We start from the raw sequence: 114938 nt of genomic DNA on the forward strand, positions 1-114938 counted from the left end.
GGTTCGACATTACGGTAGGCAACCATACCCAACTGGATGGTGCAGTCATAGCCAGTACCGCAACGGCAGATAAGAACCTGCTTGATACCGGTTCACTGGGCTGGAGCAATATCAATAATGAAGCGCAGTACAGCGCCAGTAGTCAAGGTCTTGCCGGTGGTTTCTCGTCGGAAAAAAATGATAAAGGCGAGCGGGCTAACGGCGGGGGTGTTGTCCCTGTCATTGGTGTTAAGAGCAGCGGTGACGCTTCAGGTACAACGCAATCGGCCATTGCCGCAGGCAGTATCGTCATCCGTGATGGTGCGAAGCAGACGCAGGATATTGCAGGACTAAGCCGCGATACAGACAACGCTAATGGTCATATCGATAAAATTTTTGATGAGAAGAAAATTGCCGAGCAACAGGAACTCGCGGCGGTATTCGGGCAGATGGCGAACTCGGCCGCCGGTGATCTTGGTGAGGCGATGGGTTGGGGACCGGATAGCCCCGAAAAAGCCGCTATTCACGGTGTGATAGGTGCAGTTCAGGCGAGTTTTGGTGGCGGTAATGCGCTGGCAGGCGGACTGGCCGGGATGAGCAGCGAAGCGTTTAGCCAGATGGTCGATACTTATCTGAGCAACAACACGCAACTGGACCGCAATGAAAGAGGAGCCATTACCCAGTGGGCTGCGGCGCTGAGTGGTAGTGCAATCGGTGGGATGATCGGTGGAACGAGCGGTGCACAATCGGGGGCAACCGCTTCACTGGATGCTGAACGTTATAACCGGCAATTGCACCCGGATGAAGTGGCCCGAATCCAGCAATTGTCCGGAGGGGATAAAGACAAAGAAGCGCGTCTGAAAGCAGCGGCCTGTGCGCTGGTCAAGTGTTCCGCTGAGTTTGCGGAAGGTTCTCCGGATTATGTGAAAGCGCTGGCGCTGGAGCAATTAGGAAACAGCGATGCGTATGCCACTGAGCGCACACAACTTGCATCTCAGAGCGGCAGCCAACTGATTTATGCCATGGGCAGTAATGCCAGTGCCAGTCTGCCAATGTTTGGGTATTCGGTCAGCGATCAAACCGGGGATGCGCTATCTCACTATGGTGTTGGGGCTCGTTTAGGTGGTTTGACGCAATTTACCGGAGGAGAACTTCAGGCGGTGAGTGGCGCGGCAATATGCACTACCAGCGCGGGTGTAGCTTGTCTGGCAGGCGGTTATCTGGCAGCCTCAGGGCTGGATACGGCGAATGCAGGTTTTAATACCTTCCTGTCTGGTGTCAACCAAAAAACCAGCGGTGCTTATTTGCTGGAAGGGTTGGGAGTCTCTCCAGAGTACTCAGAATCAATCTACGGGTTTTCCCAAATGGGGGCAGTAGGTCTTGGTGTGTGGAATGGATTTCGGGTGGAATCTACTGCCGCGACAGGGACTGTGCCCGGTACTAGCGAAATATTGTCCACCCCACCAGGGCAAAGACCTGATCCGGCTGCGTATATGACCCCGGAATATATTTCTCAGCATTTGGCATTGTTCGATGAGGGAGCGACGAAGTTCATGAAGGAAACTAACTTTAATAAGTATGGCATTGGTCAAATTGATGGCACGTCCTTCGTTTTGTCTAAAACAGAAGCTGATATGTTAATGAAGTATGCAAATGGAGATGCAGCGAAACTGGAGCAATCATTAGGTTTACCTTCCGGCTTCTTTTCTACAGGTAATGTTGTACGTGTTGACATCCCTAAACCTGGTGATTTTAATCTACGGATTCCTTCTGGAAATGAGGCCGGTGTGAATGAATTTTGGGTACCGGGAGGGATACTACCAAACAATAACGCCGAAGCAGTGATTGACGCGGGGAGTATATTACCCAATGATTACACGGTTTCTCCTGTTAAATTTAGATGAGATAATTTAATGAAATTTGAAGACGTTTTTTTTAGCAGAGAGGAAAGATATTCTATTGGAATTGAAACAGAGACTGCTCGATATTATCTTTCCATTCCTGTAACCAATCATATGATTGATTATGAAGAATATTATGAGATAAGTGAAAGCGAGTATAATATCTTTCTGAGTAATCCTGCCATGGCAGTAGATTTTGCTAAACAATGCAAAAGACGAGAAAAGGATGATCTTCTAATCGTAAAACCAGGTGCTCTCAGAGGCGTTGCTTCTTAGCATAAACTCAGTCATATCTATCTTGACGGATTTTAGTATTCTGTATTTGTCAGAGAATCTTACGTTCCATCTGCTTGCAGAAGATGTATTTTTGAAAGCGGCCAATCCTTATGTAATTCGAAAGATTTATGCAGGCTGCTTTTGAATTGAAAAAGCCGTCAGCCGCTTTCAGAAAGCTTGCTGAATGAGTGTTTCGAGACCGAAAGGCTCGAAGACCGAAATGAAGGTACCGCGCAGCGGCAAGTTTTCGCGGCAATAGCAAGAGGTGCTGAAACATAACCAGCGAGCGGCAGCGCGTGTTGAAAAAGCGTGGGGAAATCCAAAAGGGGAAACGCTTTTCCCCTTTTGGTCGGTTTCGGCGAGAGCCGCTGAGCGATCACCGCAATTAAAAAACCGAAATTTACGCCAGGCTGCCGTTCCAAAGTTGTTTGGTTGCAACCCAAGGTCTTGACTTGACTTGAGTTAAGAGCTCACCGTCCCGGTTATACCCGATTCAGCGAGTCTCTATGAGCCAAAATCAGAAGCTATAACTCGCTGTCACCGACACATTCCTCGGTTCGCCGTACACCACGTACTGGCTGACACTCGTGTCATATTCTTTGTCGAACAGGTTGTTCACGTTGGCCTGAACGGCGAGTTGTTTCGTGACCTGATAACGGCTGAAGAGATTAACCACGGTATAGCTGCCTTGCTCGGCGTAACGCGTGCCGTTGCCGCTTGGGCCTGGCTCATCCTGCCAGACGTGCGTCTGCCAGTTCGCGCCGCCGCCGACGGTCAGATCCTGCAACATCGGCAGGCGATAGCTGGTGAACAGTTTCAGCTGCGTGCGCGGCAGTTGCGGGTTAACCGCATCGCTGTTTTCGTCTTCGGCAATGTAACGGGTGCCGCCGAACGTCATCTGCCAGTTGTCGGTCAGCGCGCCATTCAGTTCAAATTCAATCCCGCGGCTCACCGTGCCGTTTTTGCCTTCGTACGCCGTATCGGTCGAGCCTTCGATGGTGCGGCCGGTACTTTGCGCGACGTTATCCAGTTCCGCGCGGAACACCGCAACGGAAGCAGTCAGTCGGCTGTTGAACCAGTCGGATTTCACGCCCGCTTCGTAGTTTTTACCGATAACCGGCGACAGATACGCGCCGTTGATATCGCGGTAAGTCTGCGGCTGGAATACCGACGTGTAGCTGGCGTAGGTTGACCAGGTATCGTTGATGTCGAACACCAGACCGGCGTACGGCGTGATGTTGTTCTTCTCAATCTGAGCCGTCAGGGTGTCAGAATTCCAGTTGGTGTAACGCGCGCCGACAATCAGATGCAGCGGATCGGCCAGCGAAATACGCGTGGCGACGTACGCGGATTTCTGGCGGATAACGTCCCGCTCAGCCAGAGAACGCGGGCCCCAGTCAGTTTCCGGGAACTGGCTGTTGTAATCGTTAAAGTTGCCCAGCTCTTCGGTCGAAATATTGGCGAATGAACTGTAATAGGTATTTTGCTGTTTGGAATAACTCACGCCGGTCATCAGTTCATGCTGACGGCCAAACAGTTCGTACGGGCCGCTGGCAAAGGCGTCCACGCCATCGACTTTACGTTTACCGGTGTTGTAGCCGGTTCCCGCGACGACCGGATAACCGGCATAAGCAGATTCGCCCACGCCGGTGGTTTTATCGAATGTCCCGTCGATGTACATCATTTTGCTGTCGATAAGGGATTCGGTATGTGTGCCGTTCAGCGTCGCCTGCCAGCCGTTATCGAAGGACTGTTTCAGGGTGGTGAAAAGTTTGGTGGTCTCTTTATTGCTGTAAGCCCAGTCCGGCGCGGAGTTGAAGCCACGGCGGTAATCGGTTTTGCTGCCGTCGAGATACCAGCGCGGCATGCCGCCCCAGGTCGGGCTGTCGGTGTTGGTTTGCTGGAATTCGTAGCCCGCGGAAAGCAGGGTGGAATCGGTCAGGTCGGCATCCACCGTGGCGTAGACGAATTTTTTGGTCGCGTTGTAACGCTCAACGTAGCTGTTCTGATCCTGATATCCGGTGATCAGGCGGCCACGTACGCTGCCGGATTCGTTCAGCGGGGTGGATAAATCTGCCACGTAACGCTGTTTGTTCCAGCTGCCGTAAGTTGCGGAAACATTGCCGGTGAATTCTTTGCTGTCGGCGTGTTTACGTACCTGATTGACGGAGGCGGACGGGTTGCCCGGGCCGGTCATCAGGCCGGTTGCGCCGCGCACCACTTCGATGCGTTCGAACAGTGCGGTGTCGGACTGGGAATCGCCCAGATCCCAGCGTGGGTCGAAGGTGGTCGGAATGCCATCGACCATGTAGTTATCGATTAAAAAGCCACGTGCGTAATAGGTGCGGCGGTCAAGATCCGAGACGCTTTCCTGAATGCCGGTGGTGTTTTTCAGGACATCACCCAGCGTTTGCAGCTGCTGATCCTGCATACGTTGTTTGCTGATGATGCTGACAGACTGCGGAATGTCGCGGGTGGTCAGCGCCATTTTGGTACCCGCGGTGGTGACCGGTACGCTGTAATCGGTGGCGGCAGTGTCGGTAGCCGCGGCGTTATTCTGGCCGGTCACGACGACCGTATCGTCGGTTTTATTCGCCGCAGTTTCGGCGGCATAGGCAGAATGTAAAGAAGACGAAATAAAAACAGCAATAACAGAAAGTGAAAGTTTCTGTCCTAAATTATTATTCCTGCCACGGATTGATTTAACTGACTTTTTCCCTGAAACGGATACCATTTATTATTCTCCGAAATATTATTTTATATTTTATTAGCCACAACTTTTAGATATTTATAACGCTTTAAAAGGGTGAACAAGACCCGCCGGGATCCCCCGAAAAAAGAGGGCCGGAATGGTGGAGTGCAAACTCAGTTAATAAAGCGAATGAGAATAATACGCATTGGGTTTAACGGTGTAAATAAATATTACCATTCTGTAATAGTGAGTTTTCTTTTCTCTTTTTTAGCCATTAAGAAATCTAGACATCTAAACGTTCGTTTTGTAGAGTGTCATTCACCTGCTGAATTACTGCTTGATTCAGTTAAGAAAATTTCGAGGCGACGACACAATGATCAGTAACATTAAAATTCTCGATGGCGGAATGGGCCGTGAACTGGCCCGGATGGGTGCGCCGTTCCGTCAGCCGGAATGGTCGGCGCTGGCGCTGATCCAGGCACCGGAGTTTGTGCGTAAAGCGCATGACGCTTTTATTGCAGCCGGTTCCGACGTGATCACCACCAACAGCTACGCCGTCGTCCCTTTCCATGTGGGCGAAACCGTCTTTGCGGAGCAGGGGGCGGCGCTGATTGCGCTGTCCGGAAAACTGGCGCGCGAAGCCGCTGATGCGGCAAAAACGCCGGTGAAAGTGGCGGGTTCCCTGCCGCCGGTTCTGGGCTCATATCGCCCGGATCTCTTCGAACCAGTTGCGGCGAAAAAACTGCTGACAGTGTTGGTGGAAAATCTCAAAGACACCGTGGATTACTGGCTGGCCGAAACGCAAAGTTCAGTCGCCGAGGTCGAAGCGGTGCGCGAAGTGCTGACAGACGTGCTGGGCGATGACCCGCGTCCGCTGTGGTTCTCGTTCACCTTGCAGGATCAGCTCAACAATGACGGCCACGCGCTGCTGCGCTCCGGCGAATCCATTGAACAGGCGGTTGACGCCGCGCAGCGTTTATCCGCCAGCGCGATTTTGTTCAACTGTAGCCGTCCGGAAGTGATGGCCGCCGCCGTTTGTGCGGCACGTGCCGCAAGCACCTCTCTTGATATCGGCGTTTATGCCAACGCTTTTGAGCCGGCGGATAACAAACGCGGCGCGAACGAAGGGTTAAGCAAAATGCGTCAGGACACCGATCCTGCCGGATATTTGCAATTTGCCGAAGACTGGGTGGCGCAGGGCGCAACGATGGTTGGCGGCTGCTGCGGTATCGGGCCGGAACATATCGCGGCATTGAAAAACGCATTCAGCCAATAAAATCAAAAACATTTCAGCCGCCAGACGGACTGAATTTTGGGGCGTTATCGCCTCAGTGACAGGGGAAAAACATGATTGATCGTCGTTCGTTTATTAAAAGTGCGGGGGCACTTTCCATCGCAGCCGCCACGCATTCATTGTGGCTGGGCAACGCCTTTGCCGCCGACGCGGAAAAGCCGAAAAAAGGCGGGCATCTGGTGGTGGGCGTGGATAACGCGTCCAGCACCGACCGTCTGGATCCGGCATTCTGGTTCGAAACCTACATGTATTTTGTCGGTTCTCAGGTCTTCAATAACCTGGTGGAAATCAACGAAAGCGCCGGGCTTGCGCCCTCGCTGGCGGAATCCTGGTCATCTGCCGATGGCAGCAAAACCTGGGTGCTGAAAATCCGTCAGGGCGTGCAGTTCCACGATGGCCGTTCGCTGGGCGCGAAAGACGTGGTGTATTCCCTCAATCACCACCGCGGCGAGAAATCCACGTCGCCGGTAAAAGGTTATCTGGACACTGTCAGTTCCATTGAAGCGACCGGTGAACACGAAGTGACGATCAAACTGACCGCCGCCGATGTGGAATTTGTCTGGCTGCTGAGCGCGGTGCATTTTGCGATCACCGCCGAAAATGAAAACTACGACAAAGGCATCGGCACCGGCGCGTTCATTCTGGAGAAATTCCAGCCGGGCGTGACCACGCTGACCAAACGCAATCCGAACTACTGGAACAGCGAACGCGGGCATGTAGATTCCGTCGAAACGCTGGCGATGAACGATTCCACGGCGCGCGTGGCGGCGCTGGTCAGCGGCTCTGCGCACCTGATTAACCGCGTGAATCCGCGCATTGTCAGCCGTATCGAGCGCATGCCGAACCTGAAACTGGTGCGCGCGAAAGACAGCATGATTTACACCTTCCCGGGGCTGTCGAATCTGGCGCCGTTTGATAACGTCGATGGCCGTCTGGCGCTGAAATACGCCATCGACCGTCAGCAGATTATCGACACCGTTTTAGGCGGATACGGCACCGTTGCCAACGATAATCCCATTTTCCCGTCGAACCGTTACTTTGCGAAAGACATTCCGCAGCGTCCGTATGACCCGGAAAAAGCGCAGTTCCACTGGAAGAAATCCGGGTTCAGCGGCCCGCTGACGCTTAACGTGGCCGACGCCGGTTTCCCGGGCGCGGTCGATGCCGGTCAGCTTTATCAGCAATCTGCGGCGAAAGCCGGGATTAACCTCAACGTGGTTCGCGTGCCGGATGACGCGTTCTGGAATGATATCTGGCAGAAAAAAGCGTTTGTGTCGTCGAACTGGGCGAACCGTCCGACCGCCGATGCGCTGCTTTCTCTGGTGTTTACCAGCCAGTCCTCGTGGAACGAATCGGCCTGGCACGTTCCGGCCTTCGATGCGATGGTGAAAGCCGCACGCGGTGAGCCGGATGAAGCGCGCCGTAAGCAGATTTACCACGATATTCAGGTGATGCTGGTCGATCAGGGTAGCGAAGTCATTCCGCTGTACGCCGACGCGCTTGACGGCTGCTCATCCAAAATCAAAGGTTTCACCTCCGTGCCGGGCATGCCGCTGAGCGGTAACCGCGCGGCAGAGAAAATCTGGATCGAAAGCTGAGCCGGGTAAAAGAATAATGTCAGAGCTTCCTTCTGTAAAAACAACACAACGGCCTGCGGGCCGTTTTTCGCTGTACCGTGTTTCTCAAAATGGCTCGCTTTTGCGCATGGTACTGGTGCGTTTGTTTTATGGCGTGCTGGTGGTGCTGGCGGTTTCCGTGCTGATTTTTGCCGGTGTGCAGTTGCTGCCGGGCAACGCGGCCACCGCCATTCTCGGCCAGAGCGCGACACCGGACGCCATCCGCGAGCTGAACTTACAACTCGGGCTGGATAAACCGGCGGCGACCCGCTATCTGAGCTGGCTGTTTGGTGTGCTGCACGGCGATTTCGGTACCAGTTTTTCCACCCGCGAAGCCATCAGCGGCCCGCTGTTTACGCGGCTTGGTAATACGCTGTTTCTGGCGGGATGCACCGCCGCCATCGCGGTTCCGCTGGCGCTAATCATCGGGTTTATTTCCGTGCGTTATCACGGCAGCGTTATCGATACTTTCCTCAATGCCATCACCCGCGCCACCGTTGCGCTGCCGGAATTTTTCTCCGGTTATCTGCTGATCCTGATTTTCGCCATCACGCTGGCATGGGCACCGAGTAACAGCAGTATTTCGCCGGACATGCCGCTGGCTGCCAAACTTTCTGCAATCTCACTGCCGTGCGCCACGCTGGTGCTGGCGATCCTCGGGCACATGAGCAACATGACCCGCGCCGCGCTGATTGCCGCGCAAAGCTCCGCCTATGTGGATACCGCGCTGCTGAAAGGGCTGTCGCCGTCGCGCATTTTGTGGCGTCACGTTCTGCCCAACGCCATCGGCCCGATTATCAACGTCGTGGCGATCAATCTGGCGTATCTGATGGTTGGCGTGGTGATTGTCGAGAACGTCTTTGTGTATCCGGGGCTGGGGCAATATATGGTCGACAGCATCAGCAAACGCGACATTCCGGTGATGCAGGATTGCGCGCTGTTGCTGGCCGGGATTTATATCCTGCTGAATTTGCTGGCAGACGTGATGGCGCTGGTCGCCAATCCGCGTTTACGCCATAACCGCTAAATTTTAGGAATTGCTGCAATGCCTGCCTTAAAACCTGCCTCGATTCTTGGCCTGCTGGTGCTGAGTCTCTTTGTTCTTATCGCGATTTTTGCGCCGTGGCTGGCACCGCACGCACCGGATCAGACACTGGGCATGTCGTGGGATCTGCCGGGGCCCAATGCGCTGCTCGGCACCGACAATCTCGGGCGTGATCTGCTTTCGCGCCTCATCTGGGGCACCCGTGTTTCGCTGGGCGTTACCGCGCTGGCGGCGCTGGTGGCCTTTTCGGTCGGCTGCACGCTGGGCTTTATCGCCGGATTACGCGGCGGCTGGCTGGATCAGGTGATTTCCCGCTGCAACGACATCGTGATGGCGATCCCGACGCTGATTCTGGCGCTGATCGTGCTGGCCGTCTTGCCGAAAACTTTGCTGACCCTGACGCTGGTTCTCGGCCTGCTGGAATCCACCCGCGTGCTGCGCGTGGCGCGTTCTCTGGCGACGGATATCGGCGTGATGGAGTTTGTTGATGTGGCGCGCCTGCGCGGAGAAAGCCTCGGCTGGATCCTCCGGCGGGTGATTTTGCCTAACGCCCTACAGACGCTGATTGCCGAATTTGGCCTGCGCTTTATTTTCATTTTGCTGTTCCTCTCGGCGCTGTCGTTCCTTGGCCTTGGCGTTCAGCCACCGACCGCCGACTGGGGCGGGCTGGCGCGGGATAATAAAGACGGCATTCTGTTTGGCGTCTGGGCGGCGCTGATCCCCGGCGGGGCGATTGCGGTGCTGGCGCTGGCGGTCAATGCCGTCGCCGACTGGCTGATGAGCGGTTCGACCCGCGTCTGGGGGAAAAAAGCATGAACGACGTTTTACTCAAAACAGAAAATTTGCGCGTGGTGTCCGCCGGTAAAAATCCGCGCACACTGGTGGATGACGTGTCTTTTACCGTCAAACGCGGCGAAGTGCTGGGGCTGATTGGCGAATCCGGCGCGGGGAAATCCACCATCGGCCTGGCAATTCTCGGCCATTGTCGTCAGGGAATGCGTATTCATTCCGGCAGCATTGTCTTTAACGGGCAGGATCTCACTGCGTTGTCTGACCGGCGTTTACGCCAGATCCGTGGCCGCCATATTGCGTATGTGGCGCAGTCCGCCGGTGCGGCGTTTAACCCGGCGATGACCCTGGGTGAACAGGTGATTGAAGCGGCACTGAAACACAAAATCTATGACCGCCAGCAGGCACAGGCGCGCGCCATTGAACTGTTTGAACAGCTCGGTTTGCCGCAGCCACAGGCGTTTTATCAGCGTTATCCGCATCAGGTTTCCGGCGGTCAGCTGCAGCGGGCGATGATTGCGATGGCGCTGTGTGCCAGTCCCGAACTGCTGATTTTCGATGAGCCGACGACGGCTCTGGATGTCACTACGCAGCTTGGTGTGCTGAAAGCCATTGCCGATGTGATCCGCATTTCCGGCGTGGCGGCGATTTACATCAGCCACGATCTGGCCGTTGTCGCGCAAATCAGCGACAAGATTATGGTGTTGCAACACGGCAAAACGGTGGAACAGGCACCGACCGCGCAACTGCTGGCGCAGCCGCAACAGGAATACACCCGGCGTCTGCTGAATGCGCAGGGCGAAACTAAAACGCCGCAAACCGGCGAGGCACCGGTCGCGCTGAGTCTGCGCAATATCAGCGCGCGTTATCAGGCGCAGCCGGTCTTGCAGGATATTTCCCTGAATTTGCCGCGTGGGCGGACGCTGGCGGTGATCGGCGAATCCGGTTCGGGGAAATCAACGCTCGGCAAAGTGATTTGCGGGTTGCTCATCCCGGAAACGGGGGAAGTGACGCTGGAACAGCAAACGCTGCCTGCGGGCTTGCGTCAGCGCAGCCGCCCGCAGTTGCGCGATGTGCAGCTGATTCATCAGATCCCCGATACCGCGCTGAACCCGAAAGAGCGCATTGGCGGGCAGATTTCCCGCGTGCTGGAATGTTTTACTTCGCTTAACCGTCGCGAACGGCAGGCCAAAGTCAGCGAACTGCTGGCGCAGGTCGGGCTACATGCGGAGCTGGCGGAGCGTTTCCCTTCGGCACTTTCCGGCGGCCAGAAACAGCGCGTCTGCATTGCACGGGCGCTGGCGGCGGAGCCGAAACTGATTGTGTGCGACGAACCGACGTCCGCGTTAGATCCGCTGGTGGCGCGCGACGTGCTGGCGCTGCTGCGTAAAATTCAGCACGACACCGGCATCGCGTACCTGTTTATCACGCATGATTTGCAGGTGGTGCGCGAGATTGCTGATGAAGTGGCGGTGCTCAGACAAGGCGTGATTGTACGGCAGGGGCCGGTGGAATCCGCACTGAGCGAACCGCTGGACGATTACACCCGCGAGTTGCTGCATTCCGTACCGGAAATGCGCACCGGCTGGCTGGCGGAAATGTTCGTCAGCGCGTAAAGCGGCCTCCCCTGAAAAGGGGAGGCGTAAATCGCATCTCATTTTTGTACAGTATCAAACCTTTCTGATTCATTTCTCTTTACACTTCCCTAATAATTCATTCACTAAAGATCTCTTTATTTGTACCGATAACCTTCCTGAACGTTAAATATTTCTAAGGGTTTTATTCCCGCGTCAAAAAATTAATTTGAGATAAGGGTTTTCGGATTATTTAAAAGAAAATAAACAGTGATTTCGCTATGCAATCATCAGCAATTTGAATTGTTTCGCGTTGTATACATTTTATTGGCCAGGAAATAAGGGAGTGAGAATGTTTAAGATGATCAACAATATGCGGGTGGGTGCCCGTTTGGGGGCCGCATTCAGCCTGGTAATTCTGCTATTAATCATCGTCAGCGTGACGGCAGTAACCAAAATAAGCGGTATCAACGCCAGTATTGAGCAAATAGTCAACGATCGTTATGTGAAAGTTCGTCTGGCATTTGATGTCCGCGACGGTGTGAATAACCAGATTAAATTCTTGCGCGGAATTGTTATCGATACCAAAAATCCTGAGCAAAACCAAAAACGTTATTTACAGCTGGATGACACCATTAAACAAACCAATCTGGCGATGAGCAAAATTGCGGCCATCCAGACAACGGTGACCGGCAAGCAAAAAATCAAAGCCTTGCAGGATGCCAGCGATGCGTTTGAAAGCGGCAAAGAAGCGCTGATTGCACTGGCCCGCGCCGGTGATATGGACGGCGCAACCGAATATGTTCTGCGTAAACTGACCACGTCGCAGAACGCGTATCTGGATCTGGCGACCGCTTTTGCCAATTCTCAGGATCAGCAATTGCAGGCCGAAGGCAAAAAAGCCGTGGCAGACGGGCATACCGCCATTGAACTGACGCTGATTTTTTCCGCGCTGGCGATCCTTGTTGCAGCGGCAATGGGCTATTTCCTGACCCGTTCTATCACCCGTCCGCTGCTTAACGCGGTGAAAGTGGCAGAAAACGTGGCGGCAGGTGACCTGACCACGCAAATTCAGGTGAATTCCCACGACGAAACGGGCCAGCTGATGCAGGGCCTGAAAAACATGAACGAAAATCTGCTCAAGATCGTGACTGAAGTCCGCGCCGGAACCAATGCGATTAACAGTGCGTCCAGCGAAATTGCCGCCGGGAACCTGGATTTGTCTTCCCGCACCGAACAGCAGGCCAGCTCTCTGGAAGAAACCGCCTCGGCGATGGAACAGATGACCGCGACGGTGAAACAGAATGCTGATAATGCGCGTCAGGCTAATCAGCTGGCGGCGCAGGCTTCCCGCGTGGCGGTGCAGGGCGGTGAAGTGGTGGGCGAAGTCGTTAATACGATGGAAGGCATCAACGCGTCTTCCCGTAAAATTGTCGATATCATCGCGGTCATCGACGGCATTGCGTTCCAGACCAACATTCTGGCGCTGAACGCCGCCGTGGAAGCCGCGCGTGCCGGTGAACAGGGTCGCGGTTTTGCTGTGGTGGCCTCGGAAGTGCGCAATCTGGCGCAGCGTTCTGCTTCGGCGGCGAAAGAGATTAAATCGCTGATCGACGATTCTGTTCTGAAAGTCGATAACGGAACGCAACTGGTCGCCAAAGCGGGCGCAACCATGGCCGAAGTGGTGTCCAGCGTGAAGAACGTGACCGATATCGTGGGCGAAATTGCGATTGCCAGCAACGAGCAAAGCACCGGCATCGAAGAGATCAACAAAGCCATCAACCAGATGGACGAAGTCACGCAGCAGAACGCCGCGCTGGTTCAGGAAGCCTCTTCGGCGGCGTATTCCCTGAATGAGCAGGCGGAGCGCCTGTCGCAGGCCATCAGCATCTTTAAAGTCAGCGCGGCGACGGCAACCTCCGCCGTGCGCAAAGCGACGCTGGTTAAATCCCCGGCGTTATTGCCAAACCGTCGCGCGGTGCCTGCCGCCGATGAAGGCTCGTGGGAAACCTTCTGATTTTCTGATTATGTTCTGCGTTAATTCTCCAAACCCGGTACTGAGTATCGGGTTTTTTACTTTTCTGCCGTTTACAGACTTTTAAGACACTTCCCCTAACTGCCGTACTTCCCCTCTTTGTTATTGTTTTCCTGTAAAACACACTCATTTTTTGAAAGGGAGTTTTCATATGGCCGGTTTTCTGACAGCTAAAAATAATGCACTTCCGGGGATTGTCGCGGGTACAGCGGCTTTGCTTTTCAGTTTTGTGGCTAACGCGGATGTGCAATCGCGTCAGCAGTTTCTGGATCAGGCCGCTGAGAAGAACCGTCAGCAGTATGAACAGGTTCTGCAACAGCAACGAAAACAACAGGAAGAGTTTGAGAAGAGTTCCCGCGACTATGCCAGACAGGTTGAGGAACGTGTTAAACAGCAGAATGCCGAGACTGACCGCATTCATAAGGAAGCGGTCGAGCGCAATAAACAATATGAAATGGACAGACTGGCGCGGGCGCAAAAAATGCGTGATGAAGCCGGGGATCCGGAGCGGAACTGAGCCCGCTCCGGTTTCGTCGCTTTTGAGTTTCAGCGCCCGACGCGTGCCTGCAACGCGGCCGGATAGCGGTCGCCGTGAACTTCGACGGCGGCCAGCGCGCTGGCAAGATTGCGTAATTCGCTGTCGCTCAGCGTGACGTCCGTTGCGCCTAAGTTTTCTTCCAGACGGTGCAGTTTGGTGGTGCCCGGAATCGGTACAATCCACGGTTTTTGTGCCAGCAGCCAGGCCAGCGCAATCTGTGCCGGTGTAACGCGTTTTTCCTGCGCGATGTTATGAATCACCCCCAGCAGGCTCTGGTTTGCTGCCAGCGCTTCCGGCGAGAAACGCGGCACTTTGCTGCGGAAATCGTCGCTTCCAAAGGTGGCATTCGCATCAAATGCGCCGGTCAGGAAGCCTTTTCCCAGCGGGCTGAAGGGCACAAAACCAATACCCAGCTCTTCCAGCGTCGGAATGATTTCCTGCTCCGGCTCGCGCCACCACATGGAATATTCGCTTTGCAGCGCGGTAACCGGCTGTACGGCGTGTGCACGGCGGATAGTTTGTGCGCCCGCTTCGGACAACCCGAAGTGCTTCACTTTACCCTCGGCAATCAGATCTTTTACTGCGCCGGCGACGTCTTCAATCGGTACTTCCGGATCTACGCGGTGCTGGTAAAGCAGATCGATGACGTCGGTTTTCAGGCGTTTCAGCGAGCCTTCCACCGCGACGCGAATGTGTTCCGGGCGGCTGTTGAGGATCTGCTGTTTGTTATCGTCGCCAAAGGTGAAACCAAATTTCGTGGCGATCACTACTTTATCGCGCACCGGTGCCAGCGCTTCGCCGACCACTTCTTCGTTAAGGTACGGGCCGTAGACTTCGGCGGTGTCAAAGAAGGTCACGCCGCGTTCTACCGCTGCGCGGATAAGTTCAATGGCCTGACGGGTTTCCGTTGCGGCGCCGTAACCAAAGCTCAGCCCCATGCAGCCTAAACCGAGAGACGAAACTTCGAGGCCAGATTTGCCCAGTAAGCGTTTTTGCATGTGATTTTTCCTCAGTATTGACGTGATACGTTCAGTGTCCGTGGGATCTGCGATCCGTTGCGTGGAGCTTTATCCTGTAATCCTAAAATCCTGTGATTTCAGGATGAATAACAACGCAAGCTTAACGTGGACTGAATCATAGTCGCTGAAGGTTCATCGGATTAGAGGGGGCAATCCGCATACCTTTATGAGCTGAGTTCATTAATCGGAGAGAGCCTGCGGGAACATGACAAAGTTGTCATTTTTCTGGCGGCTTTCTGTAGGGGCGCGCAGCGTAGACTCGGCGCAATATCTTATTGCCGGGAAGACCCGCTGTATGAACATTTCCAGGCCGAAGCGCCTTGCTGTAATCACGTTAGTGCTGGTTTGCGGAGTCTCTTTCTGGGGCTATTCGTTGCGCAGTTCGCCAGCGGCTGAAAAACCGGCGGCCACTGCGCCGCTGGTCACTCTGGTGGCGGCGCAAACCAAAGATTTGCCCCTGACGCTGAACACGCAGGGGCATCTGGTTTCGCTTAATCAGGTGGATGTCCGCGCGCAAATCACCAGTTCCGTGGCGCAGGTGGCGTTCCACGAAGGCGATTTCGTCAAAAAAGGGCAGCTGTTATTTGTGCTTGATGACGCCGAACAGCAGGCCGCGCTGCATCATGCGGTAGCGCAGCTGGCGGTGATGAAAGCCCAGCGCGACAAAGCCGTCAGCGATCTGAATCGCGGTAAATCGCTGGTGAAACAGAACTACATTTCTTCATCCGACTGGGACACGCTGGTCAGCGCCTCGCAGCAATATGCCGCACAGTACCTTTCCGCGCAGGACGATATCCGCACCGCGCAGGCGCAGCTGGCGTATACCCGAATTATTGCGCCGGTCAGCGGTAAAACCGGTGCGCTGAACGTGCATCCCGGCAGTCTGGCGCAGCCGACCAGCACGCTGCCTCTGGTCAGCATCAACCAGTTCGACCCGATTGGCGCGGAATTTACACTGCCCGAACAGAACCTGAATGCGGTGATTGTCGCGCAGCAGCATCAGCCGGTGAAAGTCTGGGTGAATGATGCCAACGGCAAACGTATCGCCGGTACGCTGAATTTTATCGATAACAGCGTGAGCACCACCAGCGGGACGGTCAGCTTCAAAGCGACGTTCACCAACGCCAGCAACCTGCTGTGGCCGGGGCTTTATCAGAATATCACCGTGGATGCAGGCACCACGCCCGGCGCGGTGGTGTTGCCTCCGCAGGCGGTGCAGGATGGGCCGGACGGGCATTTTGTCTACGTTATCGATAAGCAAAATCATGCGGCGACGGTGCCGGTGACGTTGCTGCGAATTCAGCAACAAATGGCGGTGGTGGAAGGTGTGTCGGCAGGCATGCAGGTGGTGTCGGAAGGTGCGCGAATGCTGCGTCCGGGTATGCCGGTCACGGTGGCGACCCAGCATGCGGGGCAGGCCTTATGAGTTTGTCCGAACTGTGTCTGAAACGCCCGATTGCCGTGATGTTGCTGTGGCTGGCCGTGATGGCCGCCGGTTTGCTGTGCTGGTTCAAACTGCCGATTGCCGCCTTGCCCAATTACGATACGCCCACGATTCAGGTCAATGCGTCGCTGTCCGGCGCCAGCCCGGAAACCATGGCGTCTTCCGTGGCGACGCCGCTGGAGAAAAAGCTTTCTACCATTCCGGGCGTGGTCACGCTGACGTCCAACAGTTTGCAGGGCGCGACCACCATCGTGATGGAGTTTGATCCGTCGCGAAATATCGATTCGGCATCGGTAGACGTGCAGTCGGCGCTGTATCAGGCGATGAAACAGCTGCCGTCTGAAATGACCACGCCGCCGTCGTTTCGCAAAATTAACCCGGCGGATGCGCCGATTGTGCAGATCGGGCTGGATTCGCCGTCGATGCCGCTTTCCGATCTCAACCGGTATTCGGACGACCTGATTTCTCCTGCGCTCTCTACGCTGACCGGCGTGGCGCAGGTCTCGGTAATCGGCCAGAAACGGTATGCGGTGCGGGTGGAAATAAACCCGGACAAACTGGCGGCCACCGATCTCACGCTGGAAGAGGTGAACAGCGCGCTGAGCGCCGCCAACGCCAGTTCGCCGATCGGCGAGCTGGACGGCAAACGCCAGATGGTGATGTTGCAGACCCGTGGTGACCTGATGAATGCGGCAGACTTTGCGAATGTGGTGATTGCCACCCGCAACGGCCAGCCGGTGCGGCTTTCTGATGTGGCGTCCGTCGAAGACAGTATCGAAAACACGCTGAGCTACAGTGCGGTCAACGGCCATCATGCGATTGTGCTCAGCGTACAGCGTCAGCCGGGTGCGAATATTGTGGCAACGCTCGACTCCATCCGCCAGCTGCTGCCAAAAATTCAGGCGCAGATGCCCGCGTCCGTGAACGTCAAAATCCTCAATGACCGCTCGGTTTCCATCCGCAACGCGATTCATGACGTCACGATGACGCTGGTGTTGACCATCGGTCTGGTCATCATGGTGATCCTGCTGTTCCTGCGTCACGCCCGCGCGACGCTGATCCCGGCGCTGAGTTTGCCGATTTCGCTGCTGGGGGCGTTTGCGCTGATGTATGCGTTTGGCCTGAGCCTCGATAATATTTCCCTGATGGGGCTGACGATTGCCGTCGGGCTGGTGGTGGATGACGCCATTGTGGTGCTCGAAAACATCATGCGTTATATCGAGCAGGGGGAAAAACCGTTCCAGGCCGCGCTGAAAGGTGTGCGCGAAGTGGCGTTTACCGTGGTGTCGATCTCGCTGTCGCTGATTGCAGTCTTCATCCCGATCTTCTTTATGCCGGGCACGCTGGGGCTGCTGTTCCATGAATTTGCTTATGTGGTGTCGCTGGCGATTCTGGTGTCGGCGGCGGCGTCCCTGACGATTATTCCGCTGCTGGTGCCGATGCTGATTAAGCCACATACCGGCGAAGAGAAACCGGAACCGCGCTGGAGCCGGGCGTTTGAGGCGGCGTTCGAAGGGCTGCGCCAGCATTATGCGCACGGGCTGGAATGGGCAATCCGTCACCGGCTGATTACGCTGAGCGTGGCGCTGAGCACGGTGATTCTGACTGCCGGTTTATACTGGATCTCGCCAAAAGGGTTCTTCCCGCAGGAAGATATCGGGCAGGTGACGGCCAATATCGACGCGCCGCAGGACATGTCTTATGAAGGCCGTCTCAGCGTGGCCGATCAGCTGGGCAAAACCCTGTTGCAGGATCCGAGCGTGGCGGACGTTGTGACCAAAGTTGACCACGATACGACTCAGCTCTCGCTCACGCTTAAAGACGCCAGCCTGCGCCCGGCAATGGCCGACGTGCTGAAACAGATGCGTTCAGAAACAAGCTATCTGCCGGGCATTAATGTGTTTTACAGCGCGGTGCAGAACCTGAGAGTCGGCGGACGCAGCTCGAAAAGCAGCTATCAGTACACGCTGCAATCGGTGAGCAGCGGCGGCGGCACCAGCCTGAATGACTGGGCGAACAAACTCATGGGCGAGATGCAAAAGAGCGGGGTGTTTGTCGGGCTGAACAGCGATGCGCAGCTGAACGGTTTGCAGGCGCAGCTGGTGATCGACCGCAATAAAGCGTCGCTGATGGGCGTGGACGTTCAGCAGATCCGCAAAAATCTTTACGACGCGTTCGGGACGTATCAGGTTTCGACCATTTACGCGCCGGAAGACAGCTACGAGGTCATCATGGAAGTGCAGGCACCGTTCCGGCAAAACGAAAGTGACCTGTCGAAAATCTATGTCCGCGCTTCCGATAATTCCCTGCTGCCGGTCACGACGTTTACCCATATTTCCCGTGCGGCGGGCGTGACGGCGGTGAACCATCAGGGGCAGTTACCGGCGATCACGCTGTCATTCGACCTCGCGCCGGGCAAATCCTTATCGGACGCCACACAGGCCATTTCGCAGGCGCAGCAAACGCTCAAAATGCCACCTTCGGTTTTCGGCACCTATGCCGGGCAGGCGGCGCTCTATCAGCAATCGCAGAGCAGCCAGATCTGGCTGATCCTGCTGGCGCTGGCGGTGATTTACGTCATTCTCGGCGTGTTGTACGAAAGCTGGATCCACCCGCTGACCATTTTGCTCGGGCTGCCGTCGGCGGCGGTGGGCGCTTTGCTGGCGCTGCGGTTGTTTAATCTCGATCTGACGTTTATCGCCATGATCGGCATTTTGCTGCTGATCGGCATTGTGAAAAAGAACGCTATCATGATGATAGACTTCGCGTTAGCCGCACAACGCGAGCACGGCATGAGCCCGCACGACGCCATTGTTCAAGCCTATTTACAGCGATTCAGGCCGATCATGATGACCACGCTCTGCGCGATCATGGGTGCATTGCCCATCGCGCTGGGGCTGGGAGCCGGGGCGGAGCTACGTCAGCCAATGGGCGTTGCGATTGTCGGCGGGCTGCTGTTCTCGCAATTTATTACTCTGTTTATTACCCCGGTGCTGTTCTTACTGTTTGATGGCAAAGGCAGCAAGGCCGAAAACCCTGAGGTGAAGGAGCTGGCATGAGGTTACTGTTGGTGGAAGACCAGAAAATGGCGTCTGAATATATTGCCAAGGGGTTAACGGAGAATAATTTCGTCGTGGATGTCGCACAAAACGGCGTCGACGGGCTGCATTTTCTGCTGACCAATGAATATGACCTGGCCATTCTGGACGTTATGTTGCCGGGCATTGATGGCTGGAAAGTGATTGAAATGGCGCGTCAGGCCGGTAAACAAACACCGATTATGTTTCTGACCGCGCGTGACGACGTCGAAGACCGCGTGCGCGGGCTGGAACTGGGCGCGGAAGATTATCTGATTAAGCCGTTTTCGTTCAGCGAACTGCTCGCCCGCGCGCGGGTGATCCTGCGGCGGCAGACGGCGCAGCTTTCACCCGCAGCAGAAGAAAATCAGTTACAGGTGGCGGATCTGACCCTCGATTTTCTTAAGCACAGAGTGACACGTGGCGGCGTGCGCATCGAACTCACCCAAAAAGAGTTTCTCTTGCTGAGTTTGCTGATGCGCCGCTCCGGTGAAGTGCTTTCCCGCACGGTGCTGGCCGAGCAGGTGTGGGACATGAATTTCGATCCGGAAACTAACGTCATCGACGTGGCGATCCGTCGTCTGCGCAACAAAATTGATGACAATTTCGAGGACAAACTGCTGCATACGCTGCGCGGCGCAGGGTATGTGCTGGAACTGCGCGCCTCATGAAATCCCTTATTCGCGCACTGCGAAATATGCCGATTACTTTCCGGTTAACGCTCTATTTTTCGCTGACGATGGCGATTGTTTTGTATAGCGTGTCCGGTCTGTTGTATTCCACCATGCGTTCGCAGCTCAATCAGAAAGATGAACAGGAACTGCGCAGCTCAATGCAGTTTCAGCAGGAAATGGCGATCGCCATCAGCGAGCGGCAGGGCACGGAAGCGCAGTGGCAAAAGGAACTGTTTGAATTCGTGGCGAAGCAGGAACGTCTTTCGTTGCGCATCATCAGCCCGGACGGAAAAATCTATTCCCAGTCGGCGAATATGCGCGTGCCGCAGTCTGACTTCTCACCGCCGACGCAAAACTTCAGTTACCGCTCGTGGCGCTACGGCGATGAAGAACACCGCGAAAAATACCTGATCACCTCGACGCATTTCACCCTCCGCGACAACCAGCAATGGCTGGTGCAGGCGGCGCTGAACGTGTCCAAAAATAATGAAATCATCGAAAATTATTATCAGATGATGCAGGTGATTGCCGCGCTGGCGATCATCCTGTTTGCCGCTCTGGGTTTCTGGCTGGCGCGCCGGGGATTATCGCCGCTGCGGCTGATCATCGCGGATATCGAGAAAATCCACGCCGAAGACCTGCATACCCGTATTTCCACGCAACGCTGGCCGACGGAGCTGAACGCGCTGGCCGCGTCTTTTGACCGGATGATGATGCGGCTTGAAGCCTCGTTTAAGCAGCTCAACCGTTTTTCCTCCGACATCGCCCACGAATTACGTGCGCCGATCAATAACCTGATTTCCGCTGCCAGCGTGACGCAATCGAAAGACCGCAGCAGCCGGGAATATCAGGAAACCCTTGCCGCCATTGTTGAAGAAGGTGAACGTTTGTCCCGTATGATTTCCTCCATGCTGTTTCTCGCCCGGGCAGACAACAGCCGCGAATCTCTGGCGAAAGAGTGGATGAGCAGCCGTCACGAATTTGAAAAGCTGATCAATTTTTACGACGTGCTGGCGGAAGAAAAAAACATCCGGCTGGTCAGCGAAGGCGATATCGCGTTGCAGGGCGATCCGCTGCTAATCCAGCGTGCGCTGTCGAATATTCTGTCTAACGCCATCCGCCATACCGGCGAAAACGGGCTGATTACCCTGAGCGCCCGGGATGACGCGCAGTTTGTCTGGCTGAGTATCGAAGATTCCGGCGAAGGAATTGCGGCTGAACATCTGCCGCTGATTTTTGACCGTTTCTACCGGATCGACGCCTCGCGCAGCCGGACTGAAAACACCGGCCTCGGGCTGGCGATAGTGAAAACTATCGCGGAATTGCACGGCGGGCGCATTGTCGTCGAAAGCGAACCGGGCAAAGGCAGCCGTTTTACGCTGGTTCTGCCGAAATAATCATTCTGCGCTGAACTCCCGATAAAAAAAATTCAGCGTTCCCGATGAGACAGGCTATCTTTCTTAAGGTTTTTAGATGATTAGCCAGAAAGATAAAGGGAGCACATGACCAAAATTTTATCGCCCTCGGCGCAGGCGCTGATGATGTCGTTGCTGACGGGGCAGGCGGTTCACTGGCAAAGTGCGTGGACGCCGCTTCCTTATACCGTGCAGGCCTGGCGGGGGATCAGTTCGGTGATGTTCTCTAAAATACTCGAACCGGTCTGGTGGTGTTGCCGTTGTCCGGATCCGGTGGTGACAGTCAGGCGTAACACCGTCTACTGGCTGGCGCATCTGGTGCAGGAACCCGGCCCGGCGGCGGAGAAATTGTGGATTGATGCGGTAAAAGCGCGCTATCAGATGCAGACCAGCAGTACGCTCGGCCACGAAGCGGATGCCTTTCTGGTACAGGTTTTTCAGGATTACGCCGCGCTGTATGGCCTTTATCGCAAAGGGAAAGATAAGGCGAAAAATAGCTAGCAATATTGCGGATGCGTTTAGGAAATCGTGTTTCCGTTATTCGCCGTTATAATAAAAGTCCGAATTACTTCATTAATAACCCGCCGTTATATCGGTGTAATATATTTCAAAATTTATATTCGGCTAATATTCAGCCATTTACTGCCCGCAAAGTTATTATCTTCGGCTGCCTTACATCCGGCAGGCTATAATAACAATGTTCTTTTTGGGATCTGCTATCCGGCCTCTGCGCCGGTGCGTAGTCACGGCCAGCGCGGGGCGAGGCGATGTCACTTAAGGGCAATTTTGTTCCCGTGGTATCACGCGTTTACCCGTTGTTTACCTGACAGGAAGTGCTTTTTAGTGCTTTATTAATGACCGTGTAACGGAGTTAAGTCAGCACGATCGTTCACTAAATCAGCAACATATTGATTCCGCTAAAAAAGAATAAACAATTCTATACAAAATAAATTATTGAGGTACAGAGTAAAAAGCCATATATTGGCCGCGTTTTTCTCATGGTACTTACCTTTTAAATACATTTATTCAATTGCAGCGTTTCCATAACCTGCGGTTGTAGGAGAGATATGATGACGGATAAAGTCCGTATTGACAGTTTAGGTGCGAATTCATTAAACGGAAACAATGAAACCTATTTGGCGAGACAAGCTGAATTTGAATCGAATGTCAGGAGCTACCCGCGCAAGTTGCCGTTAGCAATTGCGAAGGCCAATGGCGTGTGGATCACCGATGTTGAGAATAATCAATATCTTGATTGCCTTGCCGGTGCCGGTACGCTGGCTCTTGGACATAATCATCCGGACGTGCTGCAAAGCATCCAAAATGTCATTACCAGCGGCTTGCCGTTACATACACTGGATCTGACAACCCCGTTGAAAGATCAGTTCTCAGAATATCTGCTTTCTTTACTGCCGCAACAGGGCAAAGAGTATTGCCTGCAATTCACCGGCCCGTCCGGTGCGGATGCGGTAGAAGCGGCCATGAAACTGGCTAAAAAAGTCACCGGTCGCTCTGGCATCATCAGCTTCTCCGGCGGTTATCACGGTATGACACACGCCACGCTGGCGGTGACCGGTAACCTGTCTCCGAAAGAAGCGGTAAACGGCATGATGCCGGAAGTGCAGTTCATGCCTTACCCGCACCAGTACCGCTGCCCGCTGGGCATTGGCGGTGAAGCCGGCGTTAAAGCATTAACCTATTACTTCGAAAACCTGATCAACGACGTGGAAAGCGGCGTTCGCAAACCTGCGGCCGTGATTCTGGAAGCCGTTCAGGGCGAAGGCGGCGTGAACCCGGCTCCGGCTGAGTGGTTGCAGCGCATCCGTAAAGTGACTCAGGAACACGGCATTCTGTTGATCCTCGACGAAGTTCAGGCTGGCTTCTGCCGTACCGGCAAACAGTTCGCCTTCGAACACGCGGGTATCGAGCCGGACATCATCGTGATGTCTAAAGCGGTCGGCGGCGGCTTGCCACTGGCAGTTCTGGGTATCAAAAAACAGTTCGACGCCTGGGCACCGGGTCACCACACCGGTACATTCCGTGGTAACCAACTGGCAATGGCCACCGGCCTGACGACGCTGAAAATCTTGAAAGAAGAAAAGATTGCAGAAAAAGTCGCCGCGCAGGGTGAATGGCTGAAAGGCAAACTGGCTGACCTGCAAAAACGTTATCCGGTGATCGGTAATGTGCGTGGTCTGGGCCTGATGATCGGTATCGAGATCGTTAAACCCAACGAAGCGCAGGATCACATGGGTTGCTACCCGGCTGATGGCGATTTGTCTGCGCTGTTGCAGAAAAAATGCTTCGGTGCTGGCCTGATCCTGGAACGCGGTGGCCGTAATGGTTGCGTGCTGCGCCTGTTGCCATCCCTGCTGATCACAAACGATGAGCTGGGTATTTTCCTCGATAAGTTTGAGCAGGCGCTTCTGGCGGCTGGCATCAAACCTGTCTGAGCGGAGTAAGAGATTCTGATGTCCGAGTTAAACCCGATTCTGGCAGGCTCAGCGCAAAGCACTGAAGCCTACCAGCAGGCCATTGCACAGAGCAGTGAAGCTGTTGTGCAGTGGCTGCAACAACCTGAGATGTATCAGGGGAAAACCGTTGCAGAACTGCGTGAGCGTATTCGGCTTGATTTCAATCCTCAGGGCCTGGGCAACCAGGCTGCGATTGAACGTGCGATTGAATACTTCCTGAAAGACAGCCTGTCGGTGCATCACCCGCAGTGCGTGGCGCATCTGCATTGCCCGAGTCTGGTGATTAGCCAGGCCGCGGAAGTGCTGATTAACGCCACTAACCAGAGCATGGACTCCTGGGACCAAAGCCCGTCAGCGACCATCATCGAGATGAAGCTGATTGAATGGCTGCGTACTCAGGTCGGTTACCAGGCTGGCGATGCGGGCGTGTTCACCAGCGGCGGCACCCAGAGCAATCTGATGGGGCTGATGCTGGCGCGTGACGCGTTCTTCGCCCGTCAGGGACACTCCATCCAGCAGGATGGCCTGACCGGTAATCTGCGTAAAATTAAAGTGTTATGTTCTGAAAACGCGCACTTCTCCGTGCAGAAGAACATGGCATTGCTGGGCCTCGGTTATCAGTCCGTGACGCTTGTGAAAACCGATGAATTTGCCCGTATGGACTTCAACGATTTACGCGAGAAAGTGGCACAGGCGCAGGCCAACGGCGAGCAGATCCTGGCGATCGTCGCAACAGCCGGTACCACCGACGCCGGTGCTATCGATCCGCTGCGTAAAATTGCTGAACTGGCCGCGGAGCACCAGATTTGGGTGCACGTTGATGCGGCGTGGGGCGGTGCCTTGCTGCTGTCTGAAAAATATCGTCATTACCTGGACGGTATTGAGCTGGTGGATTCCATCACGCTGGACTTCCACAAACAGTTCTTCCAGACCATCAGTTGCGGCGCGTTCCTGCTTAAAGAAGAGCGTCACTACGAGCTGATGCGCTATCAGGCGGCTTACCTGAACTCTGAGTTCGACGAAGCGGCTGGCGTGCCAAATCTGGTGTCTAAATCGCTGCAAACCACCCGCCGTTTCGATGCACTGAAACTGTGGATGGGTCTGGAAGCGTTGGGTCAGAAACAGTACGCCGAAATCATCGATCACGGTGTGACGCTGGCACAAGACGTGGCGCAGTTCGTGACGTCCGAAGCCGCGCTGGAACTGGTGATGAAGCCTCAGCTGGCGAGCGTTCTGTTCCGTTATCGTCCACAGCAGCTGGCGACTGCCAGCGACGCGGCTATCGCGCTGCTGAACCAGAAAATCGGTGATGCGCTGCTGGAATCCGGCCGTGCCAACGTGGGCGTGACCGAGCATAACGGCGTGACTTGCCTGAAACTGACGTTGCTGAACCCGACCGTAACGCTGGAGGATGTCAAAGTCCTGCTGGCGCTGGTTGAGAAAACCGCACAGCAACTGCTGAACCAGTAAGTCTGGTTCTGTAAAGAACGCAGTAAAAAGCCGGTAACACTTTCAGGTGTTACCGGCTTTTTTATGCCTGAAACACAATTTTCCACGACACGAAAAACCACCTGAAAGCCCGGCGTTCCCCTCTATAATCCATTCATTGTACGAATTTTAAAATGATGAGGCATTCGATGGATATCTTGATTTATGGCGCGACAGGCATGGTCGGTCAGGGCGTTTTGCTTGAATGCCTCAGGGCGGATGACGTGAAATCGGTCACGGTGGTTGTGCGTTCCCCGCTGGCGGAAAGTCACCCGAAGCTCAGGCAGATTGTTACCGCCGATCTCCTCAGCCCTTTCACGACGAATGAGATGAGCCAGTATGCGGCGTGCTTTTTTTGTCTAGGCGTCAGTTCGGCGGGCATGACCGAAGCGCAGTACAGCAAACTTACGTATGATCTGACGCTGGACGTGGCTTCCCGGTTGTACCAGGTGAATCCGGCGATGGCGTTTATCTATGTTTCCGGTGCCGGAACGGACAGCTCGGAGCAGGGCAAAAGCATGTGGGCGCGGGTGAAAGGGAAAACCGAAAATGCCCTTCTGGCAAAAGGCTTTGCTTCGGCGTGGATGTTCCGTCCTGGCATGATCCAGCCGCTGAACGGCGCGCGTTCCAAAACAACCAGTTACCGGGTGCTTTATCAGATCTTATCGCCGGTTTTACCGTTGCTAAAACGTCTGTTTCCCCGCGCCATTCTGACGACGGAAGACATAGGCAAAGCGATGTTAAATCTGGTCCGATATGGCAATCAAAAAGCCATTCTGGAAACGGAAGATATCGGCAGAATGGCGCATTCTTCACCTCGCCGTATGTAACGGGCTGACCACGTCGATTCCGCGTGACAGTTTTTCTTTATTGCCCTGATAATCTTCAAGAAGAATGGCGATAAAGAGGCTGTCTAGCAGGTTCAGTTGTACGATCCTCGCCACCGCATTTTGCCCCAGCAACGGGCCGCTCATTGCCGGGCTGAAAATAGATAAATCAGAACATTGAGAAAGCGGGGAACCGTTGTCATTGGTGATACAGATGAGTTTTGCTTTGTTCGCGATGGCGGTATTCGCGGCATTGAGCATTTCACGCGTTTCGCCGGACTGTGAGATGGCGATGACCACATCTTTTTCGTCAAGCTGGCTGGCGGCCATCAGCATCAGGTGGAAATCACTGTAGGCGTGGCTGATGATCCCGATGCGCAGCAATTTATGCTCGAAGTCCATGCCGACGGAAGCCGAACCACCGACACCAAAAATGATCACCCGTCGCGCCTGAAAAATAAGCCGCGCGGCTTTGCCGATGGTGGCCGCATCAGCCACCGAACGCGCTTCTTTCAGCACCTGAATGCTGTTCGAAAACACCTTATCCAGCACGTTATCCAGGCTGTCATGCTCAGTGATTTCCTCTTCCCGCTCATACGGCAGCGACTCAAAATAGCTAATTAGCGCCGTGCGCATTTCCCGAAAACCGGAAAACCCGACTTTCTTCGCCACCTTCACCAGCAACGGTTCAGAGACTTCCAGCGCCGCAGCCACTTCACGCAAACTGGTTTCCTGGCTGATATTGCCTTTGATAATGAGCCATTCGACGATCCTGCGTTCGGTAGGGTTGAGCTGTGAAAGGGACATTTTGATCCGTGCCCCTATCGCAAGAGCACTGTCCGATTCCTGCACTACACCCTCATTTTTGGCCATTTCTCATACCGTCTCTGCACTGATTAGGAAGCGTAAAGGTTAACACAAGGGATCAACCTGTTGAATACGGACGTCGAACTAAACGGCGTAACGTTCACATTACGATAAATTAATGTGAATAAAATGCGTCTTCCTTTCAGCAAGCTCTTTAGTGCACTCACTGATTCAGCTACTTCACTGATACCCGCTATTCTGACCTTCTCAGTAAATTCACATTAACTTTTAAAATTGTGAAGTCGATCTTTTAAATCGGTTGCAATCGCGATAACTTCACATTGATAATGTTTGTTGTGAAGTTATCGCGAAGGCATCAAAAACGGGCTCTCCGATCCAATGCCCTTTCTGATGAAAAAAACTGTTCCCCTACATGAACAAGAGAATCCTATGAAATCGACATTGTTCGGCATCATTCAGCGTATCGGGCGCTCTTTTATGCTCCCGATCGCCTTGCTGCCTGTGGCCGGGTTATTACTGGGCATCGGTGCATCATTCACTAACCAGACAACTATTCACTCTTACGGCCTGGAATCTGTGCTGGGAAATGGCACAGTACTTCACGCTTTGCTTACGGTAATGAAAAGTTCGGGCAGCGTGGTCTTTTCCAATCTGCCGGTGATGTTCGCCATCGGCGTCGCAATGGGCATGGCGAAAAAAGAAAAAGAAGTGGCCGCTATTTCCGGTGCGATTGGCTTTTTCATCATGCACGCCACCATTAATGCCATGCTGGACATCAACGGATTACTGACGCCCGGCGCGTTGCCGGACGGCGCTCTTGGCATGACGCTGGGGATTAATTCGCTGCAAATGGGCGTATTCGGCGGTGTGATCACTGGCCTTGGGGTTGCCGCGCTGCATAACCGTTTTTACCGGATAGAACTGCCCGCAACGTTTTCATTTTTCGGCGGTACGCGGTTCATTCCTATCATTTCGGCCATCACTTATCTGTTTGTCGGGATCCTGATGTTTTACATCTGGCCGACCATCCAGAACGGGATTTTGCACCTCGGCGGGCTGGTTAACAGCGCGGGCTATGCGGGAACGTTTATCTACGGCGTGATTGAACGGGCGCTGATCCCTTTCGGTTTGCACCATGTTTTCTATATGCCGTTCTGGCAAACCGGCCTCGGTGGCACGGAAGTGATCGACGGCGTGACAGTTTCCGGTGCGCAGAATATCTTCTTTGCTGAACTGGCCAGCCCGAATACCCAAGAGTTCTCGGTCGAAGCTACGCGGTTTATGGCGGGTAAATTCCCGTTCTATCTGTTCGGTATTCCCGGCGCGGCGCTGGCGATTTATCACACCGCGCGTCCGGAAAAACGCCGGTTGGTATTAGGTTTGCTGTTATCCGCGACCCTGACCGCTGTTCTGACGGGTATCACGGAGCCGATTGAATTCTCGTTCCTGTTCGCCGCGCCATTGTTATATGTGCTGCACTGCCTTCTGGCCGGATTGTCATTCATGCTCTGCCACATCTTTAATGTCGGCGTCGGCCAGACGTTTTCCGGCAGCTTAATTGATTTTATTCTCTTTGGTGTTTTGCAGGGAAATACGAAGAGTCACTGGATAAACGCTATTCTCATCGGGATCCCCCTGTTCCCCATTTATTATTTCAGTTTCCGCTTCATGATTACGCGCTTTAATTTCAAAACGCCGGGACGCGAAGACGATAACGAAGAAACCAAACTTTATACCCGGCAGGACCTCGCCGCGCGTGACCAGAAAAATAATACCGTTGGTGTCACCGGCGGCGGCCTGAACATTTCGCAAACCATTATTGCCGGGCTGGGCGGGGCGGCCAATATCTCGGATGTCGATTGCTGCGCCACGCGTCTGCGTATCACGGTTCTGGATGAAAATCAGGTAGATGACGCGCTGCTGAAAAGCTCCGGCGCAAAAGGCGTGATCCGAAAAGGCAAAGGCGTTCAGGTGATTTACGGACCACACGTCACGCTTATCAAATCGAATTTGCAGGATTGTCTCGAAAGCGTATAGCGAAGGTGAGGGGGAGTTATTTCCCCCTGTTACCGCTTCATTTTACTTATTGTTAATGGTTAAAGGGAAAAATATGAATATTGCAATTGGCTGTGATCACGTCGGGTTTATTCTCAAAGCGGACATTATCGGGCATTTAATTAGCCGGGGCATGACGGTGACAGATAAAGGCGCTTATGAGAATACGCGCACGGATTATCCGATATACGGCAAAGCGGTGGCAGACGCGGTGGTTTCAGGCGAAGCCGACTTAGGGATTGTATTTTGTGGTTCCGGGATCGGCATTTCCATTGCGGCGAATAAAGTTCACGGTATTCGCGCGGTGGTGTGCAGCGAGCCGTATTCGGCGAAATTATCCCGCGAACATAACAACACCAATATTCTTTCCTTTGGGTCACGCGTTGTCGGCTCTGAGCTTGCAAAGATGATTATCGACGCGTGGCTGGATGCTGAATTTGAAGGCGGACGCCACCAGAAACGTGTGGAGATGATCACCGCCATCGAGGAGGCGCAACAATGACCACGCAATTTTGCCCGTCGCTGATGTGCGTGGATTTTTCCCGTCTGGGCGAGGAACTGGCCAGCCTTGAAGCGGCCGGTGCGGCGATGTTCCATATCGACGTGATGGACGGCCATTTTGTCCCGAACTTTGCGCTCGGCCCGGAAGATATCAAAGCCGTTTCGAAGCTGGCGACGATACCTTATGACGTCCATCTGATGGTCACGAACCCGGACCCTTACATCGCACGTTTCGCCGATCTGGGTTGCAGCATTATTTATGTCCACGCCGAAGCGCCGATCCATTTGCACCGCACGCTGAGCAATATCCGCAGCCGCGGCATCAAAGCAGGCGTGGCGATAAATCCCGGCACGTCGCTGAATATTCTCGAAGAAATCCTCGACGTGGTGGACGTGGTCATGGTGATGTCGGTGAATCCGGGTTTTGCCGGGCAACCTTTTATCGAAAGTGCGTTCAGCAAAGTCCGCCGGCTCAGGGCCATGCTGAATGAAAATAAGAGCGATGCGCTCATCGCCATCGACGGCGCCATTTCCCCCGATGTGGTGAAAACGCTCGGCGCGGAAATTGACCTCTTTATTCTCGGCACCGCAGGGTTGTTCCGCAAAGACATGTCTTACAAAGAGGCGATGACTGTTTTGCATGAACAGGTCGTTTTGGCGAAGGGCGAAGTGGCATAAGCCGTGCGCGGGAGGAAGGCAACACATAAGCCATTCTGCAAAATAACGTTATTCGCAGAATGGCTTATGTTTTTTACGGCGGACGCGATTAACGTCCTGCTGGCCCTGATGAAGAAAACCGCACTTAGTTGCGGGCACCAATAATCAGCGCTGCGACCAATGCAATTGAAACGAACGACATATAACCCACCACTAAAGCTCTTTTCATCGTTAAGCACCTCAGTTGAACGTTTTTCAGTACATCGGACTCACGACCGGACGCAGAGTAAACCGGGCAAATCGCAGCTTACCTATTGATGATAGATCACGCTGCCGCGGCAATGTTTCTTCTTTTTCAGTTTTTACTTCTGTTTACCGAACTTTCCGATTCTGTCCGCCCGCGAGTCTGCGTTCCCTATACTGGTAGTTTGCGGTTAATTCCGGGAGGGAAGATGAATTTTCTATCACATTTCGATTTCATCACGCTGGTGATGACGCCGGAGTTCTGGACAGGCGTCGCGACGATGGTGATTGTCACGTTTGCTACTTACTGGCTGCTGAGCTGGGTGCTCTCATTTTTACGCAAGGGCGTAAAAAACTGGGGGGAGGTGAATCAGGCCAGCCACAGAATACGGTTTGTGCTCGGTGAAATTCTCAACCGGACAAGCAACTTACTGATTTTTATCGCGGCCTTTTTGTTCAGCCTGCGGTTCGTCAATCTTCCCGATCATCTTTACGGCACGATAGCCCACGCGTGGTTCCTGGTTCTGGCTTTTCAGATGGCGCTGTGGCTGGATCAGGCGGTTGTTTCGTGGTTACGCGATTTTATGCGTCAGCCCCGCATGCACAAAAACCCGGTTACGCTGGTGATCACCGGTCTGATATTCCGCGCGGTGGTGTGGACGGTGATGCTGCTGTCGATTCTGGCGAATGTGGGCGTCAATATTACCGCGCTGGTCGCCAGCCTGGGCGTCGGCGGTATCGCCATCGCGCTCGCCATTCAGACGATCCTCAGCGACGTCTTCGCGTCACTCTCCATCGGTTTTGATAAACCTTTCGAAATTGGTGATTTTGTTGTGTTTAATGATGTCGCCGGAACAGTCGAACATATTGGCCTGAAAACCACGCGAATACGCAGCCTGAGCGGTGAACAGATCGTCTGCGGTAATGCCATATTGCTCCAGCAAACGCTGCATAATTACAAGCGAATGCAGACGCGCCGCATCGTATTCAATTTTGGTGTCGCGATTAATACGCCGCCGGATAAGCTGCGTAATATCGGCGATTTGGTCAAAGACATTATTATTGATGTGGGTGAAACTAAATTCGACCGTGCGCACCTTCTTGGGTTTGGCACCGACCGCCTGAATATCGAAGTGGTTCACATCGTCAATACAGCCGACTACAACAAATACATGGATATTCAGCAGGAAATCAATATCCGTATTATCGAGAAGCTTATTGAACAGGATATTGAAATGGCGTTGCCTAATATGATTGTTCAAACGCCGGATAAAAGCGAACCGGGGGAATGGGAGGCCAGCCGCGGAAGGCAGCAGGCGTAAAAATATACATCTGATCTTATTGAGGTTTATTGACTAACAATAAAAGTCCCGGCCGGAGGATGAGCTATCATTGACTGAAATAGTGCTCTCAACAAACTCTGGTGGACGGATGATAATAAAGAAAAAACTCAATTCAATCATGATGGTGTTAAGCATTGCCTGCGCGGTGCCCGCAGTGGCGGCTAACCCCACGAACGACAACAGAAGCGGAGTGTCGGGCTTATGGGAGGATTTTAAAGACGATGTTTCCCTGACCTGGAATGAACCTCAATATACCGATGTCTATCTTCCTTTTCTGAGCTGGCATAACCGGCTGACGTACGATAAGCATAAAACAGATCACTATAATGAAATGCCGTGGGGCGGCGGGATTGGCGTTTCCCGTTATACAGAAGAGGGCAACTGGAGTGGCCTCTTTGCGATGGTATTTCAGGATTCCCACCGCGAGTGGCAACCAGCCGCCGGTTACGGGTGGGAAAAGGGATGGTATTTCACGCAAAGCAAGGATGTCCGTCTTGGGCTGGGATTAGCGGGCGGAATTACCGCCCGTCAGGATTTCGCTAATTACGTACCGCTGCCATTCTTATTCCCACTTTTCTCTGCGGGATATAAAAACGTCAATTTGCAGTTCACCTACATCCCCGGAACTTACAATAACGGCAACGTGCTTTTTGCGTGGCTGAGGTATGGTTTTTAGATATTACCCGCGGTCAGACGCTATTTCAGCCACTGTTGAAAGGCTTGCCTTACGGCTGGCCTTATATTCCGTTTAGCTTATCCATTACGTCTTCGGACAATTGCAGCTTCGCGCTCGCCAGGTTTTCCTGTAAATGTTCCGGCGACGACGTGCCGGGGATCAGCAAAATATTCGGTGAGCGTTTAAGCAACCACGCCAGCGCGACCTGCATCGGTGTGGCCTGCAATGCGGCGGCCAACTCATCAAGCGACGTGGACTGCAACGGTGAAAAACCGCCCAGCGGGAAGAAAGGCACATACGCAATGCCCTGTTCTGCAAGGGTATCGACCAGCGCATCATCGTGCCGGTTCGCCAGGTTATACATGTTCTGAACGCAGGCAATAGTCGTCAGTTTCTGCGCGTCAGCGACCTGACTGGCGGTGACATTGCTCAGGCCGATATGGCGAATCAAACCGCGTTCTTTCAGTTTGATCAGCGCTTCCAGTTGCGGTTCGAGTGAACCCTCTTTCGGCTGATGAATGTCGAGCATGCTGCGCAGATTCACCACGTCTATCGTTTCCAGCCCCAGATTGCGCAGGTTATCTTCCACCGCCTGCGTCAGTTCCTGCGGGCTGAAAGCCGGTAACCAGCCGCCTTTTTCATCACGACGCGCGCCGACTTTGGTCACAATACACAGATTGTCAGGGTACGGATGCAGCGCTTTTTTGATCAGCCGGTTGGTTTCATGCGGGCCGTAAAAATCGCTGGTATCGATATGATTCACACCGCTGGCGATGGCGTCACGCAATACCTGAATACCCCGCGCTTCATCTTTCACCGGGCCAAAAACGCCCGGCCCCGCCAGTTGCATGGCGCCGTAACCTAAGCGTCCTGCTTCGCGATCGCCCAGGCGATAAGTCATTGAAGGCTGTGACATGGAATTCTCCTCTGTGAATGTTCACTGATTGTAGCGGGGCGCTGGCTGTGCAACTATCCGGTAAAATCAGGACAAACTGTACGAGGTTACGCACAATGTCGATGGATATTGCCCTGCTGCACGCAGTGGTTGAAGTGGCGAAAGCCGGTGGATTTCGTGAGGCGGCGCGCGTCACCGGCAGCAATGCGTCCCGGCTCAGTGATGCGGTGCGCCGCGCCGAACAGCAGCTCGGCATCCGGCTTTTTCACCGGACGACCCGCACCGTGGTGCTGACCGAAGCCGGCAGGGCGCTGATTGAACGTTTGCAGCCCGCCATGAATGAGGTGAATGCCGCGCTGGACGCGCTTAACCGTTATCGCAATACGCCCGGCGGCACGCTGCGGCTGAATGTTCCGGTCAGCGCCACGCGGCTGGTTTTACCTGCGCTGGTGCCTGAATTCCTCCGGCGTTACCCAGATATTCAGCTGGAAATCATTGCGGAAAGTAATGTGCAGGATGTATTTCGCGACGGCTGCGACGCCGGCATTCGTTACGACGAACGTCTTGAGCAGGATATGGTGGCGCTTCCCATCGGACCGCGCCGTCAGCGTTATGCCGCTGCGGCGTCTCCTGCTTATCTCTACGCGCAGGGCAGACCGGAGCATCCGCGGGATCTGATTGAGCATCGCTGTCTGCGTGGCCGTTATGCCAGCGGTAACATGCCGGACTGGGAATTTGAGCGCGATGGCGAAAACCTCAGCGTTCAGGTGAGCGGCCCGCTGGTGGTAAGCGTCGGCGGCGCGGTGGATCTGGCCGTAGAAACCGCTATCGCGGGCGCGGGTATCATCTACCTGTTTGAAGAGTGGCTGGCGCCCGCCATGGTCAGCGGTAAGCTGGAAGCCATCTTACAGCCGTGGTGGCTGTCGTTTTCAGGCCCTTATCTTTATTACAACGATCGCCGCCTGATCCCTGCGCCTTTGCAGGCGTTTATCGATTTTGTCCGCGAAGACAATCTGAACCGGGCGGCGGCTGGTTAAAACCCGAATTCGCTCAGGCCGGGATGATCGTCCGGTCTGCGGCCCAGCGGCCAGTGGAATTTGCGGTCGGCTTCAGCGATGGGTAAATCGTTGATGCACGCGTGACGTTCAAACATCAGCCCCTGCGCGTTAAACGCCCAGTTTTCATTGCCAAAACTGCGGAACCAGTTGCCGGAATCGTCGCGCCATTCGTAAGCAAACCGCACGGCAATCCGCTCACCGTCGAACGCCCACAGCTCTTTAATCAGGCGGTAATCCAGCTCTTTGGCCCATTTACGTTGCAGGAATTCCACCACACCGGCCTGACCCGTGACGAATTCGCTGCGGTTGCGCCAGCGCGTGTCGGCGGAATACACCTGGCTGACGCGCTGCGGATCGCGGCTGTTCCACGCATCTTCGGCAAGCCGGACTTTTTCGATGGCGCTTTCACGCGTAAAGGGCGGAAGGGGTTTTTTCACAACTAAGCTGCTGTCAGTCATCATGGCCTCACGTTAACAAAAAATGTAATCGGTGCTTTATGTAGACAACTCTGTCTACATCTGTCACGCTAACCGAAACAGACAGACTTGTCTACCTGCATAAATTTTGACTGAGACGCTGGCTTACAGGATGTGTTATGGATACTCAATTGCCCTGCGCGACCGCTCCGCTGGCCGCCCGTGAACGGATACTGCATACCGCGCATGACCTTTTTTATCGCGACGGTATCCGCGCGACCGGCATCGATTTGATTATCAGAGAAGCGGGCGTGACCAAGGTGACGTTTTACCGGCATTATCCCAGCAAAGATGCGCTGATTCTGGCGTTTCTGGACTACCGGCATCAGCGCTGGATTGCCTGGTTCAGCCTGACATTACGCCGCTTTTCTGCCTCCAAACCCACCTTTGCGCAGGCGTTAGCGGCCACGTTGCTGAAGTGGTTCGCCGGAGAAGATTTTCGCGGTTGTGCGTTCATCAACAGCAGCCTGGAATACGCTGGTGCGCTGCCGGAAGTGCTCCGGCTTTCGGTTGCCCACAAAAAAGAAATGGCCGGGGTGATCGCAGAACATTTTGAGGAGTCGCCTGATAAAGCGCACATCGCCGAAAGCATTGCGCTTCTGGTTGACGGTGCCATCGTAAAGGCACAAATGGAAAATGACGCCGCGCAGGCCTCCCAACTTTTAGAGCAGATGTTAAGTCTGCTTCTGCGGCAGTGGGCTGGGGAAAAGTGAGTCAGACCCGGCTGTGAAGCTTAAAAAGTATAAAGCACGCCAAGATTCAGCGTGGTCCCGCCGCGCTGGTCAACGATCGGGCTTTTACCGGCGTGATCGCCCAGCCAGGCGTAATCCACACTGACGACGCTGCCCCAGTGTGGCGTGAACTGGTGGCTCCACGTCAGGCTGCTGTCCACGCCATAAAAACCCCCGGCGGCCTGATAAGGCGCGAAATCCGTGCGTTCGCTTTGTTTATGGCTCACGCCATAGAAGGTATTCATGTAACGCCGGTCGCCAAAAAGCGCCGCCGACTGGAGTGCAACCGTGTCCGCATTATTTTGCACGGGCAGGAGCGTGACGGATGTCTGATAGTGCACGCCTTGCCCGTCGCTCAGCGGCAGGGTGGCTTTGCCTTCAAATGAAAGCCACTGCGTGGCAGACCAGCCCGCCGCGATGGCGGTATTGACGGCCGCATCGATATTTCCCATCCCTTTGAGTTTATTTGAACCATCCCGCCAGGTGGAATTTCTGTCCGTCCGTCCCAGGCTGAACCCCAGCGTATGTTCAAGATACAGGCCGTTATCCGCCTGTAAGTCATACCCTACGCCTTTCAGGGAATCGAAGAAAAACGCGTTGTCCCGCGCCTGAATGACCGGCCCCGCCAGCCAGTTACGCTGATCCGATCCGCTGTAACGCGGGGCGCTTTGTGCGCCCATCCCGACCGTAAACGTTTCCGCTGGCGCATCGTCACCGGCCTGTGCCTGCCACGCTGTTGCGGACAGCGTGAAACAGGTAATGTGCAGCATAAGTTTTCTGGATATCATTGTGACTCCTCATCACCCAACCGTATGGTTCGTAGCGGATTGCAGCCGCGCCGAAAACCGGAGTATGCAGAGGCAGTGTCAATAAACTGTCTGGGATTTATGAAGAAACAGTCAAGGCGGCAGACATGCAAACAAAACGGATCCTGATCATTGAAGACGACGCCGATGCGGCGGATGTTCTTGATGCGTATTTGAAACGTGAAGGTTATGAGGTGCAGATTGCGGGAGACGGGCTATCCGGGCTGGAGACTGCGCAGCGGTGGAAGCCTGATCTTATTCTGCTGGATGTGATGTTGCCGGGGATGAGAGGGACGGACGTGCTGGCGTCAATCCGCCGCGAAAGCCGCGTCCCGGTGATCATGGTGACGGCAATGGGCGATATGCCTGACAAAATTGGCGCGCTGCGGTTCGGGGCTGATGATTATGTCGTCAAACCCTACAACCCCGGCGAAGTGGTGGCGCGGGTGCAGGCCGTACTCCGGCGGGTGATTTCCGGCTCAGAGGCCGTGTCTTCCGTGTTGTGCTGGCAGGGGCTTGATGTTGATACCGATGCCCTTACCGCCGCTGTCCGGTCAGCCTCGGGTGAACCGCGCTATCTGGATTTAACACCCACAGAGTTCGGTGTGCTGAGCACATTAATGCGCGCTCCGACGCGTCCGTTCTCGCGGCAATATCTGCTTGAACATTGCCTGCCGGAAAGCGAAGCGCTTGAAAGGGTCGTTGATACGCACGTTTATAACCTGCGTAAAAAGCTGGAATCTGCGGGGATCGTCAACGTGCTGGTCAACGTGCGTGGCGTCGGTTACCGGTTCAGACAACCATGAGCGGCCCACATTATCAGTCCCTCTGGCGCTGGATTTGTGTCCGTATCCTGACGCTGGCAATCGGCAGTGTGATCCTGATTGCGCTGTGCATGTGGCTGCGCTTTGCCATCGAAAATCTTTGGGTGTTGCACCACATGTCCCCGGCAATGCGGGCTGAATTCGAGGTGCTGCGCAGTAACCCTGAGCTTAATCTGGCGCGGTTTCATGAGATTGTGGATCAAGGCTGGGGCGCGCGCTATTCGGATCCTTCGATTGCTTCTGCCGACTGGATGATGGTCGGCATTCTGGTGGTCGTGGTGATCCCTTTTATCGCGCTTTTGGGTTTAAAAGCCGCCCGCCCGCTTTCGTCGCAGTTCAGCCGTCTGGCGCAGGTGGCCCGTTCGGTCACGAAAGGGGATTTCAATACACGGGCTGAAGCGGTGAAAAATGCCCCGTCTGAACTTATCCAGTTTACCGATGATTTCAACGCCATGATGTTGCAACTTTCGCGCTATGAGCGGGAACTGCGGGCGTCGCATGTCGCGATGGCGCATGAGCTGCGTTCGCCGCTGACGGCGGCGGTAGGGCGGTTGCAGGGGATGCTTGATGGCGTATTTCAGCCGGAGCCGCGTCAGTTACAGATGGTCATGAAACAGCTTTTGCATCTGAACCGGCTGATCGACGAACTGCATTTGCTTTCGCTGGCGGACGCCGGTCAGCTGAATCTTCATAAAACATCTCTGGATCTGACTGAACTGCTGCGCGAGCGGGTGGCCTGGCTCAGGCCGCAGTCAGCGGAAGCCGGTTTTGATATCACCGTGACGCCTGATCTCCCTTGTCCTTATTTCGGTGATCCGTTCCGCCTCGGGCAGGTCTTCACCATTCTGATGGAAAATGCGCTGCGTTATGCGCAGGAAGGCCACCGGCTGGATATTGCCATTTCGCACAGCGAAGGCGGTGTGGAGATTGCTTTTCGGGATTACGGGCCGGGTGTGGATGCGGGGTTTCTGCCGGTGATGTTTGAACGCTTCAGCCGGGCAGAATCTTCCCGCGCAAGGCACTCGGGGGGCAGCGGGCTGGGATTATCCATCGCCCGTGCGATATGTGAAGCCCACAGTGGCGGCATCCGGGCTTTGCTGAAAGAACAGGGCGGGCTGGTTATCACGGTCAGTTTGCCGCAGCCGGAAGCAGGGGAATAAAAAAGCGGTTCTTGACGGTTCCTTGATGAAATATCGCGGGAATCTGGACAGTGAGCGGATTGAATAGCGGTATCTCAATTCAGGAAGTCTGTCATGACCGCTACTTTTACGGATTATGCCCGCCACGGCGTGCGTCATTTATGTGCTGCCGGGCGTTTGCTGCCCTTTCTTCCCGCCGCCTGCCTGCTGATAGTTGTCGTTGTGCTGGCGGGGTGTGGCGATAAATCCCGTAAGCCCGTGGTACCCGCAAGGCCGGTGCGCGTGGTGATTGCGCCGCTTCCTTCAGCCTCCGGCACGGTTATCCAGACCGGTGAAATCCGCGCCCGCGAAGAGGTGGCGCTGGGTTTCCGGCTGGACGGCAGGATCCTCACCCGTCAGGTCGATGTCGGCGATCGTGTGGCGGCCGGGCAGATTGTCGCGACGCAGGAAAGTGCCACCAGCCGCAACCAGCTCAACAGCGCGCAGGCCGATCTGGACAGCGCCCGCGCGGCGGAACAGCTGGCTGCGCTGAATCTCCGGCGCATGAAGCTGCTGATGCCGGGCGGTGCTATCGCCCGCACACAGCTGGATAGCGCGCAATCCGACTGGCAGGCGGCCCGCGCGCGGCGTCAGAGCAGTGAAGATGCGCTGAAAAACGCGCGTGAAAATCTCTCCTGGGCACAACTGACCGCGCCGGCGGACGGCGTGGTGACGCAGGTCAGCGCCTCGGCCGGGCAGGTGGTCAGCGCCGGACAACAGGTTGTGACACTCGCCTCGGGCGGCGGGCGTGATGCGGTGTTTGATGTCGCCGATCCGCAGGCGATTCCGGCACAGGCGGGCGCTGTTTTTAGCGTTTCGTTACTGTCCGACTCTTCAGTGATCGCGCCGGGGCATTTACGGGATATCAGCCCGCAGGCCGACCCGCAAACCCGGACATGGCGCGTTCGTATCACGCTCGATAACCCGCCGCCCGCCATGGCGCTGGGGGCCAGCGTTCAGCTCATTCTCCCTGCTTCAGGCCAAACGGCGATCGCGTTGCCGGCTTCGGCGCTGACCCGCGCCGGTGGTCAGCCCGCCATTTTTATCGTAAATACCAAAACGCTGACGTTGCACCTGCAACCGGTGGTTTTAGCGCGTTACAGTACCAAAGAAATCTTTATTGCGGCTGGCCTGAGTCCCGGCGAAACGGTCGCGATTGCCGGTGTGAGTAAACTGCGCAATGGCGAAAAAGTGACCCTGGGGGAAGGCAGCGAATGAAGCCGTCCACTCCCGTACGCCGGTTCAATCTCTCCGCCTGGGCGCTGGCACATCAGCCGCTGATCGCCTTTTTTATGCTTCTGCTCATGGCCGCCGGTGTCTTCAGTTATGAGCAACTGCCGCGCAACGAAGATCCGGCGTTTACCATTAAAACGGCGGTAGTCTCTGCAAGCTGGCCGGGTGCCAGCGTGGCGGATACGGTCAATCTGGTCACGGATACGCTGGAGAAAAAACTTCAGGAAATCCCGTATCTTGATTTCGTTGAGAGCGAGACCCGTGCCGGGCAATCGGTGATTTTCGTTAACTTGCGTGATGATACGCCGCCCGCACAGGTTGCAGGCATCTGGTATCAGGTGCGTAAAAAAATGCAGGATATCGCCCCGTCGCTGCCCGCAGGCGTGCAGGGGCCGTCGGTCAACGACGAGTTCGATGATACGTTTGGCACGATTTATGGGTTTACCGCCGAGGGTTACTCGCCGCGTGAACTGCGCGACCGCGTGGAAGACATCAGCCGCAGCCTGATGTCGCTGCCGGACATCGGCAAAACCCACCTGCTGGGCGTTCAGGAAGAAAACATTGTGATTGCGTTTTCGCCTGCGCAGCTCGCCGGGATGGGCATTGATTTGCAGCAGGTCACCGACGCCCTGAAAGCGCAAAATGCGGTAGAACCTGCGGGTGTTTTGCGCAGCGATCGTGAAAATATCGCCCTGCGCGTGAGCGGCTCCCTGACGTCTGAGCAAAGTTTGCAGGCGGTGACGCTGCACATCGCCGGGCGCTACATTCCGCTGACGGATATCGCGACGATAAGCCGTCAGGATGCCGAGCCGCCTGCACCCGAATTTCGTGTTAACGGGCAACCCGCGATCGGGCTGGCTATTTCTATGGCCTCCGCCGGGAATATGTTGTCCTTTGGCAAAGCGCTCAATGACCGGATGGCGGACATCCGCACGCGCCTCCCGCACGGCATTGAAATGGTCAAAGTGGCCGATCAGTCAGCGGTGGTTTCACAGGCCGTCAACAGCTTTATCCGGGTGCTGATTGAATCCGTCGTCATTGTATTAGCCGTCTCTTTTGTTTCACTCGGCACCCGCGCCGGGCTGGTTGTGGCGGCGGCCATTCCGGTGGTTCTTGCCATGACGTTCATCGGCATGATGCTGGCGGGAATCGGGTTACAGCGCATTTCGCTGGGCGCGCTGATCATTGCGCTCGGGTTACTGGTGGATGACGCGATGATCACCGTTGAAGCGATGGTGTCGCGTATCGAGGCGGGAGATTCGGCCTGGCGCGCCGCCACTTACGCTTTTGAAACGACGGCATTCCCGATGCTTACCGGCACGCTGGTGATGATTGCCGGTTTTATCCCGGTGGGTTTCGCGGCCTCAAGCGCCGGTGAATATTGTTACTCCCTGTTCGCCGTCGTGCTTATTGCGTTGCTGTGTTCCTGGGTGGTCGCCATTCTTTTTTCGCCGCTGATCGGGACGTGGATTTTGCCCGCAAAGCTTGCATCGCACGGTGAAAAGCGTGGCCGGTTAATGCGTTTCTACCTGCGTCTGCTGAATTATGTGCTGCTTCACCGGTGGGGCACGCTGAGCATTGCCTGTCTGTTGCTGGTGATGGCGATGTATGCGACGACGTTCATGCAAGGGGAATTTTTCCCCGCCTCCGACCGGCCGGAATTACTGGTGAGTCTCACGCTTCCCGCTAATGCTTCCCGGACAGAAACCGCGCGGCAAACTGAACGGTTGGAACGTGCGTTGCAGGGTAACCGGAATGTCGATCACTATTCGGATTATGTCGGATCGGGGGCTGTGCGCTTTTATCTGCCGATGGATGTGTTACTGGATAACGAGAATACGGCGCAGCTGGTCATTGTCGCCAAAAATCTGGAAGACCGTGACAAGCTTCGCGCACAGCTTGAGGCCATTTTAACCCGTGATTTCAGCGACATCACCACGCGCGTTTCCCCGCTGGAACTCGGCCCGCCGGTCGGGTGGCCGGTAAAATATCGCGTCAGCGGCCCGGACTATGCGCAGGTCAGACAGATTGCCCAACATCTCGCTGCCACGCTGGGTGAAGTTCCGGTTACGCGCGAAGTGAATCTGGCCGCCGGAGAGCCCGAGCGGGTGATTACGCTGCGGGTGAATCAGACGGCAGCGCGGGCGGCAGGCGTTTCTTCGGAAAGTCTTGCGGCTTTGCTTAACACCGTCTGGTCAGGCAGCGTTGTCACCACCGTCCGGGATAAAAACCGGCTGACTGATGTTGTTCTGCGGGCGAACAACCGCGAGCGTCAGGATGTCACCACGCTGTCCGGCCTGATGATCACCACCGCGACGGGGCAAAAAATCCCGATAAGTCAGGTCGCGACGCCGGTCTGGGGGATTGACGATCCGGTTGTGTGGCGTCGCCAGCGGCTGCCGTTCATTACCGTTCAGACGGATTTAGCACCGGGGCTGCATGCAGAAACCGTTTCACAGCAGCTCGCGCCGCGGGTTTCGCGTATCCGTGCGACGATGCCTTCCGGATATAAAATCGAGGAGGGCGGCGTGGTGGCGGAGTCAGACAAAGGCAACGGTTCGGTGTATGCCGTGCTGCCGGTCACGCTTTGCGTGATGCTGACCCTGCTGATGATCCAGTTGCAGCGTTTTTCGCGCATGCTGCTGGCCTTATTCATGGCACCGTTCGGCCTTATCGGCATTGTGCTGGCGATGTTGCCGACCGGCACGCCGATGGGTTTTGTCGCCCTGCTGGGGATTATTGCGCTGGCGGGAATGATTATCCGCAACGCGGTGATCCTGATTAGCGAAGTGGATAATAACGTTATCGCCGGGATGGGCCGTGATGACGCCATCAGGGCCGCCGCCGTGCACCGTTCAAGACCCATATTGCTGACGGCCTGCGCGGCAATACTCGGGATGCTGCCGATCGCCGAACAGGTATTTTGGGGGCCGATGGCTTACGCGATTATCGGCGGGTTAATTGTCGCCACTTTCGTCACGCTTACCCTGCTTCCGGCGGCGCTGAGCCTGATTATGCAGCGGGAGAAGGTGAGGGCGGCCGCTTGCGGAAATTCAATCTGACGCATTTAAAATCGTCAAAAATTCTTCTCAGCGAGATCAACGCGATAGTCGCGCAGGCGGCGCGGGGCCTGCCGATCTGCGCTGGCAGCCATTGATCTGAGCACCTGATTAACTATACTGTATATAAATACAGTATGTTTGCAGGAACCCCACTCATGATGCTTTACAAAATCGCCGCACGGCAGCAAAAAACGGATATCCCGTTGTATTTAAACCCTATTGCGGCGGGTTTCCCCAGCCCGGCGGCGGACTATGTGGAGAAGGGTATCGATCTGGTGGCGCACCTGATTGCGCATCCTTCTTCTACCTATGTGCTTAAAGTCTCCGGCGATTCCATGCGGGACGCGGCGATCATCGATGGCTCAATGTTGCTGGTCGATTTCAGCCTGAAACCGGCTCACAACGATATCGTTGTCGCCAGTCTGGACGGGGAATTCACGGTGAAACGGCTGATGCTCCATCCGTATCCTCATCTGCGGGCTGAAAACCCGGCCTACGCGCCTATTCCGCTGAATGAAGACCGGCAGGTCGAGATTGTCGGCGTTGTTACCACCGTTATCAGCACGATGCATCGCAATGTACGCACTCGCTGATGTGAACTCATTTTACGCCAGTTGCGAAGTCGCCTGGCGGCCTGACCTGCAAGGCAAACCGGTCGTGGTGTTGTCCAATAACGACGGCTGCGTGATTGCGCTTTCGGCGGAAGCGAAGAAGCTCAAAATCAAAATGGGCGCGCCGTACTTCAAACAAAGGGCGCTTTTTCAGCAGCACAACGTGGTGGTTTTCAGCAGCAATTACGAACTTTACGGCGATATGAGCCACAGGGTGATGGAGACGCTGGGCGCGTTGTGTCCGAAAATCGAAATCTACAGCATCGATGAAGCCTTTCTCGATCTCAGCCGGTTGCCGGAAGATCTCGATTTAGAAAGCTTCGGCAAGGAAATCAGGGACACGGTGAAGCAACACACGCGGCTGACCATTGGCGTTGGCATTGCGCCGACGAAAACGCTGGCCAAGCTGGCCAATTTCGCGGCAAAAAAATGGACAAAAAGTCAGGGCGTTATCGATCTCTCTGATCCGGTTCGTCAGAAAAAGCTGATGTCGTATGTACCGGTCGAAGAGGTCTGGGGCGTGGGGCGGCGGATATCGAAAAAACTGAATGACGCCGGGATTAAAACGGCGCTCCAGCTTGCCGAATGCGACCTGTGGTTTATCCGGAAAAATTTTAATGTGGTGATGGAACGCACCGTGCGCGAGCTGCGCGGCGAACCTTGTTTAGGGTTTGACGAATTTGCGCCCGCCAAACAGGAAATTGTTTGCTCGCGGTCTTTCGGCACGCGGGTGACGGCGTATCAGGAAATGCGTGAAGCCATCTGTTTTTACGCCACGCGGGCTTCTGAAAAGCTGCGCGGAGAGCATCAGTTTTGCCGGCAGATTTCCGTCTTTGTCAAAACCAGCCCGTTCGCGGAAGGGGAGATTTACTACGGAAATCTGGCGAGTACCCGGCTGATTACGCCCACTCAGGACACCCGCGACATTATCTTCGCCGCAACAAAATGTCTGGATGATATCTGGAAAGAAGGGCACCGGTATCAGAAAGCGGGCGTGATGCTGGGGGATTTTTTCAGTCAGGGCGTGTCCCAGTTGCACTTATTTGATGAGCGCGCGCCGCGTGCCAACAGCGATGCGCTGATGACGCTTTTTGATGAAATCAATGACAAAGGAAAAGGGACGCTGTGGTTCGCCGGGCAGGGGATCTCGCGGGACTGGCAGATGAAGCGCGAGATGTTATCCCCCGCCTGGACCACCCGCCTGAGCGATGTGCCGGTGGCGCGTGCCTGACGGCTGCACGCGTCACGCAGTGCAAATTACTGAGCGTAAATTCTTGTAATTCTTGATTCATACATCTTGTGAATGTTTGAGTGGCCGTTAGAATGGCGGCCTGCTTGCGAGGGAAATGTGAATAAACAACGGCGTTCAGCACTGCTCTATTTTTGTCTGGCCTGTCTGGTCATACTGACGTGTATGACACAGCGCATCGCCGGGCTGAATGCGTTGTCCGCAATCGTGCATCAGGACACGGCGACGGCGCAGGCGTCATCCGCGACCTCTGAAATCGCTAAAATTCCCGCTCCCTGCGAGCTCAGCAGCAAATCGCTGCTTTCCGTTCCTCCTCTCCTCTTAGAATTTGCGTTTCTGGCGCTGAGCCTGCTGCTGGCCTTTTTGTCACGCGGCAATATGGCGGCGATCCGCCTGCTTGTGCCGGAGGCGGTCCCTGTGCCGCGCCTGCGGGTGCATTTACGGCTCTGCGTCTTCCGGGAATAAAAACACGCCTGTTTTTCATCAGGATGTGACTTTTTATTTTTGGAGAAAATCGATGCGAAATTTATTCAGGGTGGCCGCAGGCTGCTTACTGATGCTCTGGCTGCATACCGGATATGCTGCCGACACCGGCTGGCTGCAAAGCCCGCAAAATAACCACGCGAAAGTGCGCTTACAGGCGCAGCCAGCCCATCTTTCTGAAAAAGAAACCCGGCTGTTGCTTTCTGTCAGCCTCGAAAAGGGCTGGAAAACCTACTGGCGATCGCCGGGCGAGGGCGGTATTTCACCGTCAGTCGAATGGCAAAAACCGGTCACGGCGCAACAGGCCACATGGTTCTGGCCGACGCCCGCACGTTTTGATGTCGCGGGGATCACCACCCAGGGCTATCACGATGAAGTCACGCTGCCCGTCATCCTCGGCGGTGAAGTGCCGGGCACGATTGCCGGAACGCTGACACTGCCGGTGTGCAGCAACGTGTGCATTCTCACCGACTATCCTTTTAGTCTGGACCTCCGTTCGTCCGGGGATAACGCGGATTTTGCCCGTCAGTTCGCCGCTGCGATGGGTAAGGTGCCGATTGCTGAAGGTCTGGCGGACAGCGTCACGGCGGGATATCGCCCCGGCGTATTGCAGATCACCGCTCACCGCGAGCAGGGCTGGCAAAATCCGGAGGTCTTTACCGATACGCTGGAAGGCAGTTCTCTGGGTAAACCGGCGGTGAAAGTGGACGGCCAACTGGCGCGGTTCACGCTGCCCGTGACCGACGAATGGGGCGATAAGGCGGCGGATATCACGGGCAAAACGCTGAGTATCGTGTTGTCGGACAACGGTCTGGCGCAGCAAATTCACCTGAAAGTGAACCCGCTTCCAGCCGAAGCGCCGGGCGCTGTCGCACTCTGGCAGGTGGCGCTGATGGCACTGGCCGGGGGTTTCATCCTCAATCTTATGCCCTGCGTTCTGCCGGTGCTGGGCATGAAACTCGGCAGTATTTTGCAGGTGGAACAGCGCAACCGGAAAAACATTCGCGTGCAGTTTCTGGCGTCATCGGGTGGGATCATCACCTCGTTTCTGGCACTGGCGTTGCTGATGACGCTGCTCCGTTACACCAATAAGACGCTGGGCTGGGGCATTCAGTTTCAGAGCCCGTGGTTTATCGGGCTGATGGTGCTGGTCACGGCCGTATTTACCGCCAATCTGCTGGGGCTGTTTGAAATCAATCTGCCCTCAAAGATGACGACACGCCTGGCGACGCATCACCGTTCCGGTCTCAGCGGACACTTCGCTGAAGGCGCTTTTGCCACGCTGCTGGCGACGCCCTGTTCCGCGCCGTTTCTCGGCACGGCGGTGGCGTTCGCGCTGGCCGCACCGCTGCCGGTTCTGTGGGGACTGTTCCTGATGCTGGGCATCGGCATGAGTCTGCCGTGGCTGATGATTGCCCTGTGGCCGGGGCTGGCGATGTGTCTGCCGCGGCCCGGTCGCTGGATGCTGCGGCTGCGGCTTTTTCTCGGCGCGCTGATGCTGTCGGCCTGTCTCTGGTTGCTCAGCCTGATGCAAAACCATTTCTCTGCGCTGACGGTCGCCTTGCTGGCGGGTGTGTTGCTGGTGATGCTGTTCGCCTTCTCCCTGCGCCGCTATGGCTTGCGTAATTCGGCGTTAACCGCCGGTGCGGGCGCGCTTCTGACAGGTGCTGTCATCGTCATGGCCTCGCAGATTTCCGGCACAGGCGGGAAGCCACTGCACGATGATATTGCCTGGCAACCCTTGTCCGAAGAGGCGATTCAGAGCGCGCTGGCGGAAAAAAAAGTGGTCTTTGTGGATGTGACCGCCGACTGGTGCGTAACCTGTAAAGCCAACAAATACAACGTACTGATGCGTGACGATGTGCAGAAAGCCCTGACAGAAAGCGACGTTGTAGCCCTGCGCGGTGACTGGACGTTGCCGTCAAAACCGATCAATGACTTCCTGCAAAAACGCGGCAGCGTCGCCGTGCCGTTTAATCAAATTTATGGTCCGCACAAGCCTGCCGGTGAAATCTTATCGCCGTTGCTTACCCGTGATGCCGTATTACAGGGGCTGGAAGATGCCCGTGGAGCCCGATAATGAAAACGTTAATGCTGATTATGATGATGGTGATTTCTCCGGTGGTTCTGGCGATGACGCCGGAAGATACGCTGTTTAACAACCCCGCCTCGCCGTGGTTTGGCGCAAAAAATCCCCGCCTGACCATTGTGTCCTTCACCGATTACAACTGTCCTTACTGCAAGCAGTTTGACCCGATGCTGGAAAAGGTCGCGAAAGAAAATCCTGATATCAAAGTGGTGATTAAATTGCTGCCTTTCCGCGGTGCGAGTTCCATTATTGCCGGTCGTGCGGCGATGACGGTCTGGGAGCAGCATCCGGAAAAGTTTCTGGTGGTACATCAGCGGCTTATGTCTAAAAAAGGGCAGCATGATGAAGCCAGTGCGCTCGAGGCGGTGAAATATGCCGGACTGGAGCCTATCCGCGTGACGCCCGCCAGTTATCTTGAACTGAAAACCAATGTGGAAATTGCCGAGGTATTGGGCATTCAGGGAACGCCTGCGACGATCATTGGCGATCAGCTGATTGCGGGTGCCATCTCATACGAGGATTTGCAGAAAGTCGTGAAGGAGCAACTGGCGAAGGCAAAACATGATCAGGCTTAAACGCTGGGCGCGCGAAGGGGTGATTTTCGCCGTGCTGATTTTCGTGGTGATGCTGGGAATGGATTTTCTGCGCGCGCCGCAGGCACCGGCCAGTTTTGGCAGTCAGTCGTTGCAGACCCTCAGCAATCAGTCCGTGACGCTCGGCGAACAAAGTCAGCAGCGCCCGCTGCTGGTCTACTTCTGGGCAACGTGGTGCGGCGTCTGCAAAATGACCACACCTTCAGTTTCCAGGCTGGCAGAAGAAGGGGAGAACGTCCTGACCGTGGCATTGCGTTCAGGAGATAACGCCACGCTGGCGCGTTATCTGAACGGAAAGGGCATTCAGATGCCGGTGGTTAACGATGCCCGCGGCGATTTGTCGGCACAATGGGATATTGGCGTCACCCCGACGTTCGTTATCATTGATAAAGGGCAGGTGATTGCCACAACGACCGGCTGGACCTCTTACTGGGGCATGAAAGCGCGGCTATGGTGGGCGAAAATCCGCACCTGATTTACTGCTGCTATCGTCCGAAACACAAAGCCTTCACGGTGGTGAAGGCTTTTTTCATTTCATTTTTATTTCGCCCCGGTGGATGCCACAACAGCCTCCGTCAGCCATGGCAAAATATCTTTTTTTCTGCTGATCACGCCCGGCAAGCACAGGCCCGAGGTTTGAAGCGGATTGTTGTCGGAGAAATACAGCGTGGAATTGCGTTTGAAAATATCGGTAACGGCGACGACGCCAAAATCGAATCCGCCTTGCGCGGTTTGCCGGGTCAGTTCAGCCATAAGGTCCGCCAGCATATGTTCGACGGACGACACCGATTCCACTTCAATCTGAGAAACCAGAACGGAAAGCGCGTTCAGCCGGTAGCTTTTGGCATCGCGCATCAGAAGGCGCGCCGGTGAAAGCCCGCTGATATTGGTTTTTGCGGTGAGCAGCCCTTTTACAAAAACGTCGTAATCCAGACCGGAAAGTTCAGTTAAAGCCTGAGCGGCGGCTTTATCCTGTTCGGTGGTGGTGGAAGAGGTCAGGGCCACCGTGTCACTCAGTAATGCACCCAGCAAAAGCGTGGCCTGCGATGCCGAAACGGGCATGACACTTTCGAAAGTGAGAATTTGCCAGAGGATCGTCGCACAGCATCCGACAGAGCGGATCCAGACATCCGGCGGGTTTTTGGTCATCACCGTACCGAGCCGGTGGTGGTCAATAATACCGATGATATTGCTGCGCAGTAACGATTCCGGCCCCTGTTCCGCATCGGTGAAATCCACCAGCCAGACGTCTTTATCATCCAGCGCACAATCGAGCAACGCAGGTTCACTGACGCCAGCCTGCTGCAAGATAAACGCCGTTTCCGGCGTGATATCGCCCAGACGGAACGGTGTGGCGGGTTTGCCCAGATGGTTAAGCCAGTCGGTGGTGATCAGCGCGCTGCAAATGGTGTCACTGTCCGGGTTGAGATGGCCAAAAACGTAGATCATAACGCCTCACTTCTTGTTTGACGGTTTCAGGGTCCGGTATAAATCCTGAATGCGGGTCATGGTTTTGACCGTGCGGGAGGATGTGGCGGATGCGACCGATAATATCAGCATTTCCAGACAAACCAGCACGGTGCCATGCAGCGGCATCCGGCCATTTTCGCCGCCGCGTGGCACGTTGATCACGAGGGTCGCTTCTTTGGCGAAGAAAGATTCCGTGGCGTGCGTCAGCAGGATGATTGGAATACCGAGACGTTTTGCCTCGCGAACCGTGGTAGTGCCTTCTTTGTGCGCATTTTTTTGCGCCATCATAATCAGCACGTCGCCGCGTTGCAGGCTGATCAGCTGTTCCGCCAGCGCGACGCCTGAACGGTTAAGCGAAACGGCCGGAATGCCAATGCGGTTGAAAAGCCGCGCGCTGTAATCCGCCAGAATTCCCGAGGCATTAATGCCAAAAAGCCCCACCTGACGCGCGCCAATCAGCAACGCGACGGCTTCAGACATTGCCTGCCGGTTGCCGGGTTCCGAAAGCGTATCGCACGCACGTTTATGGCCATCGAGAACGAAATCGATGCCGGAATTAATATCGCAGGCCAGCTCGCTGACCGTAGTGATCATCTTTTCTTCTGAGTTAATCGCCGTGCCGAGCCACGCTTCCAGCGTTTTTTTCATGTCACGCAAACCGGCAAACCCTAATGCCTGGATTGCGCGGATCACGGTGGCATCCGAGGTTTCCGTTGCGGCAGCAATTTCTAATGCCGTGGATTCCAGAACAGTTTCACGGTTGTCATAGATATATCTCACCACGGCCTGTAAGCGTGGTGAAAGTGCGGGTGCCCGCGCACGATAACGTTCACCAAATACATCAATACGTTTTTTTAACGGAGTGGTGGCCATGGAATGAACCCGATCCCTTTGCTTTAAAAGTGTATGGGTAAGCGTCAGTGCTTCTGTGAGGATTTTTATCTTATCAAATGTAGTGATTTAGCCGCCATGAAAACGGTTCAATTCAAAAAATTCAGGGCGGAAAGACTGCGGGTCTGGACTACCTTATTGGTTTTTTATTGCATTATATTAATGGTTTAAGTGATTTTTATCGTCAATAAACTGTGTGAATTTTTTTAACGGTTCATGTAGTAGTGACATGAAATTGTTCATTTACTACTACGTTTTCGCATGTTGGAATGATTATCAATTGCATTGAAGCGGTTTTCTTTTACTCAGAGAACGTGCAGGAAATAACCCATGGGGAAATTGCGGGAATAGTTCCCTGCAAAATCGGGTGATTTCTTAAAATATCCGGAATGAATTTACGGAAATAATAAAATAATAATCATCAGGCTTAATGAAATGAACAATAACAGGACGATTTCTTTTAAACGAAATGGCCATCCGGCAATTTTGTCCGCTATTTATGGTGTCGCGTTGCTGACACCGGGGATCAGTTATTCTGCGTGGGACAGCAATACGCTCACGGTATCCGGACAGGGAACAGACGGGCAGGGTTACAGCGCCAGCGAGACTTCCGTGGCCAGTAAAACGCCGACTTCGCGGCTCAATGAAGCGCAGTCGGTCAGCGTGGTGACGCAGCAACAGCTGGAGGATTATCAGGCTTCCAGTTTGTCGGACGCGATGCGTTTTGTCAGCGGCGTCACCGAAGGCAATACGCTGGCGGGCACTGAGGACGGGTTTGTCCGCCGGGGATTTGGTTCGAACTCCGACGGTTCGATTTATCGCGACGGCGTGCGCAGCAGTCAGGGGCTGAATTTTGATGCCACCACCGAACGCGTCGAAGTACTGAAAGGCTCGGCATCGCTGCTGTACGGCATCCAGAACCCGGGCGGCGTGATCAACGTTGTCAGCAAAAAACCACAATACGACTGGCACACCAAAATCAGCGGGCGTTCTTCCAGCGAGGGCGGCGGCGCGGGCACGATTGACGTCACCGGCCCGCTCGGCAACGGTTTTGCATTCCGCCTGATTGCGGAAAAACAAAATCAGGATTACTGGCGCAATTTTGGCAGCGATAAACACACGCTGGTTGCGCCGTCGCTGCAATGGTATGGCGAAAAATCCAGTTTCCTGATCAGCTATTCCGATTACCGCTACGACATTCCTTACGATCGCGGCACGGCATTTATCAACGGCAAACCGATTGATATCAATTACAAAGACCGTCTGGACGACAAAGCAAACCGCGCCTGGGGCCACAATAAAACGCTGAACGCCCATTATGACTGGCAGTTCAGCGATGACTGGAGCACCCGCCTGACGCTCGGCTGGAACCAGCGCCGCTACAACAATGACGAAGTCAGGGTGACGGCGGTCAACACGACCACCGGCGCAGTGACACGTCGCGCCGACGCCAACCGCGGTTTTAACCACAAAACCAAATACGTTTCCTGGGATTTGCTGGGCTCGCAGGACATTTTGGGGATGAATCACGATATCGTGCTGGGCACGGATTATGAGATGAATCAGACCTACCGCGCGCATCAGTACCAAGGCAAGGCGAACAGCAGCTTCAACTACTTTGATCCGCAATACGATATCCTTTCGCCGGTCACCAACAGCACCACGGAAAACACCGCCAACGGCAATAACCTGAACCGCATTCACAGCCGTTCGGTCTATGCCAAAGACAGCATTTCGCTGACGCCGGACTGGATTGCCGTGGTCGGCGGGCGTTATCAGCATTACGAACAGCGCGCGTCGAAAGGCTTTGATCCGGTGGTTCAGACGCTCGACAGCGAAGGCAACAAATTCCTGCCGCAGGCCGGGCTGATTTACAAACTGACGCCGGACGTTTCGCTCTACAGCAGCGTCAGCAAATCCTTTACGCCATCAACTGACGTGGATGACGACGGCAATGTCGGTAAACCGGAGCAGGGCACCAACTGGGAAGTGGGCAGCAAATGGCAGATTTCCCCGCGCCTGTTTGCCAGCGTGGCGCTGTACCGGATTGACGAACGCGACATGTCTCTCAGCATAAACGGCACAACGCGGGCGATTGATAAAGCGCGCTCCACCGGCGCAGAATTTGAGCTGAACGGCGAAGTGTTGCCGGACTGGGATGTGAGCGCCAATTACAGCTATGACAACGCCGAAATTGTGAATGACGGCGTGAACTCTGCCAATAACGGCAACCGCCTGCAAAATGCACCACGCCATTCCGGCGCGCTGTATCTGAGCCATAACCTGACGTTCAGCGGCATTCCGGGTGATTTCCGCGTGGGCGGCGGGGCGCGTTATGTTGGCACGCGGGCGGGCGATCCTGAGAACAGTTTCACGATGCCGGACTATGTGGTGGCTGACAGCTTTGTCGCATGGAACAACCAGTTGTTCGGCGAGAAAACGCAGCTGAAACTGAATCTGAACAACCTGTTTAACAAACACTATTACACCTCCAGCGGCGGCAATCTGCGCGTGCGTGAAGGCGAAACCCGTAATCTGATGGTACAGGCCAGTGTTGAATTCTGATCGTGACAGTCAAAAGGGCGCGCTGCGCGTGCCCGCATTTTTCAGACCCGTGCTTATCGCGCTGGCGCTGCTGAGTGTAGTGATGAGCGCGGTGGTGCAGGCGCGAACGGTAACGGATATTGACGGGAATCAGGTCGAAATCCCCGATAATCCGCAGCGTATTGTGCTGGGCGAAAGCCGGATGCTGTATACGCTGGCGATGCTCGAAACCGGCGATCCGGTGAAACGCATTGTCGGCTGGCCGCTGGATTTAAAGCGGTACGACAGCCAGACCTGGGCGGTATTTACGCAACAATTCCCGCAGATGCTGAAAATCCCGGTGCTGGGCGGCGGCGGGCCTGATGAAATGAACCCGGAGAAAGTACTGGCGCTGAAACCTGACGTGGTGATTTTGCCGAGTCTGGCGCGCTACGACGATGCGGATTTACGGCTGTTGCAGATGCTGAAAGCGGCGCACATTCCTGTGGTGAGAATCGATCTGCGCGTTCATCTGCTGAAAAATACCGCCCGCAGCGTGGAAATTCTCGGTGAAGTGTTTAACCAGACTGAACGCGCGAAGGCGTTCACGCAGTTTTATCGCTCGCATATGCAGGTGATACACGACCGGCTGGCGGCGTACAAGGGCCCGAAACCCACGGTGTTGCTCCAGCTGCATCTTGGGCGTCGCAATGAATGCTGCGTGACGGCGGTGAAAGGCAGCCTCGGCGAACTGCTGACGTTTGCCGGGGGAGACAACATTGCGAGCAAAACCGTCGGCGGCGTATTTGGTCGTCTGAATGAAGAATCCGTCATCATGGCGCAGCCGGAATTTTACATCGCGACCGGCGCGGGCGACGTTAACGACAAAGACGATCTGAAACTCGGCCCGGCCATTTCCTCCGAAATGGTTCAGCAAAGTCTGGCGCAATTAACCGCGCAGCAGAACGGATTGCGCACGCTGAAAGCCCTGCATAACGGCCACACGGCGGTGATATGGCAGAACTTTTACCTCAGCCCGTGGCACGTTGCAGCCACCGAGTTTATGGCGAAAACGTTGTATCCGGATCTGTTCGCCGACATCGAACCTGAGCAAACCCTCAGACAACTCTTCCACGATTACCTGCCCGTTCCGTACAGCGGAACGTATTTCGGCAAGGGCAAAGATTAAAAGAGAGAAACGAAGAATTCAGCACACAAAAAAGCCCCGGCTGTTGAGAGGGCCGGGGCTTTGCAGAACGCGAGCATGATTTAAAGTTTTGCTAATTAAAACTTATACTCAGCGCCCAGATACGCATGAACTTCATTGCTCACGTCACTGGCTACGAGTGTATTCACTTTAGCCGTGGCGCTCCAGTTTTTGCTCAGGGTAACGTTAAACCCAACGTCGAAGTTACCGCAATTGAATATGTTTTGGTAATTATTTGGCGGCATTATATTGACGCGAGTGATATTAATTGCCCTATATCCGTTGGAATTACACTGGAGACAAAACAATTTTTTAAGTCATTGCGAAATGCAGAGACAAAAAAAGGCCGCTTTCGCGGCCTCACAGTTTTGAATATTACGGATTAATGCAGTTTTAGAATTTAAATTCCGCACCTAAATACGCGTGAACTTCGTTACTCACGTCGCTTGCCACCAGCGTATTCACCTTAGCGGTGGTGCTCCAGTTTTTGCTCAGTTGTGCGTTCAGCCCTGCGCCAATACTGCCGCCGTTCAGATTCTGGCCGCCGAAGTTGTAGTCGGAGGTGTTGAACTTCGTGTCCTCAGAGAAACGACCGACGTAGGAGGTTTCAATATACGGGCGCAATACCTGGCCGCCTTTCAGGGTGATGTTTTTACCCGCTTTCACGCCCGCACCGGCAAAGCCTGCGCTGAATTTACCGTCTGCAACGTGGCTGTACCCGTCGTTGTAGGCATCAGTTTCCGTCTGGCTGTAACCGAGAACGGTGTAAGGCTGGATCCACCAGTCCTGTGCCAGATTCACCTGCGCACCGACGCGCGCCTGCCATAACCACGAATTACCGTCGTAATCGCCACCGGCATTGACTTTGCCGTCTTTACCGGACGCCGAATAGCTCATGTCACCGTAAGTCGCGGTGGTGTCTGCGAACAAATGCCAGTTCTGGCCTTCGGCCTGATGCTGAGTCCAGCCCGCGTACAGGCTGTAGTAATTCCCGTCGATGTCGTTGCTGCCGTCGCTGCTGGTCACATCCAGATCGTTATGCAGATAACCGAGGCCAGCACCGATGGAAAGGGTGTCGCCGTTAGCCAGCGCCCAGGACGTATCCGCGCCCAGCTGGAAACCGGAGATGTCGTTGCTGTATTCAGTAGTGCCCGCCGTGCGGTCGCCGCCGGAATAAATGCCGTCCATCCAGACATTGCTGTCGGATGTTTGCGCACTGTTTTCACCCATATGGCGGGCATCCAGATGCTGGGTAATGCTGCCCGCAATGCGGTGGATCATGTCGTCACTGGCGAGCAGACCGGCCTGAGCAGCTTGTAAATCCGCAGCAATTCTTGGCTCAGGTGAAGGTGGATTAACGGGATCAACAGGGTCTACCGGATCGACAGGGTCAACCGGATTAACAGGGTTAACCGGATCTACAGGATTAACGGGGTCAACCGGCAACGGTGGCAACGGAGGTTTAAGCGGCGTCGGTGGCATTTCATTAGCGGTGAATGTGATGCTGTAATAACCCTTATCCGCTAACCCTTGTTTTGCGCTTTCGTCCGTCACCTCATAACTCATGCGATCAAGCACATAGGAACCGGTGCGCACCGTATCTGCAATATAATTACCGGCCATCGCGTTAGCAATTTTGACTTCTTCGCCTTCATTAAAGAAGAAGTAAGAGGCTTTGCCGGTGTTAACCAGTGACGGGTCAACGTAATTAATATTGGCACTGACACGGTTAAAACCGGTAATTTTCTGAGCGCTGTTTACCGCTTCACCGCCGATAATGCCGCCGTTATTGACATTCAGCGTTAAAGAATCGTCGGCCAGTTTATTGGTTGAAGTGATATTCCCACGATATACGGAGTTGGTAATATTCACTGTGGAATTTACCGTATCACCGGCTTTTTCTCCGGTAGTTGATGCGACAGAGCCGACGGAAATATTTCCAGACAGAGTCGCACCGTCTATATTTACAGAGTTATTAACACCGGTCATGATGGCATTGCCATTCATGACAGTACCTTCATTAAGATTAAGAGTTGTATCGCCATTGTAATAGGTTATAACTGAGATGTTACCCAAAACAGGGCTATTCGTGATATCCAGTTGAGCTGCACCGCCAGTAAACAACGCGCCTACTTCAGCGATAACCCCTGTAGGAGAAACTTGCCCGGTGGCACCCAGTAGCGTATCTGTGACTTTTACGGTCGCATTGCCGCCATAGATATTAAAACCCCGTGGATTTTGGTTGTTATTCATATCAACATTAACATCACCGTTGTATGCATCAATACGCAACCCGGCCCCGGGATTCATATTTGCAGGCAGAACGACAAAATTGTTAAGTGTGAGTGTAAGGTCACCATTTGTTGCGGCTAGATTAATCCTGGCATTATTATATCCTGCTTCATCACTGACAGTAGTCCCATTTAGTTCAGCAACCAGATTATCTGATGCCGTAACACTTAGCCCCCTTATAAACTGACTATTATCAGCAGTAAAGTTAAGATCGCCGGGAACTGATATTGAGGTCATATCAGGATATGTTTTATTACTGTAGTCTACATCTTGCGCCTGAACATGATTAGTTACTGCCACGGATATTAAAGAAGCCAGCATCAGTTTCTTCGTGTGACAGGTGGAGGGGGTGTTTTTTTTCATTCCTAAAATCCTTCCTTGTTGAATGTATTCTGCATCTCTTCAGTCATTATTTAAAAAAATGATAAATGGAAAGGTGCTGGCGTTTAAATTAAACCCCGCTTTTGTCGGGATTAGATGGCGACAGGATATCTATTTTTTATTTATTTTTCTTGTCCACTTTTGGACACGTTGGGAAGTTATTTAAATTGATTTCAAATATGATATTTGTTTTTATATTGATGTGGTTAATATAACTAGCATTCATTTAAAACAATCCATCATATAATTTAACTTGTCAGGTGTGCCTTTCTGCCGGGTTTCCCAGAGGGTTTAGCGAGACTATTCTCCGGAAATTCTTTAACGCATTGAATTAACTTGCCATTTTCCATGATGATGAATCCTTCTTCGCGCAGGGTGGCAATGATTTTCATTACGCCGCTACGGGCCAGATTGCTGCGGTCAAGAACGTATTTCGCAACGCTGATTTTAAGCCGCTCTTCAGGCCTGATTTTGGCAAGTTCTTCAAGTAAGCCACAAACAATGTGCAAGGATGTTCTGTTAATCAGCAGGTTATTGCGGTTTGCCTGATAGTCATTGATAAATATCTGATAGGTCAGTAATTGCGGGAAGGCGTGATGTTTAATGATAATTTTGAGCGCTTTTTCTCGCGGCATGACACTGATCTTAGCGTCTTTGGCCGGTATAAGTTTGAAGAGTTCATACTGGAACAGGGAGCCTTGTAATCCGAAAATAAAAGGGGCCCGCGCAGTGGCCAGCAGCATCATATCCGGACAGTGATAAATATTAACGCTCCCTTCGGTGACGAGTGCAACCATCAGTTCATTTTTTTCATACAAATGTAAGCTGCTATTCCCTCTTCTTGATTCTTGCTGAGGTGCTGAATGAGGAAGTAAGAGGGAAATTAATTCCTCCAGTATTAACAGAGGTTTCTCTGCCGGAAGCGGGGCAGGGCTCGGATCAGAAGTTATCGGTAATTTCATTTTGGCTGCATCCGTTCTTTATTAATAATCCAAAAGATTAAGTGTTTTATTTATGTCGGCGGGCATTATTCAAACAAAACTGACCAGAGGCAAGGAAAGGAGGCGTCCAAAAACAGACATAATAATATCGTCAATATTAATCCTCCGTATTTACAGGTGTTAACACGGAGGGAATAAATGTGGAGGGGTTAGCAGTAAGCGAATCTTTTAAGGGACCGACGGAAACTGGCCTGGCTGGACAAACCCATTCCAAAAGCCTTCATGATGCCTGATGTTCGCCGTTTGCTCTTTTTCTTGCGTGAATGTATCCATATATTCCACAATGCGTGCTAAGCAAACCCGCCAACATTTTCAGATTCCGGAACATTACGAAATGCGCAAAACAGATCATCTCGGTGGTATCACGGCTTTTGTCACCACGGCGCAGTGCGGGAGTTTTACTGCGGCGGCGGAACGGCTGGGGCTGACGAAATCGGCGGTGGCCAAAAGCGTCGGGCGGCTGGAAGCGCGGCTCGGGCTGCAACTTTTTCAGCGTTCAACGCGGCGGCTCAGCCTGACGCCGGACGGTGAGCGTTATCTGCAAAGCAGCCAGAACGCGATTGAAATTCTGGAACAGGCCGAGGCGGAGCTGATGTCGCATACCGCTAAACCTTCCGGCCGGTTGCGGGTAGATTTACCGGCGGCGTTCGGGCGGCAGCGGATCATGCCGCATCTGCTGGCGGTTATCCGGCAATATCCTGAACTGGAAATGACGATTACCTTCAGCGAGCGGTTTATCGATCCGATTGAAGAAGGTATTGATCTGGTGGTGCGTATCGGCGAACTCACCGACAGCAGCGGGCTGATAGCGCGCCGTCTGACCACGCAAAAGCTGGTGATCTGCGCCGCACCGGATTATCTCGCGCAATATGGCGAACCGCATGAACCCGAAGAACTCAGTCAGCATCGCTGCGTGGTGGGCGTGCGGCGTAATCAGCCGAAATTCTGGATCCTGCGCAACGCACGCGGCGAAGTGAGTCGCTATACGCCGCCTGCGACGTACGAATTTGCCGACGGCGACGCCATGCTGGCAGGCGTGCTGGCCGGTTGCGGGCTGTCACAATTGCCGCTGTGGCTGGTAGGGAAATACCTGGCAAACGGGGAGCTGAAAGAGGTGCTGACAGGCCATTCCGGGGGCGAAATGCCTGTCAGCGCGTTGTGGCCTAAAAGCCGTCAGCTGTTACCGAAAATCCGCTTTGTGGTGGATACGCTGATCAAAGCCGCGGAAGACGGCCAGCTCGACTGACAAGGCTTACGCTTTTTCGTCATAGAACGGGTAATCGGTGTAGCCTTTTTCGTTGCCGCCGTAAAACGTGGCGCGATCCGGCTCCGTCAGCGGCCAGTTATTTGCCATCCGCTCGACCAGATCCGGGTTGGAAATAAACGGTCGGCCAAAGGCAATCAGGTCAGCGCGGTCTGCCTGCAACCAGGCTTCCGCACGGTCTTTCTCAAAACTGCCTGCGATGATCAATGTGCCGGAATAGGCTTTGCGGAATGAATCGGTGAATCCTTGCGGAATCGCCTGTGCGCCGAGGCTTTGCTGGTCGCTCAGATGCACAAAGGCCAGCGAACGCGTGCTGAGTTCTGCGGCCAGCGTTAACCAGGTTTCCGCTTCACCTTCAAATTCATGCATATCAAAAAGACGACCAAACGGCGCGAGGCGGATCCCGGTTTTACCGGCACCAATGGCTTGCGCCACGGCGTCCGTCACTTCCAGCACAAACCGCAGGCGGTTGGCAATCTCCGCGCCGCCGTATTCATCTTCACGGGTATTTAAGCCGCCGTTGATGAACTGCTCCGCCAGATAGCCGTTGGCTGCGTGGATTTCCACCCCGTCGAACCCGGCGCGGATGGCGTTTTTCGCGGCAGTCACGTAATCCTGCACCACGCCGCGGATTTCCTCTTTGGATAACGCGCGCGGCATGGAAACGGCGACCGGGCCATATTTGCCTTCGTCGTTAATCCCGAAGCAGGTGGCGTTTTCTGCCCTGACCGCCACTGAACTCACCGGCGCTTCACCTTTATTTTGCAGGCTGGTGTGCGAAACGCGCCCCACGTGCCAGAGCTGGATAAAGATTTTGCCGTTTTTGTCATGTACCGCTTTTGTTGTCAGCGCCCAGCCTTTGACCTGCGCTTCGTTATAAATCCCCGGCGTGAAAGCGTAACCCTGGCCCTGAACGGAAATCTGCGAACCTTCAGAAACGATCAGCCCGGCAGAGGCGCGCTGCTGATAATAACGGGCGGTCAGTTCGTCCGCCGTGTCGCCTTTATCCGCCCGCGAACGGGTCATCGGTGCCATCACCACGCGGTTGGATAATGTGATATCCCCCAGCTTGAACGGGGTAAATAATTTCTCCATGGTTCTCTCCTTTCACTGAATGTTGTTAGAAAAATGCGGAATTAATTCTGTTTCGCGTGTTCGGTTCTGTGGGTCTGGCAGGCAAGGTCACCAGCATCCACGCGCTGTTTGATGTAAATACTGAGCCACGCGGCGGCGGCGAAAATGATGCTGCTCAGCACCACTGAACGCGTACCGAATTCGGCGATAAACCAGCCGCCCGCCAGTGAACCGACGGTGATGCCCAGATTTGAAAATGACATGTACAGGCTGTTGGCGAATTCCGGCGCCTGGCTGGCTTCGCGCATCAGCCACGTCTGGCTGACCACCAGCCCGGAAGAGTGGAATGCGCCCCAGAAAATCATCAGCGCACACATGGCAAGCAGGGAGTCACCGGCCAGCCACACGAGGATGAAGATCAGCGCGTACAGCACCGGATAAAGATGCGTCGTTTTGTTGGTGTTTTTTTGCAGGAAGCTGCTGAACACAAAATTCCCGGCGAACCCGCAGACACCAAAGACGATGAGCATCGCCGTGATCATGTTGCTGTTGAGGTGCGTGACGCGGGCCAGGTAATCCGCCACGTAGCTGAAACTCGAGAACATCGCGGCGAAAATCATCGTGACCGTGACGATCGTCAGCCACAGTTTGCCGTTACGCAGCACGCTCACCTGGCTGGCGAACGAAACTTTGGCCGTGGCAGGCATCGAAGGGACGAAGAAGAGGATCCCGAAGAACGCGAGGGCGCAGGAAATCGCAGCAAAGTAGAACGCATCGGCCAGCGATAAATGTTCCGCAATCAGTGAACTTAACGGCACCCCGAGCACCAGCCCGATTGCCACACCGGCAAACACTTTCGCCGCCGCACCGGCACTTTTTTCTTTCGGCACAGTCTGCGTGGCGACCACCAGCGCGACCGCAAAGAACACCGCGTGCGTGAGTGCCGGAAGAATGCGGAAGACCAGCATCATATTGAAAACATCTGTGGTGGCGTAAATCAGGTTGGAAACCACGAACACAAAGAGAATCGAAAGCAGCACGGTTTTTTTGTTAAAACCCGACAGCAACAGGGTAATAAACGGGCCGGTGACGGCGACGATCACGGCGTAAATGCTGACCAGAAAACCGACCTGCGTGGCGGTGACGTGGAGCTGTTCGATGAGTTTAGGCAACAATCCGATGATGCCAATTTCCGTGGTGATGACGCTGAAGACGGCGACGGAAAGTGTCAGCAGCAGGAGTGAATTTTTATTTTGCATTGAAAGCCTTGTGGAACCGAATGTGCAGATGAAAAGTTGAACCTGATCATCCGGCAGTTCGTATTATTCGGAAAGGCCTCTCCGGGCGCATCTTAGTAGACATAACTTCGCCAATGTAATGCGGAACGTGCCGTATCGTTTTTGTCCGATTTTTACAATGCGACTTAACCGAAACTTTGTGAATTAATAATCAATTCAATATGTTGCCGTGTGATTTTTTCAACGCGCATCCTGCCGGCAGGGGATTACTTCGCCGGAAACTATGATAAAATGCGCGGCCCAGGGTTTCCCCGCACGACCATTAAAAGAAAAGGTTTATCCCGAGTAATGTCTGACAATCTTATTGAGCGCATTTCGAGTGCGTTAGAATCTGAATACACGCTTGAAGGACTCGTTCGACAGCTTCTTGAAATGCTTGAGCTGGTGACCAATATGGAATCGACGTACCTCACCCGCATCGAGCCGGACGGCGATTACCAGCACATTCTGTTCTCCCGTAACTCGCAAAATATGCAAATTCCCGAAGGGCTTTCTGTGCCGTGGGGCGATACGCTGTGCAAGCGCGCGCTCGACGAAGGCCGCCGTTATACCTGCGATGTCGCCAGTATCTGGGGCGATTCCGAGGCGGCAAAAGCGCTGGGGATCATGACTTACGTGAGCACGCCGGTGACGCTGGTGGACGGTTCGCTGTACGGCACACTGTGCGCCGCCAGTTCAGAAAACCGCGAGCTTTCGGAACGCAGTGAACAGGTGTTGCAGCTTTTCGCGCAACTGATCGCCCAGCAGATTCAGAACGAACAGTTGCTGAAAAAGCTGCAAGAGGCGAATGCCGCGCTGACCGCCGTCAGCCTGACCGATGAACTCACCGAACTGCCCAATCGCCGCGCGGTGTTTGAAACGCTGCCCGACCTGTTCGGCAGGGCCGCTGACAAGGCGAATTATGTTCTGGTGGCGTTTACGGATCTCGATAATTTCAAGCAGATCAATGATATCTACGGCCACGAAACGGGCGATGATTTCCTGTATGCCGTCGGGCAAAGGCTGAAAGCGGGCGCTGCGAAAGGGGAAATTCTCGGGCGTGTCGGTGGTGACGAATTTATCGTCGCCGGAGAAGGGCCGTCAGGGTTTTATGATGCGCAACTGGCGGCGGATGCATTCAAAACCCGTCTGCGCAGCATGCTCACCGGTGAATACAAACTGCATTCCTGCACGCTGGATTACGCAGGCCCGAGTATCGGCGCTATCGCCATTAATCCTGCTGCCGTTAATCCGGATCAGGCGCTGCACGAAGCCGATCAGGCGATGTATCTGGATAAAAACCAGAGAAGAACAAAAGTGAAGTAAAGCCGGATCCTGCGCCTTTGCGTTTACCCCAAAGGCGCGGTATTCAGTAATCAGTTGTGATGTAAATCGCTTAAAAATTTCTGCGCACGGGCGTGCTGCGGACGCGTGAAGAAGTTCTCCGGCGTAGATTTCTCCAGAATTTTCCCCTGATCCATAAACCAGATCGTGTCCGCCACTTCACGGGCAAAATTCATTTCGTGCGTCACGCACATCATGGTCATGCCTTCGCGCGCCAGACCGCGCATCACGTTCAGCACTTCACCGACCATTTCCGGATCCAGCGCTGACGTCGGTTCATCAAACAACATCACCGGCGGTTTCATGGCTAACGCCCGCGCAATGGCGACGCGCTGCTGTTGCCCGCCGGAAAGCTGCGCCGGATAGGCATTGGCTTTGTGCGATAAACCGACGCGTTCCAGCAGTTCACCCGCATGCTGACGCGCTTCCTGCCGCTTCACGCCGAGCACTTTCACCGGCGACATCATGATATTTTCCAGCACCGAAACGTGCGGGAAAAGGTTGAAGTTCTGGAACACAAACCCGATGCGCGTGCGCAGCTGGTTCAGGCGCGTGCTGGTGCCGTGAATGTCGATGCCATCAAATAAAATCTGGCCTTCTTCAATCGGCTCCAGCCGGTTGACGGTGCGGATCAGCGTCGATTTCCCCGAGCCGGACGGCCCGCACACCACCACCACTTCACCGCTTTTAATTTCTGCACTCAGATCGGTCAGCGCCTGGTATTCGCCATACCATTTATTGACCTGATTAAATAAGATCATCGGTCGCATCGTCGTTCCTTATTGTGATTGAGTCTTGGTCAGCAGCATCGCTTGCGCCACGTTGTCCGCTTCAGGCACGCGGTTCTGCCGTTTGCGTGTAATGCGCGCTTCCAGCTTATTGGCGAGCCACGTCAGGCTGAAACAGATCAGGTAATAGCCAATCGCGACAATCGCGAAAACCTGAAACGGCTTGGTCAGCAGCTGGTTATTCACCTGATTGGCGGCAAAGGTCAGCTCCGGTACGTTAATCACGTAACCGAGCGTGCTGTCTTTAATGATGGAAACCAGCTGGCTGACCAGGCTTGGCAGTGTGTTGTACAACGCCTGCGGCAGAATAATCAGGCGCAACGTTTTGAAATAACTCATACCTAACGCACGCGCCGCCTCGTACTGGCCGCCGGGCAGCGCCTGAATGCCGCCGCGCACAATCTCTGCGATATAGGCACTTTCATAAATCACCAGCGTACACAGCATGGTGCTGAATCCGCTGATGTTGTGGCCGATTAATAACGGAACGCAAAAGTATGTCCAGAACACCACCATCAGCAGCGGAATACCGCGTAAACCGTAAACCCAGCAGGCGGCGGGCCAGCTCAGCCAGCGGAACGGCGATAAACGCGCCAGCCCGAGCAAAACTCCCACCGGCAGCGCAAACAGCACGGCCAGCACGGAAATCAGCAGCGTACAGAGGATCCCGCCGAGCGGCCCCTGCGGGTATTGTCCCATCAGGAACAGCATCCCGTTGTCGTGTAAAATCGTGAACATTTCGAGCATGGGATTACCTCGCGTAGACCCGCTGGAACCGGCGGGCCAGCAACGCACCGGCACCCATCAGCAGCAGAGAGAAGAACAGATAACCGGCAGAGGCCACCAGATACGATTCGAAAGTGCGGAACGTCTGGTTTTCAATATCACGGGTCACGTAAGTCAGCTCAGCCACGCCAATGACCATCGCCAGACTGGTATTTTTGAACAGCAAAACGGTGTGGTTGAGCAGCGACGGCAGCGCGTTACGGATGCCCTGCGGCAGGATCACCGAACGCAAAGAACGGGTGTAACTCATGCCCAGGGCGCGTGATGCCTCGGTTTGCCCTTCAGGAATAGCGCGTAAACCGCTGCGGATGTCTTCGGAGAAATACGCCGCCTGGCACAATCCGAGCGCAAACATCGAGAACAGAAACTCGGCGTTAAAATCGTTAATCCACATCTGCACCGATTCCGGCAGCAGCGTCGGAATGGCGAAATACCACATCATCAGCTGGATAAGCGTCGGCACATTGCGGTGATACGACACATACGCGCGGACAAAATATTCGGCGGCGCGTTTGTGCGTCAGCCGGATGACCACCAGCAGCAGGGCAATAAACATCGCCAGCAGCCAGGATCCCAGCGCCAGCTTGAGGGTGACAACCATTCCATCGACGATCATCTGCCCGAACTGACCGGTCAGGACTTTGCTGAAATCGAGCGTCATCGTATTTTCACCCTCCTGAATGGTTGAACTGTCGGTTTATAAGGAAAACGGGTTTAGCGGGAAAATCACAGACCTTCGCCGGGGCGCATGGTGGAAAGGCCACCGGGAACCTGCAGCGTCGGGGTGATTTCGATGTTGCCGATGTTCACGGCAACCGGTGCTGACAGGGCAAACGCCACGCAGTCGGCGATGTCTTTGGCTTGCGGCAGTTCAAAACCGTCAATGAAGCGGCGGCGGGCTTCTTCGTGATCGCCGGAAACGTTGCCGAAAATGTCCGTCGCCACGCGGCCCGGGCAGATTTCGGTAATGCGCACCCGCTTGCCGTAGCAGTCAACGCGCAGCTGGCGCGAGAGGGCGTGAACGCCGGCTTTGGTGGCGTGATAAATCGAGTTGCCGCCGAAGTTATAAATCGCGGCAATCGAGGTGATGTTAATGACGTGGCCGCGATCGCGTTCCATCATGCCCGGCACCAGCAGGCGGCAGAGATGCAAAACGGCGCGCAGATTCACGTCAACCTGCGTATCCACGGATTCTTCATCGGCGTTCAGGATAGAGCCGGGGCGTGAAACACCGGCGTTATTCACCAGAATATCCACGCTGATTTCGCTGCACAGGCGCGTGACGGCGTCGAGATCGCTGACGTCGAGCGCATGAGGAATACAACCGGTACGGGCGGCGAGGGCAGCCAACTGATCGGCGCGGCGGGCGACGGCGTGAACCGTGATGCCTTCCTGACAAAGGCGTTCGACAATGGCTTCACCCATTCCGGCCGATGCGCCGGTCACCAGCGCGGTTTTGTAATCTGAAAATGGCATTGCGACTCTCCTGTTAAACCCCCGGCTCCGTCATGTTCTGCCGGTGGGTGTTTTCTGACTGTATCCAGTAATTCTCAGACGGTATAAGACATAAACCGTGTGAGGCGATAAGCGGGACTTATAACAGCGCGTTTTCCCGCGCCAGCTCGCGGCGTTGCCGGGCTGGCGGCATCAGCGCGATGTCCATTTCGGCAATAATTTCCCGCAGCGTATGCACCATTTCGATGGATTCCGGCGTATCGCCGTGAACCAGAACCGACGTTGCCGTAACCGGCAGCGTCACGCCGTCGATGCTTTGCACCGTGCCTTCGCGCAGCAGCTGGCGGATGCGCGTGCGCACCTGCTCTTTGTCATGAATGACCGCGCCCGGTTTTGCCCGGCTGACCAGCAGCCCGTTGCTTTCATACGCGCGGTCGGCGAGAAACGTGCAAATCACCGGTAACGCCAGCTCACCCGCCATGCGTTCGACGGCGTTGCCGGACATTGTGCTGATGATCATCTGCGCATCGAAATCCTTCACCGCCTGCAATAACACCCGCGCGAGCTGAGCGTCTTCGGAGACCATATTCCCCAGCGCGCCGTGAAAACTCATGTGCGTCAGCGGGTAATCCGCCGCTCTGGCAAATGCCGAAAGCGCGCCCAGCTGGTAAGTGACGTAATGCGCCATGATCTCCGGTTCGATGTGCATCCGGCGGCGGCCAAACCCGGACAAATCGGGGAACCCGACGTGTGCGCCGAGATCGACCTGATACTTTTTCGCCAGCGCGACGGTTTTCGCCATAATCACCGCGTCCCCGGCGTGAAACCCGCAGGCCACGTTGGCGGAGGTGATCAGCGGCATCAGCGCGGCGTCGTCGGCAAGGGTGTAATCGCCAAATCCTTCGCCGATATCGGCGTTTAAATCGATGTATTTCATGCGGCCAGCTCCTCGCGGCGTAACGTGAAAATCTCCGCGCCGTATTCGACGCAGTCACCGTCTTTTACGGAAAGGGGCTCCACCACGCCCTGCACCGGGCTGCGCAGCGGCAGGTAAATCACGCCGACTTTCAGCAGGCCGAGCAGCGCGTCTTTCCCGACTTTTTCACCGGGCTGAGTAAACGGAATTTTGCTGAGCGGATGCTGTAGCAGCACGATACCGGGGAAGGGCGCACACACCGCGTCGGGGGCGGCCAGCGCGGGAAGCGCAGGCGTTTCGTCCGGCACGTGGCACGGCAAAATAGCGGGGGAAACGGGCGCGTATTTTATGCTGACCCGAAAGCCGTTTCCGCGCAGTTCAATCTGGCTGAGGCCGGACTTGCGCATCTTCTGTGCGACAGAGCGCAACTCGCTGAGTGCTGGTGCTTTTTTTTCCATATCCATCCCGTCAAGAGAGAGTGTCCCCGCGCAATAACGACGACAAAACGACCCGCTGAGCGGGCGGTAAACGCACTCTATCGTGTCACTGCGGACGTCAGGAAAGAGGATTTCGCTTTGCGGTAATAAGGTGCGCTTATTACCCCACCAGCGTCAGTGGCCGGTTATCCACCGTGCGGCTGGCCATCAGCGACAGCAAAATCGCTTTGACCGCTTCGGCGGGTTGGGAAAGGGGCAGATGGTCGGACATACAAAATGACAGCGCCGCCTGAATGTTCGGTTTATCGATTTTCGCCATCCATGAACCCGAGGCTTTGAGCATCGCACGGGCGGCGGATTCCGGCATGATCGTGCAGCCTAATCCCGCGGCCAGCGCGGCATTGAGGGTGGTTTGCGATTCGATTTCGCACTTCACGCGATACGTCACTTCTTCGTGAATAAACGCGTCGTCGATGACTTTACGCATGATGTTATAAATGCGTGGCAGGAACAGATCGTACTTCGCCACCTGCGCCAGACTGACGGATTTCAGCGGTTTGCTCAGTGCGTGCGGGCACACGAAATACAGCTCTTCTTTCATCAGCGGCATAAAGCGTAGCCCGTGAATTTCCCGGTTGCCGTAAATCACCGCCATATCCATCCGGCCATTCATGATGAGTTCGCTCAGCGTGGTGCCGAAGTTTTCATTGAAATACAGCACGATGCCCGGATATTGCCGGTGAACTTCTTCCATCAGCGGCAATGCCAGCTGTTGTGCGGCGGTGCCCGGCGCAAGCCCGACGGAAACGCTGCCCGAAAGCGCCAGCGCCGAGCCGTCAATCGCGCTCTGCGCCTGATCGCACTGGCGCAAAATGGCCTGCGCGTGGATATACAAAATCTTGCCCGCTTCGGTCGGCGTCACGCCGCGTTTGGTGCGGATCAGCAGTTGCTGATTCACTTCGCCTTCCAGCGTGGCGAGTTGCTGGCTGAGCGCAGGCTGCGCAATGTGCAGGATATCTGCGGCCTGAGTGAGGCTGCCCACATCGACAATCTTGATAAAATATTTAAGGCGGCGGAGATTCACGATGGCATCCTCATCACGTAAACGCGTGGTGTTATAAGTAATGTGTATGAAGCAAGATGAGTGCCAACACGCACTGATGCGCTGATTTATGCCTGAACGCCGGGTTTCCTTCTGATTTCAGCGGCAGTTTGTTCACTGCGTCGCCGTTTATTTTCGCCGTTTGCGCCGCCTGCCGGAAAATGACGTCCCCCGCCTGCACTGCATCGGTGCAAATTGCCTGATTTGCGCGTTCAGCCATTGCTTTGTGTTATGTCACCACAACAAAGCGCTATTGGTCGGCGCGGTCCGTTCCTCATTACTCTTTCCCCTGTAGTGCCTCATCGCTGTCCGTCTTTTTACGTTCGATAAAAACAATGGAACCCCAGGACCATGCCTGATATCGCCGATCGCTTAAAAAATGTCTCTGTTTCTGCCTCCGTCGCCATGACGCAAAAGGCCCGTGATCTCGCCGCCGCAGGCGTGAACGTCATCGCGCTTTCTACCGGCGAGCCGGATTTCCCGACGCCACGAAACGCCACGGAAGCGGCCTACGCCGCCGCGCTCGGCGGTGATACCCGCTATCCGCCAACTGACGGAACCCCGGCTTTGCGGGCGGCTATCGCGCGTAAATTCCAGCGCGATAACAATCTGGATTACGACGTGAGCCAGATCCTCACCGCAGGCGGCGCAAAGCAAATAATCTTTAACGCGATGCTGGCGACGATCAATCCGGGCGATGAAGTGGTGATCCCGACGCCGTCGTGGATCAGCTATGCGGATATCGTCAAATTCGCGGGCGGTATTCCGGTGCCGGTGGCCTGCCCGGAAGAGAACAATTTCAAGCCGTATCCGCAGGACATTGAGGCGGCGATTACCCCGAAAACCAAATGGCTGCTGCTGAATTACCCTAGCAACCCGACCGGTTCCGTGGCAACGCGTCAGGAATTGCAGGCGATTGGCGAAGTGATGCTGCGTCATCCGGGCGTGTGGATCCTGACTGATGATATTTACGAACACCTGATTTATGACGACGTGACGTTTTACACGCTGGCCGAAGTGGAGCCGCGTTTGCTCGATCGCGTGCTGACGGTTAACGGCGTATCGAAAGCCTATTCCATGACCGGCTGGCGTTTAGGTTTTTGCGGCGGCCCGAAAGATCTGATTAAAGCCATGAGCAACGTGAACACGCAAAACAGCGGGGGCGTCACCACGCTCACGCAGGCGGCGGCGGTTGCTGTGCTGAACGGCCCGCAGGATTTACTGAAAGAGCGCGCTGAAATCTACCGTCAGCGCCGCGATTACGTGCTCGAGCGTTTAACGTCCGTGCATGAACTGCGTTGCCATAAACCGCAGGGCGCGTTTTATCTGTTCGTGAATATCGAAGGCTGTATTGGCAAAACCACCGCAGGCGGGCGTCACATCGATAACGATGCTGATTTTGTGATGGCGCTGATCGAAGAAAAACACGTCGTCACCGTGCAGGGCGCGGCGTATGGCATGAGCCCGTATTTTCGCATTTCCTACGCCACCAGCATGGAAATCTTGCAGGACGGCTGCGACCGGATCGCGGAGTTTTGTGCCGGTCTGAAGTAACAAAATCTGAGTACGGGACATAAAAAAACGGGCCTTTTTCGGGCCCGTTTTCTGTTTCATCAGGAGGGAAATTTAAAATCCCATCGCCGTTTTCACCGGCATTACGTTATCGCGCAGGCGGGTGAACCACTGGTTGATTTGACGCGCCACGGCAATGGCTTCGCGTGCATCGCTTTTGACCAGCTGAATACTCTGACCGGGCTGAACCTGCGCCAGACGCCACAAATCTTCTTCAATAATGCCGGCAATTTTCGGATAGCCTCCGGCGGTATTGGCGTCGGCCAGCTGAATGATCGGCTCGCCCGCTGGCGGAACCTGCACGATACCGGGGATTAGCCCGTAGGAACGCATTTCAATGACTTTCGACGGCGTGACCGGCTCGCCGGACAGGCGGTAACCGGTGCGGTTGCTGTGCAGGGAAACCTTCCACGGCTGCGACCAGAAGCGGGGGAGATCGGCTTCAAACAGCGCATATTCTCCGGCGGGAATGGCGCGCAGTTGCACCAGTCCCTCAGTGCTGGTCGGGAACACGTGGGCCAGCGCAACCTGCGGCGGCTCGATACCCATGCCATGTGCAGGCAAAGGTGAGATGGAAGAAATACCCGCCGCCAGCCGATCGTTTTTCGCCAGCGGTCGTCCGTCTGTTCCGCCGAAACCGCCGCGCAGGGCGGTGCTGCGCGAACCCATCACAACCGGCACGTCAATGCCTCCGGCGACGCACAAATAGCTGCGCGCACCGGAACGCGGGAATTGCATTTCCAGCTCCTGCCCGGCGCGGACGGAACAGGCCCACCAGGGCGGAAGCTCTTCGCCGTCGAGCTTCGTGCGGCAATCCGCGCCGGTAACGGCAATGCTGGTATCGGCAAGAAAGCGGACTTTAAACGGGAACATCTGCACTTCAATGCAGGCGGCGTTTTCGTCGTTGCCCAGCAGGATGTTGCCCGCGCGAAACGCCAGTGGATCCATCACGCCGCTGACGGACACGCCGATATCCCGAAATCCGCTGCGGCCCGCGTCCTGAACGGTATTCAGCGGGCCGGTTTTCACTATTTCAATCACAGCTTTTTGGGTCACAGTTCTATCCTTTCTGGCAGAAACCGCACGCTGTCACCCGGTGCCATCAGCGCGGGATTTTCTGCACGCGGGTCAAACAGCGTCAGTTCGGCGAATCCGATGGCGTTCCAGCCGTTTGGCCCGGTGAGCGCTGAAACGCCGGTCTGCGCGCCGCCGATGGTTACGGTGCCTTTGAGCATATTGAGAGAAGGGACTTTTTTACGCGGCGTGGCGAGAGACGGATCCAGCCCGTGGAGATAGCCAAAACCCGGCGCGCTGCCCAGCGAAAACACCGTGTAGCTGCCCTGAGAATGGCGGCGGATGACCTCGCGCGGCGAAAGCCCGGTATGCTGGCAAACCGCATCCAGATCGGTGGCGTGTTCACCGCCGTAAATCACCGGAATTTCAATCAGTTTGCCTTGCGGATGAACGGCCTGCGCCTGTTCCCACGCGGCGGTCAGCAGGGCGAAAGTCGCGTCGTAATCTTCCGGCGTCTGGCGAAACAGCACCAGTAAATTGGTGACGCCGGGGATCAGCGATTCGACGTCATCGCGGGCGCGCAGTGTGGCCGCCAGCGACCAGATGCGGCGCTGCGCGGGCAGGTCGAAATCTCCCGGCGCTTCAATCAGCCACGCGCGGCTGCCGATGGTGGAGATTTTGACGTTGTCGCCCTGACTGGCAAGAATAAAAGAGGCGCGGGAAGGCGCCTCGTGCGACACAAGGGTCATCGGCTATTCCAGAGGTTCGAATTTAAGGCTGGAGAGTGGCTGAACTTTGTCCTCGCGCACCATTTTGTATTCGGTATTTGGCCCGATCCAGGTTGCCCAGATTTTGTCGATGGTGCCGTCGTCATCCATCGCTTTCAGGCTGCCGTTCACTTTTGCCAGTAACGCCGGTTCGTCCTTTTTCATGCCGACGCCAATCGGTTCCAGCGCCATCGGCTCTTTGATCATCCCCAGTTCGATGCCGTCTTTTCCGGCCTGAGAAATCATTTTGATAGCGGTCATGGTGTTGGTGACAAAGCCCACGGCTTTATTCTGTTCGAGTGCCAGAAACGCCGACGCGGCATCCTGGAAGGTCACGGCTTTTGCGCCCGCCAGATAAATGGATTGTTCAGACGTCGTGCCTTTGGTGGCGCTGATGCGTTTGCCTTTAAAATCCGCACGGGTTTTATCGACGTTCGGCTTTTTCACCACCAGCACTTCTTTCGCCACGTAATACGGGTCGCTGAACTGAATCTGCTGGCCGCGCGTTTTGGTGTACGCCAGATTGGCAATCAGCACGTCGGCGCGGCCGGTGGCGATTACCGCGATGCGCGCTTCAATAGAGGTCGGCATCAAGTTGAGTTTTACGCCCATCTGTTTGGCTAACGCCGTGCATAAATCCACATCCATTCCGGCCAGCTGGCGGGTTTTCGGATCCGGTGAAGAGAACGGCGGCACATCGGAATACACGGCACAGTTAAGTGCGCCGCGCGCCTGAATATCAGAGAGAACATCGGCTTTCGCAGAGGAAAAGGCCGCCATCAGCGGCAATGCCAGCAAAGAGCAAGACAGTAACTTCAGCTTCATCATTCATTCTCCGGGTCTTTTAATTAGCGGTGTGTGACGACAACTTCCCCTGGCTCACTGTGAGCAAAACTGGCTGCGGTTTCTTATGAGGTCAACCCGACTATATAAGCTCAATCTGGCGTTGTATAAGAAGTAAACCCTGTATGGCGATACGCTTTTTGTATGACCGCAAAAAAGGCGGCTCTGCCAGAATAGTGGTCAGTTTCAGACCGCTAATCTCAAAGAGCAAAAGGGTTAAACATGAACGCCAGAATGGGTGTTTCGCTGAAAATATTATCTGCCCTGTGCGCCACGCTCATGCTGGCCTGCGTAAAAGGGTTGGGCGGAAATATTCCTACCGGAGAAGTGATATTTTTTCGCTCTTTCGTCGCCTTATTTCCGCTGCTGATCTGGCTGAAATTGCAGGGGCCGGTGATTGCGCAAATTAAAACGAAGAATATATTCGGCCATTTAATTCGCGGATTTTCCGGCACAGGCGGCATGTATTTTAACTATCTGGCGCTGGTGTATATCTCGCTGGCGGACGCCACGGCTATCAGTTACGCCGCGCCGCTGTTTACGGTGATCATGGCCGCTATTTTGTTGCGTGAAAACGTGCATGCCGCCCGCTGGATGGCGGTGGTGGTCGGTTTCACCGGTATTCTGGTGATGCTGTGGGCGCATCTGCGTGACAGCGGTTCGCTGCTTTCGGGCGGATTTACACAGGTTTCAGCCGGACTCGGCGTGATCCTGGCGCTGCTGGCGGCAATGTGTACGGCGGTGTCGTCGGTACAAATTCGTTTTCTGAACGGTATCGAAAGGCCGGGCGCGATTGTTTTCTACTTCTCGCTGATGACCATGCTGATCGGGCTGGCGACGATTTTCTTCGGCTGGAAAACCCCTGATACCAGACAGCTTTTGCTGCTGACCGGCTGCGGATTTTTCGGCGGCATGGCGCAGATTTTGATTACGCTGAGCCTGCGTTACGCCGACGCCTCACTGCTGGCACCGTTCGATTACACCACGATGGTCTGGTCGATGATGATTGGTTTTCTGTTCCTCGACAGCCTGCCCACGGTCTCCACTTTGGTTGGCGCATCGGTGATTGCCGCCGCCGGAATACTGGCCGTGCTGAGCGAAAGACGCCGGGGAAAAGCGTTGCTCATCAAGCCGGTAAAAGCCGAATAGCCCTGCAACGCCCGTGGTGAGCGGCGTGCGAAGAAATTCGGGATTTACTTTTCGTGCTAAGCAATGATAAATTACCGCCATGAAAACTCAGATACACACCATGACTACACCACGTTGCTCCTGGTGGCTGCCAGTTTAAAGGCGGCCGAATTTCTGTATCTGTTCACAAAGCCGCCGGAAGGCGGCTTTGTTGTTTATCAGACTCCCTTCCGGCGTAAAAACCCAAAAAGGAACTCTCATGAACAACGCAAAAACCATTCTTACCGGCGACCGTCCTACCGGTCAGCTGCATCTGGGCCACTTTGTGGGCTCCCTGCGCCAGCGTGTGGCGCTGCAGCACGATAACCAGCAATACATTCTGATCGCCGATCTTCAGGGGCTGACCGACAACGGCAATTCCCCGCAAAAAGTCGCCGGTAATATTCTCGAAGTGATGGCGGATTATCTGGCGGTGGGCATCGACCCCACCAAAACGGTGGTCTGCCTGCAATCCGCATTGCCCGCGCTGGCCGAACTCACCCTGCTGTATATGAACATCGTGACCGTGGCGCGCGTTGAGCGTAACCCGACCGTGAAAAATGAAATTACCCAGAAGGGATTTGCCCGTTCGCTGCCGGTCGGTTTTATGGCGTATCCGATCAGCCAGGCGGCGGATATCACGGCGTTTCAGGCGGATTTGATTCCCGTCGGCGATGATCAGTTGCCGATGATTGAGCAGACCAATGAAATCGTCCACAAGATGAACAGCCTGACGGATCAGCCGGTGCTGCGCCATTGTCAGGCGCTGCTGAGTAAAACGGGGCGCCTGCCGGGCATCGACGGTAAGGCAAAAATGTCGAAATCACTCGGCAATACGCTGACGCTTTCTGCCAGCGAAGAAGACATTCATCAGGCGGTCTGCGCGATGTACACCGATCCGAATCACCTGCGGGTCAACGATCCCGGTCAGGTCGATGGCAACGTGGTGTTCAGCTATCTGGACGCCTTCCACCCGGACGCAGAAAAAGTCAGCGCGATGAAAGCGCATTATCTGCGCGGAGGATTAGGTGACCGGGCTTGTAAGGACGAGCTGGAAGGGTGCCTGCAAACCCTGCTTGCGCCAATCCGCAGCCGCAGGAATACGTTTATTCAGGATAAAGGTCAGTTGCTGGCGTTGCTGCGCCACGGCAGCGAACAGGCGCAAAACGTCACGCAGCAAACGCTGGTGCAGGTGAAACGCGGGCTCGGGTTGCCGGTGATGTTCTGAAAGCAAAATCCCCTCAGCGCTCAGCGTATTGAGGGGGTTTTCCGGTTCAGCGGGCGGCAATAAACACGCTTCAGAACTTCTTCGGCAATGAGTTTATTTTAATCAGCAGCCCTTTGCTGATCGTAATATATCCGCCGATCCTCAGTGAGGAGAGTGTTTTCATTATTCCGCTGCGCGATAACATGCTGCGGGTCTGGATATATTCCAGCGCCGTGGTGGTGGCGCGTATTTCGAAGGGTTCCGTGCTCAGTGAACAGAGAAGATTGCATATTAATTCATAGTTGCTGACGCCCACCGTTTCTTTCTGGTATTCGCTGAAACGGGTTGAAGAAAGCATCAGCATATAGCACAGGTTTTTCCACAGGCCGTTTTCTTCTGCCCAGGAAAATAATTCACTGGCGACAACCAGACCATATTCCACCTCGCTGGTGGAAGATACCTGCACATCCGATTTGCGGTGAAAGATATCCTGCAAACCAATGATGCACGGGCCATGTATGGACGAAAGTACCAGTGAATCACTGACTCTTTTTACCAGCCCGGTGCCCGTAAACAGAACAAAGCACAGCCGCTTATCGCTCTGTTCCAGATTGAATCTTTGTCCGGGCTTGCCCTTTTTAACAGTACAGAGTGATTTTAATGAAGAGAAAAAATCTCCGAATTCAAACTGGGAAGAGGCTTTCTCAATGACTTTACTAAAATCATACATGACGATTCACCGGGGCGTCGAAACAGCCGTTAACGATATAGGGAAGATTGCATCGGGAAATATTTAATTAAGCAGGGGTTGTTCTGTTAATAATTTCATAACCTCTGGTTCCTAAGCATTATCTTATAATTATTAGGATGCCTCAAAGGCTTCGCGAGCCATTTTTACCTTGAGAGTCCATTAATGGATTTTATTAATTCACCGGCGCAGCCAGGACGCGGCGTAAAGTCATTGTGTAAAAATAGACTTTTTTAAACTCGAATGAATTAAGGGGGTTATATAAAATCATTGCTAAAAAGCTTATGGGTGTTTTCTTCTGATTTGAGCATATTAAAAGGGACTGGCAAGATGAGTGTCATTATTGAATACATAAGAAAAAAAGGGACAATCAGCTATCCCCGGCCAGGTTGTGTTCTGTCCGGGAGTATGACGCATCAGTATTGCTGTTACTTTTTTGAATCCGGGCTGGCGGCGCTTTATGGGATGAATAATGCGAAGCCGCTGTCTCTGGTCAGTGAGCCGCAACTACTGGGGTTAAGCCATCTTTTCCATCCGCATTCCGAACTTACGCTTAAAATTATCCATCCTTCCGTTATTTACGCCGTGCCGTCATCTTCCCTGTTTCATGTGATTAATGAGGGAAACCTTTGGTCAAACGTGGCCTCCCATCTTTCACAGCAGATCTACGACATCAGCAGCCGGACGGAAAAGGACAAAAAGACGCACGCCAGCGGGCTGATCGGCCAGACGCTGAAAATGCTGCAAAATGAAAGCGAGGAAGTCAGGCTGACGCATACCGCGAGTGAATATGTCCGCGAGATCACCGGCTTGTCCTGTAGTACCGTCAACCGGGAACTGCATTTACTGAAGAAGCAGGGCGATATCAATGTGCAGAATGGCCTGCTGTTAGGGTGCTATCTCGACGGGTAACGCGCAAACGGGCAGGGCGGTTTGCTTATGAAATCGCTCGCATAAACTATAATTACTCCGATAAAACTGACTCATTGGTGTGTATGGAAAACATAAAAACGGTAGCCGCCCTGAAGCCGGTTGCACACATTCAGGCTTTGCTGGATTCCCTTTCCACGGTGAATGCGAAAACAAAAGCGAAGTCAGGGCAGCGTTTCCAGCTGATGCAAAATGGTACGAAGATGTGTTTTCTGCTGGCTCAGGGGAAATGCGATATCAAACGCGTCGGTGACGGGCTGATCCTCGGCACGATTGCAGCGCCGAGTATTTTAGGGCTCAGCGATCTGCTTCCCGATCCGACGAATGTGACTCTTCAGGCCACCACCCATATTGAGTTTCTCTACCTCCCTTTAGAGGCGATTTTAAAGCATGTCGATGAGCATGATTTATGGAAAAGCGTTTCCTATTGCCTGATGGATATGTGTTCCCGGTTTAATGAATATCTCAAGACAAACAGCGGGATATCCACCTATGAACTCATCTGCAATCTGTTGCGTGCCTTGAACAATGCGGATTTTGAAACACGTGCCACCGTTTCGGCAGCGCGCTACATCCTGGACCGCACTCCGATGTCACGAAGCGGGGTGATGAAAGTGTTAGCGAACCTCAATAAAGGCGGATATATCGTGATCAAAAGAGGGCTGCTGATCCGCATTAATGAACTGCCCGCGGAGTATTAAACTTTTTGAATCATCGCCGTAGTCACCCGCTTATCGGAAACCCGCTGAAGGGAAGACACGGTGTGTGAAGCCAATATTGTGCGGATAACGTCCCGCAGGGAGAACAATTGCGCGTTATTGCCGACGCCCAGTTTGCGCATCGCGCTGCGTTTATAGCCGCTGAGGGTTTTGATATTGCCGTTGAGGCGGTATGACATTTCCGCAATGCTGACGCCGCTGAACAGATTATTCAGAACCTCAATTTCGCTTCCGGTCAGTGCTTTTGTCACTGTTTTCGAAACATGCCGGAATGCGTCAATTTCTGCCCTGATTATCGGGCTGATGATCTGATTACCGTTTAGCGCCTGCACAAAACAGTCTTTCATCGCGGGGAGTGTTTCATAACGTGAAATCAGGCTGATGCGGGGGGAACGCCCGAGTTGCTGCAAGCTTTCCGCCGTGCGGTTGTAGGAATAAACAATCAGCCGCAGCCGGGGATAAAGATGGCAGAGTGCGAGTAATTCCTCCGCCCGCTGATGCATCTCGCCATGGCTGACGGGGAAATCACATATCAGCAACTCAGGGATGTCCTGATTTTTGCTGAGCAATAACGGCCCGGCGGAGACGAACGACCGGACGCCGGCCATTCGCGGATTCAGGGAGTAAAGAAACCGTTTCAGCCCCAGGCGCATCAGCGGGCTGTCATTTAAAATGCCGATCCTGTTTATTGAAATCATCACTTTTTCCTCAGTCGGTTCTGCCCCGTCAGTCATGAAATTGCGGAGCCATCCATTGTCCTTTCGCGAACATTTCCGCGTCGTCCCGGTAACCCAGTTTTTCCATCGCGTTACGTTTATGCGTGCTTACGGTACGGATATCGCGCTGCATCAGTTGCGCGACTTCTGAGACAGAATTACCTTCCATCAGATGGTGGATGACCTGAATCTCCTTGCGCGTCAGGGCAGGGAATTTTTGCCCGGTTGATTTCAGGACGAGTTCCGTTAACCGGTGCTTTTTCCCGGATCCCGACATCGCCAGCCCGACCGTGTGTTCAATCGTTTTCAGCGCATCATGCCTGAAGCAAATGCCGCTTGCGCCGGTATTTTTGATCTGCTGTAAAAGGCGTATATCCGTAAATGCAGTACATACCACAATAGGAATGCGCGGCCATTGCTGGCGGCAATCGGCGATGATTTGTATTCCGGGCAGCGCGGATTCGTCTTTGCCCGATATCTCCATCACCACGACGTCGGGTGAATACGAATATAAAAAGGGGGGAACATCTGCCGCTTTATCCAGAATGATCACGCTGCCGTTTTTGAACAGGTTGCCTTCAAGAATGTGGCGCAACGCGAGCGCGGATATCGGGCAGGCATCCATCACCAAAGCCAGCGATGTTTTGCGGGTTGCCGAAGGCAAAATATCCGTGTTTTCATTCCCCTGAATTTGAATTTCCATCATGGTTTTCCGGCGGCGGGGGTGGGTAAGCAAATCCGGCCTCGCCATCACCCTGCGCGCCGGATAAGCCGTAATGATCAGTTATAGGTAAAGTTGACCTGTACAACAGAACTGATACTGCCCGGCGTCACGCTGCCGCTTGTCGCGTAAGCGCGGGCGTTTAATGCGTAAGTGACCGTGTTATCGCCCAAAACAGGCTGCGTCAGCGAGCTGTTGTTATTTAAAAGGGTGCCGGTGCCTTGTTGTGAAAGTTCCACGGCGAGGTTGGTGGCTGTACCGGTATTTTTATACCTTACCGGTGACGTGGTATCCGCGGTGCCGGTAAACGTGACCTTCACGTTACTGGTTCCCAGCGGGCAGGACGTTAGCGATAAATTAAACGGCGTTAATGCGGAACCGGATCCTGCGGTGAATAAATCCTTTGCCTGGATATCGGTGCCTAAATCTATATTCAGGTTATTGTTATTATTATTCACGGTGCAGGGCGATGCCACGACATTACCGGTAATATTAATATTAACCGGATCCGCGTTGGCCGCCTGATATCCCATAGCCATCAATGCTAAAACTGAAAGCTTGACTATTCCCTTCATGATAATTCCCTTTTTTATCTGGTTGCGAATGTGAAATCGAAATTATATTGGTTAATTATAAGGAAAATAAAAATCTCCTTACTGATAAGTTAATTCCAGCGTGGCCGTCGTATTGGCGGAACCCGCTGTTACCGCAGCCTGAGTTTGATAATACTGTGCCGTGAAGGGGAATGTTTCCTGCCCGCCATCAGAGGTTTTGAGTAACATGTTGGTATTTAATGCAACAGGCGAATTATTATAAAGGATCTGAATCCCCACACCCGTGGCGACATTGTTTCCCCCCGCGCCGGTTAATTGCAACACGCTGGTATTTGTTGTGTCGGTATTGGGTGTGCCTGATAATTTCGCATTAACTTTTGCTCCGGCATCACAATTCAGGCCCACATCAAAGCTTTTGGGTTTCGCGGTTGTCCCGACAGAAATAAAGTCACTGGCGGGGACATCGGCTAGCGGAACCAGAATGTTAGGCGTGTTTATACTACAAGCGACAGTGGTTACTGAGCCCGTAATGTTGACAGGAACCTCAGGCTGCAACTCTCCACCCGACGAGTTCATTGCCATAAATCCCGCGATTTGTGCGGGAAGCGTCCCTGATGACGAAGAGGCTGTTTTATAAAATTGCACGGTGGGGTTCAATGACCACGATTGAACGCCTCCCGGAACAGTGCTCCAGGTACACAAACGAACCCAATCTATCCCCGTGGGCGCAGACCTTGGGTTTCCGATATAAGATGTGCCGCAAGTGTGTGGATTACCCCCAATGACAACGCCTACGCCGGGGATGCCGGTATTATATATTCTTCTTCCGTCTGAAGCCGTGCTGTTATAGGTTAAATAGGATTTAATGCCGCTGGTAAATCCCTCTGAACCCGATGAGGTACAGGTGTAAATTGAACTCGGCCCGCCAGAAATTTCAGAGGAAATAGCCTGGCCGATTACGGCATCTCGCTGAACAATAATATTCCCGACATTTAACGTGTAGGAGGAGACATTTACAGAACAGCTCATCGCCATGGCACTGTTTTTTGTAAGAATAAAAATCCCGATAAATATGAAAACAAGCTTCATTGTTTTGTGATATTTCATATCAAGTTTACCTGCATTGCTCATGCGATATTTGAACGCCAGTTGATGTTGTCTGTTTCGCCAGAGAATAATTTATCCGACATTGTTGATTATTTTCATTACCCCACTTAGCCGTCAGCGTGCCGCTGTCCGCCATGCCGGATAAATAAACCTGACCGCCATCACCCACAATAAATGCCTGGATATTTTTCTGTACATCGTCGGTAACGGTGGCACCGAAGGGCAGCGGGGCGCCGTCCTGACGCAATATTGTCATTAATACGCGCTGGCCGACGCTGGCAGTAAAGTTTGCCTGCACCACCGCACCGCGTGTTGGCACCACATTTTGCGTGGTCAGCGCCAGATCAACATCATCCGGTAATGTCTGCGTATTCAGCCCGACCTGATTTTTCCGGTATGGCGAGGCGTAAGGGACGAGGGCATACCCGCGCCAGTCCGTTTTCACACCGGTCTGGTTGCTCACGCCGACGCCGTTCGCGCCCGGCGCTTTTACCAGTGCGATGGTCTCGCCTAACGGCTGGCCCCATGTGACACCACCTTCATGAGCGACAATCCCGCCCTGTACCCCGTAGTTCACGCGTTGCGAGTTCTGGTCATAGGCATAACCGCCGTTCACTTCTCCGTAAGTGCCGCGATAATCTGCGCTGAGGTTACCGCTGTTGCCCGTCCCCTGACTGCCGTAACCTTCCTGCGCGCTCCAGCTCAGGTTATTGTCTGCGAGTAGCGTGCCGTTCAGGCCAGCGGTATTGGTCGTATTGCCATTTTTACTGGTGCTGAAGTTATGTGTTGCATAGGTGTTCGGCAGCCAGCGGCTCAGCGGAATGCTGACGTTGAAAGCAAAGACCTGATCGCGGTCGTAGATACGCCCGTGGCTGTTCCTGCTGTTGCCGTACTGATCGCTGGCGCTGACACTGGCCGTCGAGTTCTCGTTATAGGTGTAATTCAGGCCATAACTGATGCCGTTCCAGCTGTTGTTATAACCCAGGCCGACCGACTTCATATTGCGATCGCTGTTCCAGTAGTCTTCATTAACCAGACTGACCGAAATTGACCCGGCGTTTTCCCACAAATTCTGGCTCATCGTCAGCTCTGCGCGGTTACGGCGGCGTTCGTTTTGTGAACTGCTGCTGTCACTGCGGTAGGTGTCCAGCACTTCCTGTAAGCCATAATATCCCGCCGTGGAATAGCGGTAACCGGCGATGGAGAAGTGGGTGCCTGTTTGCAAAATGTCTTTGCTGTAGCGTGCGCGCCACGACTGGCCGTTTTCTTTGGCCTGATCCTGCATCGTTGACCACGCCTGCGTGACGTCTACAGAAAGCGCACCGAAGTCACCGAGGTTTTTGCCCACGCCTGCCGCCAGAGACTGATATTGACTGGCAAACTGGCCGCCGCCGTAGGCCGTGAAACCCTGCGATAAACCGTAAATCGCCGTGCCCTGACTGAAGGTGGTTTTATCCACGCTGCCGTCATAAGACCGGTACTGACCGCTGGTCAGGGAATATTTCAGGCGGCCTTCACGTTGCAGAACGGGCAGGGAGGCAAACGGCACCACTAACTGCTGTTCGCTGCCGTCGGCTTCTTTAATGGTCACGTATAAATCGCCGCTGCCGCCGGTCGGGTACATATCCGTAATTTCAAAAGCACCCGGCGAGACGTAGCTCTGGTAAATCACATAACCGTTCTGTCTGATGATGACCTGCGCATTGCTGCGGGCGATCCCACGCACGACCGGCGCGTAACCTTTCATGCTGTCCGGCATCATGTCGTCATCCGACGCCAGCTGGCCGCCACGGAAAGGCACGCTGTCGAAGACGTCTGCGGGCGAACTGCTGTCACCCAGCGTCATCTGGCTTTTGAGGGCGATAATGTTGCGCTGGGCGTAGGTGTAAACAGTGTCCCACTGATCTTGCCCGGTGCTGCTGCGGCTGTAGGTGGAATAATTACGCAAACGCCACGGGCCGATGTTGGCGCCGGGACGCAGGTTTACATACTGGCTGTCGTTATCCTGTGCGGTATCGTTGCGGGCAGAGTTGCTGGCACCGGTGATGCTGTAATTGAGCAGCAGGGCGGTAATCCCATTATCCCATTGTTCCGGCGGAACATAACCGCGTGCCGCTTGTGAAACGGCCGCCTGCGGCATGCTGATCAACAGTTGCTGCGCGCTGAAACGAAACTCTGCGCTGGCCTGCGGGATCACGGCTAAATCGACACATTCACCTTCGCCAAGCGCAGGGAAAAGCTGAGTTTTTACGCCCATATTCGCCAGCGCTCTGGCGCTCAGGCAAGGTTGCAATGATTCTTTGCCGTCTTTCCCCTTTTGCAAAGTAAACGTGACGTCGCGGGTATCGACCTTGTCGTTATTCATATAAATATCAACGTGGTAAACGCCCGGAGCCTGCCCGCCGTTATTCTCATACACCGAAAGGTCGGTGGCGCCTTGCTGCGGGTTATCCACCTGCAACAGTTCAGGGTTGAAGTAATCCGCCGCCTGCGCACTCAGGCTCCCTGACAGCGCCGTCACCAGACAGGCCAGATGGCTGATACGCGGCATTCTCTGGCCGGTTTTTTTATACGCTTTGCTACTCATCCGTTTCCGCTCCAATATCTGCAACAATTTGCAGTTGTCCATTCCCTGGTTTCATGACCCGCAGGGCTAGAGATTCCCTGTGTGCTGCGGGCCGATACCGCCGTAGTCGCTGATGAGTTTCCAGTTCACGCTGTTGCCGGTTGTGCCTGCGGGCAGGGCAAAGTCAGCCGTGCTCATTGGCGCGACAAACGTGACTTCTTTGATTTCTTTCCCGCCGACGCTCACCTGCTGGAAGTTCATATAAAACGGCGTCGGATTACTGACCTGAAGCTGGTTGCCGTTGCGCTGCCATTTCAAATTCTGTGTTACCGCTTCCGGCACGCCTTTCAGGCCGTCAGGGCGAAAAATCAGTTTGATGCGCGTTTTTACCGCGACCTGCAACGTGTTCTGGCCCTCCTTTTTCTCCGAAGAGGGAATGGATTTAATGTTCATCCAGAACAGGGATTCTTTGTCGCTGGCCAGATTGCCGCCCGCACGGATCACCCGCAGAACGTTTTGCTGGTTGCCATCAAGACGAAACAGCGGCGGGGTGATCATGAAAGGGGCTTTCTCAGCGCCACCGCCGGTCGTCTCCACCCACGACTGGATCAGGTACGGGGCGTTGTCCGGGTTACTGACGCTCAGTGAAGACTCTTTTTTTGCGCCGTCATAAATCAGGCGCGTTCCGCCAATCACCACGCCCGCGTGCGCAGCCGAAACCATGACGGCCAGCAGCAGCGTGGACATCAGCGCAATGTGTGTACATTTCATCGTTAAAACCTGTCGTGAATAAGAGGGAGAACGGGGCGACGATTGAACTGCCGCCCCGTGTTTTCAATGCCTTCAGTTTTGCCGTACAGCAAAAACTTAGTTGTAGTTAACGGTGAAGCTCGCTACAGAGTTTGCCGGGCCAGCAGTCACGGTGTCTGAAGTCGCGATATAACGGGCAACGAAGTCCAGATCGTTAGTTTCAATCGCAGACAGAGCGTAAGAAGCAGACGCTGTGTACAGTGGCAGAACGGCGTTAGACGCGTCAGAGAGCTGAATACCTACACCTGTAGCTACGCCAGATTCGTCAGTCAGAGCCAGAACGCTGTTGTCGCCTTCAACGGCAGCACCGTCGAATTTGACGGAAGCGCTGGTTACGGTTGCCGGACAGTCTTTCAATTGCAGGGTGAACTTAGTTGCTGCTGCAGTAGAGCCAGCGCCAGTGAAGGCAGTTTTAGCAACCTGACCCAAAGTTACGTCCAGTGGGTTGCTTACGCTGTTAACCACGGTACATGCTGAATCAATGATTTCGCCTTTGAAGTTCACCTGGCCATCCGCTGCGAAAGCAGAAGAAGCAGACAGGATAGAAACAGCAGCGACAGCAGCAGCAATAAGATTCTTTTTCATAGCAATATTCCTTGAGTGTTAATATGTTAGCCAAATGAATTGGGCAATAATTTGCCGTCCGTTAATTAACGGGTATATTCATTCGGTCTTTCCATGTGTTGTTGCGTAAGTTATTTACAGAAAGATTTCGCCTGAATAATAAATCGTAAAAAACCCTATTTCATGAGTCAGTTATTTATTATTAATTAACGTTACTCTCTCTGTTGGGGCGCATTATCCACAGGTCCGTTAACAAGCTCAAACCCTTTTGGATTCAAATATACATTGGAAGTCTATTAATGGATTTGCAGTTTATTTTCTTTCGTGGATGTGAGCATTTATTTGGTAACTTCATGTTTTATATGTTAAATAATTCAGCGTCCAAATATGGATCCTTTTTGAATGGTAAATGCACGGCAACAGAATTACTGTACGTACATTAAGCCTTATAAAATTACTGATAAAAGAATAAGCGGTGGCGATTTTCAGATGTCAGGTTTCATCCGCAAGGGAGAAGAACACTATGTTGCTTTCTTTATATAAAACCGTCGTCCGTGAAAAAGCACTGACTATCACAATATTTCTTATTGTGTATTGTTTGCTGATGATCGGTTTATCTGTCTGGCTGACAGTTTGCAATGCTAATTCTTTATCTCATATCAACTGGCTGTTGGGTTTCAGGTGAATAAGCCCTGAGATCTGCCGCATTTCCTCCCCGATAATAGCTGCATTACCCCTTCCTCAGGCTGTGACACACGGCATTCCCAACCCGCGAACTCAGAAAATTTGAGTAAAGGTTCGGTAAAAAAAACAAACTTTTATCAAATTATGCCGTTAACCTAAAAACAGTGTTTTATTTTCAGGCGTGATGGAGTTTGCTATGCGAGAGTCCGGTCAGATTTTTGAAGAGGCCTGCAGGATGGTGGGTGAATGTTGTTTGATGCTTGCTCAGAACTGTGAGGAAGTCAGCCGCAGGCGTATTGTTTTTTGTCTCGAACGTGCGCAGGAAGAGGCGTTAGATTTCCACGGTGAGCCGAACTCGGCGCTCCAGCTGGCGATCAAACACATTAAAGGCTTATGAGTCGCTAAACCACGATGTTGCAGCCTCATGCACGCAGTTAACCTGAGGTGATTATGAACAATCCGTCTTTTGCATCCCGCCAGATTGGGGATTTTACTGTAACGGCCCTGAGCGATGGGAACATGGCGGCCAGCCTGGAGCTGTTGTCCGGCATTGAGACGGCAGATGCCGCGCAAATACAACGTGACGCCGGGCTGGCAGAGCCCGGCAATATTCATATCAACTGTTATCTGATCCGCGGGCAGGGGCGCACTATTCTGGTCGATTCCGGCACCGGCGGGCTGAATAATTCCGGCGGAAAGCTCGGTGAAAATCTGCGTTCTGCGGGCGTGGCTCCCGAAGATATCGACACGGTTCTGCTGACGCACGCGCACCCGGACCACATCGGCGGGCTGCTGGACGCGCAGGGGCAACCGGTTTATCCCAATGCAGAAATTCATATTCACCCGCTCGAAGCCGAATACTGGCGCGATGACAGCAAAATGATGCAGGTCGCGGAGCACCGGCAGCGTAATTTCTTGCTGGCGCGCCGGATGCTGACGGCTTACGCGGCGAAGCTGAAGTTTCTTGATGGCGCGGAGATTGTGAAAGGCATTCGTTCCGTCTGGCTGCCCGGTCATACGCCGGGGCATAGCGGATACCGCATTGATTCGGGCAATCAAAGCCTGCTGATTTGGGGCGACATCGTGCATTTCCCGCATATTCAGTCCGCGCAGCCCGGCGTTTCCATCGCGTTTGACTGCGATCCCGTTCAGGCGGAAAACACCCGTAAAACCATCATGGCGCAGGCCGCCCGGGAAAACCTGCTGGTAGCCGGTATGCATTTCGGCGAACCGGGTTTTGCGCATATCTTGCCGCTGACTTCGCCGGACAACACCGCCGGCTATCATGTGGCTTATCCGAAAAGCTGAAAAATGTTAACCGGTGACGTTGATGCACCCAAAAGCATGATCCACACTCAGTGAAATGTCGGATACGGTGAATCTTCGAACTTTGCGAAACGGACGTCGCTCTCCAGAAGGGGTTGTGATGCTAAAGCAAAAAAACACTATCAGGCTGGATGAGGATATCTGCGTTCATATTTTTACGGCGTCAGCGGCGATGGTTGGCGTCTGTATTACAGTTATCGGGATTTTTCAGGTCATCACGACGTTACGAAAAGAAGGGACGCTCGGCGACGATTTGCTGGCGGTTAACGCCATTTTGTATCTGGCGAGCACCATTCTGTCTTACTGGGCGCTGCGCACGCGCAATGTGCGGCGCAACCACAAGCTGGAAAAAACTGCCGACATACTTTTTCTCGTCGCGCTGACCTTCACCACCGTTGTCGCCGGGGTGATCACCTGGGCGATGACGTTTACCTGATATCCTTCACTGCTTGCGGCATCAACTCGGAACTGTCCGTAACACACCTCGGGCAGGCTGAGGTGTTCTACCCTTAAAGCTACGTTTTAAGTTTAAGGAGCCGTCATGAGCAGTCACAAAACCCTTCCGCCGTCCCTCAATCAGCCACATGTGGATGCCTATCCGAAGCCCCCTTTTGAAAGGCAGAAACAGCCATTTCCGGGTCTGGCGAGCAAAATGATCCCGGTTCCGGATCACGGCGAAACTTCTTATCAGGGGAGTTCAAGGCTTGAAGGCCGCAAGGCACTGGTGACCGGCGGTGATTCGGGCATTGGCCGCGCTGTCGCGATTGCCTTTGCGCGGGAAGGCGCAGATGTCGCGATCAATTATTTGCCGGAAGAAGAACCGGATGCCCGGGAAGTCGTCGATTTACTGCGCAGTGAAGGGCGCAAGATTATTGCAATTCCGGGGGATATCCGTGATGAGCCGTTTTGCCAGAAGCTGGTAAAAGAAGCCGCCGAACAGCTCGGCGGGCTGGATCTTCTGGTGAATAACGCCGGGCGTCAGCAGTTCTGCAACTCGATTAAAGATCTGACGACCGAGGCGTTCGATGCGACGTTTAAAACCAACGTTTACGCAATGTTCTGGATAACCAAAGCGGCGCTGGATTATCTTCCGCGCGGCAGCTCGGTGATCAACACGACCTCGGTTCAGGCATTTTTACCGAGTGAGAATCTGCTCGACTATTCGCAAACCAAGGCTTCAATCGTGGCGTTTACCAAATCACTCGCCAAACAGTTAGCGCCGGACGGGATCCGTGTGAATGCCGTCGCGCCCGGCCCCTACTGGACGGTTCTGCAAACCTCGGGTGGTCAGCCGCAGGAGAAAGTGGAAAAATTTGGCGAGCAGGCACCGCTGGGGCGTCCCGGCCAGCCTGCGGAAATCGCGGCGCTGTATGTCGCGTTTGCATCGCCGGAAAGCAGCTATTCCTCCGGGCAGGTCTGGTGTTCTGACGGCGGGACGGGAACGCTGTAATTAGCGCTAAAGTAATTTTCGCAAAAAACTGACCCCGTCACGTTAGCCGTGACAGGGTCTTCAACAGGGGGGGCGCAGTGAGGGAGATTACAGGTTATAACCGGGTTTTTTTGCCATCTGCTCTAATGCCGGTTTGATGACCGGATCATACACATCGCTTTTCCACGCATCCGGCTGAACTTCTGTGAGCATCACGGAGATGGCTTTGTCCGTTGTTCCCAGATGATTGATCAGCACGGCGGAAAGGTCATCGACCAGTTTCTGCGTCGCTTCTTCTGAAAGTCCGCGCGGGTAAAATTTCAAATCAATATGTGGCATTACGGTGCTCCTGTCGGATTGGCTGAACCATTTACCGTAAAGCTACCGTAATTCACGTCAGCTCAGCAAACCTAAATGCTCGACCAGAATCGAGGTACCGATGCCAATCAGCACGATACCGCCCAGCACTTCGGCCCATTTACCGATGGCTGCGCCGAGAAAACGGCCAAGCAGCATGCCGGAAGTCGCCATAATGGTGGTAGCCGCGCCAATCGTCAGTGCCATCACCAGAATATTCACTTGCAGGAACGCCAGCCCGACGCCGACGGCCATCGCATCCAGGCTGGTGGCGATCGCGGTGGTCACCAGCAGCCAGAAACCGTGACGGCGCGGCGCTTCAGCCTCTTCGGCCTTCTCTTTTTTGAAGGCTTCGGAAATCATACGAATACCCAGAACCAGCAGCAGGGTAAACGCCACCCAGTGGTCCCAGCTCATAATAAACTGGCTGGCCGCCAGCCCGATTGCCCAGCCGATCACCGGCGTAATGGCTTCAATCACGCCAAAAATTAATCCGGTACGCAGTGCCTCTTTCAGCGGGGGACGGTGCAACGCAGCACCTTTGCCGATAGCCGCCGCGAAGGCATCCATAGACATACCAAAAGCCAGAATGAGGATAGTATAAAGTTGCATAAAAACGGACCGGTCAGGCCTTTGGTGACAAAAGGCGGGTTATCATCAGAAGCGCGCAGTCTGCCACAAAAAACAAAATAAAAAAACCATAATATTCAACTAGTTATAGTATCGGTTAAGAATGTTAGCCTTGGCTATATTTGTATGAAAAGGCTTCATTTGGCCTGAAATTCATCCGTTGAGAGATAAAAAAGCCTGTAATCCTAATCCGTTAGGTTCTGAAGGGAGTATTCAGTAATTCTCAGCGGGTGAGGCGCAGCCTGCGGGCGGCTGAGCCGGTAATCAAAAATAACCGGCTTCCCTAATCATTATGCTATGACCCGTTAAACCTTACGTGATGCCGGCCCCGTGGCTTCTTCGGAAAAACGTGCGGTGATGGCGTCGCGTTCGTAGCCCTGACGTTCGGTCAGAATGGAATACAATTCAGGGCGTCTGCCGTAGATCCAGCGGCGGCCGGAACTCAGGGGGATCAGCGTTAAATCCAGTTCGGCGCTGACCATGGCGTCGGCGGCAACCCAGGTTTCGCTGATGATCCGGCCATAAGGGTCGAGGATCATCGCGTTGCCGGTGCGGACTTCATCCGCATCTGCGCCCACGCCGTTGCTAAATAAAATGAACAATCCGTTATCGTGCGCGCGCGATGGCAGCCAGCGCAGGATCCATCCGCGGCCACTTTCCCCCTTAAACGCAGCGGTGATTTCTTCCTTTCTTTCCGCACGCTGTTCCCACAATTCCAGCGGAATGGGTTTCATGCCGTGCGGGCTGCGCGAATGGGTGCCGCCGGTCTGATGCGGTGCCAGCAGGATATCCGCACCGAGCAGCGTGGTCGCGCGTACGTTTTCCACCAGATTATTGTCCCAGCAAATCAGGATCCCCACCTTCACGCCCCACGGCGTATCAAATACGGTAAAACCGTCGCCGCAGCTGAATGCAGGATGCTCAAACGCGTGCAGTTTGCGGTGCGCGTGATAAGAACCGTCCGGCATGCAGGCCACGTAGGTGTTATAAATCCGGCCATCTGCCGCGCGTTCGATAAGACCCGCGCCAATCAGCATCTGATTTTTCGCCGCCAGCGCCCTGATCAGTGCCAGCGACGGGCTGGTTTCAACCGGTTCAGCCAGCGCATTAACTTCTTCCGCCGAAAGACCCGGCACGTGCCAGTAACCGGTGATGCACATTTCCGGGAAGGCCAGGATCTTCACGCCCTGCGCGGCAGCCTGTTCAATGTATTTCTCCATAATCAACAGGTTGTAAGCCTTATTGCTGGCCTGATGCTGAAACTGAACCACTGCCGTTTTTATCGATTTGACTGACGTTACTTCGCTCATCGCCGTTCTCCGCAAAGGGTCACAAAGGGTGACTTTCACTGGCATTACAGCAATCCGGTTGATAACTTTATAATGAATTGTTTTTCATTTTAGATAACTAAACGGAATGCAAAATATGAATACGCGACTGCTCAGGGCGTTCGTGGTGCTGGCTGAAAAAGGAAATTACGCCCTGGCGGCTGAGGCGCTGGCGATATCGCAACCTGCGCTCACCAAACAGATCAATCTGCTGGAATCCCGGGTGAACCTGATGTTGTTTACGCGTGGCCGCCACGGCACCGCGCTGACGGCGGGCGGGCAGCGGCTGTTGCCGGAAGCGAAAAAAGTCGTCGCGCAGGCTGAGCTGTTTTTGCATCACGCGGAACAGGTGGCGAAAGGGCGCGAGGGTTTTCTGGCGGCAGGCTTCGGGCTGTCCAGTTTTTATTTTGCGCCGCAGTGTATTGCGCAGTTTCGGGCGCAGTTTCCCGGCATCGATATTACGCTGGAAGATTTGCCCTCGGCGCAGCAATACGAAATGCTGCAAAGCGGGGCGTTGCAGGTCGGGTTTGTCCGCGTGCCACCGGCAAAACCGCTCAGTTATCACAGCCTGTTTGACGATAATCTGGTGCTGGTCACGCCGGAGAATAACGGTCTGAGCATCGAAGACTGGCTGCAAAAATTCCCGTTGCTGCGTTTGTACCCGGCGCGCGGCGGTGGCCTGAATACGCAGACGACGCTATTCCTGCACGACCAGCACATTTTCCCGGCTTCCACGCAGCAGGTGGAAGATATTCAGACCATTGTCGCGCTGATTATTGCCGGTACCGGCGTGGCGCTGTTGCCGCAAAGCGTGGTGCATATCGCGCCGCCGGGGCTGAATATTGTGCCGCTTCCGGGTGGGGCAACCCGCTGGCAGGTGGGGATCGCCTGGGATCCGCGCTATGACGATTCTGTCCGCGATAATTTTATTGCGATCGCAAAAGGCTTTGTGCGTTAAATGTTTCTTTTATGTAAAGAAAATGAGGGTTGTTGAGGCGGCGAACAGATGGCAGCAGCTATACTCTGAAAATGGGACAACAAAGGTTGTCCTGAGACATCGCGAAGCCACTTATGACACATATAAAAAAGAAATCATCGCTGCTTACCGTGACTGTGGCCTGTATTGGTGTCGTCTATGGCGACATCGGTACCAGCCCGTTGTATACCCTGCGGGAATGCCTGACCGGCCAGGCGGGCATTACCCTGACGCAAAGTTCTCTGTTCGGCTTTCTGTCGCTGATCTTCTGGCTGCTGATGCTGGTCGTTTCGGTCAAATACATCAGTTTTGTGATGCGCGCCGACAACGACGGCGAAGGGGGGATTCTCACCCTGATGTCGCTGGCTGTGCGCAATCTGAGCCCGCGATGGGTGCCACTTATCATGTTTCTCGGGCTGGTGGGCGGCAGTTTCTTCTACGGCGACGGCGTCATTACCCCGGCGATTTCGGTGCTTTCCGCCATTGAAGGGCTGGAAATCATCGAGCCTTCCCTCGACCGTTTTATTATCCCGTTTTCCATTGCTGTTCTGACGTTGCTGTTTTTCATTCAAAAAAATGGCACCGGCAGCGTCGGGAAAATCTTTGCGCCGGTGATGGTGCTGTGGTTTGTCACGATTGGCGTGCTGGGCATCAGCGGGATCCTGCGTAATCCGCAGGTTTTGCAGGCGCTGAACCCGTACTGGGCGGTGCATTTCTTTGCGGAATACAAAACCGTTTCGTTTTTCGCGCTCGGCATGGTGGTGCTGTCCGTGACCGGCGGGGAAGCGCTGTACGCCGACATGGGACATTTCGGTAAAAAGCCGATCCGCATTGCGTGGTTTATTCTGGTCGGGCCGTCGCTGGTGATGAACTATTTCGGGCAGGGCGCGCTGTTGCTCAGCAAACCTGACGCCATCCAGAATCCGTTTTTCCTGCTGGCACCGGGCTGGGCGCTGATCCCGCTGCTGATACTGGCGACGCTGGCGACGGTGATTGCCTCGCAGGCGGTGATCTCGGGGGTATTCTCCCTGACGCGGCAGGCCGTGCGGATGGGGTATCTGCCGCCGATGCGCATCATCTATACCTCGGATGAAGAGTCGGGGCAGATCTATATTCCGGTCGTCAACTGGCTGCTCTATTTCGCGGTGCTGATTGCCATTCTCAGCTTCAAACACTCCAGCAATCTGGCATCGGCGTACGGCATTGTGGTGACCGGTACGATGGTCATTACTTCACTGCTGATTGGCATTGTGATGGTCAAAAACTGGGGCTGGAAAAGCTGGGTGGGCGGCCTGATGATGGCGGTCATGCTGCTGATTGATGTGCCGCTGTTTGCCGCGAATCTGGTCAAACTGTTCTCCGGCGGCTGGCTGCCGGTGGTTATCGGCCTGACGATTTTGCTGATCATGCTGACCTGGAAAACCGAACGTAACCGCCTGCTGAGGCGTTTGCGTCAGGATCCGGAAGCGCTCGAAGCGCTGATCGTGTCACTGGAAAAATCGCCGCCTAAACGCGTACCGGGCACCGCCGTGGTGATGTCGCGCGGGCAATATGAAGTGCCGCTGGTGCTGCTGCATAATCTGAAACATAACAAGATATTGCATGAACGCGTGGTGTTACTGACTGTCGCCACGGAAGACGTGCCGTACGTGCATAACGTCCGGCGTGTGACGATTGAGCAGCTTTCGCCGTCGTTCTGGCGGGTGATTGCCAGTTATGGCTGGCGGGAAAAACCGAACGTCACTGATATTTTGTACCGCTGCGGGCTGGAAGGGCTGAAGTGTACAATGAATGAAACGTCGTTCTTTATGTCGCGGGATACGTTTGTGCTGGGCGACCCGCGTCCGTGGTATCTCAAAGCGCGGGGGAAATTGTTCCAGGTGTTACAACGTAACTCCCTGCGTGCGCCGGAACATTACCATATTCCGCCAAACCGGGTGATTGAGCTGGGTGCGGTGGTGAAATTCTGAAAGCAAACGGCCCGTTTCATGGGATGAAATCCGGAAACGGGCCGTGCAGAAAGCAGAACTGTTTAGCTCTGCGGATCCTGAAGTTCGGTGATGTTAGCGGCCTGAGGCGATGACGTCGTGGTATCCGTCTGCGACTGCAACGTGGTGACAGGCACAGACTTCGTGGTGGTCTGCGTTGCCGGTGTCGTCGTGGTTTCAGTCTGCGTGGTGGCAGCCGGAGTGGTCGTCGTGGTTGCCGCAGCCGGTGTTGAAGTGGTTTCGGTTTTGGTCGTCGTCGCCGGTGTTGTGGTTACTGGCGTTGACGATGTCGTCGTCGTGGCTGCTGCCGGTGCTGTAGTTTCTGCTGGCGTAGTTGCTGATGCCGCGGCAGGCGTTGTGGTTTGCGCCTGAACGTCCGTTGCCGGGGCTTCAATTTGCGTTGGCAGGGCCGGGATCGGTTCTAAAGGCACCGATTCTGACTTAGGTTTCGGGACCGGCGTTGTCGCGCGAACCAGGAATGTCGGCTTGAGATTCGCAACGGAATAGGTCACATGGCTGATGTCGTTGCGTGACGTTGTCACATCGACAGGCGCAATAGTCACGCGTCCGATCAGTGAACGGGCATAACCGCCGACCTGATGTTTCCCTTCCGGAAGCTGCACTTCCACGCTTTCGCCAAGCCCCAGCGCACCGGCATCTTTGCCATCAATGGTGACGTAAATCTGGGTGCCATCGTCGGTTTTGGTCGGAACGTGTGTCACGGTCAGACGCGTGGAACCGAGATCGAACGCCGGTTTTTCAGCGGTTTTGGTGTTTGCGCATCCTGTGAGTGCGAAAACGGCCGCAACGGCGGCCAGGGTGAAACGATAACTCATAGTGCGACGTCTTCCTTTAAGGGATTTTTGTGATCTGCGTACCAATATACCCGATCTCAGGATTGAGATGAATGTCGCGGCGGGGAACTCGGAGGATTCTTCTTATCAGTCTGTCACCCTCACCAAATTTTCGGTTGAAGCGCTTCGTCAATTTGTGTATTTTTATGCAAATTATCTGCATAAAATAACAAACACACAGGAGTGTCCATGTTCAAGTCTTTAGTTCTCACCGGGTGCCTGCTTTCTTCCTTAATCACTTCCGCCTACGCCGCGCAGGCCACTTATGTGGTCGGTTCCGGCGGCACGTACCGCCCTTTCGAATATGAAAACAGCCAGAAACAGCTGGAAGGTTTTGATATCGACATCATCAAAGCTATCGCAAAAGCGGAAGATTTTGACATCAAACTGGTCAATACGCCGTGGGAGGGGATTTTCGCCACCCTGAATTCCGGTGATCGTGACATCATTATTTCCGGCATCACCATTACTGACAAACGTAAAGCGATGGTCGATTTCTCTGCGCCGTATTTCCCGGCAGAACAGTCCATCGTGGTGCCTGCGGATTCTAAAGTGGATTCCGTTGCTGCGCTGAAAGGCCTGAAAGTCGGCGTGGTGAACTCAAGCACCGGCGACATCGTGGTATCTGACGCACTGGGCAAAAACAGCACGGATATCAAACGTTTTGATAACACGCCGCTGATGTTGCAGGAACTGGCGGAAGACGGCATTGGCGCAGCGGTTGGCGACGTCGGCGTGGTGAAGTACTACATCAAATCCCATCCTGAAAAAGCCCTGAAACTGGTACCGGACAGCAAGTTCGAACGTCAGTATTTCGGCATTGCGGTAGCCAAAGACAACACGGAACTGTTGGGTAAAATCAACGCCGGTCTGAAGAAAATCGTGGCTGACGGCACCTACGCAAAAATCTATGAAACCTGGTTTGATAAGAACGTGCCAACGCTGCCAGCGCAATAAATCCCCCCAGAAAAATATTGATATGCAGGGGCGTGAAAGCGCCCCCGAACAAGGACAGGTATGACCGGATTTCGCTGGGAGATAATCTCAGAATATGCGCCGCTGTTTGTGCAGGGCGCGCTGATGACCATCAAATGCACCCTCATTTGCGTCATTTTAGGCACCACCTGGGGCCTGCTGCTCGGCCTCGGACGCATGGCCCGCGCCGACGATGGCCCGTGGAAATACGTTCTGCGCTTCGCCGTGCAATGGCCGGTGCGCATTTACGTCAGTGCATTTCGCGGCACGCCGCTGTTTGTGCAGATCATGGTGGTTCACTTCGCGCTGGTTCCGCTGTTCATCAACCCGCGTGACGGAATTTTAGTCACTAACGGCCTGATGTCTTCCGATTTCGCCCGTGCGTTACGCTCCGATTACGGCGCGTTTTTATCCTGCGTCGTCGCGATTACGTTGAATGCGGGCGCGTACGTTTCCGAGATTTTCCGTGCCGGGATCCAGTCGATCGATAACGGCCAGATGGAAGCGTCGCGTGCATTAGGGATGGGCTGGGGTAAAACGATGCGCAAAGTCATTTTGCCGCAGGCGTTTCGTCGCATTCTGCCGCCGCTGGGCAATAACGCGATTGCGATTGTGAAAGATTCTTCGCTGGCGTCAGCCATCGGCCTGGCCGATCTGGCTTATGCGGCGCGAACTGTTTCCGGCGCTTACGCCACCTACTGGGAACCCTACCTGACGATTTCGCTGGTGTACTGGGTTCTGACTTTCCTGCTCTCGCTGCTGGTTCAACACATGGAAAAGAGGTTTGGCAAAAGTGATTCACGTTAAGGATTTACAGAAACAGTTCGGTGAAACCCACGTTTTGCGCGGCATCTCGTGTGATATCGCAGAGAAAGAAGTGGTGTGCATCATCGGCCCGTCCGGTTCGGGGAAAAGTACCTTCCTGCGCTGCCTGAACGCGCTGGAAAAACCGAACGGCGGCGAAGTGGTGGTGAACGGTTTCGCGGTTCATGACCCGAAAACCAATCTGAATACGCTGCGTTCCGGCGTCGGAATGGTGTTCCAGCGCTTTAATCTGTTTCCGCACATGACGGTGCTGGAAAACCTGATTATGGCGCCGATGTCGCTGAAAGGGTTGTCGAAAGCCGACGCGGTTTCGCGTGCTGAGAAGCTGCTGCAAAAAGTCGGGCTGATCGACAAAATCGATGCCTGGCCTTCCAGCCTTTCCGGCGGTCAGCAGCAGCGTGTGGCGATTGCCCGCGCGCTGGCGATGGAACCTTCGATCATTTTGTTCGACGAACCGACATCTGCGCTCGACCCCGAGCTGGTCGGCGAAGTGCTGGCCGTCATGAAACAGCTGGCGCTCGAAGGCATGACGATGGTGATCGTGACCCACGAAATGGGCTTTGCCCGCGAGGTGGCCGACCGCGTGGTGTTTATTGATCAGGGCGTGATTCAGGAAGAAGGGCCGCCGGCGCAGCTTTTCACCGCACCGACCAATCCGCGTACCCGCGAGTTCTTGAGTAAGGTGTTGTAATCCTTCATCCGGAGGTGACTTGCCTCCGGATACTTTCTGCCTCCAGACCTTTTCCATCTCCAGACACTTCCCCCTCTGAGTTTTACCGGGCAAAAGTCCGCGCCCTGATTTTGTGCTAAATTACCCTCAAATTCCCCGCATCCCGAGGCACCATGATTACCCCGCAAAACCGTACAACCCGCGAAATGAAGATCAATAACGTGGTGCTGGTCACTCAGGCGTTGAAATCTCTGGGCTCGGCGACCAAAGCGGAAGTGGCGGCGCAAACGGGGCTGAGTATTGCAACCTGCGGCGCGGTGCTTAATGAATTACGTCTGACACGCGAAGTGCTGGCGCTTGAGCTGGAAGAATCCCGCGGCGGGCGGCCTGCGCAGCGTTACGCCTATAACCCCGATTATTTCTCCGTGCTGAGTCTCTATGCGCAGGGCAGCGATGCGGCGGCGCAGATTATCTGGTCGGTAAATTCGGCCACGGGCGTGAGCCTGGCGCAGGGCGAAGTGCGCTTTCTGCCGCTCAGCCTGGAAACGTTTTATCAGCAAATTGCCGGGTTGCTGGCGGATTATCCGAACATTAAAGCCCTCGGTATCGGCCTGCCGGGCGTGGTGGTGAAAGGGCGCGTGGCGACCTGCGATATCAGCGCGTTCACCGGTGTGGATGTCGAACAACAGCTGCGCGAAAAATTCGGTATTTACGTGCAGGCCGATAACGACATGAACTACACCGCCTATGGTTTTTACCGCAGCAGCTGTGCGGGAGAAACCGCGCCGGTAGCCTATATTTTCAAGCCTGACGTGCCTTGCCTCGGCTGCGGAATGGTCATCAACGGACAGGTGTTGCAGGGCGCCAGTCAGTTTGCGGGCGAGGTGTCGAACCTGCCGTTTAAAGATCTCGATAAGCTGCCTGTGGCGGAAGAAATGGCTAAGGTCATTGTCTCGCTCAGCGCCATTATCAACCCGGCGACAATTGCGCTCTCCGGACCGAAAATCAGCGATGCGCTGATCCCCGAACTGACCCAACGCTGTCAGGAGCACATTCCCGCGCAGCATATGCCCGCGCTGATTTACCGCCCGTCGATGCGGCAGGACTATCTGCAAGGCATCACTGAACTCACGCTGAATAACTACAACCTGCATATCGCTTTCGGAAACTAATCGCGCCTCAGGCGTTGACTTTGCGTTGCCCGGATCAATATACTGCGCACTTATTAAAAGTCTTTTAATAACTATCCAATACGGCACAGGAGCGCACTTTGTCACTGTCACCTGAATTAGAAAAACCCGCTGAGTGGGTCGGCGCATCGGGCCGCCGTGTCGCTACGCGGATGATATTTTTTGTCACCGGTATGGCGATGGGATTGTGGGGCGCGCTGGTGCCCTACGCGCAGTTGCGAACACATTCCGAAGCCGGTGCGCTCGGTATGCTGCTGTTGTGTCTCGGCGCAGGATCGTTGTTATCGATGCTCGGCTCCGGCCGGATCATCGGCCGTTTCGGTTGCCGCGCGGTGATCCTCGCCGCCGTGGTGATGTATTGTCTGATGATGCCGCTGCTGGCGACGTTCAGCGATATCCGGCTGATGGCGCTGAGTCTGTTCATTTTCGGCATGGGCATCGGCCTGGCGGACGTGGCGGTCAATGTGCAGGGCACGATGGTTGAACAGGCCGCGGATAAACCGCTGATGTCCGGTTTTCACTGCCTGTGGAGCGTCGGCGGGATTGCGGGCGCGGGTGGCGGTGCGCTGCTGCTCAGCGCCGGTATCACGCCGGTGGGCAGCACATTCTTCGCCATCGTGCTGGTGATTTTGGGGACGGCATTTTCGTGGCGCAGCCTGCTGCCGTTCGGGGCGCACGAGGAAAGTGCGCACGAAGGTAAAGCTAAAGCACGGCCTAATTTCCGTCTGATCCTGATGGCGGTTATGGCGATGATTTGCTTTATGGCCGAAGGCGCAGTGCTCGACTGGGGCGGCGTTTTCCTGACCCGGGAGCGCGGGCTGGCGCTTGAACATGCGGGATGGGGATTTGCGGTGTTTGCCATCGCGATGTCCGTGATGCGTCTGACCGGCGACGCGATTGTCAGCGCGCTGGGACGTAAACGCGTTCTGGTGATGGGCGGAATTCTCGGGATTGCCGGTTATCTGATGGTGATCTTGTTGCCGGGCTGGTTCCTGCCCATCTGCGGTTTTGCGCTGGTCGGTATTGGCGCGGCGAACATTGCGCCGGTGTTGATCACGCTGGCCGGTCAGGAAAAAGTGATGCCGGTGAACATGTCAGTGGCGTTTGTCGCCACGCTCGGGTATCTCGGAATTTTGGGTGGCCCGGCGCTGATTGGCTTCGTTGCGCACCTGTCGAGTTTGTACGTGGCGTTTTCCGCCGTCGCTGCCGCATTCCTGATCGTGACGTTCGGCGCATACAAATTAAAATATCAGGCTGATTAATAAAAGTTTATAACTGAGTGGCATCTTGCCAGCTGGTGTGCAGAACCCCGCCAGCCTTTTTTTGTTTATGATGATTGTTTTAAATCCGACCCTGTAAGGAGCTGTAATGGCCGTAAAACTTATTGCCGTCGACATGGATGGCACTTTCCTGGATCAGAACGGTGAATATAACAAAGCCCGTTTTCGCGGGCAGTATGCGCAAATGCTGGAGCGCGGTATCAAGTTTGTCGTCGCCAGCGGTAACCAGTATTACCAGCTGAAATCCTTCTTTGATGACATCGATGAAGAGATCGCTTACGTGGCGGAAGGCGGCGGTTACGTCGTCGATAAAAAGCAGGAAATCTACTGCGGCAAGCTTGAACCTGAACAGGTCACGCTGGTGCTGGACTGGATCAGCCGCACGCCGGGGATCAACACGATTGTCTGCGGCAGGCTGGGCGCGTATGTGCTGGAAGGCACGCCCGAAGCGTTTATCAGCCGGATGCGCCGCTATTATCATCGTCTGACCAAAGTGCAAAGTTATGCAGAAATCAGCGATACGATTTTCAAGTTCGCGCTGAGCTACGTGGAAGACGACGTTTACCCGCTGATGGGAGAAATCACAGAACAGCTCGGCGGGATTGTCGCGCCGGTGACCAGCGGACACGGATCCGTTGACCTGATTATCGCCGGGAATCATAAAGCCAGCGGGCTGCGCAAAATCCAGCAGATTTACGGCATCCGTGATAATGAAGTGCTGGCGTTTGGTGACAGCGGTAATGATCTGGAAATGCTGAGTTACGCGGGCTACGGTTTTGCGATGGAGAATGCGTCCGCACCGGCAAAAGCCGCAGCGAAATACCGCGCGCCTTCGCATGAAAAAGAGGGCGTGCTTGAGGTGATTGACGATGTATTCAATGCGCGTCCGCCGTTCGCATGACTGACGCGAACCGGTGCTAAATCCGGTTAAAACGAAAAGGCTGCCGCAGATTACGGCAGCCTTTTTTATTGTTTGTCTTATTGCTTAGCGTTTACTGAACGTAATCAGGCGGAACGCCGTTGTCGCCTGGCTGAGACGGGTAGTAATCCGGCGGCACCGGGCTTTGCGGCGCAGAGTCCTGACGGTCGCTGTAGCTCGCGTCTACCGGTACTTTGTTGCCTTTGGCGTACATGCACTGGGTGTAAACCGTATCGTACTGATCCTGCAAATCACCGCTGCTGGCACCGGCACTGTTATTGCCCATCGCGCTGCCAATTAACAGCCCGCTGCCTGCGCCAATCAGCGCGCCCGCACCGGCCTGATGTGACGCCGCGCCAAGCAGCGCACCGGCGGCGGCACCTACCGCCGTGCCTGCTGCCGCGGTATTCACCGCAGTATTATTGGCCGTTTGCGCACCGCCGTTCACGCTGCCGTAGGCCGCATTCCGGCAGGACATTTCATCCCTCTGAAACTGCTGATAATCCTTGCCCGTTCCCGGTAAAACCATCACGTCCGGGCGGGTCGGGGGAGATACGCAGCCAGAGAGCGCTGCGGCCAGGGCAATAACCGCCAGCGGAGTAAACCTGTTCATGACATTGTCGCCTGTTAACGTGGAGCGGAATCACCGACGACAACCTTCATCCAGCCACGCGCACAGCGTGGAACTTGCGGGTAATATCCCGCCGGATTCTGGCAGTAGTAAGCATAATTAGGGGTTTTCTCGACGTAAGTCTGCGGTTGCGCAGGCGCAACATAGACAACCGGCGGTGGCCCGTAATACACCGGCGGCGGCGGGCCCCAGGGAATACCGACAACAACACGCGGTCCGCCATACCAGCCGCGGCCATAATATCCATGACCATAGCCGTGACCATAATAGCCATGACCGTAATACCCATAGGCGAACGACGCAGAGCTGGCTGACATCAGCGCGCCAGCGGTAAGCATCAACAACAACAGCCTTTTCATAACCACCTCGAAGCACATTGACCGGATGCACGGAGCGGCAAAAATGACACCTCTCCTGAGGCTAAAGATACGCTTGCGTGGTGTAAAAGGTTGGCGGGAGAACTGGGGGAATGTGACAAGAGTTTGGGTGTAATTGTGTATAAAGAATTCAGGGAGATACGTTTGTTGACGAACGGCCCGCCGCCTTGCGCAGACGGGCCGGAAAGTCACTTTTTCGCGCTGATTTCCTGGCTTGCGGTGAAGCGCCGGAAAGCGGCCAGCGTTTCGTCGCTGACGTGATGTTCCACACCTTCCGCATCAAGGCGCGCCGTTTCTGCGCTGATGCCCAACGCGATGAAAAAGGCTTCAACGACGTTATGACGTTCGCGGTTTTCCGCCGCCAGTTTCTCACCTTCCGGCGTAAGGAAAGTGCCGCGATACGGCAGCTGATGAACCAGCCCGGCGTTAGCCAGACGTTTCAGCGTTTTCGCCACCGTCGGCTGCGAAACGCCTAGACGTGCAGCCAGATCGACCTGTCGTGCTTCACCAAATTCATGAATTAAGTCTGAAATCAGCTCAACGTAATCGTCCATTAATTCGCGGCGATGCGCCTCGCGCACCTGTAAAAAACCCTGAGCGTGTTCTTCCACATCCAGTAATGGATTTATTTTTTTATCTTTCACTACGCCTGCCTCTTTCTTGCTCAACGGTTTTCCACCGCAGCCGCGCTCACCGCAGCAATCCGTGCATTGTAAACCAAGTGCACACATCTACCAATTTCTGAAAACTTTGCCTTGGCTATGGAGTATAGCCTGTGCTATACCTGAATAATAAATCGCCGATTGTTGTGGTGTTTCACAGGAGAACGTTGATGGGAAATGGACAGAGCCTCTTAAAATTATTCAGTTATTCACCGTTTCGTTTGCGTCTGATGCTGATCGGTATGATTGTTGCGCTGGTCACCGGAAATGCGACGGCGGCAGAGAAAGACAAAAAAAAGTTCAAAGTGGTGACGACCTTCACGGTGATCCAGGACATCGCGCAGAACGTCGCCGGTGATGCGGCGACCGTAGAGTCGATCACCAAGCCGGGCGCGGAGATCCACGATTATCAGCCGACGCCGCGCGATATCGTCAAAACGCAGTCAGCGGATCTGATTCTGTGGAACGGTTTTAACCTCGAACGCTGGTTCGGGCGCTTCTTTGCCAATATCAAAGATGTGCCGTCAGCAACGGTCACGGACGGCATTACGCCAATGCCAATTCAGGAAGGGCCATATCTCGGTAACCCGAATCCGCACGCCTGGATGTCCGCGAAGAACGCACTGGTCTACGTCGAGAATATCCGCGCCGCGCTGGTGAAATATGATCCTGAAAACGCCGCGACCTACGACCGTAATGCCAAAGATTATTCGCAGAAAATTATGCAGCTTGATGCGCCGCTGCGCGAACGTCTGGCGAAAATCCCGGCCGCTCAGCGCTGGCTGGTGACCAGTGAGGGCGCATTCAGTTATCTGGCGAAAGATTACGATCTCAAAGAAGCGTATCTGTGGCCGATCAACGCCGAAGAGCAGGGCACGCCGCAGCAGGTGAAAAAGCTGATTGATCTGGTGCGTCAGCAAAATATCCCGGTAGTGTTCAGCGAAAGTACGATTTCGGATAAACCGGCGAAACAGGTCAGCAAGGAAACCGGCGCGAAATACGGCGGCGTGTTGTATGTCGATTCGCTGTCCGCCGCGGACGGCCCGGTGCCCACGTACATTGATTTGCTGAAAGTGACGGTTGGCACGATTGCGCAAGGGTTCGGTCAATGAATGACTCGCGGCTTCACCTCAGGGTTGATGATGTCACCGTGACCTACAACAACGGTCACACCGCCATTGAAGACGCGAGTTTTACGCTGCACGGCGGCTCGATTTGCGCGCTGCTGGGCGTTAACGGCAGCGGTAAATCCACGTTATTCAAAACCATTATGGGTATTATCCGGCCGACGCACGGCAGCGTGACGCTGGATGGCCTGAACGTCGCTAAAGCACTGAAGCAGAATCTGATCGCTTACGTGCCGCAGTCCGAAGAAGTGGACTGGAATTTTCCGGTACTGGTGCGTGACGTGGTGATGATGGGGCGTTACGGCAAAATGTCGTTTCTGCGTATTCCCTCGCAGGAAGATAAAAATCAGGTTGCGTCGGCGCTGGCGCGTGTCGGGCTGACCGATCTGGCGCATCGTCAGATTGGTGAGCTGTCCGGCGGCCAGAAAAAACGTGTTTTTCTCGCGCGTGCGCTGGCTCAGCAGGGGCGCGTACTGCTGCTTGATGAGCCTTTTACCGGCGTGGACATCAAAACGGAAAATGCCATTATCGAACTTCTGCGCCAGCTGCGTGAGGAAGGGCATCTGATTCTGGTGTCCACACACAATATCGCCAGCGTGCCGGATTTCTGCGATCGCGTGGTGCTTATCAACCGGACGGTGATGGCCGCCGGTGAGCTGGAAGCCACGTTTACGCATCAGAATCTGGAAAACACCTTTGGCGGCGCACTGCGTAATATCGGCTATTTTTTGCATAAAGAGAGCATGCAGAAAGAGGGTATGCATAAAGAGAGCATTCCGGAGACAGCGGTAAGGCGGGTGGTATGACCGAACTGCTGCTTGAGCCGTTTCAGTATAATTACATGGTCAAAGCCATCTGGGTCAGCGCGGGCGTGGGCGCGGTGTGCGCGTTTTTGTCGGCGTATCTGATGCTCAAAGGCTGGTCGCTGATGGGTGATGCTTTATCTCATTCGGTCGTTCCGGGCGTGGCGGGCGCGTATGCGCTTGGTTTTCCGTATGCAGTCGGTGCTTTCGGCACCGGGATTCTGGCCGCGCTTTCCATGACGCTGTTGCGCCATTTCACCAAACTGCGCGAAGACGCGATTATTGGCTTTGTGTTCTCCACATTCTTCGCACTCGGCCTGCTGCTGGTGTCGCTTAACCCGACGTCGGTCAACGTCCAGTCGATCCTGTTCGGCAATATCTTAGGCATCGATGACGCGGATATTTTGCAGGTGCAAATCATCGTCGGCGTTTCGCTGGTGGTGCTGTGCGTTATCTGGCGGGATCTGCTGGCGGTCTTCTTTGATGAAGCGCACGCCGTGTCGGTCGGGCTTTCTCCGCTGAAGCTGAAAATCATTTTCTTCACCATTTTCAGCGCATGCAGCGTGGCCGCATTGCAAACCGTTGGCGCGATTCTGGTGATCGCAATGGTGATTACCCCCGGCGCAACGGCGTATCTGCTCTCTGACCGCTTCTCACATTTGCTGATTATTTCGGTGATTATTGGCGCGGTCACCAGTGCAGCTGGGGCGTGGCTGAGTTACTACCTGGATGGCGCGACCGGTGGCGTTATCGTCTGCCTGCAAACCGTCGTCTTCCTGCTGGCGTTTCTGTTTGCGCCGAAACACGGCTGGCTGGTTAATCACTTCCGGATCCGCAGGAGCCGCGCATGATGAGCTGGCTGGATGTTTTGCTTGAGCCCATGGGCTTCGAATTTATGCAGCGCGCGCTGCTGACCGCGGCGGCGACCAGTATCGTCTGCGCGATTTTTTCCTGTTTTCTGGTGCTGAAAGGCTGGTCGCTGATGGGCGACGCCATTTCGCACGCCGTTTTACCGGGCGTGGTGCTGGCCTATCTCGCAGGGATTCCGCTGGCCATCGGGGCGTTTGGTTCCGGGCTTTTCTGCGCCGTCGCCACCGGTTTTATTAAAGAGCATTGCCGGGTAAAAGAAGATTCGGTGATGGGCATTGTGTTTTCCGGGATGTTCGCCGCCGGGCTGGTGCTTTTCTCGCGGGTGAACACCGAGCAGCATCTCAGCCATATCTTGTTTGGCAACGTGCTCGGCGTAACGGACAGCGAAATGCTGCAAACGCTGATTATCGCGGCAGTGGTGACGCTGGCTATCCTGTTCAGATTCAAGGATTTGGTGCTGTTCTGCTTTGACCCGGTTCAGGCCAAAGTCATCGGGTTACCGGTTCGTTTTTACCACTACGCGTTGCTGTGCATGCTGGCGATGACCATTGTCGCGGCGCTTCAGGCGGTCGGCGTGGTGCTGGTGGTGGCGATGCTGATCACGCCGGGTATTACCGCATTTCTGCTGTGTAAAACATTGCCGAAAATGGTGATGATTGCAGTGACGGTGTCACTTTCTGCGGCGGTGTCAGGCACGTTTATCAGCTTTTATATTGATGCCGCGACGGGGCCGACAATTGTGCTGATTCAGGCGCTGTTTTTCCTGCTGGCGCTGACGGCTAATTTACTGCGAAAATCCATAAAACCGCGCCAGTCCGCACCGATTGCGTAGTGCTGGCCGGGCTGATTTGCCATGCTGTTTTCTGACATTTTTGCTGAGAGATTCTGATGACCCCACAATTTGCGCCCGTCGAACTGGAAAAAGCCTACCGCCTGATCAACCACGGAACCACTGCGCTGGTATCCGCCCATCACGCGGGCGTGGACAATGTGATGTCAGCGTCCTGGGTGTGCGGGCTGGATTTCAAACCAGCAAAACTGACGGTGGTGATTGATAAAATCGCCCGTACCCGCGAGCTGATTGAGCAAAGTGGTTATTTCGTGATTCAGGTGCCCACGGTGGCGCAATTGCAGATGACCTACGATCTGGGCAACAGAACGCTGCGTAACGACCCGGATAAATTGCAGCACTGCGGCGCAGAGTTGTTTCATATGGAAGGGCACGGCGACCTGCCGTTTGTCGCCGGTTGTTCCGCGTGGCTGGCGTGTAAGCTGATCCCTGAGCCGCACAACCAGCAGGCGCATGATCTGTTTATCGGTGAAATTGTCGGTGCCTGGGCGGATACCCGCGTATTCAGCAACGGTCACTGGCATTTCGAAGACGCCGATCCGTCCCTGCGCAGCTTGCATTACATCGCAGGCGGCCAGTTCTATGCCACCGGCGAAGCCCTGAACGCCAATACCGACCTGGGCTGATCAGGTCGCGTTAAACGTAAAAATCCCCTGTCACGGAAATTCGTGCAGGGGATTTTTTTGCTTATGCGCTCAGTTCACGTAACAGCAGGAAAGCCTGTCTGGTGTGTTCCTCGCTGGCGATAAACGCCCGCAGCTGATTCTGGCCGTCCCGGCCTTTCGCCATCATGCCCTGACTGTTCAGGGTGATGTCCCAGTTCAGGTCGGTGCGTGTGGTTTCACCGGCAAAGAACAGTGGTAAATCCGGCGTTTTGACCTTCACCAGCATGGCGGGAAGATTCAGCGTTTCTGCGCCGCCCAGCAGGTTTTTCGCCAGCGTCATTGCGCCAATCTGCGCCGGTTGCAGGAAAGGCAGAATTCGCTCTTCGATTTCTGCGCAGTCGCCAAGCGCGTAAATGGCCGGGTCCGACGTTTGTAACTGACCGTTGACCACGATGCCGCGCTGCGTGTACAAACCGGCGTCTGCGGCGAGGGCGGTTTCCGGTTTCAGGCCGATGGCGGCGATCACGGCGTCAGCACGAATTATCAGGCCATTTTTCAGCAAAACATTCAGGCCATCAGCCGTTTTAGCCACCGATTCCAGTTCGTTATTTAACGCCAGCTGAATGCCCATCTGGCTGAATTTATGCTGTAACCGGCTGCTGATTTCCGCAGGCATCACGGAGCCCAGCAGGCTGTGGGAACGATCAACCTGCGTGACCTGTTTTCCGGCGCGGTGTAAATCCATCGCCAGTTCGCTGCCAATCAGGCCGCCGCCCAGTACCACAATCTGTTTTGCCGACTGCAAAGCGTCCTGATTCTGCCGGTACTCATTCTGGCTGTTAAACGTGAAAATCCATTCGCTGCCCGGCAACGCAGGCAATATCGCCTGCGCGCCGGTCGCCAGCACCAGTTTCTCATAATCAAAAAACCGGTCGCCGCACACCACGCGTTTATTCCTGCGATCGATAGCCGTGACCCGCGTGTGTGAAACCAGCGTGAGATTATTTTCCGCAGCAAACTGCGCCGCACTCTGGCGCGTCAGGTCATCCGCGCCTTGTTTCTGCGTGAAGACATGGCTCAGATCCGGCTTGTTGTAATCGTCTGCGCTGTCTGCCGCGATCAGCGTGACCGGTACCTGTTTGTCGGCGCGGCGGATGTTTTTTATCAGCTGGCGCGCGGCAAATCCGGCGCCAATAATCACAATGTTGTGTTCCATCTGGCCTCCTTTCACAGCGGATCAAAGACGGATTTACCCAGCGCACAGCCCGGGCAAAGGAAGGATTCCGGTACGTCAGACCACGCGGTTCCCGGCGCGACATCCTGCAACGGCTCACCCAGCTCCGGGTCATAAACCCACTGGCACACGGTACAAATCATTGAAACACCGGCGTCGGCTTTCGGCTCAGCGTTGCATCCGCAGGCAGATTCAACGGGCTGCACCGGCGCGCGGGTTTCATTGAGCGGATGCAAAGCCCATTCGCGGGCGATTTTACGGCCATGTTCGCGGCATTCTTCCAGTGCTTTGCCGTCCGGGCGCCATTTAGCTTTCAGCGACAATGCGATATCAAACCCGGCATCCATCAGCCGGGTCTGAATGCGGTCAACCGCGCCGCCGGTCCAGCCAAAGCTGCCAAACGCGGAGGCTTTTTTGTTGCGAAAACGCAGACCGGCCAGCTCTTCCAGCATGCCTGCCACTTTCGGCATCATCACGTTATTCATGGTGGATGAACCGACCAGCACGCCTTTGGAGCGGAAGATTTGCGTCAGGATCTCGTTCTTATCGTGGCGGGAAATATTGTAGATTTTCACCGCGACGGTCGGGTCTGTGTCGTGAATGCCCTGTGCAATGGCGTCGGCCATCATGCGGGTGTTTGAGGACATGGTGTCGTAGAAAATAGTAATGCGGTCTTCCTGATAATCCGCCGCCCATTCAAGGTATTTCGCCACAATTTGCGTCGGATTGTCGCGCCAGACCACGCCGTGCGAGGTGGCAATCATGTCCACCGGCAAATTAAAGCCGAGGATCTCGTTAATTTTTGGCGTCACCAGACGGCTGAACGGCGTCAGAATATTGGCGTAATAACGGGCGCACTGCTCGTAGAGCTCTGTCTGATCGACCTCATCGTTAAACAAATGCTCGTCGCAATAGTGCTGGCCAAAGGCATCATTGCTGAACAATACGGCGTCTTCCGTCATATACGTCATCATGCTGTCCGGCCAGTGCAGCATTGGCGTCTCAACAAAAATCAGCGTTTTGCCGTTACCGATATCCAGTGAGTCGCCGGTTTTCACAGTGTGGAAATTCCATTCAGGGTGATGATGATGGCCGTTGATGGAATCAATCGCGTTGGTGGTGCAGTAAATCGGCGTGTCAGGAATGCGGGACATCAGCTCGGTCAGCGCACCGGCATGATCCTCTTCGGCATGGTTGATAATGATGTAATCGATCGCCGCAAGGTCGATTTCTTTCTCCAGATTGGCGACAAAATCACGGCTGAATTTATGATCGACGGTGTCAATCAGGACGTTTTTGCCTTCACGGATCAGATAACTGTTATAGCTGCTGCCCTGATGGGTTTTATATTCGGTGCCGTGAAAATCGCGCACTTCCCAGTCACGTTGCCCGACCCAACTGATGTTATTTTTAACCTGAATAGCCATGATAGTTTCCTGAAAAAGTAATGGATGGTCTTCTTCAGAGAGAGCAATGACCGTGCCAGTTTTTATCTTATTGATTTTATGAGTTTTAATAAAATTATGAGTCATTTTGACAATGCGATACTATTGTCAAAATGACTTTACCTGTGTCGGAATGACATTATGAGCTTATCCATTCAGTCCCTGGCGGGCATCGCCATCGAATTACAAAACGGTCTGTCCGGTGAGGATCGCTTTCAGCATCTGATTGCCAGCGTGCGTGAACTCCTCAAATGCGATGCGTCGGCGTTGTTGCGTTATGAAGAACAACAGTTCAGGCCGCTGGCGATTGATGGTTTATCGCCGGATGTGCTCGGGCGGCGTTTCGCCCTGGCCTCACATCCGCGTCTCGAAGCCATTGCCCGCGCGGGGAACGTGGTGCGTTTCCCGGCCGACAGCCATTTGCCGGATCCGTACGACGGGCTCATCCCCGGTCATGACGATCTGAAAGTTCACGCCTGCATCGGTTTGCCGTTGTTTGCCGATCAGGCGCTGATTGGCGCGCTGACGTTTGACAGCCTGAACCCGGAACAATTTGACGCGTTCAGCGATGAGGAGTTGTGGCTCATCGGCGCGCTGGCGTCTTCTGCGCTCAATAATGCGCTGCTGGTGGATGCCCTTGAAAAGCAGGCGTTACCGGCGATGGCCGCGCCGAATGCGCGTAAACAAAACGTTCGCAGCCCGGAAGAAGAAATGGTGGGGCTTTCCGACGCCATGCAGCAATTACGGCATGAAATCAGTGTGGTGGCCGGTTCGGATCTTAACGTGCTGATCACCGGTGAAACCGGCGTGGGTAAAGAGCTGGTGGCTAATGCCGTGCATCATCTTTCACCGCGCGCGGGAAAACCGCTGGTGTATCTCAACTGCGCGGCGCTGCCGGAAAGTGTGGCGGAAAGTGAACTGTTCGGGCATGTGAAAGGGGCGTTTACCGGCGCCATCCATAACCGCACGGGCAAATTTGAGATGGCGGATAACGGCACGCTGTTTCTCGATGAAATCGGCGAGCTATCGCTGGTGCTTCAGGCCAAGTTGCTGCGCGTGATCCAGTACGGTGACCTGCAACGGGTCGGCGATGACAGCACCAAACGCGTGAATGTCAGGATCCTGGCCGCGACGAACTGCGACCTGAAAAAAGCGGTGGTGGACGGGACTTTCCGCGTCGATCTGTTCCACCGCCTGAGCGTGTTTCCGCTTTTCGTGCCGCCGCTGCGCGAACGAAAGGGTGACATCGTTCTGCTGGCCGGTTTTTTTGTCGAGCACATCAAAAACAAACTGGGGATTTCGCAGCTCAGGCTGCCTGCCGACACGCTTTCGATGCTGGTCAGTTATGGCTGGCCCGGCAATGTACGTGAGATGAAACACGCGATTGAACGTGCGGCGGTGCTGGCGCGGGCGTCGCAAAATCAGGGCGACGTCACGTTACATCGTGCGCTGTTTAACTTTTCTGAGGCCGGAAATCCGGACGTCATGGCTGCGCCCGAAACCGAAGTCCCGGAGGCAACTTCACTCAATCTGCAACAGGCCACGCAGGATTTTCAGCGGCAACAAATTACCAAAATCTTGCAGGCAAATCAGATGAACTGGTCTGCGGCGGCGAGAGCGCTGGAAATGGACGGCGGAAATCTTCACCGGCTGGCGAAGCGGCTAGGAATGAAGGCGTAATATCAGGGGAGATTAAGGTGTGGGTCTGGCGAATAATTAGCCAAAATAGTTTGAGGCGCGAAAATAATAAATGCTACGGAAGCGAGAACTGTTGAAACGCGTCCGCTTCTGTAGCATTTTAGGTATAACTTCTTTTAAAAATTTCCCTGGTGTTGGCTAATGTTGCTACCTGACTCTAACGGTCAGGTTTTTTTTTGCTAATTAATTATTATGCGGTGATTATACGGGGGGAGACGCAACCCGATAGTTGTACTAAGGTGTAATCGTGCACTGTACTTTGTGACAGAAAGACCACGAAAATCAAAAGGGAAGCCGCGTCAGCCAGGGGGGAAGAGGAATGCATTCGCGCGTTAGAAATGATGAAAAGATTATCGATACGTTACGTGATTATCTCGAAAGGAAATTACTTCCTTACGGCAATCTGAAATACACCTATCTGGTGATCAATAAAAGAAATCCGGTCGACATCTTTGTCGTCACCAGCTATCCGGATGAATGGGCCGATATCTATAAATCGCATAATTACCAGCATATCGACCCGGTGGTTCTGACCGCGCTTAAACGTGTTTCCCCGTTCGCGTGGGATGAAAATCTTACCGTGCTTTCTGATTTAAAATCATCCAAAATTTTCTCGCTTTCTAAGAAATATAATATCGCGAACGGTTTTACTTTCGTGCTTCATGACCACATGAATAATCTGGGTATGCTGTCGCTGATTATGGAAGCGGGCGCGGATAAAGGGCCGGAAAACAGGGTCGCGCAGGATATGGATAAACTGCAATGCCTGCTGATCAAAACCCATGAAAAGATGCTGATGCTAAACCAGAGCGCGGCGCGTTCATCGCAGATTTCGCCATCGCTGGTGTCGGGCGGGAAACCGATTTTCTCACCGCGTGAAAACGAAGTGCTGCACTGGGCGAGCATGGGGAAAACCTACGATGAGATTTCGCAGATCATCAATATCACGACGCGAACCGTGAAATATCACATGGCTAACGTGGTGAAAAAGCTGGGGGTTATTAACGCCAAGCAGGCAATCCGGCTTGGCGTTGAACTGGAACTCATCAAACCTGTACTGGTGTCACAGGCAAAGACATAGGCCATTCACATAACGCCTCCAGCGAGGCTTCGGACTGATCGCTGATGCGCCGGGCAAGGATGCCCTGGTTATGCAAATCAATCGGCAAACGGAGCAGGTAAATAGGCTCATTTTCGCTGACGAAACCCTCCTTTATCACTTCAATTTCCCAGCCGGAACGTTTCGCAATCGTCAGCATTGCGCGGCTGACAATGGTGTATATTCCGGTGTGTCCGTGATGGCGCGCATAATTAATCATCGAAAGAAACAGAACATGGCTGATCGGGAAACGGCTGCCGAGTAATTCTTTTGCGCGGTTCTTATCCACGAAAAACCGGCTCGATTCGATATAATCACCTTCAGGTAATTTCACGTCATCAAATAGCCGGTTAAAAGTATGGGTGATCATATTTGGCAGACGTAAATCAACAAAGCGCACGCTGCACACGAGCTGGTTGTCGTAAATACCCAGCATGTAGCGCGTATCGGCATTATCAAATTCATCAAATTCCATGTCATTGCTGCACTGAACAGCCCAGTCCAGGCGGTCTTTAAACGTTTTTTTCCTCAGTTTGTAGAGATCATCCGAACGTTTGCCTGTCAGGTCGTTGTAACTCACATCGAAAATTTCCAGCATTTTTTTTCCTGATTTTGAATACGGTCGAAGGGTTATATTTGGCATCTGCATTGATTATTACAATATACAATCGGCAAATAAATCACCGTCTGTAGGGGGAATTTGTTTATGAGGGGAGTTTGTGATGTAAAACAAAAAAAAGCCATGCCGTTAAGACATGGCCTGATGCCGGTATTTATGTGCTGTCAGTGATAAACAGGTAACAGATTTACGCTGGAAAGAATATGTACGGCCGCATTGAGCACACCAAACAGTAATACCAGCACAATCATTTTATTTCCGCCCCACACGCGGTACAGCGGGCTGCCGAAGCGCAGACGCGATGCGCGTGCCATCAGCGCCGGGACGATGACCGCCCAGACGGTGGCCGCCAGACCGGCAAAGCCGATCGCATAGATAAAGCCATCCGGATAGATCACGCCGCCAACGATGGGCGGGATAAACGTCACCAGCGCAGTTTTAAAACGCCCGGTGCGGCTGTCATCAAACCCGAACAGATCCGCCAGATAGTCGAACAGGCCAAGCGTCACGCCGAGAAATGAACAGGCGACGGCAAAGTTGGAGAAGACCGTCAGCAGAAGATCTAATCCTTCGCTGTTGAGGATCTGACTCAGTGACTGCACCAGCACATCGATGTTGCCGCCACGGGCCGCAATGCCGATGAACTCAGGGCGCGGTATGTTCCCCATCGTCCCCAGCATCCAGATGATGTAAAGCCCGAGCGCCATCAGCGTGCCCAGCAGCAGGCATTTTTTTATGATCTGCGGATTTTTGCCGTAATACTTCATCAGGCTCGGCACGTTGCCGTGATAACCAAATGACGCGAGGCAGAACGGCAGCGTCGCCAGCACGTAAGGCATATAACTTGGATTGATTTCGACGCTGTTGAGTAAATTCACCGGCTTGATGTGCCACAGCAGGCTGCCGAACGTCAGGAAGAAAGCGATGATTTTGGCGCCCAGCACAATCGCCGTCATGCGGCTCACCGCGCGGGTACTCAGCCAGACAATAAACGCCACGGCAAGCGCCGTCAGCAGCCCGCCGAGACGCGGGGAGAAGTTCACCGACATTTCGCGCATCGTATGCTGGAGCACGGAACCGCTGGCTGAGATATAGGCATACGTCAGGATATAGAGCACGAAGGCGATGGTCAGGCCGTTAAGCCGGTTCCAGTTTTTGCCCAGCAGATCGCCGGTCACCGTGTTGAAACTCGACCCTACCGGATAATTCAGGTTGGCTTCGAGGATCATCAGGCCGGAATGCAGCATGCAGAACCAGGTAAAAATCAGTGCCGCGACAGACCAGAAAAACCAGGCACCGGACATCACCACCGGCAGGGAGAACATCCCGGCACCAATAATGGTTCCTCCGATAATCATTGCGCCACCCAGCACCGAGCGTTGTGGGGTGGTCACGGAAAGCGTCGCCATAGTGCGGTTCCTCGCGTGGCTTTTATCACGATTCGTTCAAGAATTGCTGTAAAAGAATTGATAGGGGAAATGACCAAAAATCGCAGTTTTATCCTGCCTTGTTAGCCTTACGCGCCGCAATATAGTGCATCTCGTGCCAGATGTACACTGCCGAACTAGTTTGCTGGTACAACACGGCACATTGGCGAAGATGCCGGGCAGGGCGCGAATCGGGATGTTTCTAAAATATGAAAATGTTGATTTTTTAGGTTAAAACACTTACCTCTATATCTGGTGCAGATCACAGTTTCCATTATTATTTCTTATCAAAAAAGGGAGCAAAAACCTGTGCTTAAATACAGTGTTGACACACTGCTCATAACGAGTAAATTAGAAGTCAGCCCCGCAGAGAAATGAAGTGAAGATTTTATTTCCCGGTGCATTTAACAAGTTGATAAACTTGTCAGTAATGAGATGCGATAAAGGCCACGAAGTATTTTTGTTTGGGTGATTCAATATCAGGCGATATTTGAAAGTCTGTGAGATGATGCTTTAAGGCCACGCAGTAAATCTGTGCAATCGCATTATGTGGACGAAAACGCGATGATGTAACGCCTTGTAATTAAGAGTAATGTTCGCGATTTGGGTACGTAAGTCTGAAATCGAGAATATCGCGAAGAGAGTAAGGCCACGCATCAAAGAGTCTATATCGCGAGGGTGATGTACTCATTTATCCTGACATGAAAAACCAGGCTGAGTGAAATGAACAGGATAACGATGTTATTCCATAATATTATAGGAGGATAGCGTTAACTGGCTTCAAAAATATATCCTGTGAAACGATGTACATCTGTAGAAGTAAGTATCTGTAATTAAGTTGATGAATGTTAAATACTAATTTGATAGTACCTTAAAAGCCCCGGCAATAACTTGCTGGGGCTTTTTCATTCAGGGCACTGTAATATCTCGGATTATTCGTAACGCTGGCCTGTTGCCTTATTTCACGTTACCGAATTTACCGCTGATGGTGCCTTCCAGAACAGATTCCGCATCCAGATAGACCAGAAAACATACCAGTGTCGTTTCTTTTGTGGCTGTGGCAGGCGTCAGTGCGCTGGCTTCGTCGCTGATTGCGTCACCTTTAGCCAGCGTGTGACCGCCAATTGTCATCTCGCCGTCCATTACGTACAGCCATTGCGCAAATCCCGGATGCGTGGGGATTTCAATTGTCGTGTCAGCGTCCAGGCGGGTATCGTAAATGTAGATGGCCTGGCGGATTTCCAGCGGCGACTCAATGCCTTCCGGCGCGCCAATCAGCGTCCATGCGTTTTGTTTCGGGCCATCCCGACGCTCCATAAACTGCACGCGGCCTTCCAGGTTCGCCTTGCGCGGGCGGATGAAAATCTGCAGCATCTCGGCCGAAACCAGAGGCGTGGATTCTTCATGCCAGAAACTTTCCCCGGCATTCATCATCATCAGTTTTTTCGGCGAAAGGGGAACGCGGTTGCCGGCAGAATCTTCATGAACCATCGAACCGCGCCACATATAGCTGAGGATCTCATCATTATTGTGCTCATGCATTTTCACCAGCGTCCCCTGTTCGAGATTCGCGTGGTCAATAACACTCAGCGGGCCAAAAGCATCGTCACCGCGCTCCGGCAGGATCTGCCCCGGACGCATACGCCGGATCCGGAAAGGGCCGTATTCGAAAGTCGTTTTGGGTTCAGCACGTAATACGTTAAACATGTTTTCTCCGGCAGCTTATTTTTAGTCTCCGGCCAGTCTACCAAGGAGGCGAAGAGGGTGTGATCTTTTTGTTAAGAATGCGGCGTTTCCTGGCTGCGGGTACTTTTCACGCCGGGCTGACTTCACAAAAAATATCCTCAACAGGCTGCGGCGCGATTTTTGCCAGCAGGGCGGCGATGTCCACGTTGTCGGTTTTCTCCGGCTCTAAATAGGTTTGGGCATAATCACGCCAGATACCCGATTGCAGGAACAGGATGAATAAGTCCCGGTCCAGATGATGTTCATTCACCATGCTGACCATGATATTCAGCGCTTCCGAGAGCAGTTTTCCCGGTTTGTACGGCCGGTCAGCGGCGGTCAGTGCTTCGAAAACGTCCGCAATCGCCATCATC

Annotated in this window: 105 protein-coding genes (2 of these 105 cut by a window edge); 62 read left to right on the forward strand and 43 right to left on the reverse strand. The window is 54.3% G+C overall.

Annotated elements, in window-relative coordinates; translation table 11 throughout:
• A protein-coding gene (locus KWG64_RS08180) for a hemagglutinin repeat-containing protein (protein ID WP_218521561.1) crosses the window boundary here: on the forward strand, nucleotides 1–1883 show its 3' end. It extends 10732 nt beyond the left edge of the window; the window shows 1883 of its 12615 coding nt (coding positions 10733–12615); its start codon lies beyond the left edge, outside the window; the stop codon is at nucleotides 1881–1883.
• Nucleotides 1884–1892: 9 nt separating this feature from the next.
• Nucleotides 1893–2156 (forward strand): hypothetical protein, encoded by a 264-nt coding sequence (locus tag KWG64_RS08185; RefSeq protein WP_104925068.1) that lies wholly within the window; start codon nucleotides 1893–1895, stop codon nucleotides 2154–2156.
• A gap of 517 nt (nucleotides 2157–2673) precedes the next feature.
• Here the strand turns inward: KWG64_RS08185 and fhuE are convergent.
• On the reverse strand, nucleotides 2674–4890 hold the full coding sequence (gene fhuE / locus KWG64_RS08190; protein WP_255562123.1) for a ferric-rhodotorulic acid/ferric-coprogen receptor FhuE: 2217 nt from the start codon (nucleotides 4888–4890) through the stop codon (nucleotides 2674–2676).
• 331 nt (nucleotides 4891–5221) lie between these two features.
• On the opposite strand from fhuE, the gene KWG64_RS08195 reads away from it, so the two are divergent.
• The 7 genes from KWG64_RS08195 to KWG64_RS08225 all read left to right on the forward strand — a co-directional run bounded on the left by KWG64_RS08195 (nucleotide 5222) and on the right by KWG64_RS08225 (nucleotide 13718).
• Entirely contained in the window at nucleotides 5222–6124 is a 903-nt protein-coding gene (locus KWG64_RS08195) for a homocysteine S-methyltransferase family protein (protein ID WP_218521562.1), read from the forward strand.
• A 74-nt stretch (nucleotides 6125–6198) separates the two neighbouring features.
• Complete coding sequence (locus KWG64_RS08200) at nucleotides 6199–7740, forward strand: ABC transporter substrate-binding protein (protein WP_218521734.1); 1542 nt, start codon at nucleotides 6199–6201, stop codon at nucleotides 7738–7740.
• A gap of 106 nt (nucleotides 7741–7846) precedes the next feature.
• The gene (locus KWG64_RS08205; RefSeq protein WP_218521735.1) at nucleotides 7847–8785 is read left to right on the forward strand and encodes an ABC transporter permease; all 939 of its coding nucleotides are present in this window, start codon (nucleotides 7847–7849) and stop codon (nucleotides 8783–8785) included.
• An 18-nt stretch (nucleotides 8786–8803) separates the two neighbouring features.
• Nucleotides 8804–9619, forward strand: a complete 816-nt coding sequence (locus KWG64_RS08210; RefSeq protein ID WP_195824164.1) for an ABC transporter permease — start codon at nucleotides 8804–8806, stop codon at nucleotides 9617–9619.
• Nucleotides 9616–11208, forward strand: coding sequence for an ABC transporter ATP-binding protein (locus KWG64_RS08215; RefSeq protein WP_218521563.1), 1593 nt, complete (start codon nucleotides 9616–9618; stop codon nucleotides 11206–11208). The genes KWG64_RS08210 and KWG64_RS08215 overlap by 4 nt, the downstream gene beginning before the upstream one ends.
• A 310-nt stretch (nucleotides 11209–11518) precedes the next feature.
• Complete coding sequence (locus KWG64_RS08220; protein ID WP_218521564.1) at nucleotides 11519–13183, forward strand: methyl-accepting chemotaxis protein; 1665 nt, start codon at nucleotides 11519–11521, stop codon at nucleotides 13181–13183.
• 169 nt (nucleotides 13184–13352) lie between these two features.
• On the forward strand, nucleotides 13353–13718 hold the full coding sequence (locus KWG64_RS08225) for a hypothetical protein (RefSeq protein ID WP_218521565.1): 366 nt from the start codon (nucleotides 13353–13355) through the stop codon (nucleotides 13716–13718).
• A 29-nt stretch (nucleotides 13719–13747) separates the two neighbouring features.
• Here the strand turns inward: KWG64_RS08225 and KWG64_RS08230 are convergent, their stop codons facing one another.
• On the reverse strand, nucleotides 13748–14737 hold the full coding sequence (locus KWG64_RS08230) for an aldo/keto reductase (protein WP_218521566.1): 990 nt from the start codon (nucleotides 14735–14737) through the stop codon (nucleotides 13748–13750).
• Between the two features lie 316 nt (nucleotides 14738–15053).
• Between KWG64_RS08230 and KWG64_RS08235 the strand changes: the two genes are divergently transcribed.
• The 8 genes from KWG64_RS08235 (at nucleotide 15054) to KWG64_RS08270 (ending at nucleotide 26160) form a co-directional block, all read left to right on the forward strand.
• The gene (locus KWG64_RS08235) at nucleotides 15054–16184 is read left to right on the forward strand and encodes an efflux RND transporter periplasmic adaptor subunit (RefSeq protein ID WP_218521567.1); all 1131 of its coding nucleotides are present in this window, start codon (nucleotides 15054–15056) and stop codon (nucleotides 16182–16184) included.
• Nucleotides 16181–19261: an efflux RND transporter permease subunit gene (locus tag KWG64_RS08240; protein WP_218521568.1), complete on the forward strand. Its 3081-nt coding sequence runs from the start codon at nucleotides 16181–16183 to the stop codon at nucleotides 19259–19261. The genes KWG64_RS08235 and KWG64_RS08240 overlap by 4 nt, the downstream gene beginning before the upstream one ends.
• Nucleotides 19258–19950, forward strand: coding sequence for a heavy metal response regulator transcription factor (locus KWG64_RS08245; RefSeq protein WP_218521569.1), 693 nt, complete (start codon nucleotides 19258–19260; stop codon nucleotides 19948–19950). The genes KWG64_RS08240 and KWG64_RS08245 overlap by 4 nt, the downstream gene beginning before the upstream one ends.
• Nucleotides 19947–21350, forward strand: a complete 1404-nt coding sequence (locus KWG64_RS08250) for a heavy metal sensor histidine kinase (protein WP_218521570.1) — start codon at nucleotides 19947–19949, stop codon at nucleotides 21348–21350. Before KWG64_RS08245 ends, KWG64_RS08250 begins: the two co-directional genes overlap by 4 nt.
• A 105-nt stretch (nucleotides 21351–21455) precedes the next feature.
• Entirely contained in the window at nucleotides 21456–21869 is a 414-nt protein-coding gene (locus KWG64_RS08255; RefSeq protein ID WP_255562124.1) for a hypothetical protein, read from the forward strand.
• Between the two features lie 566 nt (nucleotides 21870–22435).
• Nucleotides 22436–23821, forward strand: coding sequence for a diaminobutyrate--2-oxoglutarate transaminase (locus KWG64_RS08260; RefSeq protein ID WP_152323797.1), 1386 nt, complete (start codon nucleotides 22436–22438; stop codon nucleotides 23819–23821).
• 18 nt (nucleotides 23822–23839) lie between these two features.
• Complete coding sequence (locus tag KWG64_RS08265) at nucleotides 23840–25312, forward strand: aspartate aminotransferase family protein (protein ID WP_218521571.1); 1473 nt, start codon at nucleotides 23840–23842, stop codon at nucleotides 25310–25312.
• A 167-nt stretch (nucleotides 25313–25479) separates the two neighbouring features.
• A complete protein-coding gene (locus tag KWG64_RS08270) occupies nucleotides 25480–26160 on the forward strand; it encodes an epimerase (RefSeq protein WP_218521572.1) in 681 nt (226 codons plus the stop codon).
• Here KWG64_RS08270 and KWG64_RS08275 read toward each other — a convergent pair.
• Nucleotides 26143–26964: an SIS domain-containing protein gene (locus tag KWG64_RS08275; protein ID WP_255562125.1), complete on the reverse strand. Its 822-nt coding sequence runs from the start codon at nucleotides 26962–26964 to the stop codon at nucleotides 26143–26145. The genes KWG64_RS08270 and KWG64_RS08275 overlap by 18 nt on opposite strands.
• A 450-nt stretch (nucleotides 26965–27414) precedes the next feature.
• On the opposite strand from KWG64_RS08275, the gene KWG64_RS08280 reads away from it, so the two are divergent.
• The 5 genes from KWG64_RS08280 (at nucleotide 27415) to pagP (ending at nucleotide 32460) form a co-directional block, all read left to right on the forward strand.
• Entirely contained in the window at nucleotides 27415–29022 is a 1608-nt protein-coding gene (locus KWG64_RS08280; protein WP_218521573.1) for a PTS transporter subunit EIIC, read from the forward strand.
• A 73-nt stretch (nucleotides 29023–29095) separates the two neighbouring features.
• The gene (rpiB, locus tag KWG64_RS08285; protein ID WP_195813294.1) at nucleotides 29096–29542 is read left to right on the forward strand and encodes a ribose 5-phosphate isomerase B; all 447 of its coding nucleotides are present in this window, start codon (nucleotides 29096–29098) and stop codon (nucleotides 29540–29542) included.
• Complete coding sequence (gene rpe / locus KWG64_RS08290; RefSeq protein ID WP_218521574.1) at nucleotides 29539–30219, forward strand: ribulose-phosphate 3-epimerase; 681 nt, start codon at nucleotides 29539–29541, stop codon at nucleotides 30217–30219. The genes rpiB and rpe overlap by 4 nt, the downstream gene beginning before the upstream one ends.
• Nucleotides 30220–30650: 431 nt before the next feature.
• Nucleotides 30651–31763 carry a mechanosensitive ion channel family protein gene (locus tag KWG64_RS08295; RefSeq protein ID WP_218521575.1) on the forward strand — a complete coding sequence of 371 codons (1113 nt, stop codon included), beginning with the start codon at nucleotides 30651–30653 and terminating at the stop codon, nucleotides 31761–31763.
• Between the two features lie 142 nt (nucleotides 31764–31905).
• Nucleotides 31906–32460 carry a lipid IV(A) palmitoyltransferase PagP gene (pagP, locus tag KWG64_RS08300; RefSeq protein WP_370628632.1) on the forward strand — a complete coding sequence of 185 codons (555 nt, stop codon included), beginning with the start codon at nucleotides 31906–31908 and terminating at the stop codon, nucleotides 32458–32460.
• A gap of 61 nt (nucleotides 32461–32521) precedes the next feature.
• Here pagP and KWG64_RS08305 read toward each other — a convergent pair whose 3' ends face one another.
• A complete protein-coding gene (locus tag KWG64_RS08305; protein ID WP_218521576.1) occupies nucleotides 32522–33376 on the reverse strand; it encodes an aldo/keto reductase family oxidoreductase in 855 nt (284 codons plus the stop codon).
• Nucleotides 33377–33471: 95 nt separating this feature from the next.
• Between KWG64_RS08305 and KWG64_RS08310 the strand changes: the two genes are divergently transcribed.
• Nucleotides 33472–34392 (forward strand): LysR substrate-binding domain-containing protein, encoded by a 921-nt coding sequence (locus KWG64_RS08310; RefSeq protein ID WP_218521577.1) that lies wholly within the window; start codon nucleotides 33472–33474, stop codon nucleotides 34390–34392.
• On the opposite strand, the gene KWG64_RS08315 is transcribed toward KWG64_RS08310, so the two are convergent.
• Entirely contained in the window at nucleotides 34389–34871 is a 483-nt protein-coding gene (locus tag KWG64_RS08315; protein WP_218521738.1) for a nuclear transport factor 2 family protein, read from the reverse strand. The two genes, KWG64_RS08310 and KWG64_RS08315, sit on opposite strands and share 4 nt — an antisense overlap.
• 137 nt (nucleotides 34872–35008) lie before the next feature.
• Between KWG64_RS08315 and KWG64_RS08320 the strand changes: the two genes are divergently transcribed.
• A complete protein-coding gene (locus KWG64_RS08320) occupies nucleotides 35009–35602 on the forward strand; it encodes a TetR/AcrR family transcriptional regulator (protein ID WP_218521578.1) in 594 nt (197 codons plus the stop codon).
• A gap of 20 nt (nucleotides 35603–35622) precedes the next feature.
• Here the strand turns inward: KWG64_RS08320 and KWG64_RS08325 are convergent, their stop codons facing one another.
• Entirely contained in the window at nucleotides 35623–36408 is a 786-nt protein-coding gene (locus KWG64_RS08325) for a MipA/OmpV family protein (protein ID WP_218521579.1), read from the reverse strand.
• 125 nt (nucleotides 36409–36533) lie between these two features.
• On the opposite strand from KWG64_RS08325, the gene KWG64_RS08330 reads away from it, so the two are divergent.
• From KWG64_RS08330 to KWG64_RS08375, 10 genes are all read left to right on the forward strand, one after another.
• Nucleotides 36534–37232 (forward strand): response regulator, encoded by a 699-nt coding sequence (locus KWG64_RS08330; RefSeq protein WP_218521580.1) that lies wholly within the window; start codon nucleotides 36534–36536, stop codon nucleotides 37230–37232.
• Nucleotides 37229–38410, forward strand: a complete 1182-nt coding sequence (locus KWG64_RS08335; protein ID WP_218521581.1) for a cell wall metabolism sensor histidine kinase WalK — start codon at nucleotides 37229–37231, stop codon at nucleotides 38408–38410. Before KWG64_RS08330 ends, KWG64_RS08335 begins: the two co-directional genes overlap by 4 nt.
• A gap of 93 nt (nucleotides 38411–38503) precedes the next feature.
• The gene (locus tag KWG64_RS08340) at nucleotides 38504–39646 is read left to right on the forward strand and encodes an efflux RND transporter periplasmic adaptor subunit (protein ID WP_218521582.1); all 1143 of its coding nucleotides are present in this window, start codon (nucleotides 38504–38506) and stop codon (nucleotides 39644–39646) included.
• A complete protein-coding gene (locus KWG64_RS08345; protein ID WP_218521583.1) occupies nucleotides 39643–42723 on the forward strand; it encodes an efflux RND transporter permease subunit in 3081 nt (1026 codons plus the stop codon). Before KWG64_RS08340 ends, KWG64_RS08345 begins: the two co-directional genes overlap by 4 nt.
• A gap of 155 nt (nucleotides 42724–42878) precedes the next feature.
• Nucleotides 42879–43316 (forward strand): translesion error-prone DNA polymerase V autoproteolytic subunit, encoded by a 438-nt coding sequence (gene umuD / locus KWG64_RS08350; protein WP_195813306.1) that lies wholly within the window; start codon nucleotides 42879–42881, stop codon nucleotides 43314–43316.
• The gene (gene umuC, locus KWG64_RS08355) at nucleotides 43300–44565 is read left to right on the forward strand and encodes a translesion error-prone DNA polymerase V subunit UmuC (RefSeq protein WP_218521584.1); all 1266 of its coding nucleotides are present in this window, start codon (nucleotides 43300–43302) and stop codon (nucleotides 44563–44565) included. The genes umuD and umuC overlap by 17 nt, the downstream gene beginning before the upstream one ends.
• Before the next feature lie 117 nt (nucleotides 44566–44682).
• Entirely contained in the window at nucleotides 44683–45048 is a 366-nt protein-coding gene (locus KWG64_RS08360) for a copper resistance protein (RefSeq protein ID WP_218521585.1), read from the forward strand.
• Nucleotides 45049–45100: 52 nt separating this feature from the next.
• A complete protein-coding gene (locus KWG64_RS08365) occupies nucleotides 45101–47146 on the forward strand; it encodes a protein-disulfide reductase DsbD (protein ID WP_218521586.1) in 2046 nt (681 codons plus the stop codon).
• Nucleotides 47146–47730 (forward strand): DsbA family protein, encoded by a 585-nt coding sequence (locus KWG64_RS08370; RefSeq protein ID WP_218521587.1) that lies wholly within the window; start codon nucleotides 47146–47148, stop codon nucleotides 47728–47730. Before KWG64_RS08365 ends, KWG64_RS08370 begins: the two co-directional genes overlap by 1 nt.
• The gene (locus KWG64_RS08375; protein ID WP_218521588.1) at nucleotides 47717–48223 is read left to right on the forward strand and encodes a protein disulfide oxidoreductase; all 507 of its coding nucleotides are present in this window, start codon (nucleotides 47717–47719) and stop codon (nucleotides 48221–48223) included. The genes KWG64_RS08370 and KWG64_RS08375 overlap by 14 nt, the downstream gene beginning before the upstream one ends.
• Nucleotides 48224–48288: 65 nt before the next feature.
• On the opposite strand, the gene KWG64_RS08380 is transcribed toward KWG64_RS08375, so the two are convergent.
• Both KWG64_RS08380 and KWG64_RS08385 read right to left on the reverse strand, forming a co-directional pair.
• The gene (locus KWG64_RS08380; RefSeq protein WP_218521589.1) at nucleotides 48289–49197 is read right to left on the reverse strand and encodes a manganese-dependent inorganic pyrophosphatase; all 909 of its coding nucleotides are present in this window, start codon (nucleotides 49195–49197) and stop codon (nucleotides 48289–48291) included.
• Between the two features lie 6 nt (nucleotides 49198–49203).
• On the reverse strand, nucleotides 49204–50091 hold the full coding sequence (locus tag KWG64_RS08385; protein WP_218521590.1) for a MurR/RpiR family transcriptional regulator: 888 nt from the start codon (nucleotides 50089–50091) through the stop codon (nucleotides 49204–49206).
• Between the two features lie 453 nt (nucleotides 50092–50544).
• Here KWG64_RS08385 and KWG64_RS08390 point away from each other — a divergent pair, with 453 nt between their 5' ends.
• Both KWG64_RS08390 and KWG64_RS08395 read left to right on the forward strand, forming a co-directional pair.
• On the forward strand, nucleotides 50545–52674 hold the full coding sequence (locus KWG64_RS08390; protein ID WP_218521591.1) for a TonB-dependent siderophore receptor: 2130 nt from the start codon (nucleotides 50545–50547) through the stop codon (nucleotides 52672–52674).
• An 82-nt stretch (nucleotides 52675–52756) separates the two neighbouring features.
• Nucleotides 52757–53821: an ABC transporter substrate-binding protein gene (locus tag KWG64_RS08395; RefSeq protein WP_218521739.1), complete on the forward strand. Its 1065-nt coding sequence runs from the start codon at nucleotides 52757–52759 to the stop codon at nucleotides 53819–53821.
• 411 nt (nucleotides 53822–54232) lie between these two features.
• Here the strand turns inward: KWG64_RS08395 and KWG64_RS08400 are convergent, their stop codons facing one another.
• Together KWG64_RS08400 and KWG64_RS08405 are read right to left on the reverse strand one after the other, a co-directional pair.
• Nucleotides 54233–55846: an autotransporter outer membrane beta-barrel domain-containing protein gene (locus KWG64_RS08400; RefSeq protein WP_218521592.1), complete on the reverse strand. Its 1614-nt coding sequence runs from the start codon at nucleotides 55844–55846 to the stop codon at nucleotides 54233–54235.
• Nucleotides 55847–56760: 914 nt separating this feature from the next.
• Nucleotides 56761–57474: a helix-turn-helix domain-containing protein gene (locus tag KWG64_RS08405; protein ID WP_218521593.1), complete on the reverse strand. Its 714-nt coding sequence runs from the start codon at nucleotides 57472–57474 to the stop codon at nucleotides 56761–56763.
• 373 nt (nucleotides 57475–57847) lie between these two features.
• Here KWG64_RS08405 and KWG64_RS08410 point away from each other — a divergent pair, with 373 nt between their 5' ends.
• On the forward strand, nucleotides 57848–58759 hold the full coding sequence (locus KWG64_RS08410) for a LysR family transcriptional regulator (RefSeq protein WP_218521594.1): 912 nt from the start codon (nucleotides 57848–57850) through the stop codon (nucleotides 58757–58759).
• 6 nt (nucleotides 58760–58765) lie between these two features.
• Here KWG64_RS08410 and KWG64_RS08415 read toward each other — a convergent pair whose 3' ends face one another.
• The gene (locus KWG64_RS08415) at nucleotides 58766–59872 is read right to left on the reverse strand and encodes an alkene reductase (protein ID WP_218521595.1); all 1107 of its coding nucleotides are present in this window, start codon (nucleotides 59870–59872) and stop codon (nucleotides 58766–58768) included.
• A gap of 41 nt (nucleotides 59873–59913) precedes the next feature.
• Nucleotides 59914–61110, reverse strand: a complete 1197-nt coding sequence (locus KWG64_RS08420; RefSeq protein ID WP_218521596.1) for an MFS transporter — start codon at nucleotides 61108–61110, stop codon at nucleotides 59914–59916.
• A gap of 327 nt (nucleotides 61111–61437) precedes the next feature.
• Between KWG64_RS08420 and KWG64_RS08425 the strand changes: the two genes are divergently transcribed.
• Complete coding sequence (locus KWG64_RS08425; protein WP_218521597.1) at nucleotides 61438–62454, forward strand: sensor domain-containing diguanylate cyclase; 1017 nt, start codon at nucleotides 61438–61440, stop codon at nucleotides 62452–62454.
• Nucleotides 62455–62504: 50 nt separating this feature from the next.
• Here KWG64_RS08425 and KWG64_RS08430 read toward each other — a convergent pair whose 3' ends face one another.
• The 7 genes from KWG64_RS08430 to nac all read right to left on the reverse strand — a co-directional run bounded on the left by KWG64_RS08430 (nucleotide 62505) and on the right by nac (nucleotide 67938).
• Nucleotides 62505–63242 (reverse strand): amino acid ABC transporter ATP-binding protein, encoded by a 738-nt coding sequence (locus KWG64_RS08430; protein ID WP_305080198.1) that lies wholly within the window; start codon nucleotides 63240–63242, stop codon nucleotides 62505–62507.
• Between the two features lie 9 nt (nucleotides 63243–63251).
• On the reverse strand, nucleotides 63252–64007 hold the full coding sequence (locus KWG64_RS08435) for an amino acid ABC transporter permease (RefSeq protein ID WP_152323831.1): 756 nt from the start codon (nucleotides 64005–64007) through the stop codon (nucleotides 63252–63254).
• Nucleotides 64008–64011: 4 nt separating this feature from the next.
• Nucleotides 64012–64707, reverse strand: a complete 696-nt coding sequence (locus KWG64_RS08440; RefSeq protein WP_101077553.1) for an amino acid ABC transporter permease — start codon at nucleotides 64705–64707, stop codon at nucleotides 64012–64014.
• A 65-nt stretch (nucleotides 64708–64772) separates the two neighbouring features.
• Complete coding sequence (locus KWG64_RS08445) at nucleotides 64773–65522, reverse strand: SDR family oxidoreductase (protein WP_218521598.1); 750 nt, start codon at nucleotides 65520–65522, stop codon at nucleotides 64773–64775.
• A 118-nt stretch (nucleotides 65523–65640) separates the two neighbouring features.
• Nucleotides 65641–66438 carry a LamB/YcsF family protein gene (locus KWG64_RS08450; RefSeq protein ID WP_218521599.1) on the reverse strand — a complete coding sequence of 266 codons (798 nt, stop codon included), beginning with the start codon at nucleotides 66436–66438 and terminating at the stop codon, nucleotides 65641–65643.
• Entirely contained in the window at nucleotides 66435–66875 is a 441-nt protein-coding gene (locus KWG64_RS08455; protein ID WP_218521600.1) for an acetyl-CoA carboxylase biotin carboxyl carrier protein subunit, read from the reverse strand. Before KWG64_RS08455 ends, KWG64_RS08450 begins: the two co-directional genes overlap by 4 nt.
• A gap of 139 nt (nucleotides 66876–67014) precedes the next feature.
• Nucleotides 67015–67938 (reverse strand): nitrogen assimilation transcriptional regulator NAC, encoded by a 924-nt coding sequence (gene nac, locus KWG64_RS08460; RefSeq protein ID WP_195813327.1) that lies wholly within the window; start codon nucleotides 67936–67938, stop codon nucleotides 67015–67017.
• A gap of 369 nt (nucleotides 67939–68307) precedes the next feature.
• On the opposite strand from nac, the gene KWG64_RS08465 reads away from it, so the two are divergent.
• Entirely contained in the window at nucleotides 68308–69510 is a 1203-nt protein-coding gene (locus KWG64_RS08465) for a pyridoxal phosphate-dependent aminotransferase (protein ID WP_218521601.1), read from the forward strand.
• A gap of 72 nt (nucleotides 69511–69582) precedes the next feature.
• Here KWG64_RS08465 and KWG64_RS08470 read toward each other — a convergent pair whose 3' ends face one another.
• Genes KWG64_RS08470 through KWG64_RS08480 form a run of 3 tightly spaced genes read right to left on the reverse strand, consistent with a single transcriptional unit; the run spans nucleotide 69583 to nucleotide 72134 of the window.
• Complete coding sequence (locus KWG64_RS08470; RefSeq protein ID WP_218521741.1) at nucleotides 69583–70569, reverse strand: biotin-dependent carboxyltransferase family protein; 987 nt, start codon at nucleotides 70567–70569, stop codon at nucleotides 69583–69585.
• 11 nt (nucleotides 70570–70580) lie between these two features.
• A complete protein-coding gene (gene pxpB, locus KWG64_RS08475; RefSeq protein ID WP_195813329.1) occupies nucleotides 70581–71291 on the reverse strand; it encodes a 5-oxoprolinase subunit PxpB in 711 nt (236 codons plus the stop codon).
• A gap of 3 nt (nucleotides 71292–71294) precedes the next feature.
• Nucleotides 71295–72134, reverse strand: a complete 840-nt coding sequence (locus KWG64_RS08480) for a transporter substrate-binding domain-containing protein (protein WP_195813530.1) — start codon at nucleotides 72132–72134, stop codon at nucleotides 71295–71297.
• Between the two features lie 240 nt (nucleotides 72135–72374).
• Between KWG64_RS08480 and KWG64_RS08485 the strand changes: the two genes are divergently transcribed.
• Nucleotides 72375–73301, forward strand: coding sequence for a DMT family transporter (locus KWG64_RS08485; RefSeq protein ID WP_218521602.1), 927 nt, complete (start codon nucleotides 72375–72377; stop codon nucleotides 73299–73301).
• A 238-nt stretch (nucleotides 73302–73539) separates the two neighbouring features.
• On the forward strand, nucleotides 73540–74547 hold the full coding sequence (gene trpS, locus KWG64_RS08490) for a tryptophan--tRNA ligase (protein ID WP_218521603.1): 1008 nt from the start codon (nucleotides 73540–73542) through the stop codon (nucleotides 74545–74547).
• A 70-nt stretch (nucleotides 74548–74617) separates the two neighbouring features.
• Here the strand turns inward: trpS and KWG64_RS08495 are convergent, their stop codons facing one another.
• Nucleotides 74618–75256 (reverse strand): helix-turn-helix domain-containing protein, encoded by a 639-nt coding sequence (locus tag KWG64_RS08495; RefSeq protein WP_218521604.1) that lies wholly within the window; start codon nucleotides 75254–75256, stop codon nucleotides 74618–74620.
• Between the two features lie 483 nt (nucleotides 75257–75739).
• On the opposite strand from KWG64_RS08495, the gene KWG64_RS08500 reads away from it, so the two are divergent.
• Both KWG64_RS08500 and KWG64_RS08505 read left to right on the forward strand, forming a co-directional pair.
• On the forward strand, nucleotides 75740–76186 hold the full coding sequence (locus KWG64_RS08500; protein WP_218521605.1) for a helix-turn-helix domain-containing protein: 447 nt from the start codon (nucleotides 75740–75742) through the stop codon (nucleotides 76184–76186).
• A gap of 83 nt (nucleotides 76187–76269) precedes the next feature.
• On the forward strand, nucleotides 76270–76905 hold the full coding sequence (locus KWG64_RS08505; protein ID WP_218521606.1) for a helix-turn-helix domain-containing protein: 636 nt from the start codon (nucleotides 76270–76272) through the stop codon (nucleotides 76903–76905).
• Here KWG64_RS08505 and KWG64_RS08510 read toward each other — a convergent pair.
• From KWG64_RS08510 to KWG64_RS08540, 7 genes are all read right to left on the reverse strand, one after another.
• The gene (locus tag KWG64_RS08510; protein WP_218521607.1) at nucleotides 76902–77621 is read right to left on the reverse strand and encodes a LuxR C-terminal-related transcriptional regulator; all 720 of its coding nucleotides are present in this window, start codon (nucleotides 77619–77621) and stop codon (nucleotides 76902–76904) included. The genes KWG64_RS08505 and KWG64_RS08510 overlap by 4 nt on opposite strands.
• Nucleotides 77622–77649: 28 nt before the next feature.
• On the reverse strand, nucleotides 77650–78345 hold the full coding sequence (locus tag KWG64_RS08515; RefSeq protein ID WP_218521608.1) for a response regulator transcription factor: 696 nt from the start codon (nucleotides 78343–78345) through the stop codon (nucleotides 77650–77652).
• 74 nt (nucleotides 78346–78419) lie between these two features.
• Nucleotides 78420–78935: a fimbrial protein gene (locus tag KWG64_RS08520; protein WP_218521609.1), complete on the reverse strand. Its 516-nt coding sequence runs from the start codon at nucleotides 78933–78935 to the stop codon at nucleotides 78420–78422.
• 78 nt (nucleotides 78936–79013) lie between these two features.
• On the reverse strand, nucleotides 79014–80045 hold the full coding sequence (locus tag KWG64_RS08525) for a fimbrial protein (protein ID WP_218521610.1): 1032 nt from the start codon (nucleotides 80043–80045) through the stop codon (nucleotides 79014–79016).
• Nucleotides 80029–82608 (reverse strand): fimbria/pilus outer membrane usher protein, encoded by a 2580-nt coding sequence (locus KWG64_RS08530; protein WP_218521611.1) that lies wholly within the window; start codon nucleotides 82606–82608, stop codon nucleotides 80029–80031. Before KWG64_RS08530 ends, KWG64_RS08525 begins: the two co-directional genes overlap by 17 nt.
• A gap of 66 nt (nucleotides 82609–82674) precedes the next feature.
• Nucleotides 82675–83358: a molecular chaperone gene (locus KWG64_RS08535; protein WP_218521612.1), complete on the reverse strand. Its 684-nt coding sequence runs from the start codon at nucleotides 83356–83358 to the stop codon at nucleotides 82675–82677.
• Nucleotides 83359–83454: 96 nt separating this feature from the next.
• On the reverse strand, nucleotides 83455–83982 hold the full coding sequence (locus KWG64_RS08540) for a fimbrial protein (RefSeq protein WP_218521613.1): 528 nt from the start codon (nucleotides 83980–83982) through the stop codon (nucleotides 83455–83457).
• A gap of 859 nt (nucleotides 83983–84841) precedes the next feature.
• On the opposite strand from KWG64_RS08540, the gene KWG64_RS08545 reads away from it, so the two are divergent.
• The 4 genes from KWG64_RS08545 to KWG64_RS08560 all read left to right on the forward strand — a co-directional run bounded on the left by KWG64_RS08545 (nucleotide 84842) and on the right by KWG64_RS08560 (nucleotide 87421).
• Nucleotides 84842–85042 (forward strand): hypothetical protein, encoded by a 201-nt coding sequence (locus KWG64_RS08545; protein WP_104925015.1) that lies wholly within the window; start codon nucleotides 84842–84844, stop codon nucleotides 85040–85042.
• A gap of 53 nt (nucleotides 85043–85095) precedes the next feature.
• Complete coding sequence (locus tag KWG64_RS08550) at nucleotides 85096–85953, forward strand: MBL fold metallo-hydrolase (RefSeq protein ID WP_218521614.1); 858 nt, start codon at nucleotides 85096–85098, stop codon at nucleotides 85951–85953.
• 118 nt (nucleotides 85954–86071) lie between these two features.
• Nucleotides 86072–86407 (forward strand): hypothetical protein, encoded by a 336-nt coding sequence (locus KWG64_RS08555; RefSeq protein ID WP_218521615.1) that lies wholly within the window; start codon nucleotides 86072–86074, stop codon nucleotides 86405–86407.
• A gap of 105 nt (nucleotides 86408–86512) precedes the next feature.
• The gene (locus KWG64_RS08560) at nucleotides 86513–87421 is read left to right on the forward strand and encodes an SDR family oxidoreductase (protein WP_218521616.1); all 909 of its coding nucleotides are present in this window, start codon (nucleotides 86513–86515) and stop codon (nucleotides 87419–87421) included.
• An 87-nt stretch (nucleotides 87422–87508) separates the two neighbouring features.
• Here KWG64_RS08560 and pptA read toward each other — a convergent pair whose 3' ends face one another.
• From pptA to KWG64_RS08575, 3 genes are all read right to left on the reverse strand, one after another.
• The gene (gene pptA / locus KWG64_RS08565) at nucleotides 87509–87739 is read right to left on the reverse strand and encodes a tautomerase PptA (protein WP_218521617.1); all 231 of its coding nucleotides are present in this window, start codon (nucleotides 87737–87739) and stop codon (nucleotides 87509–87511) included.
• 57 nt (nucleotides 87740–87796) lie between these two features.
• Nucleotides 87797–88369 (reverse strand): manganese efflux pump MntP, encoded by a 573-nt coding sequence (gene mntP, locus KWG64_RS08570; RefSeq protein ID WP_218521618.1) that lies wholly within the window; start codon nucleotides 88367–88369, stop codon nucleotides 87797–87799.
• A gap of 323 nt (nucleotides 88370–88692) precedes the next feature.
• On the reverse strand, nucleotides 88693–89697 hold the full coding sequence (locus KWG64_RS08575) for a nitrilase family protein (protein WP_218521619.1): 1005 nt from the start codon (nucleotides 89695–89697) through the stop codon (nucleotides 88693–88695).
• Between the two features lie 115 nt (nucleotides 89698–89812).
• On the opposite strand from KWG64_RS08575, the gene KWG64_RS08580 reads away from it, so the two are divergent.
• Together KWG64_RS08580 and kup are read left to right on the forward strand one after the other, a co-directional pair.
• Nucleotides 89813–90673, forward strand: a complete 861-nt coding sequence (locus tag KWG64_RS08580; RefSeq protein WP_195824097.1) for a LysR family transcriptional regulator — start codon at nucleotides 89813–89815, stop codon at nucleotides 90671–90673.
• 113 nt (nucleotides 90674–90786) lie between these two features.
• Complete coding sequence (kup, locus tag KWG64_RS08585; RefSeq protein ID WP_195824096.1) at nucleotides 90787–92661, forward strand: low affinity potassium transporter Kup; 1875 nt, start codon at nucleotides 90787–90789, stop codon at nucleotides 92659–92661.
• 62 nt (nucleotides 92662–92723) lie between these two features.
• Here kup and KWG64_RS25640 read toward each other — a convergent pair whose 3' ends face one another.
• Nucleotides 92724–93515 (reverse strand): hypothetical protein, encoded by a 792-nt coding sequence (locus KWG64_RS25640; protein ID WP_255562126.1) that lies wholly within the window; start codon nucleotides 93513–93515, stop codon nucleotides 92724–92726.
• 207 nt (nucleotides 93516–93722) lie between these two features.
• Here KWG64_RS25640 and KWG64_RS08595 point away from each other — a divergent pair, with 207 nt between their 5' ends.
• The 6 genes from KWG64_RS08595 (at nucleotide 93723) to KWG64_RS08620 (ending at nucleotide 99374) form a co-directional block, all read left to right on the forward strand.
• On the forward strand, nucleotides 93723–94490 hold the full coding sequence (locus tag KWG64_RS08595; RefSeq protein ID WP_195824095.1) for a basic amino acid ABC transporter substrate-binding protein: 768 nt from the start codon (nucleotides 93723–93725) through the stop codon (nucleotides 94488–94490).
• A gap of 60 nt (nucleotides 94491–94550) precedes the next feature.
• The gene (locus tag KWG64_RS08600) at nucleotides 94551–95315 is read left to right on the forward strand and encodes an amino acid ABC transporter permease (RefSeq protein ID WP_152323849.1); all 765 of its coding nucleotides are present in this window, start codon (nucleotides 94551–94553) and stop codon (nucleotides 95313–95315) included.
• On the forward strand, nucleotides 95302–96024 hold the full coding sequence (locus KWG64_RS08605; RefSeq protein WP_218521742.1) for an amino acid ABC transporter ATP-binding protein: 723 nt from the start codon (nucleotides 95302–95304) through the stop codon (nucleotides 96022–96024). Before KWG64_RS08600 ends, KWG64_RS08605 begins: the two co-directional genes overlap by 14 nt.
• 152 nt (nucleotides 96025–96176) lie before the next feature.
• Nucleotides 96177–97175: an ROK family protein gene (locus tag KWG64_RS08610; protein ID WP_218521620.1), complete on the forward strand. Its 999-nt coding sequence runs from the start codon at nucleotides 96177–96179 to the stop codon at nucleotides 97173–97175.
• Nucleotides 97176–97273: 98 nt separating this feature from the next.
• Entirely contained in the window at nucleotides 97274–98455 is a 1182-nt protein-coding gene (locus KWG64_RS08615; RefSeq protein WP_370628620.1) for an MFS transporter, read from the forward strand.
• 106 nt (nucleotides 98456–98561) lie between these two features.
• Complete coding sequence (locus KWG64_RS08620) at nucleotides 98562–99374, forward strand: Cof-type HAD-IIB family hydrolase (RefSeq protein ID WP_218521621.1); 813 nt, start codon at nucleotides 98562–98564, stop codon at nucleotides 99372–99374.
• 91 nt (nucleotides 99375–99465) lie between these two features.
• On the opposite strand, the gene KWG64_RS08625 is transcribed toward KWG64_RS08620, so the two are convergent.
• The 3 genes from KWG64_RS08625 to mntR form a co-directional block, all read right to left on the reverse strand.
• A complete protein-coding gene (locus KWG64_RS08625; RefSeq protein ID WP_218521622.1) occupies nucleotides 99466–100005 on the reverse strand; it encodes a glycine zipper family protein in 540 nt (179 codons plus the stop codon).
• 14 nt (nucleotides 100006–100019) lie between these two features.
• On the reverse strand, nucleotides 100020–100382 hold the full coding sequence (locus KWG64_RS08630; RefSeq protein ID WP_195813351.1) for a hypothetical protein: 363 nt from the start codon (nucleotides 100380–100382) through the stop codon (nucleotides 100020–100022).
• A gap of 206 nt (nucleotides 100383–100588) precedes the next feature.
• The gene (gene mntR / locus KWG64_RS08635) at nucleotides 100589–101044 is read right to left on the reverse strand and encodes a manganese-binding transcriptional regulator MntR (RefSeq protein ID WP_152323961.1); all 456 of its coding nucleotides are present in this window, start codon (nucleotides 101042–101044) and stop codon (nucleotides 100589–100591) included.
• Between the two features lie 188 nt (nucleotides 101045–101232).
• Here mntR and KWG64_RS08640 point away from each other — a divergent pair, with 188 nt between their 5' ends.
• From KWG64_RS08640 to KWG64_RS08660, 5 genes are read left to right on the forward strand one after another with little or no spacing between them, the layout of a single operon-like run.
• Entirely contained in the window at nucleotides 101233–102174 is a 942-nt protein-coding gene (locus KWG64_RS08640) for a metal ABC transporter substrate-binding protein (RefSeq protein WP_218521623.1), read from the forward strand.
• Nucleotides 102171–102995, forward strand: a complete 825-nt coding sequence (locus tag KWG64_RS08645; protein WP_218521624.1) for a metal ABC transporter ATP-binding protein — start codon at nucleotides 102171–102173, stop codon at nucleotides 102993–102995. The genes KWG64_RS08640 and KWG64_RS08645 overlap by 4 nt, the downstream gene beginning before the upstream one ends.
• Entirely contained in the window at nucleotides 102992–103843 is an 852-nt protein-coding gene (locus KWG64_RS08650; protein WP_218521625.1) for a metal ABC transporter permease, read from the forward strand. The genes KWG64_RS08645 and KWG64_RS08650 overlap by 4 nt, the downstream gene beginning before the upstream one ends.
• Nucleotides 103840–104694, forward strand: coding sequence for a metal ABC transporter permease (locus tag KWG64_RS08655; RefSeq protein WP_195824089.1), 855 nt, complete (start codon nucleotides 103840–103842; stop codon nucleotides 104692–104694). Before KWG64_RS08650 ends, KWG64_RS08655 begins: the two co-directional genes overlap by 4 nt.
• Nucleotides 104695–104750: 56 nt before the next feature.
• Complete coding sequence (locus KWG64_RS08660; protein WP_218521626.1) at nucleotides 104751–105338, forward strand: flavin reductase family protein; 588 nt, start codon at nucleotides 104751–104753, stop codon at nucleotides 105336–105338.
• Nucleotides 105339–105399: 61 nt separating this feature from the next.
• Here the strand turns inward: KWG64_RS08660 and norW are convergent, their stop codons facing one another.
• Together norW and norV are read right to left on the reverse strand one after the other, a co-directional pair.
• The gene (norW, locus tag KWG64_RS08665; RefSeq protein WP_218521627.1) at nucleotides 105400–106533 is read right to left on the reverse strand and encodes an NADH:flavorubredoxin reductase NorW; all 1134 of its coding nucleotides are present in this window, start codon (nucleotides 106531–106533) and stop codon (nucleotides 105400–105402) included.
• An 11-nt stretch (nucleotides 106534–106544) separates the two neighbouring features.
• Nucleotides 106545–107978 (reverse strand): anaerobic nitric oxide reductase flavorubredoxin, encoded by a 1434-nt coding sequence (gene norV / locus KWG64_RS08670; RefSeq protein WP_195813357.1) that lies wholly within the window; start codon nucleotides 107976–107978, stop codon nucleotides 106545–106547.
• A 159-nt stretch (nucleotides 107979–108137) separates the two neighbouring features.
• Between norV and norR the strand changes: the two genes are divergently transcribed.
• Nucleotides 108138–109676 (forward strand): nitric oxide reductase transcriptional regulator NorR, encoded by a 1539-nt coding sequence (norR, locus tag KWG64_RS08675; protein WP_218521628.1) that lies wholly within the window; start codon nucleotides 108138–108140, stop codon nucleotides 109674–109676.
• A gap of 337 nt (nucleotides 109677–110013) precedes the next feature.
• A complete protein-coding gene (locus KWG64_RS08680) occupies nucleotides 110014–110775 on the forward strand; it encodes a LuxR family transcriptional regulator (protein ID WP_152323863.1) in 762 nt (253 codons plus the stop codon).
• Here the strand turns inward: KWG64_RS08680 and eagI are convergent.
• The 4 genes from eagI to KWG64_RS08700 all read right to left on the reverse strand — a co-directional run.
• On the reverse strand, nucleotides 110741–111391 hold the full coding sequence (gene eagI, locus KWG64_RS08685; RefSeq protein WP_152323864.1) for an acyl-homoserine-lactone synthase EagI: 651 nt from the start codon (nucleotides 111389–111391) through the stop codon (nucleotides 110741–110743). The two genes, KWG64_RS08680 and eagI, sit on opposite strands and share 35 nt — an antisense overlap.
• Before the next feature lie 185 nt (nucleotides 111392–111576).
• Nucleotides 111577–112821, reverse strand: a complete 1245-nt coding sequence (mtr, locus tag KWG64_RS08690) for a tryptophan permease (protein ID WP_218521629.1) — start codon at nucleotides 112819–112821, stop codon at nucleotides 111577–111579.
• 975 nt (nucleotides 112822–113796) lie between these two features.
• Nucleotides 113797–114546: a pirin family protein gene (locus KWG64_RS08695; protein ID WP_218521630.1), complete on the reverse strand. Its 750-nt coding sequence runs from the start codon at nucleotides 114544–114546 to the stop codon at nucleotides 113797–113799.
• Nucleotides 114547–114652: 106 nt separating this feature from the next.
• Nucleotides 114653–114938, reverse strand: the final stretch of a protein-coding gene (locus KWG64_RS08700; protein ID WP_218521631.1) for an HD domain-containing phosphohydrolase. Its footprint extends 2645 nt past the window's final position; only the last 286 of its 2931 coding nucleotides appear in the window; the start codon falls outside the window, past its right edge; it ends in the stop codon at nucleotides 114653–114655.

It is taken from the genome of Rahnella sp. PD12R (assembly GCF_019200965.1).
Classification (GTDB): domain Bacteria; phylum Pseudomonadota; class Gammaproteobacteria; order Enterobacterales; family Enterobacteriaceae; genus Rahnella; species Rahnella laticis.

Excerpts from the sequence above, each read along its gene's own strand:
- KWG64_RS08185 (WP_104925068.1), top strand. The coding sequence starts at position 1,893 with ATGAAATTTGAAGACGTTTTTTTTAGCAGAGAGGAAAGATATTCTATT.
- fhuE (WP_255562123.1), bottom strand. The coding sequence starts at position 4,890 with ATGGTATCCGTTTCAGGGAAAAAGTCAGTTAAATCAATCCGTGGCAGG.
- KWG64_RS08195 (WP_218521562.1), top strand. The coding sequence starts at position 5,222 with ATGATCAGTAACATTAAAATTCTCGATGGCGGAATGGGCCGTGAACTG.
- KWG64_RS08205 (WP_218521735.1), top strand. The coding sequence starts at position 7,847 with ATGGTACTGGTGCGTTTGTTTTATGGCGTGCTGGTGGTGCTGGCGGTT.
- KWG64_RS08210 (WP_195824164.1), top strand. The coding sequence starts at position 8,804 with ATGCCTGCCTTAAAACCTGCCTCGATTCTTGGCCTGCTGGTGCTGAGT.
- KWG64_RS08215 (WP_218521563.1), top strand. The coding sequence starts at position 9,616 with ATGAACGACGTTTTACTCAAAACAGAAAATTTGCGCGTGGTGTCCGCC.
- KWG64_RS08220 (WP_218521564.1), top strand. The coding sequence starts at position 11,519 with ATGTTTAAGATGATCAACAATATGCGGGTGGGTGCCCGTTTGGGGGCC.
- KWG64_RS08225 (WP_218521565.1), top strand. The coding sequence starts at position 13,353 with ATGGCCGGTTTTCTGACAGCTAAAAATAATGCACTTCCGGGGATTGTC.
- KWG64_RS08230 (WP_218521566.1), bottom strand. The coding sequence starts at position 14,737 with ATGCAAAAACGCTTACTGGGCAAATCTGGCCTCGAAGTTTCGTCTCTC.
- KWG64_RS08235 (WP_218521567.1), top strand. The coding sequence starts at position 15,054 with ATGAACATTTCCAGGCCGAAGCGCCTTGCTGTAATCACGTTAGTGCTG.
- KWG64_RS08240 (WP_218521568.1), top strand. The coding sequence starts at position 16,181 with ATGAGTTTGTCCGAACTGTGTCTGAAACGCCCGATTGCCGTGATGTTG.
- KWG64_RS08245 (WP_218521569.1), top strand. The coding sequence starts at position 19,258 with ATGAGGTTACTGTTGGTGGAAGACCAGAAAATGGCGTCTGAATATATT.
- KWG64_RS08250 (WP_218521570.1), top strand. The coding sequence starts at position 19,947 with ATGAAATCCCTTATTCGCGCACTGCGAAATATGCCGATTACTTTCCGG.
- KWG64_RS08255 (WP_255562124.1), top strand. The coding sequence starts at position 21,456 with ATGACCAAAATTTTATCGCCCTCGGCGCAGGCGCTGATGATGTCGTTG.
- KWG64_RS08260 (WP_152323797.1), top strand. The coding sequence starts at position 22,436 with ATGATGACGGATAAAGTCCGTATTGACAGTTTAGGTGCGAATTCATTA.
- KWG64_RS08265 (WP_218521571.1), top strand. The coding sequence starts at position 23,840 with ATGTCCGAGTTAAACCCGATTCTGGCAGGCTCAGCGCAAAGCACTGAA.
- KWG64_RS08270 (WP_218521572.1), top strand. The coding sequence starts at position 25,480 with ATGGATATCTTGATTTATGGCGCGACAGGCATGGTCGGTCAGGGCGTT.
- KWG64_RS08275 (WP_255562125.1), bottom strand. The coding sequence starts at position 26,964 with ATGTCCCTTTCACAGCTCAACCCTACCGAACGCAGGATCGTCGAATGG.
- KWG64_RS08280 (WP_218521573.1), top strand. The coding sequence starts at position 27,415 with ATGAAATCGACATTGTTCGGCATCATTCAGCGTATCGGGCGCTCTTTT.
- rpiB (WP_195813294.1), top strand. The coding sequence starts at position 29,096 with ATGAATATTGCAATTGGCTGTGATCACGTCGGGTTTATTCTCAAAGCG.
- rpe (WP_218521574.1), top strand. The coding sequence starts at position 29,539 with ATGACCACGCAATTTTGCCCGTCGCTGATGTGCGTGGATTTTTCCCGT.
- KWG64_RS08295 (WP_218521575.1), top strand. The coding sequence starts at position 30,651 with ATGAATTTTCTATCACATTTCGATTTCATCACGCTGGTGATGACGCCG.
- pagP (WP_370628632.1), top strand. The coding sequence starts at position 31,906 with ATGGTGTTAAGCATTGCCTGCGCGGTGCCCGCAGTGGCGGCTAACCCC.
- KWG64_RS08305 (WP_218521576.1), bottom strand. The coding sequence starts at position 33,376 with ATGTCACAGCCTTCAATGACTTATCGCCTGGGCGATCGCGAAGCAGGA.
- KWG64_RS08310 (WP_218521577.1), top strand. The coding sequence starts at position 33,472 with ATGTCGATGGATATTGCCCTGCTGCACGCAGTGGTTGAAGTGGCGAAA.
- KWG64_RS08315 (WP_218521738.1), bottom strand. The coding sequence starts at position 34,871 with ATGACTGACAGCAGCTTAGTTGTGAAAAAACCCCTTCCGCCCTTTACG.
- KWG64_RS08320 (WP_218521578.1), top strand. The coding sequence starts at position 35,009 with ATGGATACTCAATTGCCCTGCGCGACCGCTCCGCTGGCCGCCCGTGAA.
- KWG64_RS08325 (WP_218521579.1), bottom strand. The coding sequence starts at position 36,408 with ATGATATCCAGAAAACTTATGCTGCACATTACCTGTTTCACGCTGTCC.
- KWG64_RS08330 (WP_218521580.1), top strand. The coding sequence starts at position 36,534 with ATGCAAACAAAACGGATCCTGATCATTGAAGACGACGCCGATGCGGCG.
- KWG64_RS08335 (WP_218521581.1), top strand. The coding sequence starts at position 37,229 with ATGAGCGGCCCACATTATCAGTCCCTCTGGCGCTGGATTTGTGTCCGT.
- KWG64_RS08340 (WP_218521582.1), top strand. The coding sequence starts at position 38,504 with ATGACCGCTACTTTTACGGATTATGCCCGCCACGGCGTGCGTCATTTA.
- KWG64_RS08345 (WP_218521583.1), top strand. The coding sequence starts at position 39,643 with ATGAAGCCGTCCACTCCCGTACGCCGGTTCAATCTCTCCGCCTGGGCG.
- umuD (WP_195813306.1), top strand. The coding sequence starts at position 42,879 with ATGATGCTTTACAAAATCGCCGCACGGCAGCAAAAAACGGATATCCCG.
- umuC (WP_218521584.1), top strand. The coding sequence starts at position 43,300 with ATGTACGCACTCGCTGATGTGAACTCATTTTACGCCAGTTGCGAAGTC.
- KWG64_RS08365 (WP_218521586.1), top strand. The coding sequence starts at position 45,101 with ATGCGAAATTTATTCAGGGTGGCCGCAGGCTGCTTACTGATGCTCTGG.
- KWG64_RS08370 (WP_218521587.1), top strand. The coding sequence starts at position 47,146 with ATGAAAACGTTAATGCTGATTATGATGATGGTGATTTCTCCGGTGGTT.
- KWG64_RS08375 (WP_218521588.1), top strand. The coding sequence starts at position 47,717 with ATGATCAGGCTTAAACGCTGGGCGCGCGAAGGGGTGATTTTCGCCGTG.
- KWG64_RS08380 (WP_218521589.1), bottom strand. The coding sequence starts at position 49,197 with ATGATCTACGTTTTTGGCCATCTCAACCCGGACAGTGACACCATTTGC.
- KWG64_RS08385 (WP_218521590.1), bottom strand. The coding sequence starts at position 50,091 with ATGGCCACCACTCCGTTAAAAAAACGTATTGATGTATTTGGTGAACGT.
- KWG64_RS08390 (WP_218521591.1), top strand. The coding sequence starts at position 50,545 with ATGAACAATAACAGGACGATTTCTTTTAAACGAAATGGCCATCCGGCA.
- KWG64_RS08395 (WP_218521739.1), top strand. The coding sequence starts at position 52,757 with ATGAGCGCGGTGGTGCAGGCGCGAACGGTAACGGATATTGACGGGAAT.
- KWG64_RS08400 (WP_218521592.1), bottom strand. The coding sequence starts at position 55,846 with ATGAATGGCAATGCCATCATGACCGGTGTTAATAACTCTGTAAATATA.
- KWG64_RS08405 (WP_218521593.1), bottom strand. The coding sequence starts at position 57,474 with ATGAAATTACCGATAACTTCTGATCCGAGCCCTGCCCCGCTTCCGGCA.
- KWG64_RS08410 (WP_218521594.1), top strand. The coding sequence starts at position 57,848 with ATGCGCAAAACAGATCATCTCGGTGGTATCACGGCTTTTGTCACCACG.
- KWG64_RS08415 (WP_218521595.1), bottom strand. The coding sequence starts at position 59,872 with ATGGAGAAATTATTTACCCCGTTCAAGCTGGGGGATATCACATTATCC.
- KWG64_RS08420 (WP_218521596.1), bottom strand. The coding sequence starts at position 61,110 with ATGCAAAATAAAAATTCACTCCTGCTGCTGACACTTTCCGTCGCCGTC.
- KWG64_RS08425 (WP_218521597.1), top strand. The coding sequence starts at position 61,438 with ATGTCTGACAATCTTATTGAGCGCATTTCGAGTGCGTTAGAATCTGAA.
- KWG64_RS08430 (WP_305080198.1), bottom strand. The coding sequence starts at position 63,242 with ATGCGACCGATGATCTTATTTAATCAGGTCAATAAATGGTATGGCGAA.
- KWG64_RS08435 (WP_152323831.1), bottom strand. The coding sequence starts at position 64,007 with ATGCTCGAAATGTTCACGATTTTACACGACAACGGGATGCTGTTCCTG.
- KWG64_RS08440 (WP_101077553.1), bottom strand. The coding sequence starts at position 64,707 with ATGACGCTCGATTTCAGCAAAGTCCTGACCGGTCAGTTCGGGCAGATG.
- KWG64_RS08445 (WP_218521598.1), bottom strand. The coding sequence starts at position 65,522 with ATGCCATTTTCAGATTACAAAACCGCGCTGGTGACCGGCGCATCGGCC.
- KWG64_RS08450 (WP_218521599.1), bottom strand. The coding sequence starts at position 66,438 with ATGAAATACATCGATTTAAACGCCGATATCGGCGAAGGATTTGGCGAT.
- KWG64_RS08455 (WP_218521600.1), bottom strand. The coding sequence starts at position 66,875 with ATGGAAAAAAAAGCACCAGCACTCAGCGAGTTGCGCTCTGTCGCACAG.
- KWG64_RS08465 (WP_218521601.1), top strand. The coding sequence starts at position 68,308 with ATGCCTGATATCGCCGATCGCTTAAAAAATGTCTCTGTTTCTGCCTCC.
- pxpB (WP_195813329.1), bottom strand. The coding sequence starts at position 71,291 with ATGACCCTTGTGTCGCACGAGGCGCCTTCCCGCGCCTCTTTTATTCTT.
- KWG64_RS08480 (WP_195813530.1), bottom strand. The coding sequence starts at position 72,134 with ATGAAGCTGAAGTTACTGTCTTGCTCTTTGCTGGCATTGCCGCTGATG.
- KWG64_RS08485 (WP_218521602.1), top strand. The coding sequence starts at position 72,375 with ATGAACGCCAGAATGGGTGTTTCGCTGAAAATATTATCTGCCCTGTGC.
- trpS (WP_218521603.1), top strand. The coding sequence starts at position 73,540 with ATGAACAACGCAAAAACCATTCTTACCGGCGACCGTCCTACCGGTCAG.
- KWG64_RS08495 (WP_218521604.1), bottom strand. The coding sequence starts at position 75,256 with ATGTATGATTTTAGTAAAGTCATTGAGAAAGCCTCTTCCCAGTTTGAA.
- KWG64_RS08500 (WP_218521605.1), top strand. The coding sequence starts at position 75,740 with ATGAATAATGCGAAGCCGCTGTCTCTGGTCAGTGAGCCGCAACTACTG.
- KWG64_RS08505 (WP_218521606.1), top strand. The coding sequence starts at position 76,270 with ATGGAAAACATAAAAACGGTAGCCGCCCTGAAGCCGGTTGCACACATT.
- KWG64_RS08510 (WP_218521607.1), bottom strand. The coding sequence starts at position 77,621 with ATGATTTCAATAAACAGGATCGGCATTTTAAATGACAGCCCGCTGATG.
- KWG64_RS08515 (WP_218521608.1), bottom strand. The coding sequence starts at position 78,345 with ATGATGGAAATTCAAATTCAGGGGAATGAAAACACGGATATTTTGCCT.
- KWG64_RS08520 (WP_218521609.1), bottom strand. The coding sequence starts at position 78,935 with ATGAAGGGAATAGTCAAGCTTTCAGTTTTAGCATTGATGGCTATGGGA.
- KWG64_RS08525 (WP_218521610.1), bottom strand. The coding sequence starts at position 80,045 with ATGAGCAATGCAGGTAAACTTGATATGAAATATCACAAAACAATGAAG.
- KWG64_RS08530 (WP_218521611.1), bottom strand. The coding sequence starts at position 82,608 with ATGAGTAGCAAAGCGTATAAAAAAACCGGCCAGAGAATGCCGCGTATC.
- KWG64_RS08535 (WP_218521612.1), bottom strand. The coding sequence starts at position 83,358 with ATGAAATGTACACACATTGCGCTGATGTCCACGCTGCTGCTGGCCGTC.
- KWG64_RS08540 (WP_218521613.1), bottom strand. The coding sequence starts at position 83,982 with ATGAAAAAGAATCTTATTGCTGCTGCTGTCGCTGCTGTTTCTATCCTG.
- KWG64_RS08545 (WP_104925015.1), top strand. The coding sequence starts at position 84,842 with ATGCGAGAGTCCGGTCAGATTTTTGAAGAGGCCTGCAGGATGGTGGGT.
- KWG64_RS08550 (WP_218521614.1), top strand. The coding sequence starts at position 85,096 with ATGAACAATCCGTCTTTTGCATCCCGCCAGATTGGGGATTTTACTGTA.
- KWG64_RS08555 (WP_218521615.1), top strand. The coding sequence starts at position 86,072 with ATGCTAAAGCAAAAAAACACTATCAGGCTGGATGAGGATATCTGCGTT.
- KWG64_RS08560 (WP_218521616.1), top strand. The coding sequence starts at position 86,513 with ATGAGCAGTCACAAAACCCTTCCGCCGTCCCTCAATCAGCCACATGTG.
- pptA (WP_218521617.1), bottom strand. The coding sequence starts at position 87,739 with ATGCCACATATTGATTTGAAATTTTACCCGCGCGGACTTTCAGAAGAA.
- mntP (WP_218521618.1), bottom strand. The coding sequence starts at position 88,369 with ATGCAACTTTATACTATCCTCATTCTGGCTTTTGGTATGTCTATGGAT.
- KWG64_RS08575 (WP_218521619.1), bottom strand. The coding sequence starts at position 89,697 with ATGAGCGAAGTAACGTCAGTCAAATCGATAAAAACGGCAGTGGTTCAG.
- KWG64_RS08580 (WP_195824097.1), top strand. The coding sequence starts at position 89,813 with ATGAATACGCGACTGCTCAGGGCGTTCGTGGTGCTGGCTGAAAAAGGA.
- kup (WP_195824096.1), top strand. The coding sequence starts at position 90,787 with ATGACACATATAAAAAAGAAATCATCGCTGCTTACCGTGACTGTGGCC.
- KWG64_RS25640 (WP_255562126.1), bottom strand. The coding sequence starts at position 93,515 with ATGAGTTATCGTTTCACCCTGGCCGCCGTTGCGGCCGTTTTCGCACTC.
- KWG64_RS08595 (WP_195824095.1), top strand. The coding sequence starts at position 93,723 with ATGTTCAAGTCTTTAGTTCTCACCGGGTGCCTGCTTTCTTCCTTAATC.
- KWG64_RS08600 (WP_152323849.1), top strand. The coding sequence starts at position 94,551 with ATGACCGGATTTCGCTGGGAGATAATCTCAGAATATGCGCCGCTGTTT.
- KWG64_RS08610 (WP_218521620.1), top strand. The coding sequence starts at position 96,177 with ATGATTACCCCGCAAAACCGTACAACCCGCGAAATGAAGATCAATAAC.
- KWG64_RS08620 (WP_218521621.1), top strand. The coding sequence starts at position 98,562 with ATGGCCGTAAAACTTATTGCCGTCGACATGGATGGCACTTTCCTGGAT.
- KWG64_RS08625 (WP_218521622.1), bottom strand. The coding sequence starts at position 100,005 with ATGAACAGGTTTACTCCGCTGGCGGTTATTGCCCTGGCCGCAGCGCTC.
- KWG64_RS08630 (WP_195813351.1), bottom strand. The coding sequence starts at position 100,382 with ATGAAAAGGCTGTTGTTGTTGATGCTTACCGCTGGCGCGCTGATGTCA.
- KWG64_RS08640 (WP_218521623.1), top strand. The coding sequence starts at position 101,233 with ATGGGAAATGGACAGAGCCTCTTAAAATTATTCAGTTATTCACCGTTT.
- KWG64_RS08645 (WP_218521624.1), top strand. The coding sequence starts at position 102,171 with ATGAATGACTCGCGGCTTCACCTCAGGGTTGATGATGTCACCGTGACC.
- KWG64_RS08650 (WP_218521625.1), top strand. The coding sequence starts at position 102,992 with ATGACCGAACTGCTGCTTGAGCCGTTTCAGTATAATTACATGGTCAAA.
- KWG64_RS08655 (WP_195824089.1), top strand. The coding sequence starts at position 103,840 with ATGATGAGCTGGCTGGATGTTTTGCTTGAGCCCATGGGCTTCGAATTT.
- KWG64_RS08660 (WP_218521626.1), top strand. The coding sequence starts at position 104,751 with ATGACCCCACAATTTGCGCCCGTCGAACTGGAAAAAGCCTACCGCCTG.
- norW (WP_218521627.1), bottom strand. The coding sequence starts at position 106,533 with ATGGAACACAACATTGTGATTATTGGCGCCGGATTTGCCGCGCGCCAG.
- norV (WP_195813357.1), bottom strand. The coding sequence starts at position 107,978 with ATGGCTATTCAGGTTAAAAATAACATCAGTTGGGTCGGGCAACGTGAC.
- norR (WP_218521628.1), top strand. The coding sequence starts at position 108,138 with ATGAGCTTATCCATTCAGTCCCTGGCGGGCATCGCCATCGAATTACAA.
- KWG64_RS08680 (WP_152323863.1), top strand. The coding sequence starts at position 110,014 with ATGCATTCGCGCGTTAGAAATGATGAAAAGATTATCGATACGTTACGT.
- eagI (WP_152323864.1), bottom strand. The coding sequence starts at position 111,391 with ATGCTGGAAATTTTCGATGTGAGTTACAACGACCTGACAGGCAAACGT.
- mtr (WP_218521629.1), bottom strand. The coding sequence starts at position 112,821 with ATGGCGACGCTTTCCGTGACCACCCCACAACGCTCGGTGCTGGGTGGC.
- KWG64_RS08695 (WP_218521630.1), bottom strand. The coding sequence starts at position 114,546 with ATGTTTAACGTATTACGTGCTGAACCCAAAACGACTTTCGAATACGGC.